General features: G+C 68.9%; 115 protein-coding genes, 1 pseudogene and 1 other annotated feature (2 of these 117 cut by a window edge). Of the genes and pseudogenes, 92 read left to right on the plus strand and 24 right to left on the minus strand.

Annotated elements, in window-relative coordinates:
• The 10 genes from AMS65_RS01140 to AMS65_RS01185 all read left to right on the plus strand — a co-directional run.
• On the plus strand, positions 1–2,304 hold the 3' portion of the coding sequence (locus tag AMS65_RS01140; RefSeq protein WP_053382345.1) for a DNA-directed RNA polymerase subunit beta'. Its footprint begins 1,590 nt before the window's first position; only the last 2,304 of its 3,894 coding nucleotides appear in the window; its start codon lies off the left edge, out of view; the stop codon is at positions 2,302–2,304.
• Between the two features lie 245 nt (positions 2,305–2,549).
• Entirely contained in the window at positions 2,550–3,566 is a 1,017-nt protein-coding gene (locus AMS65_RS01145; RefSeq protein ID WP_053382346.1) for a hypothetical protein, read from the plus strand.
• A complete protein-coding gene (locus AMS65_RS01150; RefSeq protein ID WP_241489292.1) occupies positions 3,563–4,150 on the plus strand; it encodes a hypothetical protein in 588 nt (195 codons plus the stop codon). Before AMS65_RS01145 ends, AMS65_RS01150 begins: the two co-directional genes overlap by 4 nt.
• 2 nt (positions 4,151–4,152) lie before the next feature.
• Positions 4,153–4,788: a spermidine/putrescine ABC transporter substrate-binding protein gene (locus AMS65_RS01155; RefSeq protein WP_157502009.1), complete on the plus strand. Its 636-nt coding sequence runs from the start codon at positions 4,153–4,155 to the stop codon at positions 4,786–4,788.
• A 316-nt stretch (positions 4,789–5,104) separates the two neighbouring features.
• Positions 5,105–5,476, plus strand: coding sequence for a 30S ribosomal protein S12 (rpsL, locus tag AMS65_RS01160; protein WP_017885335.1), 372 nt, complete (start codon positions 5,105–5,107; stop codon positions 5,474–5,476).
• On the plus strand, positions 5,476–5,946 hold the full coding sequence (gene rpsG, locus AMS65_RS01165; protein WP_024356767.1) for a 30S ribosomal protein S7: 471 nt from the start codon (positions 5,476–5,478) through the stop codon (positions 5,944–5,946). The genes rpsL and rpsG overlap by 1 nt, the downstream gene beginning before the upstream one ends.
• A gap of 129 nt (positions 5,947–6,075) precedes the next feature.
• Entirely contained in the window at positions 6,076–8,196 is a 2,121-nt protein-coding gene (gene fusA, locus AMS65_RS01170; protein ID WP_053382347.1) for an elongation factor G, read from the plus strand.
• Between the two features lie 159 nt (positions 8,197–8,355).
• Positions 8,356–9,549 carry an elongation factor Tu gene (tuf, locus tag AMS65_RS01175; protein WP_053382348.1) on the plus strand — a complete coding sequence of 398 codons (1,194 nt, stop codon included), beginning with the start codon at positions 8,356–8,358 and terminating at the stop codon, positions 9,547–9,549.
• Between the two features lie 443 nt (positions 9,550–9,992).
• Positions 9,993–11,768, plus strand: coding sequence for a polysaccharide biosynthesis protein (locus AMS65_RS01180; RefSeq protein ID WP_241489293.1), 1,776 nt, complete (start codon positions 9,993–9,995; stop codon positions 11,766–11,768).
• On the plus strand, positions 11,765–12,844 hold the full coding sequence (locus tag AMS65_RS01185) for an MraY family glycosyltransferase (protein WP_053382350.1): 1,080 nt from the start codon (positions 11,765–11,767) through the stop codon (positions 12,842–12,844). The genes AMS65_RS01180 and AMS65_RS01185 overlap by 4 nt, the downstream gene beginning before the upstream one ends.
• Before the next feature lie 182 nt (positions 12,845–13,026).
• On the opposite strand, the gene AMS65_RS01190 is transcribed toward AMS65_RS01185, so the two are convergent.
• Together AMS65_RS01190 and AMS65_RS01195 are read right to left on the minus strand one after the other, a co-directional pair.
• Entirely contained in the window at positions 13,027–13,863 is an 837-nt protein-coding gene (locus AMS65_RS01190) for a phosphosulfolactate synthase (RefSeq protein ID WP_053382351.1), read from the minus strand.
• A 25-nt stretch (positions 13,864–13,888) separates the two neighbouring features.
• Positions 13,889–15,262 carry an MmgE/PrpD family protein gene (locus tag AMS65_RS01195; RefSeq protein WP_053382352.1) on the minus strand — a complete coding sequence of 458 codons (1,374 nt, stop codon included), beginning with the start codon at positions 15,260–15,262 and terminating at the stop codon, positions 13,889–13,891.
• 478 nt (positions 15,263–15,740) lie between these two features.
• Between AMS65_RS01195 and rpsJ the strand changes: the two genes are divergently transcribed.
• From rpsJ to rplQ, 29 genes are all read left to right on the plus strand, one after another.
• On the plus strand, positions 15,741–16,049 hold the full coding sequence (rpsJ, locus tag AMS65_RS01200; protein WP_010156393.1) for a 30S ribosomal protein S10: 309 nt from the start codon (positions 15,741–15,743) through the stop codon (positions 16,047–16,049).
• Positions 16,050–16,063: 14 nt separating this feature from the next.
• Entirely contained in the window at positions 16,064–16,717 is a 654-nt protein-coding gene (gene rplC / locus AMS65_RS01205; protein WP_053382353.1) for a 50S ribosomal protein L3, read from the plus strand.
• 3 nt (positions 16,718–16,720) lie between these two features.
• Positions 16,721–17,374: a 50S ribosomal protein L4 gene (gene rplD / locus AMS65_RS01210; RefSeq protein WP_053382354.1), complete on the plus strand. Its 654-nt coding sequence runs from the start codon at positions 16,721–16,723 to the stop codon at positions 17,372–17,374.
• A complete protein-coding gene (gene rplW / locus AMS65_RS01215; RefSeq protein ID WP_053382355.1) occupies positions 17,371–17,670 on the plus strand; it encodes a 50S ribosomal protein L23 in 300 nt (99 codons plus the stop codon). The genes rplD and rplW overlap by 4 nt, the downstream gene beginning before the upstream one ends.
• Before the next feature lie 22 nt (positions 17,671–17,692).
• The gene (gene rplB / locus AMS65_RS01220; RefSeq protein ID WP_053382356.1) at positions 17,693–18,529 is read left to right on the plus strand and encodes a 50S ribosomal protein L2; all 837 of its coding nucleotides are present in this window, start codon (positions 17,693–17,695) and stop codon (positions 18,527–18,529) included.
• Positions 18,530–18,554: 25 nt separating this feature from the next.
• Positions 18,555–18,836 (plus strand): 30S ribosomal protein S19, encoded by a 282-nt coding sequence (gene rpsS / locus AMS65_RS01225; protein WP_025133706.1) that lies wholly within the window; start codon positions 18,555–18,557, stop codon positions 18,834–18,836.
• 25 nt (positions 18,837–18,861) lie between these two features.
• A complete protein-coding gene (gene rplV, locus AMS65_RS01230) occupies positions 18,862–19,242 on the plus strand; it encodes a 50S ribosomal protein L22 (protein ID WP_053382357.1) in 381 nt (126 codons plus the stop codon).
• Between the two features lie 3 nt (positions 19,243–19,245).
• Positions 19,246–20,004, plus strand: coding sequence for a 30S ribosomal protein S3 (gene rpsC, locus AMS65_RS01235; RefSeq protein ID WP_024356779.1), 759 nt, complete (start codon positions 19,246–19,248; stop codon positions 20,002–20,004).
• Between the two features lie 2 nt (positions 20,005–20,006).
• The gene (gene rplP / locus AMS65_RS01240) at positions 20,007–20,426 is read left to right on the plus strand and encodes a 50S ribosomal protein L16 (protein ID WP_017885320.1); all 420 of its coding nucleotides are present in this window, start codon (positions 20,007–20,009) and stop codon (positions 20,424–20,426) included.
• On the plus strand, positions 20,426–20,752 hold the full coding sequence (gene rpmC / locus AMS65_RS01245) for a 50S ribosomal protein L29 (protein ID WP_053382358.1): 327 nt from the start codon (positions 20,426–20,428) through the stop codon (positions 20,750–20,752). Before rplP ends, rpmC begins: the two co-directional genes overlap by 1 nt.
• Before the next feature lie 2 nt (positions 20,753–20,754).
• The gene (rpsQ, locus tag AMS65_RS01250; protein ID WP_053382359.1) at positions 20,755–21,030 is read left to right on the plus strand and encodes a 30S ribosomal protein S17; all 276 of its coding nucleotides are present in this window, start codon (positions 20,755–20,757) and stop codon (positions 21,028–21,030) included.
• Between the two features lie 32 nt (positions 21,031–21,062).
• On the plus strand, positions 21,063–21,431 hold the full coding sequence (gene rplN, locus AMS65_RS01255; RefSeq protein WP_053382360.1) for a 50S ribosomal protein L14: 369 nt from the start codon (positions 21,063–21,065) through the stop codon (positions 21,429–21,431).
• 4 nt (positions 21,432–21,435) lie between these two features.
• On the plus strand, positions 21,436–21,798 hold the full coding sequence (gene rplX / locus AMS65_RS01260; RefSeq protein ID WP_053382361.1) for a 50S ribosomal protein L24: 363 nt from the start codon (positions 21,436–21,438) through the stop codon (positions 21,796–21,798).
• On the plus strand, positions 21,798–22,358 hold the full coding sequence (rplE, locus tag AMS65_RS01265) for a 50S ribosomal protein L5 (RefSeq protein ID WP_053382362.1): 561 nt from the start codon (positions 21,798–21,800) through the stop codon (positions 22,356–22,358). The genes rplX and rplE overlap by 1 nt, the downstream gene beginning before the upstream one ends.
• Before the next feature lie 117 nt (positions 22,359–22,475).
• Positions 22,476–22,874 (plus strand): 30S ribosomal protein S8, encoded by a 399-nt coding sequence (gene rpsH / locus AMS65_RS01270; RefSeq protein ID WP_053382363.1) that lies wholly within the window; start codon positions 22,476–22,478, stop codon positions 22,872–22,874.
• Positions 22,875–22,880: 6 nt separating this feature from the next.
• On the plus strand, positions 22,881–23,417 hold the full coding sequence (gene rplF, locus AMS65_RS01275) for a 50S ribosomal protein L6 (RefSeq protein ID WP_053382364.1): 537 nt from the start codon (positions 22,881–22,883) through the stop codon (positions 23,415–23,417).
• 3 nt (positions 23,418–23,420) lie between these two features.
• The gene (gene rplR, locus AMS65_RS01280) at positions 23,421–23,795 is read left to right on the plus strand and encodes a 50S ribosomal protein L18 (RefSeq protein ID WP_053382365.1); all 375 of its coding nucleotides are present in this window, start codon (positions 23,421–23,423) and stop codon (positions 23,793–23,795) included.
• The gene (gene rpsE, locus AMS65_RS01285) at positions 23,792–24,496 is read left to right on the plus strand and encodes a 30S ribosomal protein S5 (RefSeq protein WP_053382366.1); all 705 of its coding nucleotides are present in this window, start codon (positions 23,792–23,794) and stop codon (positions 24,494–24,496) included. Before rplR ends, rpsE begins: the two co-directional genes overlap by 4 nt.
• Entirely contained in the window at positions 24,496–24,684 is a 189-nt protein-coding gene (gene rpmD, locus AMS65_RS01290; protein ID WP_053382367.1) for a 50S ribosomal protein L30, read from the plus strand. Before rpsE ends, rpmD begins: the two co-directional genes overlap by 1 nt.
• Entirely contained in the window at positions 24,681–25,142 is a 462-nt protein-coding gene (gene rplO / locus AMS65_RS01295) for a 50S ribosomal protein L15 (RefSeq protein WP_053382368.1), read from the plus strand. Before rpmD ends, rplO begins: the two co-directional genes overlap by 4 nt.
• Before the next feature lie 391 nt (positions 25,143–25,533).
• Entirely contained in the window at positions 25,534–26,859 is a 1,326-nt protein-coding gene (gene secY, locus AMS65_RS01300) for a preprotein translocase subunit SecY (protein WP_053382369.1), read from the plus strand.
• Entirely contained in the window at positions 26,856–27,467 is a 612-nt protein-coding gene (locus AMS65_RS01305; RefSeq protein WP_053382370.1) for an adenylate kinase, read from the plus strand. Before secY ends, AMS65_RS01305 begins: the two co-directional genes overlap by 4 nt.
• Before the next feature lie 3 nt (positions 27,468–27,470).
• Complete coding sequence (gene map, locus AMS65_RS01310; protein ID WP_053382371.1) at positions 27,471–28,313, plus strand: type I methionyl aminopeptidase; 843 nt, start codon at positions 27,471–27,473, stop codon at positions 28,311–28,313.
• 210 nt (positions 28,314–28,523) lie between these two features.
• Positions 28,524–28,745, plus strand: coding sequence for a translation initiation factor IF-1 (gene infA / locus AMS65_RS01315; RefSeq protein ID WP_017885304.1), 222 nt, complete (start codon positions 28,524–28,526; stop codon positions 28,743–28,745).
• Between the two features lie 68 nt (positions 28,746–28,813).
• Positions 28,814–28,930 carry a 50S ribosomal protein L36 gene (gene rpmJ / locus AMS65_RS01320; RefSeq protein ID WP_017885303.1) on the plus strand — a complete coding sequence of 39 codons (117 nt, stop codon included), beginning with the start codon at positions 28,814–28,816 and terminating at the stop codon, positions 28,928–28,930.
• A gap of 279 nt (positions 28,931–29,209) precedes the next feature.
• Positions 29,210–29,578, plus strand: coding sequence for a 30S ribosomal protein S13 (gene rpsM, locus AMS65_RS01325; protein WP_053382372.1), 369 nt, complete (start codon positions 29,210–29,212; stop codon positions 29,576–29,578).
• A 48-nt stretch (positions 29,579–29,626) separates the two neighbouring features.
• The gene (gene rpsK, locus AMS65_RS01330; RefSeq protein WP_017885301.1) at positions 29,627–30,025 is read left to right on the plus strand and encodes a 30S ribosomal protein S11; all 399 of its coding nucleotides are present in this window, start codon (positions 29,627–29,629) and stop codon (positions 30,023–30,025) included.
• A gap of 202 nt (positions 30,026–30,227) precedes the next feature.
• Positions 30,228–31,214, plus strand: coding sequence for a DNA-directed RNA polymerase subunit alpha (locus AMS65_RS01335; RefSeq protein ID WP_053382373.1), 987 nt, complete (start codon positions 30,228–30,230; stop codon positions 31,212–31,214).
• 46 nt (positions 31,215–31,260) lie between these two features.
• The gene (gene rplQ, locus AMS65_RS01340; protein WP_053382374.1) at positions 31,261–31,770 is read left to right on the plus strand and encodes a 50S ribosomal protein L17; all 510 of its coding nucleotides are present in this window, start codon (positions 31,261–31,263) and stop codon (positions 31,768–31,770) included.
• 219 nt (positions 31,771–31,989) lie between these two features.
• On the opposite strand, the gene AMS65_RS01345 is transcribed toward rplQ, so the two are convergent.
• A complete protein-coding gene (locus AMS65_RS01345; protein ID WP_053382375.1) occupies positions 31,990–33,933 on the minus strand; it encodes an acyltransferase family protein in 1,944 nt (647 codons plus the stop codon).
• 171 nt (positions 33,934–34,104) lie between these two features.
• On the opposite strand from AMS65_RS01345, the gene AMS65_RS01350 reads away from it, so the two are divergent.
• Positions 34,105–35,343, plus strand: coding sequence for a flavin reductase family protein (locus tag AMS65_RS01350; RefSeq protein ID WP_053382376.1), 1,239 nt, complete (start codon positions 34,105–34,107; stop codon positions 35,341–35,343).
• Positions 35,344–35,645: 302 nt separating this feature from the next.
• Here AMS65_RS01350 and AMS65_RS01355 read toward each other — a convergent pair whose 3' ends face one another.
• On the minus strand, positions 35,646–36,962 hold the full coding sequence (locus AMS65_RS01355) for a glutamine synthetase family protein (RefSeq protein WP_053382377.1): 1,317 nt from the start codon (positions 36,960–36,962) through the stop codon (positions 35,646–35,648).
• Positions 36,963–37,143: 181 nt separating this feature from the next.
• Between AMS65_RS01355 and AMS65_RS01360 the strand changes: the two genes are divergently transcribed.
• From AMS65_RS01360 to AMS65_RS01385, 6 genes are all read left to right on the plus strand, one after another.
• A complete protein-coding gene (locus AMS65_RS01360; protein WP_053382378.1) occupies positions 37,144–38,052 on the plus strand; it encodes a VOC family protein in 909 nt (302 codons plus the stop codon).
• Between the two features lie 57 nt (positions 38,053–38,109).
• Positions 38,110–39,276 carry a PucR family transcriptional regulator gene (locus AMS65_RS01365; RefSeq protein ID WP_053382379.1) on the plus strand — a complete coding sequence of 389 codons (1,167 nt, stop codon included), beginning with the start codon at positions 38,110–38,112 and terminating at the stop codon, positions 39,274–39,276.
• Positions 39,273–40,058 (plus strand): VOC family protein, encoded by a 786-nt coding sequence (locus AMS65_RS01370; protein WP_053382380.1) that lies wholly within the window; start codon positions 39,273–39,275, stop codon positions 40,056–40,058. Before AMS65_RS01365 ends, AMS65_RS01370 begins: the two co-directional genes overlap by 4 nt.
• 319 nt (positions 40,059–40,377) lie before the next feature.
• A complete protein-coding gene (locus AMS65_RS01375) occupies positions 40,378–41,718 on the plus strand; it encodes an acyl-CoA dehydrogenase family protein (RefSeq protein WP_053382381.1) in 1,341 nt (446 codons plus the stop codon).
• A 2-nt stretch (positions 41,719–41,720) separates the two neighbouring features.
• Entirely contained in the window at positions 41,721–42,488 is a 768-nt protein-coding gene (locus AMS65_RS01380; protein ID WP_053382382.1) for a VOC family protein, read from the plus strand.
• A gap of 80 nt (positions 42,489–42,568) precedes the next feature.
• A complete protein-coding gene (locus tag AMS65_RS01385) occupies positions 42,569–44,053 on the plus strand; it encodes an APC family permease (RefSeq protein WP_053382383.1) in 1,485 nt (494 codons plus the stop codon).
• A 120-nt stretch (positions 44,054–44,173) separates the two neighbouring features.
• On the opposite strand, the gene AMS65_RS01390 is transcribed toward AMS65_RS01385, so the two are convergent.
• A complete protein-coding gene (locus tag AMS65_RS01390) occupies positions 44,174–45,163 on the minus strand; it encodes a hypothetical protein (RefSeq protein ID WP_053382384.1) in 990 nt (329 codons plus the stop codon).
• 203 nt (positions 45,164–45,366) lie between these two features.
• Between AMS65_RS01390 and yczE the strand changes: the two genes are divergently transcribed.
• The 5 genes from yczE (at position 45,367) to AMS65_RS01415 (ending at position 50,344) form a co-directional block, all read left to right on the plus strand.
• The gene (gene yczE, locus AMS65_RS01395; RefSeq protein ID WP_075200781.1) at positions 45,367–46,050 is read left to right on the plus strand and encodes a membrane protein YczE; all 684 of its coding nucleotides are present in this window, start codon (positions 45,367–45,369) and stop codon (positions 46,048–46,050) included.
• The gene (locus tag AMS65_RS01400) at positions 46,031–46,423 is read left to right on the plus strand and encodes a RidA family protein (RefSeq protein WP_053382385.1); all 393 of its coding nucleotides are present in this window, start codon (positions 46,031–46,033) and stop codon (positions 46,421–46,423) included. Before yczE ends, AMS65_RS01400 begins: the two co-directional genes overlap by 20 nt.
• A 188-nt stretch (positions 46,424–46,611) precedes the next feature.
• The gene (locus AMS65_RS01405) at positions 46,612–48,237 is read left to right on the plus strand and encodes a sugar ABC transporter ATP-binding protein (protein WP_206541956.1); all 1,626 of its coding nucleotides are present in this window, start codon (positions 46,612–46,614) and stop codon (positions 48,235–48,237) included.
• A complete protein-coding gene (locus AMS65_RS01410) occupies positions 48,234–49,238 on the plus strand; it encodes an ABC transporter permease (protein ID WP_053382386.1) in 1,005 nt (334 codons plus the stop codon). The genes AMS65_RS01405 and AMS65_RS01410 overlap by 4 nt, the downstream gene beginning before the upstream one ends.
• A gap of 89 nt (positions 49,239–49,327) precedes the next feature.
• On the plus strand, positions 49,328–50,344 hold the full coding sequence (locus AMS65_RS01415; protein WP_053382387.1) for a sugar ABC transporter substrate-binding protein: 1,017 nt from the start codon (positions 49,328–49,330) through the stop codon (positions 50,342–50,344).
• A 78-nt stretch (positions 50,345–50,422) separates the two neighbouring features.
• Here AMS65_RS01415 and AMS65_RS01420 read toward each other — a convergent pair whose 3' ends face one another.
• On the minus strand, positions 50,423–51,631 hold the full coding sequence (locus AMS65_RS01420; protein ID WP_053382388.1) for a flavin reductase family protein: 1,209 nt from the start codon (positions 51,629–51,631) through the stop codon (positions 50,423–50,425).
• Between the two features lie 201 nt (positions 51,632–51,832).
• Here AMS65_RS01420 and AMS65_RS01425 point away from each other — a divergent pair, with 201 nt between their 5' ends.
• The 7 genes from AMS65_RS01425 to AMS65_RS01455 all read left to right on the plus strand — a co-directional run bounded on the left by AMS65_RS01425 (position 51,833) and on the right by AMS65_RS01455 (position 58,736).
• On the plus strand, positions 51,833–52,681 hold the full coding sequence (locus AMS65_RS01425) for an alpha/beta fold hydrolase (protein WP_053382389.1): 849 nt from the start codon (positions 51,833–51,835) through the stop codon (positions 52,679–52,681).
• Between the two features lie 9 nt (positions 52,682–52,690).
• Positions 52,691–53,998 (plus strand): LLM class flavin-dependent oxidoreductase, encoded by a 1,308-nt coding sequence (locus AMS65_RS01430; protein ID WP_053382390.1) that lies wholly within the window; start codon positions 52,691–52,693, stop codon positions 53,996–53,998.
• A 66-nt stretch (positions 53,999–54,064) separates the two neighbouring features.
• A complete protein-coding gene (locus AMS65_RS01435) occupies positions 54,065–55,162 on the plus strand; it encodes an extracellular solute-binding protein (RefSeq protein ID WP_053382391.1) in 1,098 nt (365 codons plus the stop codon).
• Positions 55,155–56,075: an ABC transporter permease gene (locus AMS65_RS01440; RefSeq protein ID WP_053382392.1), complete on the plus strand. Its 921-nt coding sequence runs from the start codon at positions 55,155–55,157 to the stop codon at positions 56,073–56,075. Before AMS65_RS01435 ends, AMS65_RS01440 begins: the two co-directional genes overlap by 8 nt.
• Complete coding sequence (locus AMS65_RS01445; protein ID WP_053382393.1) at positions 56,072–56,917, plus strand: ABC transporter permease; 846 nt, start codon at positions 56,072–56,074, stop codon at positions 56,915–56,917. Before AMS65_RS01440 ends, AMS65_RS01445 begins: the two co-directional genes overlap by 4 nt.
• A 29-nt stretch (positions 56,918–56,946) precedes the next feature.
• Positions 56,947–58,095 carry an ABC transporter ATP-binding protein gene (locus AMS65_RS01450; protein WP_053382394.1) on the plus strand — a complete coding sequence of 383 codons (1,149 nt, stop codon included), beginning with the start codon at positions 56,947–56,949 and terminating at the stop codon, positions 58,093–58,095.
• A gap of 83 nt (positions 58,096–58,178) precedes the next feature.
• Positions 58,179–58,736 (plus strand): TetR/AcrR family transcriptional regulator, encoded by a 558-nt coding sequence (locus AMS65_RS01455; protein WP_053382395.1) that lies wholly within the window; start codon positions 58,179–58,181, stop codon positions 58,734–58,736.
• Positions 58,737–58,872: 136 nt separating this feature from the next.
• Here AMS65_RS01455 and AMS65_RS01460 read toward each other — a convergent pair whose 3' ends face one another.
• The gene (locus AMS65_RS01460) at positions 58,873–60,153 is read right to left on the minus strand and encodes an acyl-CoA dehydrogenase family protein (RefSeq protein WP_053382396.1); all 1,281 of its coding nucleotides are present in this window, start codon (positions 60,151–60,153) and stop codon (positions 58,873–58,875) included.
• A 218-nt stretch (positions 60,154–60,371) separates the two neighbouring features.
• On the opposite strand from AMS65_RS01460, the gene AMS65_RS01465 reads away from it, so the two are divergent.
• The 5 genes from AMS65_RS01465 to AMS65_RS01485 all read left to right on the plus strand — a co-directional run bounded on the left by AMS65_RS01465 (position 60,372) and on the right by AMS65_RS01485 (position 67,075).
• Positions 60,372–61,703 (plus strand): acyl-CoA dehydrogenase family protein, encoded by a 1,332-nt coding sequence (locus AMS65_RS01465; protein WP_053382397.1) that lies wholly within the window; start codon positions 60,372–60,374, stop codon positions 61,701–61,703.
• 190 nt (positions 61,704–61,893) lie between these two features.
• Positions 61,894–63,459, plus strand: a complete 1,566-nt coding sequence (locus AMS65_RS01470) for an ABC transporter substrate-binding protein (protein WP_053382398.1) — start codon at positions 61,894–61,896, stop codon at positions 63,457–63,459.
• Between the two features lie 102 nt (positions 63,460–63,561).
• Positions 63,562–64,575 (plus strand): ABC transporter permease, encoded by a 1,014-nt coding sequence (locus AMS65_RS01475; RefSeq protein WP_053382399.1) that lies wholly within the window; start codon positions 63,562–63,564, stop codon positions 64,573–64,575.
• On the plus strand, positions 64,572–65,441 hold the full coding sequence (locus tag AMS65_RS01480; protein ID WP_075200783.1) for an ABC transporter permease: 870 nt from the start codon (positions 64,572–64,574) through the stop codon (positions 65,439–65,441). Before AMS65_RS01475 ends, AMS65_RS01480 begins: the two co-directional genes overlap by 4 nt.
• A gap of 2 nt (positions 65,442–65,443) precedes the next feature.
• Positions 65,444–67,075 carry an ATP-binding cassette domain-containing protein gene (locus tag AMS65_RS01485; RefSeq protein ID WP_053382401.1) on the plus strand — a complete coding sequence of 544 codons (1,632 nt, stop codon included), beginning with the start codon at positions 65,444–65,446 and terminating at the stop codon, positions 67,073–67,075.
• A 15-nt stretch (positions 67,076–67,090) separates the two neighbouring features.
• Here AMS65_RS01485 and AMS65_RS01490 read toward each other — a convergent pair whose 3' ends face one another.
• Both AMS65_RS01490 and AMS65_RS01495 read right to left on the minus strand, forming a co-directional pair.
• Entirely contained in the window at positions 67,091–68,188 is a 1,098-nt protein-coding gene (locus AMS65_RS01490; RefSeq protein ID WP_053382402.1) for a PucR family transcriptional regulator, read from the minus strand.
• 45 nt (positions 68,189–68,233) lie between these two features.
• Entirely contained in the window at positions 68,234–68,797 is a 564-nt protein-coding gene (locus tag AMS65_RS01495) for a TetR/AcrR family transcriptional regulator (RefSeq protein WP_053382403.1), read from the minus strand.
• A gap of 152 nt (positions 68,798–68,949) precedes the next feature.
• Between AMS65_RS01495 and AMS65_RS01500 the strand changes: the two genes are divergently transcribed.
• From AMS65_RS01500 to AMS65_RS01515, 4 genes are all read left to right on the plus strand, one after another.
• The gene (locus AMS65_RS01500; protein ID WP_053382404.1) at positions 68,950–70,545 is read left to right on the plus strand and encodes a 4-hydroxyphenylacetate 3-hydroxylase N-terminal domain-containing protein; all 1,596 of its coding nucleotides are present in this window, start codon (positions 68,950–68,952) and stop codon (positions 70,543–70,545) included.
• Positions 70,526–71,044 carry a flavin reductase family protein gene (locus AMS65_RS01505; protein WP_053382405.1) on the plus strand — a complete coding sequence of 173 codons (519 nt, stop codon included), beginning with the start codon at positions 70,526–70,528 and terminating at the stop codon, positions 71,042–71,044. The genes AMS65_RS01500 and AMS65_RS01505 overlap by 20 nt, the downstream gene beginning before the upstream one ends.
• 71 nt (positions 71,045–71,115) lie before the next feature.
• A complete protein-coding gene (locus AMS65_RS01510; protein WP_053382406.1) occupies positions 71,116–71,679 on the plus strand; it encodes a helix-turn-helix domain-containing protein in 564 nt (187 codons plus the stop codon).
• 63 nt (positions 71,680–71,742) lie between these two features.
• Positions 71,743–73,959, plus strand: coding sequence for a cytochrome P450 (locus AMS65_RS01515; protein ID WP_053382407.1), 2,217 nt, complete (start codon positions 71,743–71,745; stop codon positions 73,957–73,959).
• Here the strand turns inward: AMS65_RS01515 and AMS65_RS01520 are convergent.
• From AMS65_RS01520 to AMS65_RS01530, 3 genes are read right to left on the minus strand one after another with little or no spacing between them, the layout of a single operon-like run.
• Positions 73,946–74,971, minus strand: a complete 1,026-nt coding sequence (locus AMS65_RS01520; protein WP_053382408.1) for a hypothetical protein — start codon at positions 74,969–74,971, stop codon at positions 73,946–73,948. The two genes, AMS65_RS01515 and AMS65_RS01520, sit on opposite strands and share 14 nt — an antisense overlap.
• A gap of 29 nt (positions 74,972–75,000) precedes the next feature.
• A complete protein-coding gene (gene purU, locus AMS65_RS01525; RefSeq protein WP_206541957.1) occupies positions 75,001–75,888 on the minus strand; it encodes a formyltetrahydrofolate deformylase in 888 nt (295 codons plus the stop codon).
• Positions 75,885–77,009, minus strand: coding sequence for an aminomethyltransferase family protein (locus AMS65_RS01530; protein WP_053382409.1), 1,125 nt, complete (start codon positions 77,007–77,009; stop codon positions 75,885–75,887). Before AMS65_RS01530 ends, purU begins: the two co-directional genes overlap by 4 nt.
• A gap of 206 nt (positions 77,010–77,215) precedes the next feature.
• Between AMS65_RS01530 and AMS65_RS01535 the strand changes: the two genes are divergently transcribed.
• The 4 genes from AMS65_RS01535 (at position 77,216) to AMS65_RS01550 (ending at position 81,797) form a co-directional block, all read left to right on the plus strand.
• Entirely contained in the window at positions 77,216–78,430 is a 1,215-nt protein-coding gene (locus AMS65_RS01535; protein WP_053382410.1) for a multidrug effflux MFS transporter, read from the plus strand.
• A 245-nt stretch (positions 78,431–78,675) separates the two neighbouring features.
• The gene (locus tag AMS65_RS01540; RefSeq protein ID WP_053382411.1) at positions 78,676–79,530 is read left to right on the plus strand and encodes an alpha/beta hydrolase; all 855 of its coding nucleotides are present in this window, start codon (positions 78,676–78,678) and stop codon (positions 79,528–79,530) included.
• Between the two features lie 61 nt (positions 79,531–79,591).
• A complete protein-coding gene (locus AMS65_RS01545; protein WP_053382412.1) occupies positions 79,592–80,902 on the plus strand; it encodes an LLM class flavin-dependent oxidoreductase in 1,311 nt (436 codons plus the stop codon).
• A 49-nt stretch (positions 80,903–80,951) separates the two neighbouring features.
• Positions 80,952–81,797, plus strand: a complete 846-nt coding sequence (locus tag AMS65_RS01550) for an alpha/beta fold hydrolase (protein ID WP_053382413.1) — start codon at positions 80,952–80,954, stop codon at positions 81,795–81,797.
• Between the two features lie 53 nt (positions 81,798–81,850).
• Here AMS65_RS01550 and AMS65_RS01555 read toward each other — a convergent pair whose 3' ends face one another.
• Positions 81,851–82,249 carry a RidA family protein gene (locus AMS65_RS01555; protein ID WP_053382414.1) on the minus strand — a complete coding sequence of 133 codons (399 nt, stop codon included), beginning with the start codon at positions 82,247–82,249 and terminating at the stop codon, positions 81,851–81,853.
• A gap of 152 nt (positions 82,250–82,401) precedes the next feature.
• A complete protein-coding gene (locus AMS65_RS01560) occupies positions 82,402–82,971 on the minus strand; it encodes a helix-turn-helix domain-containing protein (RefSeq protein ID WP_053382415.1) in 570 nt (189 codons plus the stop codon).
• A 151-nt stretch (positions 82,972–83,122) separates the two neighbouring features.
• Here AMS65_RS01560 and AMS65_RS01565 point away from each other — a divergent pair, with 151 nt between their 5' ends.
• The 4 genes and pseudogenes from AMS65_RS01565 (at position 83,123) to AMS65_RS01585 (ending at position 86,562) form a co-directional block, all read left to right on the plus strand.
• Positions 83,123–83,968 carry a fumarylacetoacetate hydrolase family protein gene (locus AMS65_RS01565; RefSeq protein WP_053382416.1) on the plus strand — a complete coding sequence of 282 codons (846 nt, stop codon included), beginning with the start codon at positions 83,123–83,125 and terminating at the stop codon, positions 83,966–83,968.
• A 3-nt stretch (positions 83,969–83,971) separates the two neighbouring features.
• Positions 83,972–84,367 (plus strand): cupin domain-containing protein, encoded by a 396-nt coding sequence (locus AMS65_RS01570; RefSeq protein WP_053382417.1) that lies wholly within the window; start codon positions 83,972–83,974, stop codon positions 84,365–84,367.
• 7 nt (positions 84,368–84,374) lie between these two features.
• Positions 84,375–85,109, plus strand: a complete 735-nt coding sequence (locus AMS65_RS01575) for a gamma-glutamyl-gamma-aminobutyrate hydrolase family protein (RefSeq protein ID WP_053382418.1) — start codon at positions 84,375–84,377, stop codon at positions 85,107–85,109.
• A 189-nt stretch (positions 85,110–85,298) separates the two neighbouring features.
• Positions 85,299–86,562: pseudogene (locus tag AMS65_RS01585) on the plus strand (IS3 family transposase).
• Positions 85,598–85,732, plus strand: a sequence feature (AL1L pseudoknot). (Overlaps the previous pseudogene by 135 nt.)
• Here the strand turns inward: AMS65_RS01585 and AMS65_RS18550 are convergent.
• A complete protein-coding gene (locus AMS65_RS18550; protein ID WP_075200784.1) occupies positions 86,517–87,143 on the minus strand; it encodes a helix-turn-helix domain-containing protein in 627 nt (208 codons plus the stop codon). The pseudogene AMS65_RS01585 and the gene AMS65_RS18550 overlap by 46 nt on opposite strands.
• A gap of 64 nt (positions 87,144–87,207) precedes the next feature.
• Complete coding sequence (locus AMS65_RS01590; RefSeq protein ID WP_241489295.1) at positions 87,208–87,732, minus strand: aldolase/citrate lyase/malate synthase family protein; 525 nt, start codon at positions 87,730–87,732, stop codon at positions 87,208–87,210.
• 198 nt (positions 87,733–87,930) lie between these two features.
• On the opposite strand from AMS65_RS01590, the gene truA reads away from it, so the two are divergent.
• From truA to glmM, 4 genes are all read left to right on the plus strand, one after another.
• Positions 87,931–88,866, plus strand: coding sequence for a tRNA pseudouridine(38-40) synthase TruA (gene truA, locus AMS65_RS01595; protein WP_075200785.1), 936 nt, complete (start codon positions 87,931–87,933; stop codon positions 88,864–88,866).
• A gap of 298 nt (positions 88,867–89,164) precedes the next feature.
• The gene (gene rplM / locus AMS65_RS01600; protein WP_053382422.1) at positions 89,165–89,611 is read left to right on the plus strand and encodes a 50S ribosomal protein L13; all 447 of its coding nucleotides are present in this window, start codon (positions 89,165–89,167) and stop codon (positions 89,609–89,611) included.
• Positions 89,612–89,649: 38 nt separating this feature from the next.
• Positions 89,650–90,129: a 30S ribosomal protein S9 gene (gene rpsI, locus AMS65_RS01605; protein ID WP_053382423.1), complete on the plus strand. Its 480-nt coding sequence runs from the start codon at positions 89,650–89,652 to the stop codon at positions 90,127–90,129.
• 17 nt (positions 90,130–90,146) lie between these two features.
• Complete coding sequence (gene glmM / locus AMS65_RS01610) at positions 90,147–91,496, plus strand: phosphoglucosamine mutase (RefSeq protein WP_053382424.1); 1,350 nt, start codon at positions 90,147–90,149, stop codon at positions 91,494–91,496.
• A gap of 92 nt (positions 91,497–91,588) precedes the next feature.
• Here glmM and AMS65_RS01615 read toward each other — a convergent pair whose 3' ends face one another.
• From AMS65_RS01615 to AMS65_RS01630, 4 genes are all read right to left on the minus strand, one after another.
• Positions 91,589–92,605, minus strand: coding sequence for an ABC transporter permease (locus AMS65_RS01615; protein WP_053382425.1), 1,017 nt, complete (start codon positions 92,603–92,605; stop codon positions 91,589–91,591).
• Positions 92,606–92,615: 10 nt separating this feature from the next.
• Entirely contained in the window at positions 92,616–94,106 is a 1,491-nt protein-coding gene (locus AMS65_RS01620; protein WP_053382426.1) for an ATP-binding cassette domain-containing protein, read from the minus strand.
• Positions 94,107–94,287: 181 nt separating this feature from the next.
• Complete coding sequence (locus AMS65_RS01625) at positions 94,288–95,262, minus strand: sugar ABC transporter substrate-binding protein (protein ID WP_053382427.1); 975 nt, start codon at positions 95,260–95,262, stop codon at positions 94,288–94,290.
• Positions 95,263–95,688: 426 nt separating this feature from the next.
• Positions 95,689–96,702 (minus strand): LacI family DNA-binding transcriptional regulator, encoded by a 1,014-nt coding sequence (locus tag AMS65_RS01630; RefSeq protein ID WP_083451403.1) that lies wholly within the window; start codon positions 96,700–96,702, stop codon positions 95,689–95,691.
• An 85-nt stretch (positions 96,703–96,787) separates the two neighbouring features.
• On the opposite strand from AMS65_RS01630, the gene AMS65_RS01635 reads away from it, so the two are divergent.
• A complete protein-coding gene (locus AMS65_RS01635; RefSeq protein WP_075200793.1) occupies positions 96,788–98,422 on the plus strand; it encodes an amidohydrolase in 1,635 nt (544 codons plus the stop codon).
• A 57-nt stretch (positions 98,423–98,479) separates the two neighbouring features.
• Positions 98,480–99,598 (plus strand): class II histone deacetylase, encoded by a 1,119-nt coding sequence (locus tag AMS65_RS01640; protein ID WP_053382430.1) that lies wholly within the window; start codon positions 98,480–98,482, stop codon positions 99,596–99,598.
• Positions 99,599–99,739: 141 nt separating this feature from the next.
• Here the strand turns inward: AMS65_RS01640 and coaA are convergent, their stop codons facing one another.
• Positions 99,740–100,792 (minus strand): type I pantothenate kinase, encoded by a 1,053-nt coding sequence (gene coaA, locus AMS65_RS01645; protein WP_083451404.1) that lies wholly within the window; start codon positions 100,790–100,792, stop codon positions 99,740–99,742.
• Between the two features lie 32 nt (positions 100,793–100,824).
• Between coaA and glmS the strand changes: the two genes are divergently transcribed.
• The 8 genes from glmS (at position 100,825) to AMS65_RS01685 (ending at position 107,484) form a co-directional block, all read left to right on the plus strand.
• Positions 100,825–102,675, plus strand: a complete 1,851-nt coding sequence (glmS, locus tag AMS65_RS01650; RefSeq protein ID WP_053382431.1) for a glutamine--fructose-6-phosphate transaminase (isomerizing) — start codon at positions 100,825–100,827, stop codon at positions 102,673–102,675.
• Positions 102,676–102,729: 54 nt separating this feature from the next.
• Complete coding sequence (locus tag AMS65_RS01655; RefSeq protein ID WP_053382432.1) at positions 102,730–103,098, plus strand: holo-ACP synthase; 369 nt, start codon at positions 102,730–102,732, stop codon at positions 103,096–103,098.
• Entirely contained in the window at positions 103,095–104,240 is a 1,146-nt protein-coding gene (alr, locus tag AMS65_RS01660) for an alanine racemase (RefSeq protein ID WP_053382433.1), read from the plus strand. Before AMS65_RS01655 ends, alr begins: the two co-directional genes overlap by 4 nt.
• 38 nt (positions 104,241–104,278) lie before the next feature.
• Positions 104,279–104,758 (plus strand): tRNA (adenosine(37)-N6)-threonylcarbamoyltransferase complex ATPase subunit type 1 TsaE, encoded by a 480-nt coding sequence (gene tsaE, locus AMS65_RS01665; RefSeq protein WP_053382582.1) that lies wholly within the window; start codon positions 104,279–104,281, stop codon positions 104,756–104,758.
• The gene (gene tsaB, locus AMS65_RS01670; protein WP_241489309.1) at positions 104,758–105,399 is read left to right on the plus strand and encodes a tRNA (adenosine(37)-N6)-threonylcarbamoyltransferase complex dimerization subunit type 1 TsaB; all 642 of its coding nucleotides are present in this window, start codon (positions 104,758–104,760) and stop codon (positions 105,397–105,399) included. Before tsaE ends, tsaB begins: the two co-directional genes overlap by 1 nt.
• On the plus strand, positions 105,396–105,872 hold the full coding sequence (gene rimI, locus AMS65_RS01675) for a ribosomal protein S18-alanine N-acetyltransferase (RefSeq protein ID WP_241489296.1): 477 nt from the start codon (positions 105,396–105,398) through the stop codon (positions 105,870–105,872). Before tsaB ends, rimI begins: the two co-directional genes overlap by 4 nt.
• Positions 105,869–106,957: a tRNA (adenosine(37)-N6)-threonylcarbamoyltransferase complex transferase subunit TsaD gene (gene tsaD / locus AMS65_RS01680; protein WP_053382435.1), complete on the plus strand. Its 1,089-nt coding sequence runs from the start codon at positions 105,869–105,871 to the stop codon at positions 106,955–106,957. Before rimI ends, tsaD begins: the two co-directional genes overlap by 4 nt.
• Before the next feature lie 137 nt (positions 106,958–107,094).
• Positions 107,095–107,484 carry a hypothetical protein gene (locus AMS65_RS01685; RefSeq protein WP_053382436.1) on the plus strand — a complete coding sequence of 130 codons (390 nt, stop codon included), beginning with the start codon at positions 107,095–107,097 and terminating at the stop codon, positions 107,482–107,484.
• 126 nt (positions 107,485–107,610) lie between these two features.
• On the opposite strand, the gene AMS65_RS01690 is transcribed toward AMS65_RS01685, so the two are convergent.
• The 3 genes from AMS65_RS01690 to AMS65_RS01700 all read right to left on the minus strand — a co-directional run bounded on the left by AMS65_RS01690 (position 107,611) and on the right by AMS65_RS01700 (position 109,925).
• Positions 107,611–108,879 carry a THUMP-like domain-containing protein gene (locus tag AMS65_RS01690; protein WP_162231742.1) on the minus strand — a complete coding sequence of 423 codons (1,269 nt, stop codon included), beginning with the start codon at positions 108,877–108,879 and terminating at the stop codon, positions 107,611–107,613.
• 13 nt (positions 108,880–108,892) lie between these two features.
• On the minus strand, positions 108,893–109,315 hold the full coding sequence (locus tag AMS65_RS20445) for a DUF4190 domain-containing protein (RefSeq protein ID WP_157502011.1): 423 nt from the start codon (positions 109,313–109,315) through the stop codon (positions 108,893–108,895).
• Positions 109,316–109,418: 103 nt separating this feature from the next.
• The gene (locus tag AMS65_RS01700) at positions 109,419–109,925 is read right to left on the minus strand and encodes a DUF4190 domain-containing protein (protein WP_053382437.1); all 507 of its coding nucleotides are present in this window, start codon (positions 109,923–109,925) and stop codon (positions 109,419–109,421) included.
• 317 nt (positions 109,926–110,242) lie between these two features.
• Between AMS65_RS01700 and groES the strand changes: the two genes are divergently transcribed.
• The 3 genes from groES to guaB all read left to right on the plus strand — a co-directional run.
• Complete coding sequence (groES, locus tag AMS65_RS01705) at positions 110,243–110,539, plus strand: co-chaperone GroES (RefSeq protein ID WP_053382438.1); 297 nt, start codon at positions 110,243–110,245, stop codon at positions 110,537–110,539.
• 396 nt (positions 110,540–110,935) lie between these two features.
• Positions 110,936–111,859: an EamA family transporter RarD gene (gene rarD / locus AMS65_RS01710; protein WP_053382439.1), complete on the plus strand. Its 924-nt coding sequence runs from the start codon at positions 110,936–110,938 to the stop codon at positions 111,857–111,859.
• A 72-nt stretch (positions 111,860–111,931) separates the two neighbouring features.
• Positions 111,932–112,758 carry the 5' portion of an IMP dehydrogenase gene (gene guaB, locus AMS65_RS01715; RefSeq protein ID WP_053382440.1) on the plus strand. Its footprint extends 676 nt past the window's final position, so only the first 827 of its 1,503 coding nucleotides appear in the window; its start codon is at positions 111,932–111,934; the stop codon falls past the right edge of the window.

Here is a 112,758-nt window from a genome sequence, read left to right on the forward strand (position 1 = left end):
GCGTTCAACGCCGACTTCGACGGCGACCAGATGGCGGTGCACCTGCCGCTCTCGGTCGAGGCTCAGGCCGAGGCCCGCGTGCTCATGCTCGCCTCGAACAACATTCTGAAGCCGTCGGACGGCCGTCCGGTGACCCTGCCCTCGCAGGACATGATCATCGGTCTGCATCACCTCACCACCATCAAGCCCGAGGCACCCGGCACCGGCCGCGCGTTCGGCTCGGTGGCCGAGGCGATCCTCGCCATGGATGAGGGCTCGCTCGACCTGGGTGCTCAGGCGAAGATCCGTCTCACCGGTTACACCGATGCGGACGGCGTCACGCACGAGAAGCCCGTGCTCGTCGAGACCTCGCTCGGCCGCGCCATCTTCAACGAGGCGCTGCCGGTCGACTACCCCTACTTCGAGCGGGTCGCCGACAAGGGCAGCCTCTCCGGCCTGGTCAACGACCTGGCCGAGCGCTACCCGAAGGTGGAGGTCGCCGCGACCCTCGACCGCATCAAGGACGCGGGCTTCTACTGGGCCTCGCGCTCGGGCGTGACCGTGGCGCTCTCGGACATCGTGACCCCGTCCAACAAGGGCGAGATCATCGCGGAGCACGAGAAGCGCGCCGCCAAGGTGCAGCGCGATTACGACCGCGGCATGATCAGCAACGTGGATCGCCGCAAGGCGCTCACCGAGATCTGGACCGAGGCCACCGACGAGGTCGCCGCGGCCATGCGCGAGTCGTTCCCGGCCGACAACACCATCTTCCGCATGGTGTCGTCCGGTGCGCGAGGCAACTGGCTGCAGATCCGCAACATCGCCGGTATGCGCGGTCTCGTGTCGAACCCGAAGGGCGAGATCATCCCGCGTCCGATCATCAACTCGTACCGCGAGGGGCTGTCGGTGGCGGAGTACTTCATCGCGACCCACGGTGCGCGCAAGGGCCTCGCCGATACCGCGCTGCGTACGGCCGACTCGGGTTACCTGACCCGTCGTCTGGTCGACGTCTCGCAGGACGTCATCATCCGCGAGGAGGACTGCAGCACCCGCCGCGGCCTCGACCTGGTGATCGCAGCGGTCGACGCGAACGGCGTGCTGGTGCGCGACGAGAACGTCGAGAACTCGGTGTACGCCCGTACGCTCGCGGCTGACGCCCTGTCGCCCGAGGGCGCCGTGGTCGCTACCGCGGGCGAGGACGTGGGCGATGTGCTCATCGAGAAGCTCGTGGCGGCCGGCGTGACCGAGATCAAGGTGCGCTCCGTGCTCACCTGCGAGTCGGCGGTCGGCGTCTGCGCCACCTGCTACGGTCGTTCGCTGGCCACGGGTCAGCGCGTCGACATCGGCGAGGCGGTCGGCATCATCGCCGCGCAGTCGATCGGCGAGCCGGGCACGCAGCTCACGATGCGTACCTTCCACACCGGTGGTTCGGCCTCGGCCGACGACATCACGCAGGGTCTGCCCCGCGTGCAGGAGCTCTTCGAGGCGCGTACCCCCAAGGGTGCGTCGCCCATCGCGGAGGCCGCCGGTCGGGTCACGATCGAGGACACGCCGAAGGGCCGCTCGATCCTCCTCACGCCGGACGACGGCACCGAGGAGAAGGCGTACCCCGTGCTGAAGCGCGCCACGCTGCTGGTGGAGGACGGCGATCACGTCGAGCTCGGCCAGCCGTTCCTGCAGGGCACGCTCGACCCGAAGGACATCCTCCAGGTCGGCTCGACGGAGAACGGCAAGCACATTCCGGGTGAGCGCGCGGTGCAGAAGTACCTCGTGGAGGGCGTGCAGGGCGTCTACCGCTCGCAGGGCGTGCCGATCCACGACAAGCACATCGAGGTGATCGTGCGCCAGATGCTGCGCAAGGTGACCGTCGTGGATCACGGCGAGACCGAGCTGCTTCCGGGCGAGCTCGTGGATCGCTCGCGCTACCAGCGGATCAACCGCGAGGGCCTGCTCGAGGGCAAGCGGTCGGCGACCGCCCGCCCCGAGGTCATGGGTATCACCAAGGCCTCGCTCGCGACCGAGTCGTGGCTGTCGGCGGCCTCCTTCCAGGAGACCACCCGCGTGCTCACGCAGGCGGCGATGGAGGGCTCGCGGGATCCGCTGATCGGCCTCAAGGAGAACGTCATCATCGGTAAGCTCATCCCGGCCGGCACCGGCCTGAGCACCTACCGCGACGTCGAGGTCGAGGCGACCGAGGAGGCGAAGGCGGAGCGGTACCCGAACCGTCTCTTCGCGACCGAGGGCACCTTCGACGAGAACGACCTCTCCTTCGTGGACTTCGACAGCTTCACGGCCGACGAGTTCAACCCCGGCAACTACAGCTGATGCCGAGGCGATAGCCTCAGCGTCATCCTGCGCGCGGCGAAGCCGGTCATGCTGCGCGAGCGAAGCGAGTCGCAGTACGCAGGATCCAGGCAGGCAGAGAAAGGGCGCTCGTGCTTCGGCACGAGCGCCCTTTTTTGCGCCGTGCCGCGCGCGGGAGCGAGGGATTGTCGGTGGCGGCTTGTAGTGTGACGATGAAGTATGGTGCTCTGCAACGAGCACACCGCGCCGCTATGAGAGGTGAAGCCATGAGCGAGGACCGCGAGACCCCCGCGTCGAGAGCCGCGGAGACTCCGGAGACCCCGGGCAATCCGGGTGCCCCCGTCGAGGAGACGGAGGCGAGCCGCACCGAGGTGCTCGAGGCCGTCGAGCGTTCGAGGGGCGTCGAGGCCGATGCCGTGCAGGAGCCGGCGGTCGAGCCCGCCGTCGAGGAGACGCCGCGAGTCGTGGAGGCCCCGCAGGGGGCGGTACCGGATCCCGAGAATGCGGAGCTGGCGCGCCGTCAGGCGATCTCCGAGGTCGACACCCAGCTCAACCTCGACGTGCCGGCGGGTGACGAGGGCGGCGTCGACGATGCGCGCATCGTCGCGCTCGATGAACTGCCGAGCGCCGCAGCGACGAGCGAGCCGCCGGTGCGCGACGGCGAGATCCGCATCGGCTCCGATCACCCGATGGCCGCGCTCTACATGCAGACCCCCATGCCTCCCGAGATCAAGGGCAACCGGGGAGCCGGGGTGCTCATCGCGCTGCTCGGCACCCTCGGCTTCGCGGTGGTCTACGCGGGTGTGCTCGCTCTGTGGCTGGCTCCGACGTTCCCGCCCTCGACCTTCCTCTCAGAGGGGCTCCTGCCCTGGCTCACCTCGTGGGTCTTCATCGCGGCGGTGGGTGCATTCTTCGTCGGCCTCGCACTGCTCGTGCTCGTGCTCGGCCGTGCCGGCTGGTGGGCCTATGTGCTCGGAGGCTTCCTCGTCGGCGCGCTGGTGTGGTTCGCCGCGGCTCTCGCCGGTGTGCTCACCGGCGGTCCCTGGTCGTCGGCGGGAGACGTGGTGCCCGGATTCACCTTCGACATGGAAGGGCTGCGGGCGCTCTTCAACACGATCGGAACCACGGTTCCCGTGCTCGGTGCGGCCATCGTCGCGCGTGAGGCCACGGTCTGGTTCGGGGCATGGATCGGCGTGCGCGGACGTCGGGTGAAGCGCCGCAACGCCGATGCGCTGGCCGAGTACGAGGCGGCGCTCGCGGAAGTGCAGGCGAAGCGGCCATGAACTCCGGCTCCCGTCGCGATGTGACTCGCGGGTACGTCGGGGGCTTGATCCTGGCCGCCGTCATCGTGGCGGCCGCTCTGCTCATCGCCACGTGGGGGCTGCTGGCACTGACGCTGCAGCGGGATCCCGTCTCCAGCGACGGCGTGCCGCGATGGGTCGCTCCGATCCTCGTGCTCGTCGTGCTCGCGCTGCTCGGCGGCGCGATGTGGCAGCAGGCCCTGGTGCTGCTGCGCGGGAGGAAGACGCCTGCGTGGGGTCTCCTGGTCGCGATCGCGGGGGGCGCGTATCTGCTGTGGTGCCTCGGCGGTGCACTTGCGGGGCTCTCGCTCGACGAGACCTGGGTGAGTCCCTTCGCCGCGACACTCGCGCCCGTCTGCGCACTCGCCTTCCTGCTCTTCTGGGCGGTCCTCGCGCGCCGCGTCTACACCGATCGCCCCGTGCCGCAGTGGCCCTGGGAGCGCAGGGGAGAGGACGGTCCTGACTGGGCCGTCGGCGACGAGGACCCCTGGCGCGACGGCCCCGGCGGTTCCGAAGGGCGTGGCGACCCCGAGGATCCCGACGGCTCCGACTGGCGAGAGCGGTGATCGTGGCGGGAGCGATCGAGGAACGGGTCGACTCGGCGGTCGACGCCTGGCTGCGCTGGGTGCCGGGCTGGTCTCCCGGCACGCACCGCGGACGCGCCAGGCTGTGCCGCCGTTGCACGGGATCCCCGCTGCTCACGGCCGCGGGACTGAGCAGCGACGTGCCGCACCAGGTGACCCACGCGCTGGTGTCGAGAATGCAGCGCATCGTCGATCGGCGCGTGGACGAGTTCACCGAGCGGGAGCTGCCGACACTGCACGCCGAACTGACGGGCGCGGAGATCTGGCAGAGCGGCGGGTACGATCCTGCTGCCGGGCTCGCCCCCGAGTACGAGGGCCTCGACCCGGATCCCGAACCGGACGACGGCGAGCAGCCGTTCCTCTTCACGCTCGCGGGGCTGGCGGAGGAGACCCGTCCCGAGCCCCCGCTGCCGCGCCCGCCGCTCAGCGCTGAGGAGAAGCAGCGGCTGCGGCACGAGATCGAGCTGGCCGATCGCTGCGCAGAGGAGGCCGGCCGGGAGGTCTGCTTCGTGCTCGTGACGCACCGCCCGCGCATCCAGGCGGCGATCCAGCGGTTCATCGAGCCGCAGATCCGTGCGATGCTCGATGACCTCAGTCGTCATCTCGAGCCGCCGCAGTAATCCGGAGCCCCGCTCGGACGGCGACGCGCGTGCGCGTCGCCCGATCCATATCTTGCGCTCTGTTACGTCAGCGCGTAAAGTTGATGTTTGGTGTGCTCCAGCGTGATGAGCCGTGCCCGCACGGCGCCATCCGGGGGAGTACATCTCAGGGATCATCGCACCTCAGGGTCGATACCCCCACGGCATAGCTGCACTCGGTCTTCCGCACCTCGCTCGCGCGGTACGGGCGACAGCAGCTCCGCGTCCGCGCAAGCGGTCGCACATGCTTGACCATGAAAGCATTCCTGTCACCGTGCAGGACGAATGAGGAGAATCAGTGCCTACTATTCAGCAGCTGGTTCGCAAGGGCCGTACGCCGAAGGTCTCCAAGACCAAGGCGCCCGCCCTGAAGGCGAACCCGCAGCAGGCCGGGGTCTGCACCCGTGTCTACACCACCACGCCCAAGAAGCCGAACTCCGCGATGCGTAAGGTCGCTCGTGTGAAGCTTCGCAACGGCACCGAGGTCACCGCCTACATCCCGGGCGAGGGCCACAACCTGCAGGAGCACTCGCTGGTGCTCGTGCGCGGTGGCCGTGTCAAGGACCTCCCCGGTGTCCGTTACAAGATCGTGCGCGGCGCGCTCGACACGCAGGCGGTCAAGGATCGCCAGCAGGCTCGCAGCCGCTACGGTGCAAAGAAGGTGAAGTAATGCCCCGTAAAGGTCCTGCTCCGAAGCGCCCCGTCGTCGCCGATCCCGTCTACGGCTCGCCCGTGGTGAGCCAGCTGGTCAACAAGATCCTGCTCGACGGCAAGAAGGGTCTCGCAGAGCGCATCGTCTACGGTGCACTCGAGAACGTTGCCGAGAAGTCCGGCCAGGACGCCGTGACGGTCCTCAAGAAGGCGCTCGACAACGTGCGCCCCACCCTCGAGGTCCGTTCGCGTCGTGTCGGCGGCAGCACCTACCAGGTGCCCGTCGAGGTCAAGCCGCACCGCGCGAACACGCTCGCGCTGCGCTGGCTGACCAGCTACGCGAAGGCCCGTCGTGAGAACACGATGACCGATCGCCTCACCAACGAGATCCTCGACGCGTCCAACGGCCTCGGTGCCGCTGTGAAGCGTCGTGAGGACACTCACAAGATGGCCGAGTCGAACCGCGCGTTCGCTCACTACCGCTGGTAGAAGCTATCGCTCGTTGAGCGAGCGGAGCGAGTCGAAACGCTCTTCGAGGATTCGACTCGCTCCGCTCGCTCGACCTGCGGGGTACGCCCCGCGACCCCCAACTTCCACCCCCATACGGAGGAGACCCCTGTGGCACAAGACGTGCTCACCGACCTGAGCAAGGTCCGCAACATCGGCATCATGGCCCACATCGATGCCGGCAAGACCACCACCACCGAGCGCATCCTGTTCTACACGGGTGTCAACCACAAGCTGGGCGAGACCCACGACGGCGCTTCGACCACGGACTGGATGGAGCAGGAGAAGGAACGCGGCATCACCATCACCAGCGCCGCGGTGACCTGCTTCTGGAACAAGAACCAGATCAACATCATCGACACCCCCGGTCACGTCGACTTCACCGTCGAGGTGGAGCGCTCGCTGCGCGTGCTCGACGGTGCCGTCGCGGTGTTCGACGGCAAGGAGGGCGTCGAGCCCCAGTCGGAGACCGTGTGGCGTCAGGCCGACAAGTACGGCGTGCCCCGCATCTGCTTCGTCAACAAGATGGACAAGATGGGTGCCGACTTCTACTTCACGGTCGACACCATCGTCAACCGTCTCGGTGCGAAGCCGCTCGTGATGCAGCTGCCCATCGGTTCCGAGGCCGACTTCACCGGCGTCGTCGACCTGCTCTCGATGAAGGCCTTCGTCTGGGAAGGCGACGCCAAGGGCGACGTCACGCTCGGCGCGAACTACGAGACGCAGGAGATCCCCGCCGACCTTCAGGCTCGGGCCGAAGAGTACCGCGCCAAGCTCGTCGAGACGGTCGCCGAGACCGACGACGCGCTGCTCGAGAAGTTCTTCGGCGGCGAGGAGCTCACCATCGACGAGCTCAAGACCGGCATCCGCAAGCTCGTCGTGAACAACGAGATCTACCCGGTCTACTGCGGCTCGGCGTTCAAGAACCGCGGCATCCAGCCGATGCTCGACGCGGTCGTCGACTTCCTGCCGAACCCGCTCGACGTGGGAGCCATCGAGGCGCACGACCCGCGCGACGAGTCGGTCGTCATCGAGCGTCGTCCCGCGGCGGACGAGCCGTTCTCGGCGCTCGCGTTCAAGATCGCGGTGCACCCCTTCTTCGGTCGTCTCACCTACGTGCGCGTCTACTCGGGTCAGATCCCCTCGGGCTCTCAGGTCATCAACTCGACCAAGGGCCGCAAGGAGCGCATCGGCAAGATCTTCCAGATGCACGCCAACAAGGAGATCCCGGTCGACGAGCTCACCGCGGGCAACATCTACGCCGTGATCGGCCTGAAGGATACGACCACGGGTGACACCCTGTCGGATCCGAACAACCAGGTCGTTCTCGAGTCGATGACCTTCCCCGAGCCCGTGATCGAGGTGGCCATCGAGCCCAAGACCAAGGGCGACCAGGAGAAGCTCGGCGTCGCGATCCAGAAGCTCGCCGAAGAGGACCCCACGTTCCGCGTGAGCCTCAACGCCGAGACAGGCCAGACCGTCATCGCCGGCATGGGCGAGCTGCACCTCGACATTCTCGTCGACCGCATGAAGCGCGAGTTCAAGGTCGAGGCCAACGTGGGCAAGCCCCAGGTGGCCTACCGCGAGACGATCCGTCGCGAGGTTCCGAAGTACGACTACACCCACAAGAAGCAGACCGGTGGTTCCGGTCAGTTCGCGAAGGTGCAGATCGCGCTCGCGCCGCTCATCGATGATGAGGAAAACGACAAGACGTACCTCTTCGAGGACAAGGTGACCGGCGGCCGCGTGCCCCGCGAGTACATCCCCTCGGTCGACGCCGGCATCCAGGACGCCATGCAGTACGGCATCCTCGCGGGCTTCCCGGTCGTCAACGTCAAGGCGACGCTGCTCGACGGTCAGTACCACGACGTCGACTCCTCGGAGATGGCGTTCAAGATCGCCGGTTCGATGGCCTTCAAGGAGGCCGCCCGCCTGGCGCAGCCCGTCCTGCTCGAGCCGATGATGGCCGTCGAGGTGCGCACGCCCGAGGAGTACATGGGCGACGTCATCGGCGACCTGAACTCCCGTCGCGGGCAGATCCAGGCGATGGAGGACGCCAGCGGCGTCAAGGTCGTGCGCGCACTCGTGCCGCTCTCCGAGATGTTCGGGTACATCGGCGATCTGCGGTCGAAGACCAGCGGTCGCGCGGTGTTCTCGATGACCTTCGACTCCTACGCAGAGGTGCCGAAGGCCGTGGCCGATGAGATCGTTCAGAAGGCTAAGGGCGAGTAAACCCCGCCCGGAGGCCGACGGCGGGCATCGTCCGCCGTCGGCCGCACCGCTCAGGTCGCGATCGCAGACCAGAGCTTGTAACATAAGTACACACCCCGTACTCGTGCCCTCCGAAACCGTCGGAGGGGGAGGGTACTCGACGTCCTGAGGAGGACCATAGTGGCGAAGGCCAAGTTCGAGCGGACCAAGCCGCACGTGAACATCGGAACGATCGGTCACGTCGACCACGGTAAGACCACCCTTACCGCGGCGATCTCGAAGACGCTTGCCGACAAGTACCCGTCGGATACCAACGTCCAGCGCGACTTCGACACGATCGACTCGGCTCCGGAGGAGCGCCAGCGCGGCATCACCATCAACATCTCGCACGTCGAGTACGAGACCCCGAAGCGTCACTACGCTCACGTTGATGCCCCCGGTCACGCCGACTACATCAAGAACATGATCACCGGTGCTGCTCAGATGGACGGCGCGATCCTCGTGGTCGCCGCCACCGACGGCATGATGGCGCAGACCAAGGAGCACATCCTGCTCGCCAAGCAGGTCGGCGTTCCCTACCTGCTCGTCGCACTCAACAAGAGCGACATGGTCGACGACGAGGAGATCCTCGAGCTCGTCGAGATGGAGGTCCGCGAGGAGCTCTCCAAGCAGGGCTACCCGGGCGACGACGTCCCCGTGGTCCGCGTTTCGGGCTACGAGGCGCTGCAGGGCAACGAGAAGTGGGTCAACGCCGTTCTCGAGCTCATGGAGGCCGTCGACGACTCGATCCCCGATCCCGTGCGTGACAAGGACAAGCCGTTCCTCATGCCCGTCGAGGACGTCTTCACGATCACCGGCCGCGGCACCGTGGTCACCGGCCGCGCCGAGCGCGGCACGCTGAAGATCAACTCCGAGGTCGAGATCGTGGGTCTGCGTCCGACGCAGAAGACCACCGTCACCGGCATCGAGATGTTCCACAAGCAGCTCGACGAGGCCTGGGCCGGCGAGAACTGCGGCCTCCTCCTCCGCGGTACCAAGCGCGAAGAGGTCGAGCGCGGTCAGGTCGTGGTCGCACCCGGTTCGATCACCCCGCACACCAAGTTCGAGGGCACCGCCTACATCCTCAAGAAGGAAGAGGGCGGCCGTCACAACCCGTTCGAGACGAACTACCGTCCGCAGTTCTACTTCCGTACGACTGACGTGACCGGTGTCATCACCCTGCCCGAGGACAAGCCGATGGTCATGCCCGGCGACACCACCGACATGGTCGTTGAGCTGATCCAGCCCATCGCCATGGAAGAGGGCCTCGGCTTCGCGATCCGTGAGGGTGGCCGCACCGTCGGCGCCGGCACGGTGACCAAGGTCGTCGAGTAAGTCTGAAGCTGCTCGGCAAGGCGACTTGCTGAAGAACCCCCGGGAGTGATCCCGGGGGTTCTTCGTGTCTCCGGGGCGGTCTGCCGGGCCGTGCTCGACCGTCCGTTCCTCGCCCCCGCTCTGCCCTGCTCGACCCTGCCCCACACGTCCCACCTGCCTCACCGAGCCCACCCCGCCGAACCGACCCCGCCGAACCGACCCCACCGAGCCCACCCCGCCGCGCTGTCCCTACGCGCGTCAGTAGTTGTCGCCAAAACCGAGGCGAGGCAGCAACTACTGACGCGCGTAGAAGTGGGCAGGAGGGGTAGCGAGTCGGCGGGGGCTACCGGCGCGGGGCGGGCTTCGGGAGCACGCGGAGCGGTATCCTCGAATATGATCCCGGCCGGGGTCGAAGCCGTCCATGGAGCGAGGGAGGCCGAGTGCCACAGACCGTCGGAGCGCGTATGGCCCACTTCGCACGCCAGTACGGGCTGCTGTTCCTGCTCGATGCCGCGGCCTGGGCGCTGGGCATCCTCGCGGCGCTCGTGCTGCGCTTCGACTTCAACCTCTCCCGTATCCATCCCGGGTGGACGCTCGCGGTGATCGGGGTCACGGTCGCGCTGCAGCTCATCGCCGGCTGGCTGTTCTGGCTGTACCGCAACCGCTACGAGGTGGGCAGCTTCGACGAGGTGCGCGCGCTGGTGCTCGACATCACGGCCGTGATGGTGGTCGCGTGGGTGTTCGCCTACCTGGTCGGATACGGCAACGGTATTCCCCGCAGCACGCTGATCATCGCGGCGCCGATCACATTCAGCCTCATGGGCGTGGCGCGCTACGTCTACCGCCTGTACAACGAGCGGCAGCTCAAGCCCGGCGATGAGGCCGAGCGCACGCTGCTCTACGGCGCGGGCTACCTCGGTGTGCAGACCGCGAAGCGCCTGCTCACCGACGCCAAGGGGTCGGCGCTCCCCGTGGGCTTCATCGACGACGACCCGACCAAGCGGCACCAGGAGGTGCGCGGGGTGCGGGTGCTCGGCTCGCTCGAGGATCTGCCCCGGATCGCGGGCGAGACCCGCGCCACCCGGCTCATCGTGTGCATCGGCGATGCCGACACGGGGCTGATGCGCCGAGTCGACGAGGCTGCGGATCGCGCGGGCATGACGGCGATGGTGCTGCCCCCGCTCGAGCAGATCCTGCAGAACGCATCGGTCATCTCCAACGTGCGCGAGCTCTCGATCGAGGACCTGATCGGCCGCCACCCCGTGCGGCTCGAGACCGAGTCGATCGCGGAGTACCTCCAGGACAAGCGCGTGCTGGTGACGGGGGCCGGAGGATCGATCGGGTCGGAGCTCTGCCGACAGTTGGCGCGCTTCGCCCCGCGTGAGCTGATCATGCTGGATCGCGACGAGACCGCGCTGCAGGAGAGCCAGCTCTCCATCAGCGGGCACGGACTGCTCGACACGAACGACGTGGTGCTGGCCGATATCCGCGACGAGGTCACGCTGACGCGGATCTTCACCGAGCGCAGGCCCGAGGTCGTGTTCCACGCCGCGGCGCTCAAGCACCTGCCGATGCTCGAGCAGTACCCGGACGAGGCCTGGAAGACCAACGTGCTCGGCACGCTCAACGTGCTGCGCGCCGCCGAGGCCGCGAACGTCAGCACCTTCGTGAACATCTCCACCGACAAGGCGGCGAATCCCACGAGCGTGCTGGGCCACTCGAAGCGCGTCGCCGAAAAGCTCACCGCGTGGATGGCCGAGCGCACCGGGCAGCGGTACCTCTCGGTGCGCTTCGGCAATGTCATCGGCAGTCGGGGTTCGATGCTGCCGACGTTCCGCAAGCTCATCGAGGCGGGCGGGCCGATCACGGTCACGCACCCGGATGTGACCCGCTACTTCATGACGATCCCGGAGGCCTGTCAGCTCGTGGTGCAGGCGGGCGGCATCGGGCGCCGGGGGGAGGTGCTGATCCTCGACATGGGGGAGCCGGTGCTGATCCTCGACGTGGCCAGGCGCATGATCGCCCAGTCGGGCAAGGACATCGAGATCGTGTTCACCGGCCTGCGGCACGGGGAGAAGCTGCACGAGGAGCTGGTGGGCGAGGGCGAGGGCGACGAGCGTCCCTTCCACCCGAAGATCTCGCACGCGCACGTCGACACGATCTCTCCCGAGGTACTGGATCACGAGGGATGGGTCGCCCGCATGGATCTGACCGAGGCCGCTGAGGAGCGGGTGCAGTGAGCGCGCTGTTCCTCGGGGTGTTCGCGGGTGTGCTGACGCTCGGGCTGAGCCTCGCGCTGCCCTTCGCGGTGAAGCCGCTGCTGATGCGGCTGGGCATCATGGACGTGCCCAACGAGCGCTCCTCGCACGAGCGCCCGGTGCTGCGCGGACTGGGCCTCGCGGTGCTCATCGCAATGGCGTGCGGCGGTTCGCTCGCGACCGCGCTCGCGCTCGTGAGTGCGCCCGCGGATCCCGGGTGGGGCTTCCTGCTCGCGGTCGGCGCGGGATCCCTCGCGGCCGGCCTGCTGGGGCTGCGCGAGGATCTCAAGGGCCTGAGCGTGACGGTGCGCAGCGGGATCCTGCTCGGGATCGCCGCGGTCTCCTCCGTGGCGCTGCTCTGGATCTCGCATCGCGGCCCCGGCGGGGCGTCCTTCGGGTGGCGGCTCGGCATCGACGTACCGCAGGCGCCCTGGTGGACGCTGATCCTGCTGGCCGTGTACGGGATCCTCTTCATCTCGAGCTACATCAACGTCGCCAACTTCATGGACGGCCTCAACGGCATCAGCGGATTCCACGGTGTGATCGCGGGCGGCGCGTTCGCGGCGGCGGGATGGCTGCTCGGCACGAGCTGGTTGTTCGTCGCCGGGATCGTGCTCGCGGCGGGATTCGCGGGCTTCCTGCCCTGGAACCTCACGAAGCCGGGGGCCTTCCTCGGCGACGTGGGCAGCTACCTGCTCGGGGGAGCGACGGCGATCATCAGCTTCGCCGCCTTCGCGGACGGTGTGCCGCTCCTCGCCGCGATCGGGCCGATGGTCGTCTACTTCGGAGACGTCGGCGTGACGCTCGTGAAACGGGTGCGCGCCGGCAAGCGATGGGACGAGCCGCACAAGGAGCACACCTACCAGCGCATCCAGCAGATGGGGTACTCGCACGTGCAGGCCTCGGCCATGGCTGCCGGGTGCACGCTGCTCGCCTCGCTGCTCGGCCTGGCCTCGCTCTTCACCGGTCTGCTCGGCACCCTGGCGCTGCTCGCCGGCGGCCTCGTCGTGCTCGCCATCTACCTGCTGCTGCCGCGTCTGCTTCCGGCCCGCGCCTGACCGCCGCTGATTGAGCGCAGCGCAGCGGAGTCGAAATCGAGGATCCTTCCCGGGTTTCGACTCCGCTTGCTGCGCAAGATCCGCTCAACCGGCGAGACCTGGTCATCCTGCGCGAGCGGAGCGAGTCGCAGGATCCACGTGGGAATTTGGTCATCCTGCGCGAGCAGCCCCGCGGGACCCCGTCACGGCGCGGGGTTGATCACCCTGCCCCAGGTGCTCTTGTTGCCCCAGATGTTCTGGCGGAGACCCTCCAGCTGCAGGATCTGGCTGTGGTCGACGAAGAGGTTCACCTCGTTGCCGTAGTTCTTGACGTACCACTCGAAGACCGGTCCGTCGGCGGCCTCGAACATCACGTTCTCGAGCCCGAGCCCGTTGATGATGGAAGCTGCGGCGCCGGTGTCCCACTCGGTGACGTTCTCGGTGATGCCCTCCGACTCGATCATGATGATCGAGGCGCCCGCGTCGAGCGCGCGCCTGCCGCGGTCCACGAGGTCGCCGATGTCCTTCTTGCTCTCGGCGGCCAGCTCGGCCTCGCTCGAGTCGCCGCCGGATCCGATCTGGAGGCCCAGCTCGGGCTTGGCCTTGAGGCCGGCCTTGACCACCTTCTCCACGAGGCGCAGCAGCCCCGAGGTGTTGAGCATGATGAAGCCGGTGGAGATCTCGATGACGTCGAAGCCGACCTCTTTCGCCTCTTTGAGGTAGTGATCGACCGCGTCGTCGCCGTAGCGCAGCACGGTCTCGATCCAGCCGCCGGAGGAGACGTATGATCCGTGCTCGTGGGCGATGTCGCTGAAGGCGCGGACCTGCTCGGTGGGGACGAGCGAGAACGAGCCGCCGGCCCACTTGATGCCGTCCACCCACTGGCCGGCGACGTCGAAGACGTCCTGCAGGTGGCGGGTGCCGAAGGTCGCGTAGTAGGGGGCGCGGATCTCGGTCACACCGAAGGTGCGGGGTTTCGCCGGGCGGTACGCCCTCGGGACGAAGTTGAACGAGACGTCGTGCGGTACTGCGTTGCTCATGGTGTTCCTCTCTTTCGGGTGGTGTCTACCGCCGCGTGCTGGAGACGCGGGCGAGGGCGGCGGTCAGCTCGGAGACGGGACGGTCCTCGAGGGTGCGCACGATCTCCGCGATCTCCTCGCGCAGCGCATCGCCCGTGAAGGGCGTGACGAGGGAGTCGAACTTCACACGAGCAGCGGCCCAGTCGAGCGGGTTGTCGTGGAAGCCGTGGTAGCTGTCCTGCGAGGATCGGAACACCGTGCCGTCGGCCAGCACGACCTCGAGATCGGCCGGCATCTGGTCGGGGAAACGATCCGAGAACTCCTGCCTGGGAGTGATCTCGATCCTCGTCATCAGACTCTGCACGTCGGCGGCGATGATCCGCTCCGGCTCGTACTGCGCCGGGGTCAGGTGTCCGTCGAGCAGGACGGCGGCGAGCATCCAGGGAAGCGAGTGGTCGGCCTCCTCCTTGTTGCGCACCAGCCGCTTGTCGCCCTCCTCGCCGCCGCCGATGATGGAGTGGGCGACGTCGAAGGTCGCCAGGCGGACCCTCTCGACGGCTCGGGCGTTGAAACCGTCCTGCGCGCGGATGTCCTGCGCGGCGTCGAGCGCCGACTGCGAGTGGATCTCGGCGTTGTGCTTCTTGATGATGGTGCGGCGCACGCTCTCGAGATCCTCCTTCGACCAGTCGATCTCGAAGGGCCCCGCGATGGAGTCCTTGAAGCCCTTGTTGCCCTCGAAGACCGCTTCGGGACCGGTGATGCCGCGCGACGCGAGCAGTGCGGCGAAGACCCCCTCCTTCGAGACGTGGGGGTAGGCGAGGCCCTTCCAATTGCTCAGATTGCCGGTGCGGGTGACGCGCAGAGCCACGTTCGCGGTACCGGCGATCGCGACGGCGTTCGCGATCTGATCGGCGGGCAGGCGGAGGGCCTTCGCCGCTGCGGCTGCGGCCGCGAAGGCGCCCTGCGTGGTGTGGTCGAAGCCCTTCGCGCGCACCGGGGCGACGTCGGACAGCCGGGTGTGCACCTGGTAGGCCACCGCGAATGCGGTGAGGAACTCGGCGCCCGAGGCGTCGACGCTCTCCGCGGCCGCGAGAACCGCACCCAGGTTGTCGGAGGGATGGTTGGTCTCTCCCTTGGCCAGGTACGAATCCATGAAGTCGAGGTAGCGGCTCAGCGCACTGTTGAAGAACGCTGCGCGTTCGGGGCTCGTCCTGCCGCCGCCGATGAGCGTCGCCGACGGGGCGCCGCCGAGATCCTCGAGCAGGCCCCTGATCGCGACGATCGGCTCCGCATCGAGCGCACCGATCGCGACGCCGAGAGTGTCGAGCACGCGGATCTTGAGCTGTTCGAGCGCCTCGGGGCTCAGCTGCTCCCAGCTCGCCTCCGAGACGAAACGGGCGAGATCCTGTGATTCGGTCATCTTCTCTCCAATCATCGGATGAATATTAGGCCTACCTAAATTACATACCCAAAGTATCTCGACGTCAAGATACTTTTGCTGTGCATCGGAGCCGTTCGCCGGCGCCCGAGGGGTCGCGACACGCCCGGGTTGCATCGAAGCGGGTGGGCGTGCGAGAATAGACAGGTTCAGTACTCCGCCCTTCGGTGCGGGTCACTGCCAGGTAGTGCATAGCCGCTCCGGTACGCCGGGGTTCGGGCTAGGCCGCGGGTAGCGAACAACTACCCGCACGCCAGTCGGCGGCCAGACGCGAGTCCGGCCGTCTTCGTGTGTGCGGGGCCGTGCGAAAGCGCGTTTTGACAGGTGAACAGAGACCCAGCACGTGGTGCCCACCGGCACCTCACTGCCAGGGCGCTGGTACGTAAGACGTCCAATGCCGCCATCCCCTGCGACAAGCTCGGGGCGAGCGGTACGACGCAAGTAGAAAGTAGAGAGTCACATGGCGGGACAGAAGATCCGCATCCGACTGAAGTCGTATGACCACGAGGTCATCGACAGCTCCGCACGCAAGATCGTCGACACGGTGACCCGCGCGGGTGCGACCGTGATCGGCCCCGTGCCGCTCCCCACGGAGAAGAACGTGATCGCCGTGATCCGTTCGCCCCACAAGTACAAGGACAGCCGCGAGCACTTCGAGAAGCGCACGCACAAGCGCCTGATCGACATCGTCGATCCCACCCCGAAGGCCGTCGATTCGCTCATGCGTCTCGACCTGCCTGCCGACGTCAACATCGAGATCAAGCTCTAAGGGGGGATCCGGACATGTCAGCAGTACGTAACGTGAAGGGTCTCCTGGGCACCAAGCTCGGCATGACTCAGGTGTGGGACGAGAACGGCAAGGTCGTTCCCGTGACCGTCATCGAGGTGGCTCCCAACGTGGTCACCCAGATCCGCACCCCCGAGGTCGACGGCTACAGCGCCGTGCAGATCGCCGCGGGTCAGATCGACCCCCGCAAGGTGAACAAGCCGAGCGCCGGCCACTTCGAGAAGGCCGGGGTCACGCCCCGCCGCCACCTCACCGAGGTGCGCACGTCGGACGCGTCCGAGTACGCGCTCGGCCAGGAGCTCACCGTCGACGGTACCTTCGAGGCCGGTCAGCTGATCGACGTCGTCGGCACGTCGAAGGGCAAGGGCTTCGCCGGTGCCATGAAGCGTCACAACTTCTCCGGCGTCGGCGCGTCGCACGGCGCACACCGCAACCACCGCAAGCCGGGTTCGATCGGCGGCGCCGCGACCCCCGGTCGCGTGTTCAAGGGCCAGCGCATGCCCGGTCGCATGGGTGGCGAGCGCGTCACCGTGCAGAACCTGACCGTGCAGGCGATCGATGCCGAGAAGGGCCTCATCCTCGTCAAGGGTGCGGTTCCCGGTGCTCGCGGCCGTCTCGTTTTCGTTCGCAACGCAGTGAAGGGGGCGTAGTTCATGGCTACCGCTACCAAGCTCGAGGTGCTCGACGCCAAGGGTAAGAAGGCCGGGTCGGTCGACCTTCCCGAGTCGATCTTCGCCGTCGAGACCAACGTCCCGCTGATCCACCAGGTGGTCACCGCTCAGCTCGCCGCTGCGCGTCAGGGTACGCACAAGACCAAGAACCGCGGCGAGGTCTCCGGTTCCGGCGTCAAGCCGTTCAAGCAGAAGGGAACCGGCCGCGCCCGTCAGGGTTCGGTCCGTGCTCCCGAGCACCGCGGCGGCGGCGTCGTGCACGGCCCGGTGCCGCGCGACTACGCTCAGCGCACCCCCAAGAAGATGATCGCTGCGGCTCTCCGCGGTGTGCTCTCGGACCGCGCTCGCGGAGGCCGTCTGCATGTCGTCGAGTCGTTCGGCATCGGCGACAAACCCAGCACCAAGGCCGCTCGCGAGTTCCTCGCCTCGGTCGCGCCGGGCAAGCGCGTGCTCGTGGTCGTCGACCGCGAGGACGAGGTCACCACGCTCAGCGTGCGCAACCTGCCTCAGGTCCACGTGCTGTTCGCAGATCAGCTCAACGCCTACGACGTGGTTGTCAGCGACGATCTCGTCTTCACCAAGGCAGCCTTCGACGCATTCGTCGGCGGCCGTGCCGCCAAGGAGGAAACGAAGTGAGCCTGAACAAGTCCGCACACGACGTCATCATCCGCCCCGTCGTCTCCGAGAAGAGCTACGGCCTCATCGACGCCAACGGCCAGTACACCTTCGAGGTGCAGCCGACCGCTTCGAAGACCGAGATCAAGCTCGCGATCGAGCAGGTGTTCAACGTGAAGGTCGCCAAGATCAACACGCTGACCCGCAAGGGCAAGACCCGCCGCACGAAGTTTGGCCTGGGCAAGCGCAAGGACACCAAGCGCGCCATCGTCACGCTGAAGTCGGGCTCCATCGACATCTTCACGGCTGCGCTGTAGAAGGGGCGAAGAGGAACACAACATGGCTATTCGCAAGTACAAGCCGACGACCCCGGGTCGTCGCGGCTCGAGCGTTGCTGATTTCGCTGAGATCACCCGCTCGACGCCCGAGAAGTCGCTGCTCCGCCCGCTCCCCAAGACGGGTGGCCGCAACAACCAGGGCCGCATCACCACTCGCCACATCGGCGGTGGACACAAGCGCCAGTACCGCGTCATCGACTTCCGTCGCAATGACAAGGACGGCGTGAACGCCCGTGTCGCGCACATCGAGTACGACCCGAACCGCACCGCGCGCATCGCGCTGCTGCACTTCGAGGACGGCACGAAGCGCTACATCGTCGCGCCGAACAAGTTGAAGCAGGGCGACATCGTCGAGTCGGGTCCCGGCGCCGACATCAAGCCCGGCAACAACCTGCCGCTGAAGAACATCCCGACCGGTACGGTGATCCACGCGATCGAGCTGAAGCCGGGCGGGGGAGCGAAGCTCGCTCGTTCCGCCGGCGCCTCGGTGCGTCTCGTGGCGAAGGACGGCCCCTACGCCCAGCTGCGTCTGCCCTCGGGCGAGATCCGCAACGTCGATGCGCGCTGCCGCGCGACCGTCGGCGAGGTGGGCAACGCCGAGCAGTCGAACATCAACTGGGGCAAGGCCGGCCGCATGCGCTGGAAGGGCGTACGCCCGACCGTGCGCGGTGTTGTCATGAACCCGGTGGATCACCCCCACGGTGGCGGTGAGGGCCGCACCTCGGGCGGTCGTCACCCGGTCAGCCCCTGGGGTCAGAAGGAAGGCCGTACGCGTCATCCGAACAAGGAAAGCGACAAGCTCATCGTGCGTCGCCGACCGACCGGCAAGAAGCGTTAAGCGGCAGGTAGGAAGAGAGTAGAAGATGCCTCGTAGTCTCAAGAAGGGCCCCTTCGTCGACAACCACCTGCTGAACAAGGTGGTTGTCCAGAACGAAGCCGGCACCAAGAACGTGATCAAGACCTGGTCGCGCCGTTCGATGATCATTCCGGCCATGCTCGGCCACACCATCGCGGTGCACGACGGTCGCAAGCACATCCCGGTGTTCGTCACCGAGACCATGGTGGGTCACAAGCTGGGCGAGTTCGCGCCCACGCGCACCTTCCGTGGTCACGTGAAGGACGACAAGAAGGGCCGTCGCCGCTAAGCGGTGACGTGAAGGAGGAAGAGAAATGGTGGAGTCGATCGCACGCGTGCGTCATATCCGCATCACCCCCCAGAAGGCCCGTCGCGTCGTTGACCTGATCCGCGGCAAGAACGCGCAGGAGGCCCTGGCCATCCTGAAGTTCGCCCCGCAGGCCGCCTCGGAGCCGATTTTCAAGCTCGTCGCCTCTGCGATCGCGAACGCGCGAGTGAAGGCCGACAAGGAGAACCTGCGTCTCAACGAGGACGAGCTGGTCATCGCTCGCGCCTTCGTCGACGAGGGCGCAACGCTCAAGCGTTTCCGCCCCCGTGCACAGGGTCGCGCATTCCGCATCAACAAGCGGACGAGCCACATCACCGTCGTTCTGCAGACGGCCGATGAGCTCGCCGCCGTGAAGAAGGGAGCCTAAGGTATGGGCCAGAAGATTCATCCCTACGGCTTCCGCCTCGGGATCACCACCGACCACGTGTCGCGCTGGTTCTCGGACTCGACCAAGAAGGGTCAGCGTTACGCCGACTACCTGGCCGAGGACATCAAGATCCGCCAGCACCTGACGAAGCAGCTCGATCGCGCCGGCGTCTCGCGCGTCGAGATCGAGCGCACCCGTGATCGCGTCCGCGTGGATATCCACTCGGCGCGTCCCGGCATCGTCATCGGCCGCCGCGGCGCCGAGGCCGAGCGCATCCGCGCCGACCTCGAGAAGCTGACCGGCAAGCAGATCCAGCTCAACATCCTCGAGGTGAAGAACCCCGAGGCCGACGCCCAGCTCGTCGCGCAGGGCATCGCCGAGCAGCTCGCCGCTCGCGTGGCATTCCGCCGCGCGATGCGCAAGGGCCTGCAGGGCGCCCAGCGCGCCGGTGCCAAGGGCATCCGCATCCAGGTCTCCGGCCGCCTCGGCGGCGCCGAGATGAGCCGTTCGGAGTTCTACCGCGAGGGTCGCGTGCCGCTGCACACCCTTCGCGCGAACATCGACTACGGCTTCTACGAGGCGAAGACCACCTTCGGTCGTATCGGCGTGAAGGTCTGGATCTACAAGGGCGATCTGACCAATAAGGAACTCGCTCGCGAGCAGGCGGCCCAGAAGCCGTCGCGCGACCGCGGCGATCGTCGCCGTGCGCCCCGTGGCGCTCAGGCCGAGGCTGCACCCGCTGCAGCAGGAGCGGAGAAGTAAGCATGCTGATTCCCCGTCGAGTCAAGTACCGCAAGCAGCACCACCCCAGCCGCAGCGGTCAGTCGAAGGGCGGCAACACGGTCGCCTTCGGTGAATTCGGTATCCAGGCACTGACCCCCGCCTACGTGACGAACCGTCAGATCGAGTCCGCTCGTATCGCGATGACCCGTCACATCAAGCGCGGTGGCAAGGTGTGGATCAACATCTACCCGGACCGTCCCCTCACCAAGAAGCCCGCGGAAACCCGCATGGGCTCCGGTAAGGGCTCGCCCGAGTGGTGGGTGGCCAATGTCAAGCCGGGCCGCGTCCTCTTCGAGGTCGCCGGTGTCGATGAGCAGCTCGCTCGTGAGGCGCTCACCCGCGCCATCCACAAGCTGCCTCTGAAGGCCCGCATTATCAAGCGCGAGGAGGGCGACGCGTAATGGCGATCGGTACCAAAGAACTGGCCATCACCGAGCTCGATTCCTTCGAGGACGAGCGTCTGGCCGAGGAGCTCAAGAAGGCCAAGGCCGAGCTCTTCAACCTTCGTTTCCAGTCGGCCACCGGCCAGCTGGAGAGCCACGGCCGCGTGCGTCAGGTGAAGCGCGACATCGCCCGCATCTACACGGTGCTGCGCGAGCGCGAGCTCGGTATCCGGGTCACCCCGGCCGCCGCCCCTGCTCCCGCGAAGGCGAAGAAGAGCAGCAAGAAGACCGAGCAGGCGGCAGACACCGCCGACTCGGCTAGCACCGAGACGAAGGAGGCCTGACGATGGCTGCTGAGGTCGAGAAGGAACAGCGCGGCTACCGCAAGGCCCGCCGCGGCTACGTCGTCAGCGACAAGATGGACAAGACCATCGTCGTCGAGGTCGAGGATCGCGTGAAGCACCCGCTCTACGGCAAGGTCATGCGCCGTTCGTCGAAGGTGAAGGCCCACGACGAGCAGAACACCGCCGGCATCGGCGATCTCGTACTCATCCATGAGACCCGTCCGCTGAGCGCTTCCAAGCGCTGGCGTCTGGTCGAGATCCTCGAGAAGGCGAAGTAAGCCCTTCGGCTTACTGAGTGAAGGAGTAACAAGTGATTCAGCAGGAATCCCGACTCAAGGTCGCCGATAACACCGGCGCCAAGGAGTTGCTCACGATCCGTGTGCTCGGGGGATCGAAGCGTCGTTACGCCGGTCTCGGCGACACGATCGTCGCGACCGTCAAGGACGCGATCCCCGGCGGCAACGTGAAGAAGGGCGACGTCGTCAAGGCCGTCGTCGTTCGCACGCGCAAGTCGACCCGTCGTGCCGACGGTTCGTACATCGCGTTCGACGAGAACGCTGCCGTCATTCTCAAGGCAGACGGGGAGCCCCGCGGCACCCGTATCTTCGGGCCGGTCGGTCGTGAGCTGCGCGATAAGCGGTTCATGAAGATCGTCTCGCTCGCACCGGAGGTGATCTAGTCCTATGGGCGCAAAGATCAAGAAGGGTGACCTCGTCGAGGTCATCTCGGGTCCGTCGCAGGAGCGCGGCGGCTACAAGGGCAAGCAGGGCCACGTCATCGAGGTCCTGTCCGAGAGCGATCGCATCGTGGTGGAGGGCGTGAACTACGTCACCAAGCACGTGCGCGTCGGCCAGTCGGAGCGCGGCACCCGCGAGGGAGGGATCGAGACCGTCGAGGCCCCGATCCACGTCTCCAACGTCGCCGTCGTCGACCCCGAGACCAAGAAGCCGACTCGAGTGGGCTTCCGCGTCGAGGAGGTCGAGAAGGACGGCAAGAAGAAGACCGTTCGCGTGCGCTACGCCAAGAAGTCTGGGAAGGACCTCTAATGACTGAGACCAAGGTTCAGCCCCGTCTCAAGCAGAAGTACCGGAACGATATCGTTCCGCAGCTGCGCGAGGAGTTCAGCTACGCCAACATCATGCAGGTTCCCGGCATCGTCAAGGTCGTCGTGAACACCGGTGTCGGCGATGCGGCTCGCGACAGCAAGGTGATCGAGGGCGCTATCGCGGATCTCATCAAGATCACCGGCCAGAAGCCCATGGTGACCAAGGCCCGCAAGTCCATCGCGCAGTTCAAGCTGCGCGAGGGTCAGGCCATCGGCGCGCACGTCACCCTCCGGGGCGACCGCGCGTGGGAGTTCCTCGATCGCCTGGTCAACCTGTCGCTGCCCCGTATCCGCGATTTCCGCGGCCTCTCGGCCAAGCAGTTCGACGGAAACGGCAACTACACCTTCGGATTGACCGAGCAGAGTGTGTTCCACGAGATCGATCAGGATAAGATTGATCGGGTGCGCGGTTTCGACATCACTGTCGTGACCACCGCGAAGACCGATGACGAGGGTCGTGCGCTGCTTCGTGCGCTCGGCTTCCCGTTCAAGTCCGAATAACTGAATAGTCCAAGCGGCGAGGGTGCCCGGGAGTTTCCCGGGCACCCGATCCGTGTGTCACCCAGGTCGCACTCCGCGTAACGGTGTGTGATACCAGGCGAGAAAGAAGAGTCACTCATGACTATGACTGATCCGGTCGCAGATATGCTGACCCGGCTGCGCAATGCCAATTCTGCGCATCATGAAGACGTTTCGCTTCCCGGCTCGAAGCTGAAGGAGCGGATCGCAGAGATCCTCAAGCGCGAAGGCTACATCAAGGACTGGAAGGTCGAGGCCGCACGCGTCGGAACGACCCTCACCATGTCGCTGAAGTACGGCCCGAACCGCGAGCGCTCGATCGAGGGCATCAAGCGCGTGTCCAAGCCCGGTCTCCGGGTGTACGCGGGCTCCACTGAGATCCCGAGCGTGCTCGGCGGTCTCGGCATCGCGATCCTGTCCACCTCCTCGGGGCTCCTCACCGACCGCGAGGCTGAGCAGAAGGGCGTCGGCGGGGAAGTCCTCGCCTACGTGTGGTAAGCCGTCATGTCACGTATTGGTAAGCTTCCCATCACCGTCCCCGGTGGTGTAGACGTCAAGATCGAGGGCCAGAAGGTCACGGTCAAAGGTTCGAAGGGCGAGCTGTCGCTCGTCGTCGCCGAGCCCATCCGCGTTGCTCTCGAGGACGGCCAGGTGCTGGTCACCCGTCCCGACGATGAGCGCAACTCCCGAGCGCTGCACGGTCTGACCCGCACGCTCATCAACAACAACATCATCGGCGTCACCGAGGGCTACGTGAAGCAGCTCGAGGTCGTCGGTACGGGCTACCGTGTGCAGCAGAAGGGTGCCGGCCTCGAGCTCGCGCTCGGCTTCTCGCACCCCGTGAACGTCGACGCCCCCGAGGGCATCACCCTCGCGGTCGAGGGCAACACCAAGATCACGGTGAGCGGGATCTCGAAGCAGGCGGTCGGCGAGGCCGCCGCCAACATCCGCAAGCTGAAGAAGCCGGAGCCCTACAAGGGCAAGGGCATTCGCTACGCGGGCGAGAACGTCCGTCGCAAGGCAGGAAAGGCTGGTAAGTAACCCATGGCCGCTTCAGTGTCTCGGGCTAAGGGCCGTTCGGCTGCGCGTGTGCGCCGCCACGCCCGCCTGCGTAAGAAGATTGTCGGTACGGAGGCTCGTCCCCGTCTTGTGGTGAACCGCTCGGCTCGCCACGTATTCGTCCAGGTCGTCGATGACTCGAAGGGCATCACCGTCGCTTCGGCCTCCACCATGGAAGCCGATCTGCGCTCCTTCGAGGGCGACAAGACGGCGAAGGCCCGCAAGGTCGGCGAGCTCGTCGCCGAGCGCGCGAAGAGCGCCGGTGTCGGCGCCGTGGTGTTCGACCGCGGTGGCAGCAAGTACGCGGGTCGTGTCGCGGCGATCGCCGACGGCGCTCGCGAAGGGGGGCTGACCCTGTGAGCAACGAAACGAAGGAGCAGGAAGTGTCTGCAGAGGCGACTGAGACCCAGGCCGCTGCGGCCCCGGCTCAGGATCACCGCAACGAGCCCCGCGAGCAGCGTCGCGGAAGCCGCGATCGCGGCACCCGTGGCGAGCGCGGCGGTCGCGACCGCAGCGAGAGCCAGTTCCTCGAGCGCGTCGTCACCATCAACCGCGTCTCGAAGGTCGTCAAGGGCGGTCGTCGCTTCAGCTTCACCGCGCTCGTGGTGGTCGGCGACGGCAACGGCACCGTGGGTGTCGGCTACGGCAAGGCGAAGGAGGTGCCCCTCGCCATCTCCAAGGGTGTCGAGGAGGCCAAGAAGAACTTCTTCCGCGTGCCCCGCGTCGGCAGCACCATCCCGCACCCGGTGCAGGGCGAGGCCGCAGCCGGCGTCGTTCTCCTGCGTCCCGCGGCAGCGGGTACCGGTGTTATCGCCGGTGGCCCGGTTCGCGCCGTGCTCGAGTGCGCCGGCATTCACGACGTGCTGAGCAAGTCGCTCGGCTCGTCGAACACCCTGAACATCGTGCACGCGACCGTCGAGGCGCTGCAGCAGCTCGAGGAGCCCCGCTCCGTCGCAGCCCGCCGCGGTCTCGACTTCGACCGCGTCGCCCCGGCTCGCATCGTGCGCGCCGAGGCGAAGGCCGCGGCCGACGCTGCCGCGAAGGCAAAGGCAGGTGCGTAATGGCGAAGAGCCTGAAGATTACGCAGACGAAGTCCGTTATCAGTGAGAAGCAGAACCAGCGCGATACGCTGCGCAGCCTCGGCCTCAAGAAGATCGGCCAGACGGTCGTTCGCGAGGACACCAAGGCCAACCGCGGCTATGTGCGTGCTGTCGCTCACCTGGTAGAGGTTGAGGAGGTCGACGCATGAGCGACAAGAACGAAGAGCGCGAGCAGGTGCTCAAGGCGCATCACCTGCGTCCGGCTCCGGGCGCCAAGAAGGCCAAGACCCGCGTGGGTCGCGGCGAGGCGTCGAAGGGCAAGACCGCGGGTCGCGGCACCAAGGGCACCAAGGCCCGCTACCAGGTGAAGGCCGGCTTCGAGGGTGGGCAGATGCCGCTGCACATGCGCACCCCGAAGCTGCGCGGCTTCAAGAACCCGTTCCGCACCGAGTACCAGGTGGTGAACGTCGCCAAGCTCGCAGAGCTCTACCCGAAGGGTGGCGAGGTCACCGTCGAGGATCTCGTGGCCAAGGGCGCCGTCCGCAAGAACCAGCCCGTCAAGGTGCTGGGCGACGGCGACCTGCAGGTCAAGCTCGTCGTGCAGGTGGACAAGGTCTCCGGCTCGGCCGAGCAGAAGATCGTCGCCGCCGGCGGAGAGATCAAGTAAGGGCCCTCCGGGTCCGAACACCTCGAGGATGACTCGAGCAGCGGGGGCGTGGCGGAGTCGGCATTCGTGCCGCTCCGCCCACCCCCGCTTTTTCTTCACACCAGCCCGGCTCTGAGCTGAACTCGCGCTGTGGCGCGAGGACGGAAGCGCAGGCGAGCGCACAGTTTCGCCCGTAGCCTTTTAGAACTCGCGCTGTAGCGCGAGGACGAAGCGGCGGCGAACGCTGCGCGTTCCCCCTTAGCCAGCTTTGTTCTTGCTCGCGCTGTAGCGCGAGGACGAAGCGCGGTGAACGCTTCGCGTCCACCTTTAGCAGCTTCGTCCGTGTAGGCTGGTGCAATCGGTTTCTCGTCGTCAGGCGAAGGCCCCTAACGACGTTCCCAGGAGGCAGATTTTGTTCAGCGCCATCGGACGGATCTTCCGGACTCCCGATTTGCGGCGAAAGATCGTTTTCACGCTCGCGATCGTGTCGCTGTTCCGGCTCGGATCTTTCATCCCGGCTCCGTTCGTCCAGTTCGACAACGTGCAAGCCTGTCTGGTCGCCAACCAGTCCGCCGGAACCTCGGGCCTCTACGACATGATCAACCTGTTCAGCGGCGGCGCGCTGCTGCAGCTGTCGATCTTCGCGCTGGGCATCATGCCCTACATCACGGCGTCCATCATCACGCAGCTGCTGCGTGTGGTCATTCCGCACTTCGAGGCGCTGCACAAGGAGGGCCAGGCCGGTCAGGCCAGGCTGACGCAGTACACGCGCTACCTCACGATCGCGCTCGCCGTGCTGCAGTCGACCACGCTCATCACCGTCGCCCGCTCGGGCCAGCTGTTCGGTGCGGCCGCGAACCAGGCCTGCCAGAACCTCGTCTCGCAGGAGTGGTGGGCGATCCTCATCATGATCATCACGATGACCGCCGGCACCGGCCTCATCATGTGGTTCGGCGAGCTCATCACCGAGCGCGGCATCGGCAACGGCATGTCGCTGCTGATCTTCACCTCGATCGCCGCGACCTTCCCCAACGGCCTCTGGGTCATCAAGGAGGCGCAGGGCTGGGAGACGTTCTTCCTGGTACTCGCGGTCGGCCTGGTGGTCGTCGGCGCGGTCGTATTCGTCGAGCAGTCGCAGCGCCGCATCCCGGTGCAGTATGCGAAGCGCGTCGTCGGCCGCCGCACCTACGGCGGCAGCAGCACCTACATCCCGATCAAGGTGAACATGGCGGGCGTGATCCCCGTCATCTTCGCATCGGCGATCCTCTACCTGCCGATGCTGATCACCCAGTTCAACCAGCCCCAGATCGGCGAGGAGCCGAAGGAGTGGGTGGTCTGGGTGCAGAACAACCTCGTGTACGGCGATCAGCCGATGTACATGCTCGTCTTCTTCCTGCTCACGATCGGCTTCACCTTCTTCTACGTGCAGATCACCTTCAACCCCGAAGAGGTCGCCGACAACATGAAGCAGTACGGCGGATTCGTCCCGGGCATCCGCGCGGGCCGACCGACCGCGGAGTACCTCAACTACGTGCTCACCCGTATCACCAGCGCGGGCTCGCTCTACCTGGGCCTGATCGCGCTCCTCCCGCTCATCGCGCTGTCGTTCTTCGGCGCCAACCAGAACTTCCCGTTCGGTGGTGCCTCGATCCTCATCATCGTGGGTGTCGGTCTCGAGACCGTGAAGCAGATCGACGCCCAGCTGCAGCAGCGCCACTACGAAGGGCTTCTCAAGTGACGGATTCATCGACGGAACGCACCACCGCGCGACTGCTCATCATCGGTCCGCCCGGCGCAGGCAAGGGCACCCAGGCCTCCCGCATCGCCGAGCGCTACGGGGTCCCCGCGATCTCCACCGGCGACATCTTCCGCGCCAACATCAAGGGCGGAACCGAGCTCGGCCGTCGGGTGCAGGCGATCATCGAGGCCGGAGAGCTCGTGCCGGACTCACTCACGAACGAGATCGTGGCCGATCGCCTGGCCCAGGCCGACGCGGCGAACGGCTTCCTGCTCGACGGCTACCCCCGTACCGTCGACCAGGTGCACGCCCTCGACGGCATGCTCGAGGGCTCTTCGCTCGACGCGGTCGTGCTGCTCGAGGCCGACACCGACGAGGTCGTGGCGCGTCTGCTCAAGCGCGCCGAGCTCGAGGGCCGCGCCGACGACACCGAGGCCGTGATCCGTCACCGGCAAGAGGTGTACGCGGAGCAGACCGCACCGCTCATCGAACTCTTCTCGGAGCGGGGCATCCTCGTGAGCGTCGACGGTCTCGGCACCGTCGACGAGGTCGCGGAGCGCATCGCCTCCGGCCTCGACGCCCGCCTCTCGGCGACGGCGGGGCGCTAGCCGGTGGCCCGCAGAGGGGTGCTGCGTCGGTCGATCTACAAGTCTCCGGCGCAGCTGCGGCTGATGATCGAGCCCGGTCTGGCGACCGGTGCGGCGCTGACGGCGATGCGCGCGGCTGTTCGCCCCGGCATCAGCACCCTCGAACTCGACGCGATCGCGGAGGACGCGATCCGGTCCCGCGGCGGTGAGCCGAACTTCATGCTGGAGCCCGGCTACCGGCACACCATCTGCGCCAACGTCAACCAGCACGTGGTGCACGCGATCCCGACCGAACGCGGGCTCGAGCCGGGCGACATCGTCGCGCTCGACGCCGGCGCCGTGGTCGGCGGGTGGCACGGAGACGCGGCGTTCTCCGTGGTGCTGCCGGATCCGACTCGACCCGAGCACACGGCCGGGATCGAGAAGCTCAGCGATGTCACGGAGCAGGCCATGTGGCGCGGGATCGCGCGCCTCGCGACCGCGTCCCACCTGGGCGAGGTCGGGGAGGCCGTGTCTGCCTACGTGCGCGCCAACAGCGACTTCGGTGTGCTCGAGGACTACATCGGGCACGGCATCGGGCGCAGCATGCACGAGGATCCGCCGGTGTTCAACGTGCCCGTCAGGCGCCGCGGACCCGAGGTCAAGCCGGGGCTGGTCGTCGCGATCGAACCGATCATCTCGGCGGGCGGGATCGAGACCTACGTCGAGGACGACGACTGGACGGTCACCATCGCCGACGGATCGATGAGCGCGCAGTGGGAGCACTCGGTCGCCGTGCACCGCGACGGCATCTGGGTGCTGACCGCCGAGGACGGCGGGGCCTCCGGCCTCGAGCCGCTCGGCGTGAAGCCGGTTCCGATCCCGTAGCGACCCGGTCGGGCGGGCTCCCATTCCGGGAGGAACGAGGGAAGCCCGGTCGGATGCATGTTGCGCGAGGTCGGATTCAAGGGTATTCTTGATCTTTGGTGCTTTGCGCTTGTTTTCGCGTTCGCGGATTGGGACTCCAGTTCAGCGTTCTCGAGGCTGCGCAGAGCATTCGCAAGACCAGCACACACCTACGCAAGCGATAGTGAGGCTATGGCGAAAAAAGACGGCGTCATCGAGATCGAGGGACAGGTTGTCGAGGCTCTGCCGAACGCGATGTTCCGCGTCGAGCTGACCAATGGACACAAAGTTCTCGCCCATATCTCGGGCAAGATGCGTCAGCACTACATCCGGATCCTCCCCGAGGATCGGGTGATCGTTGAGCTGACGCCCTACGATCTGACCCGCGGCCGCATCGTCTACCGCTACAAGTAGGTCGCTGGAAAGTAACGGCTCGCGGCGTCCCGCGAGTACGAGGACAGCGAACAACTGAAGGAAACATCATGAAGGTCAAGCCCAGCGTCAAGCCGATCTGCGATCACTGCAAGGTCATCCGTCGCCACGGCCGCGTCATGGTGATCTGCAAGAGCAACCCGCGCCACAAGCAGCGCCAGGGCTAGCAGGTCGTCATCCCGAGCGACGACCGAGCCGCGTGATCTCTACGAGATCCCGCGATTCGCGAGTTCGCGCAGGATGCGGGTCTGCATCGTGCAGAGCACTCACAACTGAATACACCTCCAGCGCATCGAAGAACCTGCGCAGATTTCTCAGGGGCGAACGCATCGCGTTCAACCGAAATCTGCGGTGAGCCCACAAGCTCACTCCAGGGGACACCTCGGGACGGAGGCCCGAACCCCCGATACGCACCAAACCTCCATGAACCGCCAAGGAGAGCCAACATGGCACGTCTTGCAGGAGTCGACATCCCGCGCGACAAGCGCGTTGAGATCGCACTCACGTACATCTACGGGGTCGGCCGCACCAGCGCGCTGAAGACCCTCGCCGACACCGGGATCGACGGCAACATCCGCGTCAAGGATCTCAGCGACGACCAGCTCGTCGCGCTCCGCGACTACATCGAAGGCAACTTCAAGGTTGAGGGCGACCTCCGCCGCGAGGTCGCAGCCGACATCCGCCGCAAGGTCGAGATCGGCAGCTACCAGGGTCTCCGCCACCGCAAGGGCCTGCCCGTGCATGGTCAGCGCACCAAGACGAACGCTCGTACCCGCAAGGGCCCGAAGCGCACCGTCGCCGGCAAGAAGAAGTAACAGCCGGTCCACTCGACCATCACACAGAGCTTTTCAGGAGAACACTCAATGGCTGCACCAAAGACGGCGGCTCGCAAGCCGCGTCGCAAGGACAAGAAGAACGTGGTCGTGGGCCAGGCCCACATCAAGTCGACGTTCAACAACACGATCGTTTCGATCACCGACACCACCGGTGCCGTGATCAGCTGGGCCTCCTCGGGCGGCGTCGGCTTCAAGGGCTCGCGCAAGTCGACCCCGTTCGCCGCTCAGCTGGCCGCCGAGTCCGCCGCTCGCAAGGCGCAGGAGCACGGCATGAAGAAGGTCGACGTCTTCGTGAAGGGCCCGGGCTCGGGTCGCGAGACGGCGATCCGCTCGCTGCAGGCCGCGGGTCTCGAGGTCGGTTCGATCACCGACGTCACCCCGCAGACGCACAACGGCTGCCGCCCGCCGAAGCGTCGCCGCGTCTGAATTGATTGCCAAGCCGACTGCGGTCGGCTTCGACTGCCGCCTCCGGCGGCATCGGGGCACCACGATCGACATCGGCGAATGCTAGCGGCTTCCGGTCGCGACGGGATAACCGTTGCGGCCGGACGCCGAGGCTGTTTCAGTCCTTCCCTTTCCCATCAACGCATGAGTCATATAGCGGACTCCAGCGAAAGGACCACACACAGTGCTCATTGCACAGCGACCCACTCTGACTGAAGAATCGATCTCCGAGTACCGTTCGCGCTTCGCCATCGAGCCGCTCGAGCCCGGCTTCGGCTACACGCTCGGCAACTCGCTGCGTCGCACCCTGCTCTCGTCGATCCCGGGCGCGGCCGTGACGAGCGTGCGCTTCGAGGGCGTCGCCCACGAGTTCACGACCATCCAGGGCGTGACCGAGGACGTCACCGAGATCATCCTCAACATCAAGGATCTCGTCGTCTCCAGCGAGCACGACGAGCCCATCACCGCCTACCTGCGCAAGACCGGCGCGGGCGAGGTGACCGCAGCCGATATCTCCGCTCCGGCGGGTGTCGAGGTGCACAACCCCGAACTCGTGATCGCGACCCTCAGCGACTCGGCCCAGTTCGAACTCGAACTGACGATCGAGCGCGGCCGCGGCTACGTCTCGGCCGTGCAGAACCGCAACGAGGACGCCGAGGTCGGCCGCATCCCGGTCGACTCGATCTACTCGCCGGTGCTGAAGGTGACCTACCGCGTGGAGGCCACGCGCGCGGGTGAGCGCACCGACTTCGACCGCCTCGTGGTCGACGTCGAGACCAAGCCCGCCATCAGCCCCCGCGATGCCATCGCTTCGGCCGGTTCCACCCTGGTGGAGCTCTTCGGCCTCGCTCGCGAGCTCAACACCGCGGCCGAGGGCGTCGAGATCGGGCCCGCTCCGGTCGAGGTCGTCACCGAGGGCGAGCTCTCGATCCCGATCGAGGATCTGGATCTCTCGGTGCGCAGCTACAACTGCCTGAAGCGCGAGGGCATCAACACGGTGAGCGAGCTCGTGGCGCTCTCCGAGGCGCAGCTCATGAACATCCGCAACTTCGGTCAGAAGTCCGTTTTCGAGGTGCGCGACAAGCTCACCGAGATGGGCCTGTCGCTGAAGGACGCCGTGCCCGGCTTCGATGGCGCGCAGTTCTACAGCTACGAAGACGACAACAACTAACGGTCCGGCACCGTCCCGCCCGATCGCACACTTACTGGAGTAAACAATGCCCAAGCCCACCAAGGGCCCCCGCCTCGGAGGCGGCCCCGCACACGAGCGCCTGATGCTGAACCAGATGGCCTCGCAGCTGTTCGAGCACAAGCGCATCCAGACCACGGAGACCAAGGCCAAGCGGCTGCAGCCCGTGGCCGAGCGCCTCGTGACCTTCGCGAAGCGCGGCGACCTGCACGCCCGCCGTCGGGTGATGCGCCAGATCCTCGACAAGTCCGTCGTGCACGAGCTCTTCACCGAGATCGCGCCGCTGGTCGAGAACCGCGAGGGTGGATACACCCGCATCGTCAAGACCGGCTTCCGCAAGGGCGACAACGCCCCGCTGGCCGTGATCGAGCTGGTGCTCGAGCCCGTCGCTCCGAAGGCCAAGGCCCCGAAGGCCGCCGCCGAGGCCCCTGTCGAGGAGCCGAAGGAGGAGACCGAGGTCGTCGAGGAGACCGCCGAGGCCCCGGCAGAGGAGGCAGCCGAGGCTGCTGAGGCTCCCGCCGAGGAGAAGGCCGAGTAGGCTCGCCTTTCCTGCGCTGAAGCGCCCCGCCCGTCATCGCGACGGGCGGGGCGCTTCGCGTATGCGCGTCTCCCGCGCTGGGCCCATCGGCCGAAATGCACGGATGAGCTCGCGGCTGCCGGCCCATCCGTGGCCCTTGTCTTTACGCGCGCCAGTAGTTGCTGCCTCGCGTCAGATTTGGTGACATCTACTGGCGCGCGAACGTCAGGGCGGCTCCGCTCAGCGGCGGGGGAGCGCGAAGCCGATGGCCTCGCCGGGCTGCTGCAACTCGTCGAGCGCCTGCTGCACCGACGAGGCGTAGATCTCGCCGCCGCTCGGGTTGGGGTGGATGTCGTCTCCCGCGAGTGCGTCGGGCACTCCCGCGACCGCCCCGGTCCAGTCGGCGACCACGACGCCGCGATGCGCGGCGGCGAAGTCGGCGAGCGCATCGTTGACGCCGGGGATCCAGTCCCGGTCGGCGTGGGCATTGACGAGCACGACGGGCCGGTCGCCCGCGGTCTGCCGGATCGCTTCGAGTTCGTCCGGCTGCACGGGGCCGTTCGTGCCCAGGCCGATCACCAGCACCGACCGCAGCGCACCCTGCGAGGAGAGGTCGGAGACGATCCCGACGCCCGCACCCATGCCGCGCGAGACCGCTGCGTCGACGGAGATGCCCGGCAGCGCCTGTTCGAGCTCCGGCAGGCTCGCGAGCATCACGGAGTCTCCGACGGCGCTGATATCGCGCCCATCGAGTGAGACGGGGAGCGGCGGGGCCGCCGTGCCGCCGTCCGCTTTCGAACCCTTCTTCGCGCTGCTCTTCCGCTTGCCCGCCGAGTCCTCGCCCCGAGCGGGCTCTTCGGCGGGGTCGGATGCTGTCGCTCCGCCGTCTGCAGGGGCGTTGCTCGGCTCGACGGCGCGTTGATCGAGTGCGGCCTGCCCCCGGGCGATCGCCTCGGCGGCGGAGCTCAGCTGCGGTGCGGTGGCCACGGCGTAGGCGGTGGCGGGCACGGTGACCGCGAGCACCGCGCCGAGACCCGCGGCGACGAGGCGCTGGCGGCGCGAGTGATCGCCGATCCGGAACAGCATCCGGAGCGACCTGCGCAGGCCGAACCGCCGCACCGGCTGCTCGACGAAGCTGTGCGACAGCGCGGCGAACAGCACCGTGACCAGCAGGGTGAGCACGGGTGCGATCCATCCGGTGCCGAACGCCGCCCCGAGGATGAGCAGCACCGGCCAGTGCCAGAGGTAGATGCCGTAGGAGCGCTCGCCTATCCAGCGCAGCGGCTGCACATCGAGTGCGGTGCCGATCCAGGCGCCCGGCCGGGTCACGCCCCAGACGATCGCGAGCGAGGCCGCGGTGGCGAGCTGGAAGCCGCCCTCGAAGCTCGCAGCGCTGCCCTCCGGCAGCGTCCAGGCCAGCCAGCCGAGCACGCCCATCCCGGCGAGGGCCGTGATGCCGTAGAGCAGCTGCCGTGGGACTCCCGGACGCCGGGGTTCGCCCGCATCGGCCGGACGGTGCAGCAGCATCGCCATCGCCGCCCCGAAGAGGAGCCCGAAGGTGTGGCTGTCGGAGCCGAAGTAGACCCGGGTCGGGTCGGCGCCGGAGACCGACAGCTCGAACATCAGCGCGGCGGAGCCGAGCCCCAGGGTGGCGAGCGGGATCGCGCGGGAGCCGCGCCCGCGCAGACGTACGAGGGCCAGCACGAGGAGGGGGAGCAGGATGTAGAACTGCTCCTCGATGGAGAGCGACCACGTGTTGCGGAACAGCTCCGGGGTGTCGCGCGTGAAGTAGTCGGCGCCGGTTGCGATGAAGACCCAGTTGCTGACGAAGAACGCTGCGCCGGCGAGCTGGGCGGCGATGCCGACGAGGAGATCGCCTCCGATCAGCAGCGCCGCCCCGGTGCTCACGAGCAGCACCAGAGCGAGAGCGGGCAGCAGTCTGCGCGCCCGGCGTCGCCAGAACGCTCCCAGGCGAATGCCGCCGCGCAGGTCGATCTCGCGCAGCAGCAGCGAGGTGATGAGGAAGCCGCTGATCACGAAGAAGACGTCGACGCCCAGGAACCCGCCGGGCAGCGCGCTCGGGAAGAGGTGGTAGCAGAGCACCAGGCCCACCGCGATGGCGCGGAGCCCGTCGAGACCGCCGAACCGGTCGGTCTGCGATGGGGGCGTGACGGAGGGAGCCATGGGGAGTCTTTCGGCGGGCGGGGAACAGGAGGGACGCTGCCGCGGGCGCCGCCACCCAGTGTACGCGCTCGCCGCGCACCCCCGCGGCGGTACCCGCTGCACGAAAGGGGGTGGGCATTTCGGCCTGCCGCACAACGACGGCGCGGTGCGGGGATCGGCAGAATGAGGGCCATGAACAGCAGTGCACAGCTATGGCAGCAGGCGGCGACCCCCGGGGCGCCGGGCGCGCAGGAGGCTCGCGAGAAGTCGGCCTGGTGGCGGACGGTGCTCGGGGAGTACCCGACCGGGGTGACGGCGATCACCTCCGTCGACGCCGCCGGCGATCCCGTCGGCATGGTGGTGGGCACCTTCACCGCCATCTCGGAGGACCCGCCCCTCATCGGCTTCCTGCCGGCGGCGAACTCGCGCACCTTCACCGACATCAGGCGCAACGGCACGTTCTGCGCGAACGTGCTGGGCTACGAGCACGAGGATCTCTGCCGGCGCTTCGCCGCGCGCTCCGAGGACCGCTTCGACTCGGAGCACTGGGAGACGTCGGAGCTCGGCAACCACCGCCTCGTCGACGCCGTCGCCTGGTTCGAAGGGAGGATCGTCGACGTCACGGAGGTCGGCGACCACTTCTTCGTGGTCGCCGAGGTGACGGGGCTCGGGGTGGGCGACGGGAGCGCCGGCCTGCCGCTGCTCTTCCTGAAGGGAGGATACGGATCCTTCACGGTGCCCTCGCTCACCTTCGACGTCCCCGGCTTCAGCGGTCAGCTGCGCGCGGCGGAGAGCGTGCGCGACGTCGTGCAGGAGCTCGCCGACGAGACGGAGACCGAGTGCCTGCTGTCCACGCTCGTCGACGACTCCGTGCTCGTGCTCACGGCTGCGAACCTGCTGCCGATCCGGCCGCGCAACGGCATCGTCGGCATGAACTTCCCCTTCGCCGCGCCGCTCGCGCCGGCGCTCGCGGCGTGGACCAGCGCCGAGGGGCTGAAGCTCTGGGAGGAGAACTCCCGGCACCTGCTGGGGGCGGTGGACCGCCCGCTGATCGCGCGCCTGCTCGCCTGGGTGCGCGAGCGCGGCTACGCGACGACGGTGGGCGAGAGCTCGGTCGGCTTCGACGAGATCGTCAACGACCCCGCGGCGTCGCGGGTCGAGCTCTCGGACGCCTGGAACGCGGTGAAGGCCAACCTCGGGCACGTGCTCGACGGGAGCGTGCCCGGACCCGACGGAGAGGCGGTGCCGCTGACCTCGCTGCAGTTCCCCGTGTTCGACGCGGACGGGCGGGCGCAGTTCGAGCTTGTCGTGTCGGGCTTCGATCCGCACCCCTCCGAGGAGGCGCTTCAGGCGCTCGTGACGCGCGGGAAGACGGCGGCGGCGACGCTCACGGAGCTCGTCGGCGGGGTGGCTGCGCCGGATTACCGCTGAGCGGGGCGTTTCGGGAGGACATCACGGATCTCAGGGTCTGGCGGTGGATCCTGCGATGCTTCGGCTCGTCGCACCGGCGCAGTGGCGCCGCCACGGATCGCGCGAAATCGCTGGCGCGATTTCTCTCAAGCGATCCGTGCTCGCTCAGCACACCGCTCCTTCGTCGCGCAGGATGACGGGCAGAGGGGCGTGCTCGCACAGGATACGGGTAAAGGGGACCGATCAGGAAAGGGCCTCCGGGCCGCGGGATCTCCGCGGCCCGGAGGCCCTTTCCTCGGCGGCGTCCGGCGTCCGCCGTCCGCTCAGACGTGGGAGTGGTAGGTGTTCCACTCCCAGTCGGTCACCGAGCGGGCGTAGTTGGCGGCCTCGCGCATCTTGATGGCCGAGTAGATGTCCACGAACTCGGAGCCGAAGCCGCTGGAGAGCAGCTCGTCGGCGCGCAGCGCGGCGACGGCTTCGTCGAGGGTGCGGGGCAGGCGCTCCCCGGTCGCGACCGGCTCGAGCCCGCGGGTGATGCCGTCGCGGGCGGCGTGCAGCATGGCGGCGAGCAGCAGGTGCGGGCTGGCGCTCGCGTCGCCGGCGCGCAGCTCGACGCGGGTCGCCTTGCCGCGCTCGGCCGGGATACGCAGGTAGGTGTACCGATTGTCCTCGCCCCAGTTTGCCGAGTCGGGAGAGAGGCCCTCGCCGTGGAGGCGCTTGTAGGAATTCACGGTGGGCGAGGTGAAAGCCGTGAGCGCGGGCGCGTGCGCCTGCAGGCCGCCGAGCACGTGGCGCATGGTGTCGTTCAGCCCGTCTCCGGCGAGCACGTTGCGGTCGCCGTCCCACAGCGAGAGGTGCACGTGGAGGCTGCTGCCCTCTTCGCCCTGGATCGGCTTCGCCATGAAGTTGGCCGAGTAGCCCTCGATCGTGGCGAGCTCCTTGAGCGCGGTCTTAAGGAGGAAGACGTCGTCGGCCGCGGTGAGCGTCGGTGCGTGACGGAGGTTGACCTCGAACTGGCCGGGAGAGAACTCGCGATTGAGCACCGTGACGTGGATGCCGAAGTCGATGAGCTGGCGGTGGATGCGGCCGAGCACGCCCTTGGGGTCGGTGATACGGTCGATCGTGTACGAGACGCCGTCGAGGCTGTAGGGGGTGCGGGTCGCGCGGCCCGCCGCATCGCGCTCGAAGAGGTAGAACTCGGGCTCTCCGGCAGCGACGCCGGTGAGCCCGTGCTCGTCGGCCATCGCCCGGATCGCGCGCTCGAGCTGACCCCGGGCGCAGAGCTGCGAGGCCGAGCCGTGCTCCCTCAGCGTGGACATGAGCCAGACGGAGTCCGGTTCCCAGGGCGGCACGAAGGCGGAGGCCGGGTCGACCTCGGCATGCAGATCGGGATGCCCGGCCAGCTGTGGGAACTCGGTCTCGTCGACCGGTACGCCGAACAGATCCTCCGCCACGCTCATCTTCGAGTAGGCGACGCCGTCGAGCACGGAGTCGAGCTCCGAGACCGGGTACTGCTTGCCGCGCTGCCGGCCGAAGAGGTCGGGGTGGATCACGCGGATCACCTTGATGCCGCGTGCCAGCAGGCGGTCGAGATGCTCGAGGTCGGCGCCCCGTTCGGCGCGAGGAGTGGCGGATGTCATGGTGTCGGGTCCTCTTGTTCCGTGTGTGACCGAGGTCGGGTGGACCGCTTCGGCGGCGCCCGACCGGGAGCTTGTCAGGTCGGTGGATGTTGATTACACTACTATAAGTGTTTGCTAAAAGAAACACCGGGCACAGGACTCCACGCTCCCGGCCTCGAGACCGCGAAGGACAGGTAACCCCATGATCAAGCTCTACGACATCGACCACGTGAAGTTCGGAGTCGAGGACCTCGACGCCGCTCAGCACGCCTGGGAGGCGGAGTTCGGCCTCCACACCACCGAGAAGGATCCGAACGAGGTCAAGCTCGCCATCAACTACGAGCCCTACTCGGTCATTATCGAGAAGTCGAACGACCGCGGTATCCAGTACACGGCTTACAACCTGCACCCAGACTTCACGCTCGACGACGCGGAGAAGCACCTGAAGGAGATGGGCGTCGATTACACCCGCACCGACGGGGCGGTCGACTTCATCGACCCCGAGGGCCACGGCGTCGCCTTCGTGCCCTACCGCCCGCGCACTGGCCAGGACGTGTACCCGCTCGCCTCGCGCCACACCGACAGCCTCCGCCCCGGCCGCTACCGCAAGCTCGGTCACGTCAACTACCTGGTGAAGGACGTCGACACGATGGTCGACTTCTACGTCAACGTCGTCGGCCAGCAGGTCGCTGATCGTCTCGGCCCCGACGCCGGCGCCTTCATGCGCGTGGGCGCCGACCACCACGTCAACGCCTTCGTGAACGCGGGTCAGTCGCACCTCCACCACGTGGCCTTCGATCTCGGAGACTGGGGCGCGATCCCCGCGACCTTCGATCACCTCGCCCAGCACGGCCGCGTGTTCCCGTGGGGCCCCGTGCGGCACGGTATCGGCGGCAACCTGGCCGGCTACGTGCGCACCCCCGAGTTCGACTGCTTCATGGAGCTCTACGTCGACATGGAGCAGCTCGACGACCTCCATGTGCCCCGCGAGTTCCCCGACGACCGCCACTCGTCGAGCGTCTGGGGTATGCTTCCCCCGCGTTCGTACTTCCGCTTCGACGACGAGTCGATTGCGCAGGAGCGCGAGAGCCACCGCGGGATCTACGACTGAGTTCTCGCGGAGGAGCGAGGAACGCAGGAGCGAAGGGGATCCGGAGAGGGCGATGCGATGGTGACCCTTGGGGGCGAGACCGGCCGGGCCGGGCCCCCGTCCTCCGATACCGATGAGCGGCTGAGGCATCTCGTCTCGGCCGCTCGCACGGGCGGTCTCGCCTACATCCTCGGCTCGGTGCGCCGGGCGGTGGGGGCCGAGGTCGCTTTCTTCGACATGAGCGGGAACGTGCTCTCGTCGGCGCCCGCGCGCACGCTCTGGGACTTCGAGCGCGTGCTCGAAGCGCGTCGCTCGGGGCCCGGCTCCGACACGCCGTTCACGGTGCTCCCGGTCGACCTCGAGGGTGACACTGTCGGGCTCCTCGTGGCGCGTACGACGGAGGATCCCTATCGTATGCTGCCCGTCGCCATCGACCTGCTGGCCCTCGAGATCTCGAAGCTGCGTGCGAAGCAGCTGGGCCAGTCGCAGCTGCTCGCGGCGCTGCTGGAGGACATCTTCGCCAAGCGAGTGTCGGATACGGACGCCGCGGCCCGCCTGGCCCCCTTCGGGATCGAGGCCGGCCGCAGGAACCGCGTGCTCGTGGGGTGGAACCCCGCGGCCGCTTCGGGCCGCCAGCAGCTGTACTGGGGGAGCCTCTACTCGCTGGTGCGGGACCAGCCCGATCCGCTCGCCCGTGTGCGGATCGGTGACCAGACCGTCATGGTGGTGCCGGACGACGCGATGGCCTGGCGCCTGGCCGAGACCCTGCAGGCGCACCTGCTCGGGGACGGCCAGGAGGCGGCCTCCACCGTGCGCGTGGGCGTCGGTCTGCCCCACGCGGGTACCACCGGCCTCCGCGCGAGCTACTACGAGGCACTCACCGCGGTGCAGGAGGGCAGCGGTGTGCGCAGCCCCCGGCGCGCCGATCTCGCGCGACTGTTCGTGATGACGAACACGGCGGACTCGCTGCGCGACATGGCGCGGGAGATCCTCGGACCGCTGCTCGAGTACGATCGCGCGCACGGCAGCGATCTTATGCGCACGCTGCGCGTCTTTCTCGAGAACAACCGCAGCATCCAAGCGACCACCGAGGCGTTGTTCGTGCACCGCAACACCCTGCGATACCGTCGAGGGCAGATCGAGGAACTGCTCGAGATGGACCTGGACGACAGCGCGCACATCGCGAATCTGTGGCTGGCCTTCGCCATCATCGATGACGAGACCGCACGGGACGGAGAATCATGACCGACACGTCGGGGACCTACCTCTGGGAATCGGAGGCGGAGCTGGCCACGGACCAGCCGGAGGACGCGGCGAACTACTACGAGTGGCTGCTCGGGCTGCCCGCCGGATCCCGGCCCGGCGAAGCGCTGAGTCGGATCGGCGTCACGGACGTCCGGGCTCCCGAGGGCGCCCGGAGCGGCTGGATCCCCGTCTTCCTCGTCGACGACGTCGACGCGGCCCTTGGACGGCTCGCGCCCGGCACCTGGAGCCGGATCGACTCCGGCGACCCCGACAGCCCCTACGTGGTGGACGAGCAGGGGATCGTGGTGCGGCTGCGCGGGCGCGGCGGGGGGACCCCCGAGAACGCGGTGGCCTTCGACTGCTCGGCGCTCGACGTCGCCGTCGCGGCGCGCTTCTACTCGCGGCTGCTCGGCCTCGACATCGTAGAGGTCGTCGACGACACCTACGACATGCGCTTCCTGCTGGACGCCGGGCGGATCGTCGCCGGCATCTTCCAGCTACACGGCGTCGAGCGGATGAACCGTCAGCCCGCGTGGATCACCTACTTCGAAGTCGATTCGGTGGAGGAGTCGGTTACCCGGGCCGTGCAGTCCGGTTCGCGGGTGAGGATCCCGCCCGTCGACTCTCCGCTCAACCGGTACGCGGTGCTCGACGATCCCTGGGGGAACATGTACGGCTTCAGCACCCTGTTCGCCGAGAACTGGCTCAGCACGGTCGCCGTGCGCGTGCTCAGCGAGAGCTCTGAGCGTGGTGCGGCCGAGGCCGCACTCCGCGACGCGTAGCGGGCGCCGATAGGCTTCGTCATTCTGCGCGAAGTCGCAGAATCCATGCGTGTGGATCCTGCGACTCGCAAGCTCGCGCAGGATGACGGGGAACCAATCGGCGGAACCTCTCAGCGGGCGCCGCGGGTCGTGCCGCGCGCTCGGCAAGGCGCGGTCGTGCCTCTCTCCGGGCGCGGTTGTGCACGCTGCACCACGGCGATGCGCCCCTGTGCGGAGCGCACAGTCGGGCCCCGCGAATTCGTTCCGCGGCGGCTGGAGCCGGCCTCGGTGGGGTTGGAATACTGGCGGACATCCGCACACGACGCAAGGAGCGACGAGGATGTCCCGAGCCAAGATCAGCCCCGACACGATACTGGAGACCGCGAGCGGTTCTCAGCGCACGACCCCGTCGCTGCGCGAAGAGCCCGGCCTCTCGGGGCCCTACGCCACGACCCCCGTGACGGAGCGCGATCCGCAGACCCGCGCCGAGGTCGTCCGGCTCATCGAGGCTGCTCGGCAGATCCGTCCGCTGCTGCGCGAGCGGCAGCAGGAGACCGAGGAGAACGGCCGCTTCGCCCCGGACGTCAACGACTACTTCGTGGAGAACGGCTTCTACAAGATGCTCATGCCTAAGCTCTTCGGCGGCCTCGAGATCGGCATCGCCAACTTCTTCACGGTGATCTCGGAGGTCGCCCGCGGGTGCCCCTCCACCGCGTGGTGCCTCTCGCTCTCGTGCGCGCACAGCCTCACCCTCGGCTCCTACTGGGATGCGGAGGCCCAGCACGAGATCTTCGGCGAGCACGGGTACATGACGGCGCCCGCCTCGGGCAACCCGATGGGGGCGAAGGCCGAGCGCGTGGAAGGCGGGATCCGCCTCTCCGGCAAGTGGCGCTACTGCTCGGGCGCCCCTTACTCGACCCACTTCTTCCCGACGGTCATCGTGCCCGCCAGCGACACCGAGCCGGAGTACCGCGCGTGGGCCGTCGTCAGCCGCGAGGACTACACGGTGCTCGACGACTGGGGCGCCGTGATAGGCATGCGGGGCAGCGGCTCGAACGGCATCGAGATGCAGGACGTGTTCGTGCCCGACCACCGCATCTGCGCCGAGACCTGGACCACCGACATCGACGGTCCGACCGTCGGCTTCGAACTCCACGGCAACCCCATGTACTCCGGGGTGTTCTTCGGCTTCGCCGAGGGCGAGGTCGCGTCGGTCTCGGTCGGCCTCGGCTACGCGGCGTGCGACGAGTACGAGCGCATCATCCGCACCACGAAGGCGCCGTTCAGCGCGAGCAACAGCCTCCGCGCCGACAACGACGACTGGCGCCGCGTGCTCGGCATGTCGATGTCGCGCATCGACGCCGCGAGCGCGACCCTCATCCGCAACGGCGACCTCTACGAGGAGTTCGGCCGGCAGGTCGCCGCAGGCGAGGCCCCGTTCGACGCCTCGCGCTCCATGCGGCTCAACAACAGCCACTTCGTGGTGGAGGAGCTCGTCTGGGAGGCGGTGCAGGAGATGATCCGCACGGCCGGCACGACCGCGTCGATGGACGGCCAGCGCCTGCAGCGCTACTTCCGCGACATCTGGGCGACGATGAGCCGCGCAGACCAGTTCCAGTTCTTCGCCGCACCCGCAGTGGGCTACCACTTCGACGGCACCGCGTTCTCCGAAGGGGCATGAGCATGACCACCACGATCGACTACCCGGTCGGCGCCTCCGTCTGGCAGGAGCTGCACGTGCGCTCCGTCGAGGGCCTCGCCGACTTCTACCGCGTCGTGCTCGGCCTCGAGCTGCGGCTCGACGGCGGCCGCGGCTTCCTCGAGCTGGCGGGTGACCGCGTCGCCGGCGTGCTCGTCGACCCCGAGCTGCCCGAGGGCGAGATCGGCTGGCACGTCTTCCTCGGCGCGGAGAGCCTGGCCGAGGCCGTCGCGCGTGCCGTCGCGGCGGGCGCGACGGTGCTGCGCGCGTCGGAGCCGCTGCTGATCGAGGGCGAGGCCGCCTGGCTGCTCGATCCCTTCGGTGCCCCGTTCGGGCTGGCCGTTCCCGCCCCGGGGCAGGCCGTCCCGCCCTCGACCGAGATCGGCCGGATGGTGCTCGTCGACCCCACCAACCATGACATCGAGGCCCAGGTCGCGTTCCAGCAGGCGCTGTTCCCCGGTGACGTCCACGATCCGATCGAGCCGCACGAGGTGTGCTTCTTCCGCGACGCCGACGGCGTCGCGCTGCGCGGCTCCTACGAGGTCGCCGAGGAGATCCGCGAGTTCCTGCCGCCGCACTGGCTGCCCTGGTTCGCGGTCGCCGACCAGGGGGTGGCGGTCGACGCCGCAGCGGCCGCGGGCGGCACGGTGAACGCGCGCGACAACGTGAACCGCTTCGGCACCTGGGGCGTCGTCGTCGATCCGGCGGGCGGCGTGCTCAAGACCTTGCAGGTGCCCGACTCGGGCATCTGATCCCTCGCCGGGCGGAGGGCCGCCCGGCGACCCATCACGAAACGCACTTCCCGCTCCGGGAAGCCTCAGAGAGGACAATGATGTCTACAGATACCGCGGTCGAGACCGCAGCGGGCTCCGCCCGCCTGCGGGGAAATCTCGGCCCGATCGCGATCGTCTTCATGGTGGTCGCGGCAGCCGCGCCGCTGACGATCCTCGTCTCATCGCCGACGAACATGATCAACGGCAACGGCGCGGGCCTGCCCGTGGTCTACTTCTTCATGCCGCTCCTGCTCCTGCTGTTCGCCCCGGGATTCGCGGCGATGACGCGGTACGTCCCCAAGGCCGGAGCGTTCTACTCGTACGTCACCGCGGGCCTCGGCCGGAAGGTCGGAGTCGGCGCCGGCTTCGTCGCCATGACGGGGTACCTGATCTTCCAGAGCTTCGTCTACACCCTCATGGGGCTCTCGATCAACGAGACCATCGTCGGCTTCTTCGGGCCCGACTCGTTCCAGCCGCCCTGGTGGGTCTGGACCATCGCGATGATCATCGTCGTGGCGATCCTCGGCATCACGAACATCGACGTCAACGCCAAGGTGCTCTCCTTCGTGCTCATCGCGGAGGTGCTGGTCGTCATCATCATGAACGTCGCGATCCTCATCCAGGGCGGCATCCCCGCCGAGGGCATCTCGATCACCGAGCAGTTCACCCCCGAAGTGTTCTTCTCCGGATCGGTCGCGATCAGCCTGCTGTTCGGCTTCAGCATCGGCCTCGGCTTCGAGGCCACGGCGATCTTCCGCGACGAGGCGCGCGATCCGGAGAAGACGATCCCGCGGGCGATCTACATCGCGATCATCTCGGCCTCGCTCTTCTACTTCTTCGCGTTGTGGGGCTTCATCCAGGGCTGGGGCACCCAGGGGATCATGGACCTGCTCCTTACCGACGAGACCGCGCAGTTCTGGATCGTCTACGAGACCGCCGCCACCTATGTCGGCACCGTCTTCATGCAGATCATGCAGATCATCGCGCTGACCTCGATGTTCGCCTGCGTGCTCGCGTACCACAACATCTCCGCCCGCTACCTGCACTCCATGGGCCACTCGGTGCTGCCGCAGAAGCTCAGCTTCGTGCACCCGAAGAGCGGCGCGCCCTATGTGGCCTCGCTCACGACGACGGCGGTCGGGCTCATCATCATCGTGCTGTGGCTGCTGTCGGGCATCGACCCCTACGTGTTCTTCGGATGGGAGATCGCACTCGGCTCGCTCGCGCTCATGATGGTCTTCGTGCTCACGAGCATCGCGATCTTCGTCTACTTCCGCAGGAACCCGACCAACCGGAAGAACCTCTGGGTGTCGACGGTCTCGCCGCTGCTCTCGTTCCTGGTGTTCGGCGGGATCATGGTGAACGCGATGGTCAACTTCTCCGCCCTCTCCGGCGCGGTGGACAACGCGCTGCTCAACACGGTCCTCATGATCCTGCCGGTGGTCTTCTTCCTGGTGGGGGTCGTCGCGGCCACGATCACGCAGCGGCGCAGCCCGGAGCGCTACGAGGGGCTCGACCACACCCAGCGGAACACGGTGGTGTAGCGCGGGCCGCCCCGGTCATCCTGCGCGACGCCGCAGGATCCATCGCGTAGATCCTGCGGCGTCGCGCAGAATGACGAGGGCGGGGCGCAGCATGACGGGGGAGGGACGCAGAACGACGGTCTAGGGTCGGTGGACGAGCGGCGGCAGCGCGGAGAGCGTGTGCAGGCCGGGCGGCGCGGCGAGCGCGTCCGGGATCCGGTTCACCATCTGCGTCGCCGTGCTCGTCAGCCCCTGGCTCGCGCTCACGCGCAGCTCCGCGTCGGGCAGGCCCGACAGGCGCCAGTGCTCGGAGGAGCGCGCGCCGACCAGTGCGGTGTCGTGCAGTACGAGCGGGATCCCCTCCGCCGTCTCGAGCCGCACCGTGAGGCGTGAGCCTGCGATCGTGCCCGGATCGATGCGCCGTTCGCCCGCCGCCAGAGCGGCGGTGAGCGGCGCATCGGAGGTCGCCGGACCGAGCCGGCTCTCGGCCGCGACGACCGTGAGGCCCATGCCCGCGGCGATCGCGTGCAGCGATTGGTGGGCGGCGCCCGGAGCGGGATCGGCGCTGCGCTCGACGGGGTACTCGGCGAGGGGGCGGCCGAGAAGGGCGGCGACCGCGGCGTTGGCCGAGCGGCTCGCGGCGAAGGGCCGCACGCACTCGCCCTCCAGCCGGGACACGCGGGTCGCGATCCCGGTGAGCGCGAGCGGGAGGTGCACCCACAGCGCGTCCACGTGGCCGCTCGCGAGCACGGCGGCGCCCCCGGCTGCGGCGCGGGCGTGGAGCCGGTCGGCCGTGTCCGGGTCGTTCGCCCACGGCGCGAGCGCCTCCTCGGCCGCCGTGACCACCGCGCACCCGGCGTCGACGCAGACCGCCACCGCGTCGGCGGTCGCGGCGAGGGTCGACGCCGTCGACATGAGCGCCACCTCCGGCCGCGTCTCCGCGATGGCAGCCGAGAGGTCGTCGCGCACGACGACGCCGATCGGTCCGATGCCCGCGAGCTCGCCCGCGTCCTGTCCCACCGCCCCGCCGCGGCCCACCGCTGCCGCGATCGTGTGCCCCCGATCGAGCAGCAGCGGCACGATCAGGCGCCCGACGGCGCCCATGCCGACGAGTGCGATGCGTGATCCCATTCGCGACCTCCTGTCGTCGCCGTCAGGGTACCCGCGCTTCTGCTCGCGACACGCCGCCCGCCCCGATCGCCCGCGATCGCTGTGCCGCGGTCCAGCCGCCGGGGCGGGCTTTGTGCGACCGTCCATAGCGGGCGGCGTGCGGCTGGAGTGGAGTGGACGGGAGCGGCGAGACGGCCGTTCCGAGGCGTGCGAGGAGGAGAGCGATGCCGACAGCGGCTCCCGTCCGTCCCCGCCCCACTGTGGCCGGCGCCTGGGCGAACCGGTCGCTGCGGCTCGTCGGCGGCCTCGTGCTGTTCGGGATCGCGATCGCGCTGCTGGCCCGCGCGCGGATCGGCGTGCCGCCGTGGGACGTGCTCGCGCAGGGCGTCGCGCACGCCTTCGGCCTCACCTTCGGCGCATCGACCATGATCGTGAGCGCCGTCGTGCTGCTGCTCTGGATTCCACTGCGCCAGCGCATCGGCGTCGGCACCCTGGTGAACGTGCTCGTGACGGGACCCGTCGTCGATCTGACGCTGCTGTTCATCCCCGAGGGACTGCCGCTCCCCGTGCGGATCGGGCTCTTCGCGGCCGGCGTGCTCGTGCTCGGGATCGGCACGGGGATCTACCTCAGCGCGGCCCTCGCCCCGGGGCCCCGTGACGGGCTCATGACCGGCCTGCACGCGCTGACCGGCTGGAACATCGGGCTCGTGCGGACGGGGATCGAGCTCGCCGTGCTGGCGGCCGGGTCGCTGATGGGCGGCAACCTCGGCTGGGGGACGCTCGCGTTCGCGCTGCTGATCGGACCGGTCTGCTCGGTCACGATCCCCCTCTTCGCGCGGGACTGGAGCCGCGCGGCCCCGACGACCACCGAAAGAGAAAGGAATGCGCATGAGTGCATCGAAGGTTGACTGGTTCCCGATCCCCGGCAAGGAGGATCTGGAGCTGCCCATCTCCCAGGGCGCCGCATCGGGCAACCTGGTGATCATGACCCAGGTGCCGCAGCAGGCGGACGGCACCCTCAACCTCGGATCGGCGGAGGAGCAGGCGCGCCAGTGCCTCCAGAACTTCGCGACCGAGCTCGAGAAGGTCGGCAGCGGCCTCGACCGCGTGCTGAGCATCACGATCTACCTCACCGATCTCGAGGACTTCGGCGCGGTGACCGGGGTCTGGGGCGAGTTCTACCCCGGCCGCGGCCCGGGGCGCACGACGGTCGGCGTGGCCGACCTGCACCCGGCTGGGCTGCGCGTCGAGATGACCGCGTTCGCGGTGCGGGACGCCTGAGATCGCAGTCGTCCGTTCGGTGCGGTGCGCGGTATGTGCATGCCGCCCACCGCACGGGGGGGTTCCTCGTGCGGCAGCACAGATGCTACTGAAGTAACCCAATCGTTTCTTTTAAGTGTTGAATTCCGGGTGGGCGGCTGATTATGTTGGTGACTCAGTAAGCAACGCAGCTGGCACCGGGAGGACATGTGGAGCCCTTGCAGGATCGACCCGCAGTGCACATCGAGGCCGTCGGAATCGAGAAGCACTACGGCGGAGTCCGAGCGCTCCGCGGCGTCGACGTGAGCATCCGCCGCGGCGAGGTCCACGCCCTCATCGGTGAGAACGGGGCGGGCAAGTCGACCCTCGGCAAGATCATCTCCGGGCAGGTGCGGGCGAGCGCCGGACGGATCAGGGTCGACGGCCGCGAGGTCTCCTACCGCGAGCCGCACGAGGCGCTGGCCGACGGCATCGCGATGATCGACCAGGAACTGGCCCTGCTCCCCGACAGCTCCGTACTCGACAACGTCTTCCTGGGCAGCGAGCGCAGCCGCGGCGGTGTCCTCGACCTCGCCGCGCAGCGGGCCCGCTTCACCGAGTTGCTCGCCGAGACCGGCTTCGACCTCGACCCGCGGGCCCTCGTGAGCGAGCTGCGACTGGCGGATCAGCAGAAGGTCGAGGTGCTCCGCGCCCTCGCCCGGGACGCCGAGCTCATCGTCATGGACGAGCCGAGCGCCTCGCTCAACCCGATCGAGGTCGCGCAGCTCCACGCGATCATCCGCGGGCTCAAGGCGCGCGGCGCCACCGTCGTCATCGTCTCCCACTTCCTCGAGGAGGTGCTCGCGATCACCGACGCGGTGACCGTGCTGCGCGACGGATCGCTCGTGCAGACGAGCCGCACCGCCGACGAGACCAAGGAGGCCCTCATCTACGCGATGCTCGGCCGTCACCTGGCCGAGGAGGAGGCCCGATCCTTCGGCGGCGAGATCGGGGGAGCCCCGGTGTTCGAGGCCGTCGACCTCGTCAACGACGCGCTCCGGGGGGTGTCGCTCGCGGTGCGGCCCGGGGAGATCCTCGGCATCGGCGGCCTCGTCGGCAGCGGCCGCACCGAGCTCTGCCGTGCCATGTTCGGGGCGGATCGCCTGGTGTCGGGCGAGCTGCGGCTCGACGGCGAGCGCGTGCGCTACTCCGACCCCTTCGGCGCGATCCGCGCCGGGGTCGCCATGCTGCCCGAGAACCGGAAGGAGCTCGGGCTGCTGATGGGACGCTCCATCACCGAGAACATCACGCTGCCGCACGTCGGCCGGTTCTCGAGATTCGGGATCCTCAGCCCCCGTCGGGAGCGCCGCCGCGCCCAGGAGCTCGCCGCCCGCGTCGGCGTGAAGACCCCCAACGTCGACGACCTCGTCTCCACCCTCTCGGGCGGCAACCAGCAGAAGGTCGTGCTGTCGAAGTGGCTCGTCGAGAACCCGCGCGTGCTGATCGTCGACGAGCCGACCCGCGGCGTCGACGTGGGGGCGAAGGCGTCGATCTACGAATTGCTCCGCGAGCTCGCCGCTCAGGGCATCGCCATCATCGTGGTGTCGAGCGAGATCGAGGAGCTCCTCGCCCTCGCCCACAGCATCGTCGTCATGTCGCGCGGGCACCTCGTCGCCCGCTTCGACCGGAGCCGGGCGACGAAGGACGCGCTGCTCGCCGCCGCGTTCACCGTGCCCGGGGCGGACGGCCCCGGAGGCGCGGAGGTTCCGGCCCCGATGGCCGATCCCGAACCCCGCGAAGCCCCGCCCGCGGCGGCCTCGCACCCGGACCACCCAGTGAAGGAGACGATCGCGTGACCACCCAACTCGAGCGGGGAGCCGCGCCCGCGAACGCGCCCGAGCGCACCGCAGGCGGCGTCGGCCGATTCGTCGTCGACAAACTCCGCGACTACGGCATCGTGCTCGCCTTCGTCGTGCTGTTCATCGTGCTGGCCAGCACCTCCAAGGCCTTCCTCACGCCGAACAACCTGCTGAACCTGCTCGACCAGAGCGTCACCGTCGGCATCCTCGCCTGCGCCGCGACCCTCGTGATCATCGCCGGCGGCTTCGACCTCTCGATGGGCGCGGTGTTCGCCGTCTGCGCGATCATCGGCGCGCAGGTCTCGAACGCGGCCGGCGTGCCGCTCGGGATCCTCGCCGCGCTCGCCTCCGGCGCGGTGTTCGGCGTGCTCAACGGTGTGCTGACCACCGTCGGGAAGCTGAACCCGTTCGTCGCGACGATCGCGACGACGATGGTGTTCCGCGGCCTCGCCCTGGCCATCTCCGGTGGCTTCCTCATCACGATCGCCGATCCCTCGTTCAAGCTGCTCGCCCAGCCGCGCGTCTTCGGGGTGAAGGTCTCGATCCTCATCTTCATCGCGTTCGCGCTGCTGTGCGCCTTCCTGCTGAACCGCACGGTCTTCGGACGCCACATCTTCGCCGCCGGCGGCAACGCGCAGGCGGCCCGCCTCGCCGGCGTCCGGGTGAACCGCGTGCGCGCGACGACCTACGTCATCATGGGCGTCGCGGCCGCGCTGGCCGGCCTCATCTCGGCCTCCCGCACCCTCACCGTCGACGGCAACACGGGCTCCGGCATCGAGTTCACCGCGCTTGCCGCGGTGCTCGTCGGCGGCACCTCGGTCATGGGCGGCTCCGGCGCGATCTGGCGGACGGTGCTCGGCGTGCTCCTGCTGCAGCTCGTCAGCAACGGCTTCAACCTGCTCGGCGTCGAGCCCACCTACCAGCGCATCTTCATGGGCGTCATCATCATCCTCGCGGTGCTCTGGGACGTCTGGATGCGACGCAGCGCGCGATCCTGACCCGGGCTCCGATCAGGATCCCGAACCCGAAACACCTCGAAACACCCCGATACCCCGAAACACACCGATACCTGAGGAGAACCAGAGTTATGCGAAAGAACACTCAGCGGCGAGTGCTCGTGCTGGCGGCCACGGCGGCGACCGCCGCGCTCGCGCTCACGGGCTGCAGCGGCGGCACCGACGACACCGGCGGAGACGGCGAGAGCGGCGAGTTCGTGCCGAGCTTCGCGTTCATCACGGGCGACATCTCCGATTTCGGCCAAGTGCAGATCGAAGGCATGGAGTCCGTCGTCGAGCCGCTGGGCGGCAAGGTGACGGTGTTCGACAGCGACAACGCCGAGTCCCAGAACTCCGACTGCATGGACATCGTCTCGTCCGGGCAGTACAACGGCATCATGCTGAACGCGCTGAGCGGCGCGGGCGCCGTGCCCTGCGCCGAGGCCGCGGCGGAGGCGGGCATCCCGGTCGTCGCCGTCGAGACCGTCGTCGGCCCCGACGCGACCAAGATCGAGCCGCAGGTGGACGGCGTCATCGCCTCCGCGGTGTTCTCGAACGAGGACGCGGGCATGGCGACCGTCGAACTGCTCAAGGAGGGCTGCGCGGACTTCGACCCCTGCAAGTACATCCACATCGTCGGCTCGCAGCAGTACGAGCTCGAGGCGAACAAGCTCAAGGTCATCGAGCGCGAGCTCGGCGGCGACTCGAAGTACGAGCGCGTCGCACTCGGCGAGGACGGCTACAACCCGGAGCAGGGGCGCCAGGTCGCGGCCGAGCTGCTGTCGGGCAACCCCGACGCCAACGTGATCCTGAACTCCGGCGACTCCTCGGCCGTGCAGGTCATCTCGATGCTCGAGGAGGAGGGTCGCGACGACATCGTGGTGCTCGGCGACGGCGCGAGCCGTCAGGGCGTCGAAGCCATCAAGGCCGGCACCCTGCTCGGCACCACCCGACTCGCGCCGCGCACCATGGGCGAGGTCGCGGCGACCGCGCTCGTGCAGTCGAACCGCGGGGAGGACGTCATCTCGCAGGAGGAGATCGCCGATCAGCTCGCGCCGATCGCCTTCACCGCCGACAACATCGGCGACTTCGAGGGCCAGTGGGGCTGACCGCGAGGCTGAACGACTGAGGGGGCGGGTTCGTGAGAACCCGCCCCCTCAGCCGTCGGGGCGATGCCGCGCGCCCCCTCAGGCGGGCGTACCGGGGAAGCGGGCGCCGACGAGCTCGGTCAGGTGCTCCGCGGCCTCCTGCGCCCGCTCGACGACTGCGGCGAAGCTCTGCTCCGCTCCGTCGGTCTGCAGCCCGGTCACCACGAGCTCGAACTCGACCTGCCCGCTCGCGCCCAGCACCGGGAACTGCAGCGAGAAGACGTCGGGGTGGTGCGTTCCGGCGTCGAGCGTCCGCTCGACGTCCTGGGACACGGCCGCCCACAGCTGGGAGAGATCCGCCCGGGTGCTGGTCGGGTCGTTCGCGATGCGCTCGAAGTCCATGCCCATCCGGTCGCCGGCCGAGACCGCGTAGCCACGCTCGCGCACCGTGTCGAGGAGGCGCCCGAGCAGGGGGCGGTCGACCCGGCCGAGCAGGTGCCGCGAGTTCTCGTACCAGGACTTCTGGCGCTCCTCCGACCCCCACGCGGCGAGCACGGGTGCGACCGGGGCAGCGAAGGGGAACACCATGCCGATGACGCCGTCCTCGGGCCTCGTGGGCAGCAGGTTCGCCGCAGAGAGCACGAGCACCGAGTCGTTCACGATCGTGGCGAGCAGGCACTCCGTCCCCGTGTCGTCGGCCAGCTGCTGCACGATCTCGCCGATCGCGTTCGCGATGCGCATCCGCAGGGCGAACGCGGCGACGTCGAAGCCCTCGTTCGGAGCGCTGAAGGAGCCGTAGCCGCCCTTCAGGAAGAGCAGCGGCAGCCCGGAATTGCCGTCGCCCACTCCGAGATCCGACACCGAGGCGATGATGATCTCGTGGTCGCCGGCCGGGATGACCTGGGTCACGGTCCCCTCGAACCACGAGAGCGAGTCGGTGAGCCTGGCGTTGCCGAGAGGGGAGCGGTCCCAGCTGCCGTACTGGAAGCAGTCGGGGTCCGAGACCGCGAAGGCGCGGCAGAGCTGCTCGTGGTCGTAGCCGAGCACGTTCACGCAGAATGTGCCGCTCTCCTTGACCTTCACCGCGCGGCGGGAGCCGACCGACGTCGCGAAGCCGATGAGCGGGGGCTCCTCGGAGATCGCCATGAAGGTGCCGACGACCATGCCGAGGTCGTCGCCCTCGGCGGTGCGGGAGGTGATCAGCGCGACGCCGGTGGGGTACTCGCCCAGCACCGCCTTCCACCAGGCCGACTTCGTGCTCGAGTTCTTGCCTCCGGGGGTCCAGGTGTTCTCGGTGCTGCTCGCCATGGCTGTGCTCTTTCCGCTGTGTCGTCGAAGCGGGACGCCGTGTGGAGCGCCGACGATCCCGGGGTTGCGCGATTACTTCACAACCACTAGCGTAACCTTATAAAGAATTCGTACGTACGTACAACTATAAATGGAGCGATCGCTCGGATCGCTCCCGGGTCATCGGATCCTCGCTCTCGCGAATCGAAGGAGAAAGCGCTCATGGGCAAGCCGGAACAGGTCTCACCTCCCAGGAACTGGCGATACTGGAGCGAGCCCGAGCGGGTCGAGGTCGACGGCAGCGAGGTCGCCTACCGCCGCAAGGGTTCGGGTGAGCCGGTGCTCTTCCTGCACGGCGGAGGCCTGACCCGTCGCTGGCTGCCCTTCCACGAGGCCCTGGCCGGCGAGGTCGACCTGATCGCTCCCGAGCACCCCGGCTTCGGCGACTCCGCGCTGCCGGCGCACTTCCGGGACTTCGGCGACTACGCGCTGCACTACGACGCCTTCCTGCGCGCCCTCGACCTCGACGGCGTGCACCTCGTCGGCACCTCGCTCGGCGGACGCATCGCGGCGCATCTCGCCACGGTGTACCCCGAGCGCTTCCGCAGCCTCACACTCCTCGTCCCCGCCGGTCTGCGCGGTTCGGGCTCTCGCCCCGACCCCTTCCGGCAGACCCCGGATGCGGCGATGGACCTGCTCGCCAACGGCCGCGCGGACCGCCTGGCCGAGGAGTTCGCCGGCTTCGACTACCCGGAGAACGTGGTGCAGGGCTACCGCGAGGACACCGCGCTCGCCCTGCTGACGTTCACCAACCGCTACGACCGCGAGCTCGGGCACCGCCTGGGGCGCGTGCAGACCCCGACCCTCGTGCTCGACGCCGAGGAGGACCGGGTGCTCGGCCCCGGCGACGCCGCGCGCTACGCGGAGCTGATCCCCGGCGCCGAGTACGCGGTGCTGCCGGGCCCATCTCCCGAGGAGCGCTCGAGCCACGTGCTCCACGTCGAGCAGCCCCGCGCCGTCGCCCAGGCGATCACGGCGCACATCCGATCCACCACTGCCGAGAGCGAGTAGGCGCCAGTCATGTCCCAGACCGAATTCCACGTCATGTTCAACGGCGCCTACCCCGCCGTCCCGTCGGCCAAGCTGCGCCCCGCGTCGAACTACATCGATCTCCCGACCACCGACAACTACAACGGCGTCGAGGCCCAGCGCACCATCCAGCGGATGATCGACGGCATCCAGCTCGCCGAGCGCCTCGGATACGACGGGGGAGTGTTCAGCGAGCAGCACAACGGCCCCATCGGCCTGCTCGGCAACCCGATGCTGCTCGGCGCCTACCTGGCCGCGGCGACGCAGCGGATCAAGATCGGCGTCGTGGGCCCCATCGTCAACGGCTACCTCACCCCGCTCCGGCTCGCCGAGGAGATCGCCCTGCTCGATCAGCTCTCGCACGGCCGTCTGATCTTCGGCCTGCCGGTCGGCCACGGCATGCAGTACCACTCGATGGGCATGGTGAACCCCGCCACCGCCCGGGCCCGGTACCGCGAGGCCCACGACCTGCTCATGCGGGCGCTGACGGAGGACGGGCCCTTCGAGTGGTTCGGCGAGCACTACCAGATCCCCTACGTGAACCTCTGGCCGCGTCCGCTGCAGCGCCCACACCCGCCGGTCATGGTGCTCGGCGGGGGATCGACGGACACGCTCGACATGGTGGCCAAGCACCGTCACGCCTATCAGGCGGTCGGCATCAGCTCGCGGCAGGCGATCCAGGGCGCGCTGGGCAAGCTGCGCGAGGCGGCGCGCGGGTACGGCTACGAGCTGGATCCCTCGCAGGTGTGCGCGGGCATCACCTTCCACGTCGCCGAGACCGACGCGCAGGCGATGACCGAGGCCGAGCCCTACTACCACTGGATGATGCAGAACTTCTTCGACTCCGCCTTCCACGACAGCTTCCCGCCCGGCTACCTCTCCGAGGGCGCGCTCCGCGGAATGATCGCGGGCGGCGGCTACCGCAGCAAGCCGCCGTCGGAGACCTCGTTCGCGGACGCGGTGGAGAAGGGCAACCTCGTCGTCGGCTCGCCGGAGACCGTCGCGGGCCGGATCGCCGGGCTCATCGACCTCTACGGCGCGGGCCGGGTGCTGCTCAACACCAACACGGACATCAAGCCCGAGTGGCTGGGCACGAAGTCGCTCACGATGTTCGCCGAGGAGGTGCTCCCCAAACTGCGGGGCGGTGCCGGGCCGGCGGTCACCGAGTCCGCACGCGTGGGCGCCGAGAACCTCGCCGAGTACCACGCCACCCGAGGCGAGAGCCACGAGCCCTCGGTGAAGTGGGACGGGGAGATCGTGGGACTCCGTGCGCTCGGCGAGCGCCTGCGCGCCCAATAGACCTGATCATCGATCGGCAGCGCGGTCCATCCGCGCTGGGACTGGAAAACAAGAGAAAGTGGAAACATGAGAATCAAGCGCAACGTGGCGCTCCTCGCGGTCGGCGCCACCGCCCTGCTCGGGCTCGCCGCCTGCTCGTCGGGCGACACCGGAGGCAACGGCGGCACCGGCGGAGGGGACGAGGGCGGAACGACCACCGAGCTCGCCGTCGTCGGCTGGGGCGGAGGCTACTCCGAGGCCACGCAGCAATACCTGCTCGACCCCTTCGCCGACGAGAGCGGCATCGAGGTCTTCATGGAGGACGCCCCGGGCAAGCAGATCCAGGGCCTGCAGCAGCAGGCCGAGACCGGCGATCAGCTGTGGGACTTCCTCGACACGATCCCCGCGGATCAGGCCCTGTACGGCTACGAGGAGGGCCTCATCGCCGAGTTGCCGGACGACGTGCGGAGCGAACTCGAGAGCGTGCTGCAGCCGGGCGCGGTGCTCGACTACGGCTTCACCTCGGCCAGCCTCGGCGTCGTGATCGTCTGCAACAAGGAGCTCGTCGACAAGTGCCCGCAGAACGCCGCGGAGTTCTTCGACACCCAGGCGTTCCCGGGCGCCCGCGCCCTGCCCGCCGAGGCGCTCGAGTCTCTCACCTTCGCGAACATCGCCGCGGGCATGCCCCTCGACGAGGTGGCGACCTCGCCGATCGACTTCGACACGGCGCTCGAGAAGATCGACGGCATCCGCGACGACGTCACGGTCTTCTGGGAGGGCGGCGACATGCTCGTCAACACCCTGAAGAACGAGGAGGCGGCCATCGCGCTCGCCTGGAGCGGTCGCGCGGCCGGCCTCATCTCCGAGGGTCTCGACCTCGAGATCGTCTGGCAGGACGGCATGCTCAGCCCGGGCGTCTTCGCCGTGGCCGAGAACAGCCCCAACAAGGACGCCGCCTTCGACCTGATGGTGCACATCGCCAAGAACGCCGAGGGCCTCGCCGGCTTCGCCGAGCAGATGAACTACGGCGTCTCGAACCAGGCCGCGCTCGACCTGATCCCCGCGGAGATCAGCGAGAACCTGGTCAACTCGCACCTCGACACCGTCACCCCGTTCAACGTCGAGTGGTACTCGCAGAACCAGGGCGACATCGAGGACCGCTGGCGCGAGGTCGTCAGTGGCTGACACGCGACTCGCGGTCGGACCGCGCGAGGACCGGGTTCGCGCCCGGGCCTCGCGCGGCCCCCGGCGGCCCTGGTCGATCGACCTGGGCCGGGGCCGCTCACTGCTCATCCTCTCGCCGCTGCTCATCGTCGTCGCCGTGTTCGTGGTCTACCCGATGGCGAAGCTCGCCATCGACTCGTTCACGCAGGGCGACGGGATCGGCAACTACGCCCAGGTGCTCGGCAGCGGCGCCACGCGCAAGGCCTTCGCGACCACGCTGTGGAGCTCCGCGCTCGTCACCCTGATCAGCGTCGTGCTGGGCGGCGTGCTCGCCTGGTGCATCCGCGCGACCACGTCGACGCTGCGCCGCAACATCATGCTGCTCGCCGTGCTGATCCCGTTCTGCATGGGCGTCGTGATCAAGAACTACATCTTCGCGGTGATCTTCGCGCGGACGGGCGTGCTCAACAACGTGCTGCTCGCGCTCGGCATCATCGACGAGCCGGCCAAGATCATGTACACGCCCTTCGCGGTCGTCGTCGGCATGGTCTACGCGATGCTGCCCTACGCGACGCTCTCCATGCTCGCCGCCTTCGCGACCATCGATCTGCAGCTCATCAGCGCCGCGAAGAGCATGGGCGCCAGCCACGCGCGGGCCGTGCTCGGCGTGGTCGTGCCGCTCGGCACCGCCGGCCTGCTCGCCAGCGCCACCATCGTCTTCGCCATCAGCGTCGGCTTCTACATCACGCCGATCGTGCTCGGCGGCACCCAGACGCCGTTCGTCGCCTCCCTCATCGGCGACGATCTCTTCGAACTCTTCAACTACCCGCGCGCAGCCGCCACCGGCGTGCTCCTGCTGCTGGTCGCCCTCGTCGTACTGCTCGGCGGACTGAAGCTCGTGGGCGGACGCGCGCTCAAGGCGGTGCTCGGATGACCTCCACGACCGAAACCACCGGGGCCGGTGCGCCCGGCCGCCGCCGGATGCGTCTGCTCGACCGCTGGTGCCGAGGGCTCGCGCGGGCCTTCACCGTCGTGCTCGTGCTGCTGCTCCTGTTCCCCGCGGTGATGGTGATCACGATGTCGTTCTCGGCCGACAGCCTGATGCGCTTCCCGCCCGAGGGCTGGGGCCTGGTGCACTACGAGACCCTGTTCAGCACGCCCAAGTGGGGCGAGGCGATCTGGCTGTCGATCCGGCTCTCGCTCGCGACGGCCCTCGTATCGGTGCTGCTCGCGGTGCCGGTGGCCCTCGTGCTGCGCCGTACGCGCCTGCCCGCACGGATCCGCTCGCTCATCGAGGGAGCCGGACTCATCGCGCTCGTGCTGCCGCTCGCGGCCTACGCGGTCGCCCTCTACGCGGTGTTCGTGCAGTTCGGGCTGCTGCGCAACTTCTGGGGACTGACGCTCGCCTCCGTGCTGATCTCCTATCCGCTCACGTTCCTCGTCGTGCAGGCGGCGCTCTCGCGCCTGCCGATCGAGCTCGAACTCGCGGCCATCACCATGGGGGCGTCGCGCGCCCGCGCCTGGTTCACGATCACGATCCGGCTGCTGCTGCCCTCGATCGCGTCGGGCGGCCTGCTCGCCTTCATCACCGCGTTCGACGAGGCCGTGTTCGTGAGCTTCCTGGGCGGTCGCGGACTGACGACGCTCCCGAAGGCGATCTTCGACTCCATCCTGTGGGAGCTCAACCCCGTCATCACCGCCATCTCATCGCTCGTCATCATCGCGACCGTGCTCCTGATGGTGCTCGTGAATCTGCTGCAGCGCGGTCGCAAGTGACCGCGCGGGCTGAACCAGAAAGATCAGAAATGAACGCAACCACAGATCCCTACGTCTCGATCCGGTCGCTGACGAAGGTCTACGGCGGCCCGCCCGCGCTCGACGCGGTCGACCTCGACATCGCGAAGGGCGAGTGCGTCACGCTGCTCGGGCCCAGCGGCTCGGGCAAGAGCACCCTGCTGAAACTGCTCGCGGGCTTCGAGCCCGCGACCTCCGGCACGGTGGTCTTCGACGGCGAGGACATCACGACGCTGTCGCCCGCAGAGCGGGAGTGCGGCATGGTGTTCCAGAACTACGCGCTGTTCCCGCACCTCACCGTCGCCGCCAACATCGAATACGGCCTGAAGATCCGCCGCTGGAGCCGGGAGCGACGGCGAGAGCGGGTCGAGGAGATGCTGCAGCTCGTGGGGCTCAACGGCTTCGGCGACCGCCGCCCGTCGCAGCTGTCGGGCGGCCAGCAGCAGCGCGTGGCGATCGCCCGCGCGCTCGCCTACCACCCGCCGCTGCTGCTCATGGACGAGCCGCTGGGCGCACTCGACCGCTCGCTGCGCCTCGAACTGGTCGAGCAGATCCGTCGGATCCACCGTGAGACGGGCACGACCCTCGTCTACGTCACCCACGATCAGCAGGAGGCGCTCGCCCTCTCCGACCGGATCGCGATCATGCGGAACGCGCGCATCGTCGAGTGCGATACGCCGGAGCGCCTCTACCGGCAGCCCCAGTCCGACTTCGTCGCCACCTTCTTCGGCGACGCGAACCTCCTCGAGGCCTCGTCTGCCCGGGAGGACGACGGCATCCGCATCTCGGCCGGCGGGGGATCGGTGGTGATCCCCGCGGACCCGGAGCGCGGCGATGCCCTCCCCAACACGGTCGCCCTGCGCCCGCGCGCGTTCCGGATCGCCGGATCCGCCGCGGCGGACACCGGCGACGCCGCGGCGCTGACGCTGCGGGGCACCCTGCAGGACACCCTCTTCCTCGGGGACGAGACCGAGCTCATCGTGCGACTCTCGACGGGGCAGCAGGTGAAGGCGCTCGTGCCCGCGCTCGCCGCGGCCGGCCTCGACCGCCGGGGCGACGTGACGCTGAGCGTCGGCAGGGACAACGTGATCCCGCTCGGCACGGGCGTGTCGCAGTGGACCCGCGCGATCGAGACGAGCGAGGCCGGTGCGGTACGGTAGGGCCAGCGCCGGCGGACCGGGCGGTGCGCCGGCCGCGGCACGTTGCGTCCCGTGACCGGTGCGCACGCAGGGAGGCGAGAGCAGTGAAGATCGACCGGGCTCAACGACTCATCGACGCGACTCGCGAGGTCATCGAGGAGGAGGGGATCAAGGGCGTCACGTATCGCACCGTCGCGAAGCGGGCGGGCGAGTCCCTCGGCTCGGCCACCTACTACTTCCCGACGCTGCACGCCCTGCTCGAGGCGACGATGCGCGCGACGATGGAGCAGCAGGTGGCGCGGGCCACGGAGTGGTTCACGCTGCACCGGGACCGCGACGCGGCCGAGGTCGTCACCGAGTGGTTCTCCGCGCGCATCAGCGATCCCGAGGGCGTGCGGCGCGGCTACGAGCTCTACCTCGCAGCGGTGTCGATCCCGGGTCTGCGCCCGATCGCGACGGAGTGGTTCCGCTCGATCACCGCGGCCATCGACATCGCGGTGCGCAACCCGCAGGCGTCGTTCGCGATCGACGCGATGATCGACGCCTGCTTCCTCCGCGCCATCCTCTCGGGTCCCGAGGGCATCGGCGACCTCGAGTACGTGAAGGACAGCATCCGGCAGATCATCGCGGTGCAGAGCACCCGCGAGGACGCGGTCGCGTGAAGCGCGGATAGGCGGGCTGCCGGTCGGAGGCCTTCTGACAGTCGCACTCCTGCCATTCTGCGCGCAGCGGCAGAGTCCATGCGTATGGATCCTGCGACTGCGCGCAGGATGACGGGGAACCGATCGGCGGAGCCTCTTAGCCGGCGAGCAGGTAGGCGGCGCCGACCGTCGTCGCGTCGAAGTCGAGCTGGTCGGTGCGCGAGCGGATCGTCACGGCGTCGCGGGCGTAGCGCTCCATGCGCCTGCCCCGCATCATCTCGCTCGTGCCCGTCGCCCGCATCACCTGGTCGACGGTCTCCCACACCAGCCGCTCGGCGGTGAAGTAGATGCTCGCGATCCGCAGGGCCTTGTCCGTGGTGAAGGGATCCTCGCCCGAGACCGAGCGGCGGGCGTTGTCGCGGTAGAGCAGCCCGCCCGAGGTCGAGAGCGCGGCCGCCGAGTCGGCGGTCGCGAAGGCCAGCCCGGTCACCCGCTGGAAGTCGGGGAGCTCCGCCTTCGGCGTGCTCGTGCCGCGCTGCTTCTTCGTCGAGACGTGCTCGACCAGCTCGTCGACGGCCGCGTAGGCGAGGCCCACCGCGATGCAGGCGATCTCGCCCTCCGCGAAGCCGCGGAAGACGCCCCCGTACTCGGGGTTGCCGTGCAGCGCGCTGCCGGGGGTGTCTCCCGAGTGGAAGAGGTTGAAGCCCTGCTCGATGACGAGGTGATCCGGCACGAAGGTCCCCTCGACCCTGATCGAGTTGGATCCGCTGCCGCGCATGCCGATGACCTCGCCCCAGTCGCCCAGCACCTCGTACTGGGAGCGGTCGAGCACCAGCCACAGTGCCGCCCCGCCGTTCGGGTTCGGGGCGAGCGGGAGGAAGTGGGTCGAGTACGGCGATCCCGAGCAGTAGCGCCAGGTGCCGCTGATGCGGTAGCCGCCCTCCTCGCGGATCAGCTCGATGCCCTGGCCGCCGCCGCTCGACGCCGCGACCACCTGGCCGCGGGCGCCGAAGATCTCGCGCTGCGCCCGCTCGCCGAAGTACGAGGCGATCTGCAGCGCGTGCCCCGCGCCCAGGCACAGGCACCACGCGGTCGAGGGGCAGCCGCGCGCGACCTCGCTGACCATGCGGAAGAACGCCGCGACCCCGAGCTCGAGACCGCCGAGGGAGCGCGGCTGCAGGACGCGGTAGAAGCCCTCCTGCCAGAAGCGCTCGTGGATGTCGGGCGCGTAGCGGCCGTTGTCCTCGGTCTCCTGCTGGCGCTCGCGCAGCATCGGACGGAGCTCCCGCGCGACGCGGAGGATGCGCTGCAGTTCGAGCGCCTCCTCGTCCGTGCGCACGTACATGCGGGCGGAGTCGAAGTCCGCGCCCCTGGGGCCGGGGGTCAGCGCGCCGATCCGCTGCTCGCCGCCCGAGGGGGCCTGTACGTCTCTGGTCATCGCGGTGAGCTCCTGCCTTCGTCAACGGGTGGGACGATCCGTTCCCAGACTAGGAAGCCGGGACGGGTGCTCCGTTTGGTCGTCGGCACATGAGTACGGCGAATATCTGTGTCCCCGAAACACCCCTCGCCGGAAGCCCGTCGGCCAAGCTGAGTGTGTCCTCGACCGCGGGCCTTCGGGCCCCGGCTCAGATCCCGTTCCAGGAAGGTTGGCAGGGCATGTCCCGCGGCGAATTTCTCAAGAGCACCCAGCAGCAGGAGTCGGCGATCCTCTTCCCGCCGGCAGACACGAGCCAGTTCGGCCTGACCGGCCCCTCGAGCATCGCCCCCTCGACGGAGGCGGATCCCGCGCTGCGCTCGCGCATCGACGGCCTGCTCGAGAGCGTGCGCGAGATCCGGCCCGTGCTCCGGGCCAACCAGGCGCGCACCGAGGAGGAGGCCGCCTACAGCCCCGAGGTGCACGAGTTCTTCGTGGAGCGCGGCATCTACCGCGCGCTCAAGCCGCGCATGTTCGGCGGGGAGGAGATCGGGATCCCCGGATACTTCCGCCTCATCGCAGAGATCGCGCGCGGCTGCCCATCGACCGCGTGGTGCGTCTCGCTCGGCGCCGGTCACAACCTGCAGATCGGCTCCTACTGGCCCGAGCAGGCGCAGCGCGAGATCTTCGCGAACGACTACTTCCTCGCGCCCGGCTCCTCCAGCGGCGGCAGCGACGTGCGGGTGACCCGGGAGGAGGGCGGCTACCGCATCTCGGGCTTCTGGCGCTACTGCTCCGGCGCCCCCTACTCCACCCACTTCCACCCGACGGCCGCCCTGCCCGGCAGCGGCGAGCTCGCCTGGTTCGTGGTGCCGCGCGAGGACTACACCATCCTCGGCGACTGGGGCCAGGTGCTCGGCATGCGGGGCAGCGGCTCCAACTCCATCACGATCGAGGACGCCTTCGTGCCCGATCGCATGGTGGTCGAGTGCAACTGGATGCGCAGCTGGTCGGGCCCCACGGTGGGCAGCGAGCTGCACGGCAGCAGCCTCTTCGCGGGCACCTTCGGCGCCTTCGCCGAGGGCGAGGTCGCGGCGGTCTGCATCGGCCTCGGCTACGCGGCGCTCGACGAGTACGAGCGCGTGATCTTCGGCTCCAAGGCCCCGTACGCCACCGACGGATCGCTGCGAGTCGAGCACGAGGACTGGCGCCGCACCTACGGCGTCGCCACGGCGAAGATCGACGCCGCCGCCGGTGCGGTGCAGCACGCGGCGCGGCTGTACGAGGTGTACGCCGAGGCGTCTGCGTCGGGGGAGGAGCCCTTCTCCGCCGAGCGCACCTCGCGCCTCAGCTACACCCACTTCGTGGCGCAGAAGCTCGTGTGGGAGGCCGTGCAGTCGCTCGTGCAGACGGGCGGCACCTCGCAGCTCGCCGGCGCGGCGAAGCTCCAGCGCTACCTGCGAGACATCATCACGGCCAACACCCGCACCGACAGCCTCGAGTTCGGGGCCGAGAGCCTGCTCCGATCCCGCTACGGCACGCCCCGGGAGGAGGCCGCGCCGCCGGCCGCGTAGGGGTCGGGGAGCGCGGGGCGATCCCGCGCTCCGCCAGAACAGAGAGAACCCGATTCGCTGTGCGACGGACCAAAGACCAGCCGAGACCCGGCTGGGGACAATACCAGCACACCGGGTCGCCACCGCTCCGAGGAGCAGACCCGGAGCCCCCACTCGCAAGCAGTTCGCAGACAAGGAAGTTCCCAGAACTATGACGAAGAACAACATCTTCCAGGAGATCCGCAACGCGGAGATGAAGCGCCGAGCCTTCCTCGGCCTGGTCGGCGCCGGGGGCGCGCTCACGCTCGCCGGCTGCGCCGCGGGCGGCACGAGCCCGTCGACGCAGGGCGGCGGTGCGGGCAAGACCGGCGGGCTCTTCCGCATCGGCACCGAGGGCGGCGACGCGGCCTCGCCCCTCGACCCGCACAAGTCGTTCGGCGATCGCATGAACTCGTTCATCTGCACCTCCTTCTACGAGCAGATCAACATCGTCGGCAACTCCGGCGCCATCGAGAACGTACTGGCCAAGGAGCTCACCTCGGACGCCGCGGGCCTCGTCTGGACGCTCGTGCTCAAGGAGGGCGTGGAGTTCCACAACGGCAAGACGCTCGACACCGACGACGTGATCTTCTCGATCGACCGCATCCTCGACCCCGAGCTCGGCGCGACCGCCTTCAGCCAGTTCAACGCGATCAAGGACATGCGGGCGGTCGACAAGAGCACCCTCGAGATCACCCTCAAGGCGCCGCAGAGCTGGTTCGACCTCAACATCGCCGACGGCGGCATCATGGGCCTCGTCCCGGCCGACTTCGACCTCGAGAACCCCGTCTCGACCGGCCCCTTCAAGCTGGTCAGCTACGACAAGAACGGCCTCGCGCAGTTCGAGCGCTTCGACAACTACCACGGCGAGGTCGCCAAGTTCGACGAGCTCGAGATCCACGGCATCGTCGACGACGACACCCGCATCAACGCGCTGCTCTCGGGCCAGCTCGACGCGGCGAAGATCCCGCCGATCCAGGCCGCCCGCGTGGAGGCCGGCAACGGCTATCTCGCGACGAACGCGCCCTCGAGCTACATCCAGCCGATGACCATGAAGCTCGACGGCGACGGCCCCTTCGCCTCGCACGACGCCCGGCAGGCCATGCGCTACGCGATCAACCGCCAGCAGGTGCTCGACGCGGTCTACGGCGGCCGCGGTCGCCTCGCCTCCGACCTCTACGGCGCGTCGGATCCGAACCTCGCCGATCTCGAGCGCTCGCAGGATCTCGCCAAGGCCAAGGACCTCGCCGAGAAGGCGGGGCTCACCTCGGCCGGCACCATCCCCATCACGGTGACCGCCAGCTACGAGGCGCTCGCCAAGGTCATGGCGGAGAACGCCAAGGAGATCGGCGTCGACCTGCGGGTGGACGTGCTCGAGCCGGGCGCCTACTGGGAGGGCGCCATGTGGGACTTCAGCGCCGAGGCGTTCCCCCTCACCCACGTGCTGCCGATGGCCGCGCTCGTCGACGGCCCGGAGCCCGGCTTCAACATGACCGGCTTCTCGGATCCCGAGTTCGACGAGTACTTCACGAAGGCCTCGGAGGCCACGGACGAGGCGGAGCACGCCGCGGCCGTGGAGAAGCTGCAGGAGATCCAGTTCGAGCGCGGCGGCTACATCGTGCCGGTCTACATCAACACGGTGTACGGCCACTCCGACAAGGTCGTCGGCATGATCGAGGAGGACGCCTCGGGTCTCGGCATCAACCGCTCGCTCAACACGCTCTCGTTCTCGGCCTGAGCAGCGGCGGCAACCGGTCGGTAACCGAATGACGATGCGCGCCCCGGGGGCGCAGGCCTCCGGCGCGCATCGTCGGTTCCTCGTAGTGGAAGGAAGCGAACCATGTCGACAGAGGTGATCACCCTGTCCCGCGGCAGCAGCGAGGGCGGCCTGAGGGAGTTCTCGAAGCGATACCGGTGGATCGGCGTCAGGCTGCTCATCAGCCTGCTCATCCTGTTCATCGTCTCGCTGCTCATCTTCCTCGTGACCATCGTGCTGCCGGGCGACGCCGCCGCGGTGGTGCTCGGCGCGGACGCGCGTCCCGGCCAGGTCGAGGTGCTGCGCGAGCAGATGGGCCTGAACCTGCCGCTCTGGCAGCAGTACGCGAACTGGATCGGCGGCGTGCTCACGGGCAACCCCGGCACCTCGCTCACGTCGGGCGAGCCGATCGGCCCGGTCATCGCCTTCCGCGCGGCCAACACCTTCACGCTGATGATCCTGGCGGCGGCCATCGGCCTGCCGATCGCCTTCATCATGGGCGTGCTCGCCGCGGTCAAGCCCAAGGGCTTCATGGACGGCTTCGTGAACATCATCTCGGTGGTCATCGCGAGTCTGCCCGAGTTCGTCATCGGCATCTTCCTGGTGCTGCTCCTCTCGCTCGGCCTCTTCCACGTGCTGCCGGCGACGTCGCCGATCGCGCCGGGCGCCGGGCCGTTCGCGGATCCGATCCTGCTCGTGCTCCCCGTGCTCACGCTCGTGATCGCCCTGCTGCCGTACACCTCCCGCCAGATGCGCGCCTCGATGCTCGAGGTGCTCGACTCCGAGTACGTGCTCATGGCCGAGGTCAAGGGGCTGCCGCGCCGCCTCGTCATCTTCCGCCACGCGCTCCGCAACGCGATCATCCCGGGCATCCAGGCGATCTCGCTGTCGCTCGCGTACCTGCTCGGCGGCACCGTCATCATCGAGTACCTCTTCAACTACCCCGGCCTCGGCTCGGCGCTCACGCAGGCGGTGGGACGCCGCGACATCCCGAGCATTCAGGCGATCGTGCTGATCTTCTCGGCCGGCATCATCCTGTTCAACCTGCTCGCCGACATCTTCACGGTGGTCGCCACTCCGAAACTGAGGACGAAATGACAACGGTACAGATGGCAGTCGCGGCGAGCCGCCGCAAGGGCGGTCCGTCGATCCTGAGGCGAGCCGTGCGCGACACCCGCATCCTCATCGGCGCGCTGCTGGTGCTCGTCGTCGTCGCGGTCGCGTTCATCGGCCCCCTCGTCGCTCCGCACGGCTACGGCACCTACGTCGCCACGCCCTTCAGCCCGCCCGGTCCCGGCATCCCGCTCGGCACCGACGTCTCGGGGTACGACGTGCTCTCGCGCGTGCTCCACGGCGGGCGCACCGTGGTGGTGATGTCGGTGCTCGCGGCGGCGCTCGGCATGTGCATCGGCGTGCCGCTCGGCCTGCTCGCGGCCTACAAGCGCGGCTGGTTCGACGAGATCCTCATGCGCGCGACCGACGTCATGATGTCGTTCCCGCACATCGTGTTCACGCTGCTCATCGTCACCATCTTCGGCCACCCGCTGTGGCTGCTGGTCGTGGTCGTCGCGATCGGCCACAGCCCCCAGATCATCAGGGTGACCCGCGCGGTCGCCCTCGAGGTCACCGAGCGCGAGTTCGTCGAGTTCTCGGAGGCGCTCGGCGCCTCGACCTGGCGAGTGGTGCGCACGCAGGTGCTGCCGAACATCGTCCCCACCCTCGCCGTCGAGTTCGGCCTGCGCGTCGTCTGGTCGGTCGCGACGCTCGCGAGCATCAGCGTGCTGGGCTTCGGCGTCTCGGCGCCCATGGCCGACTGGGGTCTCATGGTCAACGAGAACAAGTCGTACCTCGGCATGCAGCCCTGGGGCGCCGTGGTGCCGCTGCTGCTGATCGCGGCGTTCGCGATCGGCACCAACCTCATCACCGACGGCTTCAGCCGCCTGATCGGAAGGAAGCGGGCCTGATCATGGGCAACGAACTCCAGGTAGAGGTCGAGGACCTCGTCATCGAGCTCGACGGCAACGGGCGCAGGATCGTCGACACCATCGGCTTCTCCATCCGCGCGGGCGAGATCCTCGGCGTGGTCGGCGAGAGCGGCTCGGGCAAGACCACCTCGGCGATGGCGCTGCTGGGATTCGCCCGGCACGGCGCCAGCATCGTCGGCGGCCGCATCGTGGTCGCCGGGCAGAACGTGCGCGAGCTCGATCCCGAGTCGTTGCGGCAGCTGCGCGGCCGCACGGTGGCCTACGTGCCGCAGGATCCGCGGGCGGCGCTGAACCCCGCCCTCAAGATCGGCAAGCAGATCGAGGAAGTGCTCGAGACCTCGGGAGATCCGCAGTTCGAGGATGCCGCGACGCGCGCCGAGTACGTGAGGTTCGCGCTCGAGGACGTGGGGCTGCCGAGCGACAAGCGCTTCCTGCAGCGGTTCCCGCATCAGCTCTCGGGCGGGCAGCTGCAGCGCGTCGGCATCGCGATGGCCGTCGTGGCGAAGCCCCCGGTCGTGATCCTCGACGAGCCCACGACCGGTCTCGACGTGAAGACGCAGACCCGGGTGCTCGAGCTCGTGCGCGGGCTCTGCAGCGAGCACGGCATCGCCGGCCTGTACGTGACGCACGACCTCGCGGTCGTCGCCGACATCGCCGACCGGGTGATCGTGATGAACACGGGCGAGATCGTGGAGTCGGGCTCGGTGAAGCAGGTGCTCAGCGAGCCGCGGCACGAGTACACGCGCCGGCTGCTCGCCGCCGCGCCCGATGCGGCGAACGAGACGACGTGGCGCGACGAGCTCGGTGGGCCCGCGGCGGATCGCGGCGGCCCGGAGCGCGCGGGCGAGGTGCTGCGGGGCGAGGGGCTCGAACTGCGCTACCGCTCGGTCGCCGTCGGCCACGACATCGACTTCGAGGTGCGGCCGGGCGAGTGCGTGGCGGTCGTCGGCGAATCGGGATCGGGCAAGACCACCCTCTCCCGCGCGCTCATCGGCCTGCACCCCAACTACTCCGGACGCATCAGCTGGGGCGATGAGACGCTCAAGCCGAAGGCCCGCAGGCGCAGCAAGCGGAACGTGCGCGAGCTGCAGTACATCTTCCAGAGCCCGTTCAACTCGCTCAACCCGAAGAGCACGATCGGGCAGTCGCTCGACTTCGCCTACTCGACCGTGCGCTCGGGGGCGGCGTCCGCGCGCCGGGCCGCCGCAGAGGCGGCGCTCGACCTCGTCGGGCTGCGGCACTCGGTGCTCGAGCAGATGCCGAACGAGCTGTCGGGCGGCGAACGGCAGCGCGTCGCGATCGCCCGCGTGCTCGTCGTCGACCCGAAGCTGCTCATCTGCGACGAGATCACCTCCGCGCTCGACGTGATCGTGCAGAAGCAGGTCGTCGAGGTGCTGCTGCGGCTGCAGAGCGAGAAGGACCTCTCGATGCTCTTCGTGACGCACAACCTCGCGCTCGTGAAGCAGATCGCCGACCGGGTCATCGTGATGGAGTCGGGCCGGATCGTGGAGAGCGGGCCGACCGAGCGCATCATGAACGATCCGGAGCACCCCTACACGCGCGAGCTGCTCGAGAACACGCTCTCGATCTCGACGGCGCTCGCAGCGCGCTGAGCCCGAGGGCCGGGCTCAGCGCCGATTCGGCTGCGTGAACCCGGCCTCGTGCAGCTGCATGGCGATCGTGAGGTTGACGAGGTTCCTCGTCGACTCGAGGTCGCCGCCCAGGATCTCGGAGATCTGGTTGAGGCGGTAGCGGATCGTGTTGCGGTGCATGAAGAACGCCTCGGCCACGCGCACGACCTTGCGGTCGTACTGGAGGTAGGCGCGAAGCGTGTGCAGGTAGTCGGTGCCGTAGCGCGTGTCGTACTCGATGAGCGGAGCGAGCAGGTGCTTCGAGGCCGAGATGACGCTGCCCGGCACGTTGTTCTGCGCGAGCAGCGCCGAGAGGTCGAGGGTGCCGCTCCGCTGGATGCCCGGGCCGTTGGACGATGCGGCGAGCGCCTCGAAGTAGGCAGCGCGCACGCCGTCGATGGAGGCGAGCGCGCTGACGCCGACCGTGGCGGGCGCGCCGAGCTCCTCGAGGCACTCGAGCAGGGTCACCGCGATCTCCTCGGCGAGATCGGCGTCGGGGATGACCATCACCATCGCGCCCTTGTAGGCCGAGCGCAGGAACGCGGAGCGGAGCTTGCCGGCGAGGGCGTAGGTCTCCCACGGGATGTTCGAGAGATTGTCCGCGGGGGAGCGGCACACGCCGACGAGCACCTTGACCTCGTCGTCGGACTCGAGCCCCAGCAGCTGGAGCCGCACGCGGATCTCGGCGGGGGAGGAGCGCTCGGTGACGATGTCGTCGAGCACGTCGCGGAACAGTGCGCGCTCGCCCTCGGCCTTCGCGCCGAGGCGCCGCAGGTCCATCGTGATGAGCTGGGCCGCGGCGGCGAGATCCGAGCGCCGTTCGCCCGGCGCCTCGGCCGCGAAGAAGCCCATGATGGTGCCGACGTCGTCTTTCAGAGGGATGACGTGCAGACCGTCCAGCGGATCCTCCTTGGCCCCCGCGGCCAGCACGTCCTCGTAGTTCCAGCCGAGGTCGGCGGGCCGCGACTCGATGAGCGTCCCTCCCATGGCGAAGACCGCGCTGCGCAGGCCGAGCTGCGTCGCGAGCGTGCTCAGCACCCCGCGCACGCCGGAGTAGGCGGCGGCGCGGATGAGGCGTTCGAGCAGTTCGTCCATATATCGATAGTACAGCTGTTTACTTAAATAACCGGCTTGTGTGGTTCAGTCGAGTTCGAGGAGCTTCTCGATGGCCGGCCGGATCTCCTCGGCGGTGACCGTGTCTCCGCCGAGGATCACCTGGGTGAGTGCGCCTTCCAGGAGGAGCCCGATCGCTCGGGCGGCCGAGCGGGGGCAGTAGTCCTCGATGAGCCGCACCATCGTCCAGTCGGCGACCTCGCTGCGCAGCGCCTTGCGGGAGAAGGTGCTCACGTAGACGCCGTACCCCTCGAACAGCGACTCGCGCCAGTCCGTCGTGATCTCCTCGAGCATCGCGGCGATCCCGCCCGCCACGCCGAGTTCGGGGATCAGCCGCTCGAGCGTCTCGCGGAAGTGGGCATCGCTGGTCTCGCGCAGCGAGTGGATGGTGGAGACGAGCAGGTCGTCCTTGTCCGAGAAGTAGTACGTCGTCGAGCCGAGGGGCACGCCGGCCTCGGCGGCCACCGAGCGGAAGGTGACCGCGTCGATGCCGTGGCTGCCGATGATGCGCGCGGTGGCCTCGATGATGCGCTGCTGCCGCAGGGGGTCGTTCTTGGATCCCTTGCGCGTGGATCGGGTGGGCTCGCTCACCCGATCAGCCTATGCCAGAGGGCTCGCGGGTCGCGGACGTTCGGGGTCTTGCGGAGGCGACGGAGGTGGCGCTAGCCTAAAGTGTGTACAAACGTACGCAAATATTCGAAGCGCTCCGGATCCCCGGGGCGGAAGCAGGAAGGACGATCGCCATGCGCGACGGTTCGAACGAAGAAGTTGCCGGACCCGCCTCTCGCGTGCAGACCGGAGAGGAGTTCCTGGAGAGCCTGCGCGACGGCCGCGAGGTGTGGATCTACGGCGAGCGCGTCGACGACGTCACCACCCACCCGGCCTTCCGCAACTCCGCGAGGTCGCTCGCGGACCTCTACGACAGGATGCACGCGCCCGAGAGCTTCGACGTGATGAACGTACCCACCGACACGGGGAGCGGAGGGACCACCCACCCCTTCTTCAAGGTGGCGCGCAGCGGCGAGGATCTGCGGCGGGGCCGCGACGCGATCTCCTGCTGGCAGGAGCGGGTGTTCGGCTGGATGGGCCGCACTCCCGACTACAAGGCCGCGCTGATCACCACGCTGGGCGAGAACCCCGACTACTTCGGCGAGTACGCCGGCAACGCGCGCGCCTGGTACGGCCGGGTGCAGGATCGCGTGCTGCACATCGGGCACGCGATCGTCAACCCGCCGGTCGACCGCTCGCTGCCGGTGTCCGAGTCGAAGGACGTCTTCGTGCACGTCGATCGCGAGACGGACAACGGGCTGATCGTGAGCGGGGCCAAGGTGGTCGCGACCGGCTCCCCGACGACGCAGTACGTCTACGTGTCGAAGAGCGGCGGGGCGCCGGTGACGGAGCGGTCGATGGCCCTCACCTTCATCGCCCCGGTCTCCGGCACGGGCATCAGCATGATCAGCCGCGCCTCGTACGAGAGCGTCGCCGCGCGGGCGGCGAGCCCCTTCGACTACCCGCTGAGCTCCCGCCTCGACGAGAACGACGCGATCCTCGTGTTCGACGAGGCGCTGATCCCCTGGGAGAACGTGCTGATCTACGACACCGAGCGCATCAACGAGTTCGACGAGGTCTCGGGGTGGACGTCGAGAGCGATCTTCCAGGCCGCCACCCGCTTCGGGGTCAAGCTCGACTTCTTCATCGGCGCGCTCTCCAAGGCCCTCGAGATCACCGGGGCTGGAGGCTTCCGCGGCGTGCAGGCCGGTCTCGGGGAGGTCATCGCCTACCGCCACGCCGTGAACGGCATCCGGGACGGGATGATCGAGCACGCCCGGCCGGGATGGAGTCCCGACTCGCTGGCCCCCGCGGCGGGCTACGGCTTCGCGTATGCCGCGATGGCGCCCGCCATGTATCGCAGGATCCGCGAGATCATCGAGACCGTCGTGGCCTCGGGGCTCATCTACCTCAACTCGAACGCCGTGGACTTCGAGACGCCCGAGCTGCGCCCGTACCTCGACCGCTACCTGCGCGGCACCGGCGGCAGGACGGCGCTCGACCGCTCCAAGATCATGAAGCTGCTCTGGGACGCGGTCGGCTCGGAGTTCGGCGCCCGTCACGAGCTCTACGAGTTGAACTACTTCGGACAGCCGGAGATCAACCACCTCACGCTGAACGAGCTGGCGAAGCACGACGGCACGCTGGATCACGCCCGACACCTCGTCGAGACCTGCCTCGACGAGTACGACCTGCGCGGGTGGACGGGCGGACGATTCGTCACACCCGACGACGTCAACTTCATCGCGCAGCGGTCGGGAGGGGCGCGTCGTGACCGAGCACGCGCATGAGGCGTCCGGGGAGCGGACCCTGGAGCTCTTCCGCAGCACATTCCGCCGGCACGCGGGTGGGGTCGTCGTGCTGACCGCCAACGACGCCGCGGGCGAGCCGGTGGGTTTCACCGCGACCTCGCTGGCCTCGCTGTCCGCGGTGCCCGCGCGCGCGACCTTCAACGTGATCAAGCGATCCCACGGCTACCGAGCGGTCGCCGTCGGCAACAGCGTCGCCGTGAACTTCCTCGGCGCCGAGTCCTCCGAGCTCGGAGCCCTGTTCGCCGGCCCGTTCGAGCACCGCTTCGTCGGCGATCACTGGCACTTCGAGGACGGACTGCCGGTCGTCGACGCCGCGGTCGTGCGACTGATCACCGAGGTCGTCGAGGTGTACGACCAGGGGCGCAACGCGATCGTGGTGGTCGAGATCAAGGACGGGCGGATCTGCCGGGAGCAGGCGCCGCTGCTGTACCACGACCGCCGCTTCGGCACGGTCGCGCCGCTCGCGGGGCCCGCCTGACGCGGTGCCGCATGGCAGAGTAGGTGGAGCGGGGCGTGCGGCCCCGCTCCACCGATCCTGTCAGGAGTGAGATGAGTCACCTGGTCGATGCGATCGCCGCGAACCTGAGAAGACTGCGGGAGCAGAGCGGCTTCTCGCTCTCCCGCCTCGCCTCCCTCTCCGGTGTCGGCAAGACCACGCTCTCGCAAATCGAGCTCGGCAACGGCAACCCCACGATCGGCACGCTCGAGGCGCTGGCCGGGGTGCTCGGCGTCGATGCCGCGGAGCTGCTCGCGCCGGCCGGGCCCGCCTCCCGGCTCATGGTCGTGCGGAGGGGCGAGGGGACCGGGGTCGGCAGCGGGGGTGCGGGGGGCAATCTCGTGCACGCCCGTGGAGCGGGCTCGCTGACGCTCGAGTTCCATCGGCTCGAGCTCGAGCCCGGTGCGCGCGACGCGTCCGCCAGTCACGGCTCGGGGGCGCACGAGCACGTCTGCGTCGCGCGCGGGCGGATCGGAGTGGCGGTCGACGGTCGGGAGGAGGTGCTCGAGGCCGGCGACTACGCCTCGTTCCCCTCCGACCGGGTGCACGTGTGGCGCAACGCCGGGGAGGAGCCGGCCGAGTTCTGGGTGGCGGTCACGCTGCCGCGGCACGAGTAGGCCTTCCGGTTCGTTCGGTTTAATGATACCTTCGTATCAATCAAGCGATACGAAGGAGTTTCCGTGCCCGCACCGTCGTTTCTCGCCGACATCACTCTCGAGCAGCTCGAGGACGACCCCTATCCGATCTACGCCCGCCTGCGGGCGGAGGCGCCGGTCGCCTGGATCCCGGCCGCGGGCGTCTGGTTCATCACGGGCTTCGACGACTGCGCGGCGCTCGGCTCGGGGGAGCAGGGCACGACCGGCGCCACCTCCCATCCCACGCTCCAGCGCGTCTTCGGCGCTCCCAACGTGCTCACCTCGAGCGGCGAGGAGCACGACGAGATCCGTCGCGGCGTCGATCCCCGGCTGCAGCCCCGCCCAGTGCTCGACATGGTCGACGAGGTGCTGCGTCCCATCGCCAGGGGGTACGCGCAGCGGCTGCGGAGTGCGACCGGCGCCGAGCTGATGAGCGAGTACTTCGAGCCCGTGAGCGTGGAGTCCCTACGTCACGTGATGGGCCTCGCCGATCTCATCGACACCGCGACGCTGCGGCGATGGTTCCACGATCTGAACGGCGGTATCGCCAACTTCGGGCTCGACCCGGAAGCCTTCGCGGTCGCTGATCGAGCCACCCGCGAGATCGAGGCGGTCGTGCGCCCCCGCCTCGCCGAGCTGGCCGAGCATCCGGACGACTCGATGCTCTCCCATATGCTGTGGGCCGGCCGCGAGGCGGGCGACCCGCGCCCGGTCGAGATGCTGCTGCCCTCGCTCAAGGTGATCCTGCTCGGGGGGATGCAGGAGCCCGGTCACGCGGCCGGGAGCACGCTGCTCGGGCTCTTCGAGCACCCCGAGCAGCTCGAGATGCTGCGCGCCGATCCCGCCGCCCGCATCCCCCAGGCCGTGTACGAGGGCATGCGCTGGATCGCGCCCATCGGAGCGGTGGAGCGCCAGACCACGCACGAGATCGCGCTGCACGGTGTCACGATCCCGGCGGACTCCATCGTGCAGATCGTGCTGGCCTCGGCCAACCGCGACGAGTCCCGCTTCCCCGACCCTGATCGCTTCATGATGGAGCGGGGCGAACGCGGCCACCAGGCCTTCGGCAACGGCGAGCACTTCTGTGCCGGGCACTTCTTCGCGAGGCAGGTGCAGCACGTCATGTTCGAAGAGCTGTTCCGCGCGGTGCCCGACATCGAGTTCGACCGCTCGCGGCCGCTCTCGGTGACGGGCTGGGTCTTCAGGGCGCCGAAGATCCTCCACGCGAAGTGGTCTCCGCGCGATCCGGAGCCCGAGCCGACGCCGACCCCGCTCGCCGAGCCGCTCGCGGCACCTGCCGCACCCGCGACCCCCGCGGTGCCCGACGGCCCGACACTGCTCGACGTGGTGGTCACGGGCATGCGCGTTGAGGCGCGGAACGTGCTCTCCCTCGAGCTGAGCCCCGCAGACGGCGTCGAGCTGCCGGGGTGGCGGCCGGGCGATCACATCGAGCTGCACGGCGGGGACGGCGTCTTCCGCCAGTACTCGCTGTGCGGCGATCCGTCCGACCGCTCGGCCTATCGCGTCGCCGTGCTGCGCGAGGAGGCGGGACGCGGTTTCTCTCGGGACCTCCATGACACGGTGCGCCCGGGCGACGCCGTGCGCATCAGCGAGCCGCTGAGCCACTTCGCGCTCGCGCTCGACTCCCCGGTCGTGTTCGTCGCCGGCGGTATCGGCGTCACCCCGATCCTGCCCATGGGACGGGAAGCGCTGGCCGCGGGCCGGCTCGCGGGACTGCACTACTGCGGGCGCTCGGCGCCGGCCATGGCGTTCCGCGCCGAGATCGCGGCGCTGGACGGCGAACTCCACGTGTCCGACGAGGGGAGCCGCGCCGAGCTGCGCGGCATCGTGGAGTCAGCGCGCAGGATCGGCGCCCGGGTCTACGCCTGCGGCCCCCAGGCCATGCTCGACCGGCTGCTCGGACTGGGTCGCGAACTCGACGTCGAGATCGTGGTCGAGCACTTCACCGGCGTCGATGCGCACCGGGAGGGCGACCGGGAGTTCACCCTCGTGCTCGCGCGCAGCGGCCGCGCGGTGCCCGTGCGGGCCGACGGCACCGCGCTCGAGGCCGTGGAGGTGCTCGGCGCGGGCACCCGCTCCTCGTGCCGGGAGGGCAACTGCGGCTCGTGCGAGGTGCGGGTGCTCTCGGGCCGCGTCGAGCACCGGGACCTGCTGCTCACCGAGGCTCAGCGCGCGGCGAACGACCGCATGATGCTGTGCGTCTCCCGCGCCGTCGACGACGAGGTCGTCATCGACCTGTGACGGGTGCCGGGTAGCCGATCGCGGGCATCTCGGAGTGACGCACCCAGCCGGGTTCCGCGGCGACCACGTCCTCGAGGCGGTTGGCGACCTGGGCAGTCACCTGGTAATGCCCCTTGGAGAACTCGGTCCGCATGCGCATCGACGGCACGCCCTCGATCTCCCAGGTCTCGCCGCTCGCGTGCTGCTCGGGGTTCAGCCGGCCCGTCACGGTGAACTCGAGCAGGGGCTCGCCGGCGGCGACCGGCTCGCGACGGATGGTGTCGCGCACCCCGATGATCTCGCCGATGGCGATGTCCCGGCCGAGGGCGCTCGACGGCACCGGGCGCTCCGCGACGATCTGCTCGCTCGTCACGGTGCGTGGGGCATCGGGCAGGCCGAGGTGCTCGGCGAGGGCGTCGAGGGCCGGCAGGCCGAACGGGGGCCGCGGGTCGTCCTCCCGCCACGTGACCGTGGCGCTCTCGCCGCTCCCCGGATCGCCGATGCCGAGAGAGGCCATGAGCTCCGGCCCGGCCGCCTCCGGATTCCACGTCGACTCCCACCGGATCGCGTCGACGCGGTGCGCGGCGCCCGCGAGCTGAGCGCCGAGGCCGATCCAGAACGCATCCTCGTGTCCGCCGCCGAAGATCGAGACGCCGTGCTCCCTCGCGAGGGCGTCGAGCCGCGCCGCCTCGCCGGGAGACGTGCGCCAGGGATGCAGCGCCTCCTCGGCGATCGTGATGACGTTGAGGCCAGCGCGCACGCACCGCTCGATGAAGGGGGCGTGATCCGCGAGGTAGCTGTTGGTGGTGAGGACCGCGATGTTCGCGCCCGAGTCCCGCAGCACCGCGTCCGCGTCGTCGGAGACGATCACGCCGGTGTCGCGATCGAGGCCGATCACCTCGCCGAGGTCCCGGCCGACCTTCTGCGGGCTCCGGGCGATCGCGCCGACGACCGGCACGCCCCGCTCCAGGAGGAGCGCGGCGACCTCGCCGCCCATCGCCCCCACGCCGTAGATCACTGCTCTGATTGCCATGTTCTGCTCCTTCGCAGGTGGTGTTCGGTTCAGTCGAAGACGACCGTGCGGTGCCCGGTCAGCATGACGCGGTCCTCCGCGTGGAGGCGCACCGCGCGGGTGAGCACCCGTCGCTCGACGTCGCGCCCGGTGCGCACGAGGTCGTCCTCCAGCTGGCGGTGCGACACCCGCACGACGTTCTGCTCGATGATCGGCCCCTCGTCCAGGTCGCCCGTGACGTAGTGCGCGGTGGCCCCGATGAGCTTCACCCCTCGGTCGTAGGCCTGGTGGTAGGGCTTCGCGCCCTTGAACCCCGGCAGGAACGAGTGGTGGATGTTGATGATGCGGCCTGGGTAGCGGGCGCAGAAGTCGTCGCTGAGGATCTGCATGTAGCGGGCCAGCACGATGAAGTCGGCGCCGGTCTCGGAGACGATGTCGTGGAGGCGCTCCTCCTGCCGCGCCTTCGTCTCGGCGGTGATCGGCAGCAGATGGAAGGGGATCCCGTGCGGCTCCACCAGCGGCCGCAGCGCGTCGTGGTTGCCGACGACGGCGACGATCTCGACGGGGAGATCGCCCGAGCGCCAGTGGTAGAGCAGATCCCACAGGCAGTGATCCGCCTTGCTGACCATGATCACGACGCGGCGCAGCCGATCCCTGCGGCGCAGGGAGAGCACCGGATCGAAGCGGGCGAGCTCGGAGCGGAGGTCCGCGTCGAAGCGCGCCTCGCCGTCGGCCGGCACGTCGATCTCCATGCGCAGGGTGAACGTGCCGCTGCGCTCGTGCGCGTACTGCGCGCTGTCGGTGATGTTCGCGCCGTGGGCGAAGACCGTCTGCGACACCGCGGCGACGATGCCGGGCTCGTCGGTGCAGCGCAGCGTCAGCACGTGCGGGACCTGCGCCGCCGCCGCACCGATCCCGGCGCCCGTCGTCGCGCTCACGAGCGCACCTTCAGGCGCTGTGGGTCGTAGACCGGCGTCGCGACGACCCGCGCCGCAGCCTCGCCGTCCGGGGTGCGCACGGTCAGGGAGGTCCCCTTGGCCGCGTGCCCCTTCGCGACGCGGGCGAGCGCGAGGGTCTCGCCGCCGAGCTCGGGGGAGGGGACCGCCATCGTCACGTGCCCGACCTCTGCCCCGTCGTGCAGGATCACCGCGCCCTCCAGTTCGTCGGGCGCGGACTCGATCACGAGCGAGGCGATGGTGCGGCGGGCCTGCTCCTTGAGCGCCACGAGCGCCTCGCGGCCGTGGAAGTGCTGCTTCTCGAGGTCGACCGCCCAGCCCATGCGGCACTCGAACGGCGTGGTGTCCTCGTCGTACTCGAGTCCGCCCATGACCATGCCGGCCTCGACGCGCACGATCATGAGCGCGCCGCCGCCGCAGCCGATCGCGCCGAACTCGGCGCCGGCCTCGGCGACCGCGTCCCAGAGCTCGATGGCGCGCTCGATCGGCACCATGACCTCGTACCCGAGCTCCGCGGTGAAGCCCATGCGGTTGATGTGCGCGGGGATGCCGGCCAGGTCGATGCCGGTCTGGAACGTGTAGTAGGGGAAGGCCTCATTGCTCAGGTCGGTGCTCGTGAGCTTCTGCAGCGTCTCCCGGCTGCGCGGGCCCTGCACCGAGAGGGTGGCGAGGGTGTCGCGCAGCTCGGTGAGCGAGGTCTCCGGGGTGAGATGGGTGCGGATCACGTCCTCGACCTCCCAGTTGCCGCCCGTGAGGCGCACGTGATCGTCGCCGTAGACGAGCACGGTGCAGTCGTCCATCATGCGGCCGTCCTCGGTGACGACGACGCCGTAGGCGATGCTGCCCGGCTCCAGCTTCGTGACGTCCCGGCTGAAGACCGCGTTCAACACATCGATCGCGCCCGGCCCCGTGATCTCCCATTTGGGGAGCATGGAGAAGTCGATCATGCCGACGCCCGTGCGGAACGCGCGGTACTCCGCGTCCGTGCCGGTGATGCGCTCGGGCGTCGCCTGGCCGGCGACGTCGATCCACTCCTCCTCGGTGAGGTCGGCGGGGACCCGCGCGGTGAACGGGCTGGGCTTCAGGTGACTCGGCGTGGGCATGGCGGCTCCGGTTCTGCTGGTGCGCTGGTTCGTAAAAGACGCTGAATGTGTCTTTAAGTCTCACATTTTCCGAGTGTGCGGCGAGCACAAAGTTGGCGGCTCCGTCTGTCGCGGGGACCGGAAAAGGGGGCCGGGCTGGTGGACGACTCCCGGTGTTTCATATAGTAATCATCTGTAGTTATGAAATGTACGAATGGAGGGCCGGCATGTCGCTCCGGATCCGCGAGCCGCGGGTGACCCCGCTGCTCATCGCCGTGCTCGGCCTCCTCTCCATGGGCGGCGCGTTCGCCATGGACACCTATCTCCCGGCGCTGCCCGACGTCGGCCGCGACCTCGCGGCTCCGCCGGCCCTCGTGCAGATGACGCTCACCGCGTTCCTCATCGGACAGGCGCTCGGGCAGTTCGTGCTCGGGCCCATGTCCGATCGCTGGGGCCGCTGGTGGCCGCTGCTCATCGGCAGCGGCGTCTTCCTCGCGGCCGGCCTCGGGGCCGTGTTCGCCGACGGCATCTGGATCCTCATCGCGTGCCGCTTCGTGCAGGGAGTCGGGTCCGCCGCCGGGCCGGTCATCGGTCGCGCGGTGGTCGCCGACCTCGCGTCGGGCGTTCAGGCGGCCCGCCTCTTCGGCGTGCTCATGATGCTGTTCGGTCTCGCGCCCGTGATCGCCCCGGTGCTGGGCGGTCCGCTTGCGGAGTGGGGCGGGTGGCGCGCCACGATGTGGGGAGTGGTGGTGGTCAGCGCCGTCGCCCTGCTCAGCGTGCTCCTCGTCCCCGAGAGCCTGCCGGCGGAGCGCCGCAGGGTCGTGCACCTCGGCACGGTCGCCCGCGACTTCCTCGAACTCGCGCGCAACCGCCCCTTCTTCCTCCACTCGCTGCTCATCACCTCGAGCTTCGGGGTCGTCACGGCCTGGCTCGCGACCTCCTCGTTCGTGCTGCAGGGCCACTTCGGGCTCTCTCCCACCGCGTACTCGCTCGCCTTCGCGATGAACTCCGCGGGGTTCCTGCTCGCGGGCCTGCTCAACACCCTGCTGCTGCGCCGCTTCCGCCCGGAGAGCATCCTGCGGTCGTCGGTGATCGCGCTCGGGATCGGTGCCGGCTCCCTCCTCGTGCTCCTCGCCGTCGGGTTCCTGCCGCTCTGGCTGCTGCTCGTGCTGGTGACGGCGACCTTCGCCTCGGTCGCGCCGCTGATGGCGAACGCCACCGCGCTCGGGATCGGCGCGGTGGAGCGGAATCGCGCGGGCGGCGCCTCGGCCCTGATGGGCGCCATGGAGACGCTCATCCCCGCCGCCTTCGTGCCGGTGCTGGGTCTGTTCGGATCCGGCCCGGGCCCGCTCGTCGTCGCCTTCGCCATCAGCGCCTCGGCCTGCGTGGGCCTGCACGTCGCGCTGCGGGCGGGATCGGGGCGCGAGGCGCCGAGCCGCTGACAGCTCGGGCTCGGGGGCTCGGGGCTCGGGGGGCGCGGCCGGGGTGCGCGGATCGTGCCGAGCTCCCGGATGCGACCGTGCCCGGATACGACCGTGCCCGGATGTGACCGTGCCCGGGTTCGACTGTGCGCGCTGCACCGGGTGCGCGACCGGATTGGTTACTTTGTGACAATGACCGGATGTTACTGTGAACGCGAACGGGTCCCGTCGACGGGGCCCGCGAGGCGTCACAGAGAGGTGCAGGCATGAGCGGACCGTCCTTCTCCGCGGTCTCGATCCCGGACATCGCGTACCGAGAGATCGACGGCGCGCGACTGCATCTCGACCTCCACCGCCCCGAGACCTCGGAGCCCGCACCGGTCGTGGTCTACTTCCACGGCGGCGCCTGGGAGGTCGGAGAACGGACGGATCTGCTCAAGACCCGGATGCTGCCGCTCGTGCGGCGGGGGATCGCCGTCGCCTCGGTCGAGTACCGGCTCACGGGCGCCGCCGCCTTCCCGGCGCAACTGCTCGACGCGCGGGCCGCGGTCGCGTGGCTGCGGGGGCGGGGCGGGGAGTTCGGCCTGCTCACCGAGAGGATCGGGGCCTGGGGGTCATCGGCCGGGGGGCACCTCGCCGCGCTCCTCGGACTGGAGTCCCCGCTCGCCGCGGACGGCGGCCCCGGCGCGGTTCCGCACGCACCGCTCGTCTCCGCGGTCGCCGCCTGGAACGCGCCGCTCGATCTCGACGCCCGCTGCTCCCGCAGCTGGCTCGAGGAAGCGGAGGATCCCGCCGCGCGGGGATCCGAGGCCGCGCTGCTCGGCGCACCCGCCTACGACCCCTGCAATCCCCGGCATCGCGCCGCCAACCCGATCGCACTCGTGACGGCGGCCGCCGCGCCCATGCAGTTCGTCACGGGGGACCGCGACCGGATGGTGGATCCGGCCGAGTCGTTCCGCATGCACGACGCGCTGGTGCGGGAGCGGGTCGAGTCCGCCGTCGCGGTCGTCGGCGGCGCCGGGCACGAGGATCTCGCGCTGGACGAGGCTCCGACGATCGACTTCACCGCCGCCTTCTTCAGACGCCACCTCCTAGGGGAGCGCGAGCGGGGCGGCGCATGATCCCCGGCCCGCCGACCGCGGGCGCATTCCAGGTACGACCACAGCAGTTAAGGAGCCCCGCATGAGTGCAACCGAGTTCTTCGTCCTGTTCGACGGCGCGTACCCGAGGGTGCCGCACGCCTCCAGCCGCAAGTCGAACTTCATCGACCTGCCCAACACGCACTACGACGACGTCGACGGGCAGTACGCGCTCGAGTACCAGCTCTCGATGCTCAAGCTGGTCGAGGAGCTCGGCTACGACGGCGCGCTGCTGAGCGAGCAGCACAACGGCCCGATCGGCCTCTTCGGCAACCCCATGCTCGCGGGAGCCTGGCTCGCGGGTCAGACCAGCCGCATCAAGATCGGGATCACCGGCCCGATCCTCAACGCCTACCAGACCCCGGTGCGCCTCGCCGAGGAGATCGCGGCCCTCGACATCATGTCGCGCGGCAGGCTCATCATCGGCCTGCCGGTGGGCCACGGCATGCAGTACCACTCGATGGGCGTGGTCAACGTCGCCACCGCCCGCGCGCGCTACCGAGAGGCGCACGACCTGCTGGTGGCGGCGCTCACGCGCGAGGGTCCGTTCGAGTGGAACGGCGAGTTCTTCCAGGTGCCCTACGTGAACCTCTGGCCCCGGCCGCTGCAGAAGCCGCACCCGCAGATCATGCTGGTGGGCGGCGGATCGCTCGAGACGCTCGACCTGATCGCGAAGCACGGCTACGGCTACAACCCCATCGGGGTGACGGGCATCGCCGACACGCAGAAGATCAACGGCAGGCTCGCGGAGCTGTGCCGCGGCTACGGCTACGAGCCGCAGCGCTCGCAGTTCTGGGCCGGGCTTAACGTGCACGTCGCCGAGACCGACAAGCAGGCCCGGCTCGAGGTCGAGGCGCACGAGCTGTGGGTCAACCAGAACTTCTTCCCCTCGCCCCTGCACGACAGCTTCCCGCCCGGCTACCTGAGCGAGGGCGCGATCCGGGGCCTGCACGGCGGCGCCAGCTACCGCAGCAAGCCGATCTCCGAGATCGGCTACGACGACATGATCGAGCGCGGCTCGCTCATCGCGGGCTCTCCTGAGACCGTGACGGCGAAGCTGCAGGAGTACCTCGAAGCCACCGGTGTGGGCCGCCTCATGTTCGGCTCGAACAACGGCTCCAAGCCCAAGTGGCTGGCGGTCAAGTCGCTCACCCTGCTCGCCGAGGAGGTGCTGCCCAAGCTGCGGGGCGGAGCCGGTCCGATCGAGCCAGAGCTGCTCGGCTACGGCTCGAACGCCGAGTACGGCGCGATGCGCAACCGTTCGACCCCGCCCCCGACCGCGCTGCTCGACGGCCGCATGGTCGACGTCGACACCGCGCACATCGAGGAGCTCCGGGCGCCCTCCGGGGAGTGACCGGACGGGCGCGAGAAGCACAGAGGACAGGGCACAGAGGAGAAGGACCATGGCACCGACCGATACGCAGACCCCCGCCGTGCGCGACTGGGCGCACTGGAGCGAACCCGAGTTCATCGAGATCGACGGGCTCCGCACCGCATACCGCCGCAAGGGCGACGGCGAGCCCGTGCTGTTCCTGCACGGGCAGCACTTCACCCGCGTGTGGCTGCCGTTTTACGAGGAGCTCTCGAGGTCGGTGGATCTGATCGTCCCCGAGCATCCGGGCTACGGCGACACCCCGCTGCCCGAGACGCTGCGCTCGTTCGAGGACTACGTGCTGCACTACGAGGCGCTCACGCGCGAGCTCGGGGTCGAGCGCGTGCACCTCGTCGGCCACGCGATCGGCGGGTGGATCGCGGCGAACCTGGCGGTGCACCACCCCGATCGCATCGCGAGCCTGACGCTGCTGACGCCGAAGGGGCTCCGGGTCGAGTCGGGCAACGGGATCAACCCGTTCCGCCTGCTCGAGCACGAGCTGCGCGCGGCCTACTTCAACGGACGCGAGGACGGCTTCGCCGAGTACTTCGAGCAGGAGGGCGGCGTCGAGGACATCCTGCAGCGCGAGGTCGAGGGCAGGGCGCACGCCCTCGTCGCCTGGAACCCGCGCTACGACTGGCGCCTCGACCATCGCCTGCGGCGGGTGACCGCGCCGACGCTCGTGCTGGGTGTCGACGACGATCGCTACTCGCCGCACGCGGTCGCGGCCCGCTACGCCGAGCTCATCGACGGCGCCGCGCTGCAGAGGATCCCGGGCGCCGACGGCGCCCCGAGCGGGCACATGGTGCACGTCGAGCGGCCGGCGGAGACGGCCGCCGCGGTGCGCGCGCACGTCGCGGCGCATCCGCTGGACTAGAGACGACGGAGGGCGGGGTGCTCGCGCACCCCGCCCTCCGTCGTGCCGGAACGCTACTTGACGCGGACGCGCTGTGCGCCCTTGACCGCGACGGCCTCGAACTCGATCTTCATCTGCGGGTCAGCGAGCTGCACGCCGGCGAGCATCGCGCCGCAGGCCGGCGGGTTCTCGCCGAAGGCCTCGCGTAGCGCCTCGTCCATCTCGAAGGCGTAGGAGATGTCGGTCGTGTAGGGGTGGAACCACACGATCTCGTCGAGCGTGAAGCCCTCGCGCTCCAGGTGCTCGCGCATGGTGCGCAGCGCCTGCCTGGCCTGCTCCAGTGGGCTCTCGGGCATGTTGCCCTCGGCATCCCGGCCGCCGAGGCCCGAGACGAACATGACCTCTTCGTTCGTGATGCTGAGGGCGAAGGGGTGCGGGATCCCGTCCGGGCGGAAGGACTTCCAGGTCGACATGCGTGCTCTCCTTCGAATCGAGTCCGTCGTGCGCCCGGGACCGGGCGCACGCTTGCTTCGACGCTAGCAGAGTGGTTCTTTTAGTGCAATGAACGTAATCGCAAAAACAACAGTGAGGAATCGGCTCGAGGTGCGAGGTCGCTCCCCGTCGGCTACTCCCCGGGTGGGGAGAGTCGGGGGAAGGTGTGGATGATCCAGACCTCGGCCTCGCCGTCCACCGCTTGCCAGCGGTGCGTGCGGTTCGCCAGGTAGGTCGCGTAGTCGCCGGCCTCGAGCACGACCTCCTCGCCGACGGGGCCGACGCGGATGCTGCCGCGCTGCACGACGACGTGCTCGCGGGCGCCGGGGCCGTGGGAGGGGGAGGTCTCGCTCGCGTCGGCGCGGAAGACCTGGTGGTGCAGCTCCAGGGTGCCCGAGCCGATGACCTGATTGCGGATCACCTGGCCGACGCTCGCGTCATCGGAGATGTCGAGGCCCTCGCCGGCGCGCACGACCTCCACCTCGGAGCGCTGCTCGACCGCGATGAGCGAGTTCACGGAGACGTCGAAGGTCTCCGCGATGGACACGAGTGTCTCGAGCGTCGGATTGGTGCGTCCTCGCTCCACCTTGAAGAGCGTGGCCTTGGCGATTCCGGACCGCTCGCTGAGCTGCGAGAGCGAGAGGCCATGGGATTCGCGCAGCTGGCGCACGTTCTCGGCGAGCGCCTGGATGTGATTGTTCATCTGCTCATTGTTCCATTCGGCGGTTGTGCACGCGGGCGAATCGCGGAAAATCGACTTCCGTATCATCTAGGAGCACGGATATACTATTGTAGTAACCGAGGTTCGCGATCCGCGCGATCGCATCCACAGTTCTTCAACGCAGGAGGTTCACATGACGCAGGCAATCCACTTCGAGACCGGCGACGGGCGCCGCTTCCTGGGCCGCCTCGACGGCACCACGATCACGACGGCGGGCGAGGCTCCGCGCGAGGGCTTCGTGCCCACCGAGGAGGCCTGGGCCGCGATCGCGGGAGCCGCCGGCGAGACCCACGAGATCTCGGACGTGCACGTGCTCGCTCCGAACCGCCCCGGCAAGATCCTCGCGATCGGTCTCAACTACATGTCCCACGTCGAGGAGACGAGCCTCGCCAAGCCCGACGTCCCCATGATGTTCGGCAAGTTCCCGAGCTCGGTCACCGGCGCCTTCGACGACATCGTCATCCCGCGCGAGGAGACCCGTCCCGACTACGAGGGCGAGCTCGGCGTCATTATCTCGAAGCCCGCCTATCGCGTCTCGGTCGAGGAGGCCTGGGACTACGTCGGCGGCTTCACCGTGCTCAACGACGTCTCCGGTCGCCGCGCGCAGCTCGAGACCCCCATGAAGCAGTTCACGCTCGGCAAGAGCTTCGACACCTTCACCCCGGTGGGCCCCGCCGTCGTCAGCCTCGACGGCTTCGCCGACGACGAGGCCCGCGACAACCTCCCGGTGCGCACGACGCTCTCGGGAGAGGTGATGCAGGACGGCAACACCAACCAGTTCATCTTCACGATCCCCGAGATCATCTCGTACCTCAGCAAGGGCGTCACCCTCGAGCCGGGCGACCTGATCGCCACCGGCACCCCGGGCGGCGTGGGCGACGAGCGCAAGCCCCCGCGCTACCTGCGCGACGGCGACATCGCCGAGGTCGAGATCCCCGGCGTCGGCAAGATCGTCAACACCGTTCGCTTCGAGGCGTAGGCCATGGACATCCTCCCCGAGGGCAATCGCGACTACGTCTACAACGGCCGCTTCACCGGCCCAGTGCAGCTCGAGATGATCATCGAGGCCGCCGCCGAGTCGCTCGCCGACGTGCCGAACCTCGGTTCCGTCGACGTCGCGCGCATCCACCACGAGGACGGGGCGGTCACGCACTGGCACAGCCACCCGGGCGGCCAGATCCTCACGCTCGCGGCCGGAGTCGGCCGCGTCGGCAGCGACGAGGGCGTGACCACCGGCATCGTCCCCGGCACCGTCATCCGCACCGAGCCGAACGAGCGGCACTGGCACGGGGCCGACGAGGGCAGCGACTGCGTGTGGCACTCGGTCGTGTGGGGCGTCACCGACTGGAGCGACGACAACCCGCTCGAGAGCGAGTAGTACCGCAGTGAGCTCCGTACCCCTCATCGGCCTCGTCACGGACCGGAAGCAGTCGACCTCCGGTCCGTGGGTCGACATCACCACCGACGGCATCCCGCACAGCTATCTGACCGCGATCGAGCAGGCGGGCGGCGCCCCCGTGCTCTTCCCGGCGCTCGACGTGCACCTCGAGGATCCGGGTCGCCTGCTCGACCGCGTCGACGGCTTCTTCATGCCGGGCGGGCGGGATCTCGACGCGGATCTGTACGGTGGCTCGGCTCACGAGACGAACGACCCGCCGCTGCGGGTGCGGGACGAGCTGGAGATCCGGCTCACGCGCGAGGCCCGGCGCCGCGGCATGCCCGTGCTCGGCGCGTGCCGCGGGCTGCAGGTGCTCAACGTGGCGCTCGGCGGCACGCTGGTGCAGCACCTGGGTGACCAACTCGACCTCACGCCGCACCGCGATGTCGTCGGGGTCTTCACCTCGCACCCAGTGGAGGTGGGCGAGGGGACGCTGCTCGAGCGCATCGTGGGTCGGCGCAGCTTCGACATCGCCTCGCACCACCACCAGAGCGTCGATGCGCTGGGAGAGGGCCTCGTCGCCACCGCGACGGCCCCCGACGGTGTCGTCGAGGCGGTCGAGGCCTCGGACGGGTCGTTCTGCCTCGGTGTGCAGTGGCACCCGGAGGAGCGGCTCGATCCGGAGGGGCTCGACCTCGTTCGGGCCTTCGTGGCCGCCGCCCGCGAGTACGCCGCCGCGTAGCCCGATCGACTGAAGCGGGCCGACCTCCACCGGAGGTCGGTCCGCTTCCGCGTGCTATCGGGCGCAGGCCTCTTCTCCCGTCGCAGCTCGTGGTGGTTTCAGGGTGTTAGTGCAACGCCGGTGAGTAGTGCTCCTTGAAGCGCTCTGGGTTTGATGGAGACTCCTAGTCTTGGGAACGAGGATGGAGTTATGCCGAAGGAACAGAACGTGGGGAAGCCGACAACGCGTCGCTATTCGAGCGAGGAGAAGGCTGGCGCGGTGCGGATGGTGAGGACGCTGCGCGCCGAGCTCGGCGTCACCCAAGGGACCGTGCAGCGCGTCGCAACGCAACTCGGATACGGGGTCGAGTCCGTGCGGACGTGGGTCAAGCAAGCCGACATCGACGACGGCGTGACCGCGGGTGTGAGCAGCGTCGAGGCGCAACGAGTGAAAGAGCTCGAGCAGGAGAACCGGGAGCTTCGCCGCGCTAACGAGGTGTTGAAGCGGGCGGCGTCTTTCTTCGGGGCGGAGCTCGACCGCCACTACCGGAGATAGTCGCGTTCATCGACGTGAACAAGGACGGCAGGGTCGATGGGCGCCGGCTCGGAGTCGGGCTCATCTGCAGACTGCTGCAGGTGGCTCCGAGCAGCTACTACGCCGAAAGACCCGCACCCCGTCGGCCCGCGCCATCCGTGACGAGGAGCTGATCCCGCAGCTCGTCGAGCTCTGGGAGGCCAACTACCGGGTCTACGGGATCCGCAAGCTCTGGAAAGCGGCCAGCCGGGCGGGGATCACGATAGGCCGTGATCAAACCGCGAGGCTCATGCGCGCCGCCGGGATCGAGGGAGCGAGGCGGTCGAAGCGGGTGAAGACCACCCGGCCGGATCCTTCGTCGGCACGGCACCCGGATATGGTGAAACGGGAGTTCACCGCGACCGCGCCGAACCGGCTCTGGGTCACAGATCTGACGTTCGTGCCGACCTGGGCCGGGGTCGCGTATGTGTGCTTCATCATCGACGCGTTCAGCCGGATGATCGTCGGGTGGCGGGTCGCGTCGCACATGCGCACCGAGATGGTCCTCGACGCGATCGAGATGGCCCGCTGGTCCCGCGGCGCCCACCACGAGAATCTGCGGTGTCACAGCGATGCCGGGTCTCAATTCACGTCGATTCGCTACGGCGAACGCCTCGCAGAAATCGGCGCGACACCCTCGAACGGGACTGTCGGCGATTCATATGACAACGCCCTGGCCGAGACGGTGAACGGCTACTACAAGGCCGAACTCGTCCGCGGACCCGCTCCCCCGGGCCCCTGGAAGACGGTCGAGGATCTGGAACTAGCGACGCTCGGATGGGTCCACTGGCACAACACGCAGCGCCTCCACGGATACCTTGGCGATGTCCCGCCCGCAGAGTTCGAGCAGACGTTCTATGCTGGACAAACCGACCGCGAACAGCTGGTCGGAATCAAATAGCGCGAGTCTCCATCAAACCCAGAGCGCTTCAATCCATCCCCAACTTCTTTGACTTCACACGCCCACGATTGTGATCGATCACGTCCGGGCCGTCCACGCGCCAGCCACCGCCGTCCGGAATCCGTCCGAGCTTCTTCACATCGATATGGATGAGGTCTCCCCGGGGCATCACGCTCGTAGCGATGGGTCGTGCGGCGGGCCGCCCGGATCCTGACCCCGGTGACCGGATCGAGCTGGTGCAGCGGCGGGAGCCCGGCGCTCACGATGATTCGTGACACCGTCGTGGGGCTGATGCCGGTTCTCCGGGCGATCTCGTCTCGTCCGACCCGTTCGTCTACCCGAATACGGAGGACATGTTCCGTGAGCTGCGCTGTGATCCTGCCTGGGGAGTGGCGGGGTCGCGAGGAACGGTCGCGCAGGCCAGAAAGACCGTCGCGGCGGTAACGACCGATCCAGCGGTGAGCGCACTGCCTAGAGATACCCATTTCCTTCGCGACGTGCGCGACCGGGCGACCAGAGAGGACACGCTGAACGAGGATATGTCGTCCCGCGGGAGTGAGTTTGGCGTTACGGTGGGACACGAGAAGGCCTCCTCGGTTGAGTGACGTTAGACACCACTCATGATGGAGGTCTTCTCGCTATCTGTCAGTCACCAACGACCTGACCGGGTACAGCTAGCTCGAGCAAGCCGATGCCCTGGTCGACCCGGCGCGCCACGCAGCCCAGGATCGACTGGACGCTTTTCTCGAGTTCGGTCCGTGCGAGGTCGCCGGGGCCGGCGAGCGGGATGCGCAGCAGGGTGTCGAGACTGTCCGCTGGCAGGGCGGGCAGCGCACGGTGCGCCTCGAACGCGTCGATCCGGTGGTAGTTGAGCGCGTGCAGCGTCGTCGCGGTGGGGGAGGGCACCCGTGCCGTCGACACCCCGGCGCGCACGTCGCCGACCTTCTGCTCGAGCATGTCGCTCATGAGGCCGGGCATCGCCCACATGCCCCTGCCAATCTGCGCGTGCCCGTCGAGGCCCCAGCCGACGCCGATCGCGACGCTGCGCTCCTCGTAGAGGCCGAGCCAGGGGGCGGTGCGGATCGCGGCCTTCGGCAGCATCGGTCCTGCCTGCAGCGAGGTGTGGATCTCGTCGCCCGTGTGGTCGAAGAAGACGGTGTTGACGAACACCGCGCGATCCGACGCGGCGGCCATGCGGGCCGCGAGGTGCGCCGCTCCTCGTCCATGATGCCGATCTGCACGGTGGCAGCAGGCAGGACGAAGAGCAGCTCGACGCGTGCGAAGAGTCTGACACGGGCGGCGCGCGAGCTGGGGGAACCGCCCGCCCGATGCGGGCGGAGCCCGGGCTCCGTCTGGCAGGATCAAGGGATGCATATCGATCCGGATCCTGCGTCGGCCGCCGAGCTCGCCTCGGGCAGCCCGCCGCCGACCCGGCTTCGCCTCGACCTCGCCTACGACGGGACCGATTTCTCCGGGTGGGCGGTGCAGCCCGGGCTGCGCACCGTGCAGGGGGAGCTGGAGGCCGCGATCGCGGTGCTGCTGCGCACCCCGGAGCCGGTGCGTCTCACGGTGGGCGGACGCACCGACGCGGGTGTGCACGCACGGGGCCAGGTGGCGCACCTCGATCTGACGGCGGCTCAGCTGGAGAAGTGGAGTTCGCGGCGGCGCACCGATCCGGAATCGGGTGCGCCTGCGGAGACGCGGATCCGCGCACGCAAGCTGAACGGCGTGCTCAAGCGCGGGGCGCCGGACATCGTGGTGCACTCGGTGCGCGAGGTGCCTGCGGCGTTCGACGCCCGGTTCTCGGCGCTGCGTCGGCGCTACGAGTACCGGCTGCGCGGCGAGGGCATGCGCCGGGATCCCCTCACCGCGCGCTTCACCGCAGACGTGCCCCGCCCGCTCGACCTCGCGACGATGCAGCGGGCCAGCGATGAGCTGCTGGGGCTCAACGACTTCACCACCTTCTGCAAGGCCCGCGAAGGGGCGACGGCTGTGCGGGATCTGCTCTGCTTCGAGTGGCGGGAGACCGAGGACGGCGCGTACGCGGCCCGGATCGAGGCCGACGCGTTCTGCCACTCGATGGTGCGGGCGCTCGTCGGCGCCGTGGTGGCCGTCGGCAGCGGGAGGATCGGCGAAGCCGAGCTGATCGCGCTGCGCGATGCCCGCGAGCGCACGAGCCGCTTCACCGTGATGCCCGCTCACGGGCTGTCCCTCGAGGAGATCGCCTACCCGGCGGACGAGGACCTTGCCGAGCGGGCCGAGCAGACCCGTGCGCGACGGGATCCTCTCGCCCCCGGCCATTGAGCGAGCGGAGCCAGAGCTGTTTCGAAGTTCGTCATCCTGCGCGAGCTTGCGAGTCGCAGGATCCACACGCATGGATTCTGCGACTCCGCTCGTTCCTCGCTCCGCGCAGAACGAAGAGAAACAGCGACTGTGAAACAGTCCTGGCACGCGGCGAGTGGGCCAGATCCTGTGCTAAAGTAGTTCTTTGGTGCGCAAGCACCCGATTTGTTGAGCCCTCCAATCGTTCGCGCACCCCCAGGGACCGGGCAACGGAGCGGGATCCACGAACACCTCCAATTCGACAGAAAGCAGCACTCCAGTGACTCGCACATATTCGCCGAAGGCAGCCGACCAGAAGCACGACTGGCTCGTCATCGACGCCACCGACGTGGTGCTCGGCCGCCTGGCCTCGCACGCCGCAGCCCTGCTCCGCGGCAAGCACAAGCCGACCTTCGCTCCCCACATGGACATGGGCGACTACGTCATCATCATCAACGCCGACAAGGTCGTGCTGACCAACAACAAGGCGTCCAAGAAGCTCGCCTACCGCCACTCGGGCTACCCGGGCGGCCTGCGTTCGGTCACCTACACCGAGCTGCTCGAGAAGAACCCGGAGCGCGCCGTCGAGAAGGCGATCCGCGGCATGCTGCCGAAAAACTCGCTCGGCGCCGACCTGTTCCGCAAGCTGAAGGTCTACGCGGGCGCGGAGCACCCGCACGCGGCTCAGCAGCCCACCCCCTACACCTTCGGCCAGGTCGCGCAGTAATCGCGGCGACGACGAGACATTCAGAGAGAGACTTCACAGTGACTGAAGAGCAGACCGTGGCCCCCGAGAGCTACACCACCGAGACGCCCGCCTCGCAGGCCGCCGTTTCCGCCCCGCGCCCCGCGCTCACCGTTCCCGGTGCCGCCGTCGGCCGTCGCAAGCAGGCCATCGCCCGCGTGCGCCTGGTTCCCGGCTCGGGCAAGATGACCGTCAACGGCCGCGAGCTCGACGAGTACTTCCCGAACAAGCTGCACCAGCAGCTCATCACCGATCCCTTCACCGTGCTCGAGCTGAACGGCTCGTACGACGTGATCGCCCGCATTGTCGGCGGCGGCCCCTCGGGCCAGGCCGGCGCCCTGCGTCTCGCGATCGCCCGCGCGCTGAACGAGATCGACGCCGAGCACAACCGCCCGACGCTCAAGAAGGCCGGCTTCCTCAGCCGCGACGCCCGCATCAAGGAGCGCAAGAAGGCCGGTCTCAAGAAGGCCCGCAAGGCGCCTCAGTACTCGAAGCGCTAATCGGAATCACCCTTTCCATGGGACGCCTTTTCGGCACCGATGGGGTTCGGGGCCTGGCGGGGGTCGATGTGACCGCCGACCTGGCCCTGGACCTCGCGCACGCAGCGGCTCTCGTTCTCGGGCGTTCAGCCCGGAGCGAGAGCCGTCGCGCTACCGCCGTGATCGCACGCGACCCGCGGGTCTCCGGTGAGTTCATCGCCGCAGCCGTCGCGGCTGGCCTCGCCTCCGCGGGCGTCGACGTGCTCGACGCCGGGGTGATCCCGACCCCCGCTGCTGCCTATCTCGTGGCAGACACCGGCGCCGATTTCGGCGTGATGGTCTCGGCGTCGCACAACCCGGCGCCCGACAACGGCATCAAGTTCTTCGCCGAGGGCGGCCGTAAGCTCGCCGACGAGATCGAGGACGAGATCCAGGCCGCGATGAACGGCCCCGCGATCGCGGTGACCGGTCGCGAGATCGGTCGGATCCGCCGCTTCGCGGACGCCGAGGATCGCTACCTGGTGCACCTGCTCGGTACGCTCGACGGGCTGCGGCTCGACGGTCTGCACGTGGTGCTCGACTGCGCCCACGGCGCGGCTGCAGGGATCTCGCCCGACGTCTTCACCGACGCCGGAGCGAAGGTGACGGTGATCGGCAACGACCCCGACGGTTTCAACATCAACGACGGCGTGGGATCCACGCATCTCGAGCCGCTCATCGCGACGGTGCGCTCGCACGGTGCCGACCTCGGCATCGCGCACGACGGCGATGCCGACCGATGCCTCGCGGTCGACGGCGACGGCAACGTCGTCGACGGCGACAAGATCATGGCCATCCTCGCGCTGTCGATGTCATCCCGCGGCCGGCTCGAGCAGAACACGCTCGTCGCGACGGTCATGTCCAACCTCGGGCTGAAGCTCGCGATGGCGGACAACGGCATCGACGTCGTCGAGACCGGAGTGGGCGACCGCTACGTGCTCGAGGCGATCAACGCGCACGGGTATTCGCTGGGCGGCGAGCAGTCGGGGCACGTGATCATGAGCGACTATGCGACGACGGGCGACGGGATCCTCACCGGCCTGCACATCGCCGCCGAGGTCAAGCGCACCGGCAAGACTCTCGCCGAGCTGGCGCAGTGCATGACGGTCTACCCGCAGGTGCTGGTGAACGTTCGCGGCGTCGACCGCACGGGTGTGAGCGGCGATGCGGTGCTGCAGCAGGCCGTGCATCAGGCGGAGCTCGCGCTCGCAGGCAAGGGCCGGGTGCTGCTGCGCCCGTCCGGGACCGAACCCGTGGTGCGGGTGATGGTCGAAGCCGAGTACGAGGAGCAGGCTCAGGGCCTCGCCGACGACCTCGCGGCGATCGTCAAGGAGCGCCTCGCGGTCTAGGAAGTGCGCTCGGACGGCTGTCGCCGGTAGACGTTCGAAGGCCCGGTCTCTCGACCGGGCCTTCTGCGTCTGCAGGCGCCCGCTTTCGGAATCTAGACCTTCGAGTGCTCGGCGCGTTGCGGTTGCTCGGTCGCACTTCGCCCGAGTTTCGCCCACGAGCTGCGGATCATCTTCTGAATCGAGCTGTCGAGAGCGACCGCGACGATGAGGGTCGCACCGACGAGGATCGTCTGCAGGAACGGCGAGGCCTGGAGGAACACGAGGCCGGCGCGGAGCACGCGGAAGAAGAGCAGCCCGGCGACGACGCCGCTGATCCTCCCGACGCCGCCCTCGAAGGCGACGCCGCCCAGCAGCACCACCGTGAGCGCCTCGAGTTCGAGGCCCGATCCGATGGTCGGGTTCGCCGACTGCACCTTCGCGGAGAGGAAGAGTCCGGCGAGTGCGGCGAAGGTGCCCGACGCCACGAAGAGCAGGAACCGCGAGCGCTTCACGTCGATGCCCATGAGGCGCGCAGCGCGCTCGTTGCCGCCGATCGCGCGTACCTCGCGACCGAACTTCGTGCGATTGAGCACGTACCAACCGATGGCGATCACGACGATGAGCACGACGATCTGGATCGGGACCGGTCCGAGCTTGAGCGTGCCGAGCGCGCGGAAGGCGTCGGGGAGCTCCGAACGGGGGATCGTCCTGCCCGTCGAGAGCAGCAGCGCGAACCCTCCCCACACGCTCAGCGCACCGAGGGTCACGACGAAGGAGTTCAAACCGAGATAGGACACCAGGAAGCCGTTGAGGGCGCCCGCGATCGCGCCGGTGGCGAGAGCCGCGGCGAAGCCGAGCGTCGTCGACCCGGTGAAGCTCATCGTGAGGCCGCCGGTGATGGCCGCGGCGGAGGCGATCGCACCGACGGAGAGGTCGATCGTTCCCGACATGATCAGGAAGGCGACGGGGATCGCGATGAGCCCGAGTTCGCTGGCCTGCATGAGGATGTTCTGCGCGTTGCCGAACGAGAAGAAGTTGGGCCGGAGGATCGAGAAGACAGCGATGAGGACGATCAGCGCCAGGAAGATGCCGTTCTTGGCTGCGAAGATCTTGAGACGTTCAGTGTTCATGGCGGTTCCTTCAGGTGGTCTGCGGGATCGAAACGGGGGCCGGTTCGGCCAGTGAGAGCAGGGCGGCGAGCAGGTCCTCGTTGAAGTGCTGCGTGCGGGGCACGTCCACCATGCGATCACCGAGCACGGTGTAGGCCCGGTCGCACATGCTGGCGATCTCATCGGATTCGCTGGAGACCACGACCACCGCGGCGCCTCGGTGCGCTGCGGCTCGGGCGGCTTCGACGATGTCCAGCTTCGCTCCGACGTCGACACCCTGCGTCGGCTGGGCGAGGACGAGGAGGGTCGGCTCCTGCGGGTACAACCAGCGGGCGAGGAGATGCTTCTGACGATTGCCTCCGGAGAACTGCGACACCTCGGCGTCTCCTGAGGGGCCGCGCACGTCGAGGGACTCACGGGCGCGTTCGTACACCTCCGTACCGGACTTCGCCGACACCCACCATCCGCGGGATGCACCCTTGCCGTACCAGGGGAGCATGACGTTGTCGATGCCCGTCTCCGAAGCGATGAGCCCCTCCGCATCGCGATCCTGGGGCACGAAGAACACCCCTCGGCGGATGGCCTGGGCGGGGGAGGTGAACCGGACCGGGGCTCCTGCGAGCGCGTAGCCGCGCGCCGGGGAGCTGGCACCGGCGATCTGCGCGGCGATGTCGAACTGCTCGCCCCCGGCCATCCCGAAGAGGCCGACGACCTCGCCCTCGCGCGCGGTGATCGAGCCGCCCTGGCTCTCGAAGCGGAGCACCTCCGCTCCGGCCTCGACGTGGGTGAAGTCGAGCGATCGAAGATCCGGGACGAGAGCCTCGGCGAGCTTCGCCGGGGTGAATTCGTCGGCCGCTCCGTCCACCACGACCCGTCCGCCCCGCAGCACGACGATGCGGGTGCAGACTTCGAGGATGTCGGGGAGCCGGTGCGAGACGTAGAGCACCGAGACTCCCCGGGATGCGAAGTCCCGGATCAGCGCGTGCAGCGCCTCGGTCTCCGCCTTGCCGAGCGCCGCGGTCGGCTCGTCGAGCATCAGCACTTTCATCTCCCCGGCGAGCAGTCCGCGCGCCAGGTCGACGAGCTGGCGCTCCCCGAGCCCGAGGGCTTCGACCGGCATGTCGAGCGGAAGGTTGGCCCCGACCGTCTCGAGCGCCTGCTCCGCGAGGGCGATCCGCTCTGCGGTGCGCGGCTGCTCGCGGGCGAGGAAGAGATTGTCGAGCACGCTCATGTTCGGGGCGAGAGCGGGCTCCTGGTGGATGACGGTGATGCCGAGCTTCGCCGCATCACGAGGGGCGAGCTTGCGTTCGACGCTGGTGCCGTCGACCGAGAAGCCCCCCTCGGAGGCTCCGATCACTCCGGTGGCCACGTTGAGGAGCGTGCTCTTCCCGGCGCCGTTGTGGCCGAGCAGGCCGATGATCTCGCCGGGCTGCACCTCGAAGCGGATATCGTCGAGCGCCCGTGTGGCCCCGAAGTCGACGGTGACTCCGGTGAAGGCGAGGCGCGGCTGCGGATTCCCCATGGTGTTGATCCTTAGCTGTGTTCATGGATGTCGGGGTGCGCTGCTCCTGCGGTCGTCCCGGCGCGGGAGACCCGGAGCTGCGCGACGGACGCGTAGAGGGGCGAGGCCCGTTCGGCGCGGAAGCAGACGATGCGAGGACCGGCCGGGTGGGGGACCACCTGGCCGATCCTCGATCGGGCGTCTACTGGTTCGCGAGGAGGAAGTCCTCCGCGTTCACGCTGGTCACCTCGTTGATCTCGACTGTGACGTCTTCGACCGCCTCGCCGTTCGCCGCTGCGACGAGCATGTGCGCATTCGCCTCGGCGAGCTGTCGTGCCGGCACCATGAAGGTGTATCGCCAGAAGGATCCCTCCTCCGCGATGATCTCGAGTTCCGCGTCGGTCGCGTCGAGGTTGAGCATGAGCATGCTGTCATCGGTGGGGGAGATCCCCGAGTCGGTGAGCGCCTGGTAGGCCCCGAGCGCGGGATCGTTCGAGATCGCGAGGTACACCTTGGTGTTCGGCATCGACTGCAGCTGGGTCTGCGCTGCGGCGTAGCCGTCGTCGAGGCTCAGCGTCTTGTGCTCGGTGATGTTGAGGTTCAGGCCGGAGCTGTCGAGGGCCTCCATGATGCCTTCGCCGCGGAGACGGCCGAGGTCGGTGTCGGGCCACCCGAGGAAGGCGACGTCGACCTCTTCGTCGCCGTACTTGTCGCTGATCCACGCGACGGCGCGCTCGCCCGCTGCGAGGCCATCGGCGTGATGGTCGAGCCCCACGGCTGCGACCACACCCTCCCAGCTCGAGCCGTAGCCGAGCACGGGAATGCCTGCGTCGTTCGCCTGGCTGGTCACCGCGACCATCGCGTCGGACTGCACCGGATAGCCCATGATCGCCTTGATGTCCCCGCGGACCAGCCAGGACTCCCAGTCCTGTACCTGGGTCTGCGCGTTCCACTTGGGATCGTCGGTGACGAACTCGTACCCGGCATCGGTGACGATCTCCTCCATGAAGGGGAGCATGTCGTTCCAGATCTGGATGTCGAGGCCGGCGAAGCTCATCGCGACGGCGCCGTTGGATTCGCCCGAGGAGGAATCGCCACTCGCATTGCAAGCGCTGAAGGTGAGGGCGACCGCAGAGGCGAGTGCGACGGCGCCGAGGGCTCGGTTGAGGCGTTTCATGGGTGGTAGCTCCTTTGCTTGGACAGCGACCGTTCCGGGCTCCTCGATTTCACCGTCAGAGGAGATGCTCGTGTGCCATTCACGAAGCGGGAACGTTCCTGCATTGGAGATGCTAACACGCATTCAGGGGTGCTCGAGAAGCGAATCTGAATTGTTACCAACGCGTCGCAGCGTCGTCACCGTCACCCGCTGACCCGCTGTCCGGCCGGCTCGGCTGCTCGGTTGCTCGGCTGTTGCGCGGGATCCGCTGGATCTGCTGTTGCGCGGGATCCGCTGGATCCGCTGTTGCGAGGAACCCGCTGTTCCGCCGGATCCGCTGTCTCGCCGGACCCGTTGTTCAGCCGCGGGGGTCCGACGGCGCACGTCGGCCTCGATGGTGCCGGTCGTTCCGAGGGGTGGTGAGGCTCCTGCCCGACCCGCTCGGGTTCAGTCGTGGGGGAAGAGGCGTTCGGGCGCGTGTCCGTGGACGAGCAGCATGACGTCGCGGTTCACCCGCCACTCGAACCCGCTGCCCTCGTCGTCGATCAGGCCGGTGAGGAACTCAGCGGCCTTGCGCCCGAACGATTGCGCGCGGAGATCCACCGCCATGAGCTGCTCGATGCCCTGCTCGGTCGCGGGATCGGCTGCGAGCGCGGCGACCCAGATGGACTTCCCGTGCCGCTCGCGATACTTCTTCGCGAGGGGGGCGGCGATGCCCTGCTGCACGACCAGTGCGCCATCGATGTCGCCCGCCTCGTCGAGCGTGTCGATCATGGCCTCGACCTCCTGGATCGAAGGCCAGAAGCCGGTGCGCCGCACGAGCGGCTGGATCCCCTCACGCTGCGCCCAGGAGAGGTAGATGTCGACCGCCTCGACGGCCCAGAGCGGCTCGAACTCCTCGCGGAGGGCGATGATCGCGGGCCGCCGGACACCCTCTGTGCGCAGACGTTCGAGCACGATGGGGGTGAACTCGTCCTGACCGCCCGAATACTGCCCGCGAACCAGACTGCGCTGCTCCGGGGAGAGCGCTCCGACGGCGACGATCGGGGCTCCGGTCTTCGCTACCTGCTCGATGAACGGGTCGTTCGGCGCGGGGTCGAGCACGAGCATGCCGTCTGCCCAGAGGCTGCGCGGGCGAGGATTGCGGCGGTTCTCCGTGAGGAGCGTCAGGTCGAGGCTCATCTCCGCTGAGTGCTCCATGGCGCCGAACACGAACTGCATGTAGAAGTTGCGGCCCTGACTGTTGGGGAAGAGGTGCAGGCCGATGCTCTGCGAGCGACTGCCGCGGAGGCGCTGGGCCGCCCGGTTCGAGACGTAGCCGAGGCGCTCGGCCGTTTCCGACACCAGGGTGCGGGTCGTCTCCGAGACCCGACCGTTCCCGTGCAAGGCCGAGGAGACGGTGGTTTTCGATATGCCCAGTTCCCGGGCGATATCGACGATGGTCACAGATCTTGGGCTCACTCTCTCAGTTTAGGCTCTCGCGAGCGGCGGCCGATGGTGTTACAGTGCATGTGCAGGAACGTTCCTGCACAGCATGGAGTACGTGATGTCATCAGAGAACCGAGCAGAGCTGCTCATCGTCGCAGGCCGCATCCGCAGCTTCGATGTCGGGATCGACACGGTCGTCGAGCCTCCGACGACGGTCGCGGTGCGCGACGGGAGGATCGTCTCCGTCGGCTCCGAAGCGGCGCTCGAGCACTGCGTCGGCCCGGACACCGTGATCCATCGTTATCCCGGAGCCACGGTGATGCCCGGCCTCACCGACTGCCACACCCACATCATCATGGGGCTGCCGCTCAGTCGAGGCATCCAGCTCACCGACCGGTCGCTCGAGGAAGTCCGAGACGAGATCGCGCGGGCTGCGGCGAGCGGTGCCGCGGGCGAGCGGTGGATTCTCGGGTGGGGGCTCGATCCCAACGTGTTCGAATCGTCGGGCTTCACGGGCCGCGTCTTCGACGACCTCGCCCCGGATCGCCCCGTATTCCTCCGCATGCGCGACGCGCACTCCGCGATCGTCAACTCCGCGGCGGTGCGGGAACTCGGCCTCACCGGTCGCGAGGAGTTCGAGGACGAATCGCGGATCGACGTCGACGCGGCTGGCAACGTCACCGGCTACATCGTCGAGATCGGTGCGATCGAGTGGCTGCTCGCCCGGATCCCGCCCGAGTCTTTCGACGCCTCGGTGGCGCGCGTGACGACGCTGCTGAGGAGCATGGCCGAGAGCGGCCTCACCGCGAATCACGTGCTCGACTTCTCCGAGGAGGGGGCCGGGCTCATCTCCGCGGTGGAGGATCGCGGCGGGCTGCCCGTTCGCCTGCGGTTCTCTCCCATGGTCTTCCCCGGCATGACGGCTGCCGAGCTCGAGCGCATCGTCGAGCTGCAGGGCACCGGTGGACGCAGATGGAGCGTCGAAGGCGTGAAATTCTTCATCGACGGCACCGTCGACAACGGGACGGCCTGGCTCCACGAGCCCGACAGCGCGGGCCAGGGCACCCGGTCGATCTGGACCGATCCCGACCGCTACCGCGCGACCCAGCGCTTCTTCGCAGAGCGCGGGATCCCCACCACCACGCACGCCATCGGCGATCGGGGCGTCGACTTCGTTCTCGACTCGCTGGAATCGCTCGGCGAGGAGATCCGGGGCCGAGCCCCGCACCGCATCGAGCACATCGAGACCATCGGAGACTCGACGGTGCGCCGTTTCGCGTCGCTCGGCGTCACAGCGAGCATGCAGCCGATCCACGGCACCCATCACACGCGCGCAGACCGCAGCGACAACTGGTCGGTACGACTCGGCCCCGCGCGCGCCTCGCACGGATGGCGCTGTCGGGACATCCGCGACGCGGGGGCGACCGTCGCCCTCGGCAGCGACTGGCCGGTGACTCCGTTCGATCCGCGGAGCATGATCGCGGACACGATCCTGCGCCGTCCGGTCGAGCGGCCGGAGACCGCGCCGGTGCAGCCTGAGCAGGCGCTCACCCCGCGGGAGGCGTTCGAGGGCTACACCGTCCACGCGGCGCGCTCGGTGCGGCACGAGGACCGGTTCGGTTCGATCGTGCCGGGCAAACGGGCCGAATTCACGGTGTTCGACGCCGACCCGTTCGAGATCGCACCCGAGAGGTACCCGGATCTGACCGTCGTCGCGACATACCTCGACGGCGAACGCATCGTCGGCGCCTGAGCGCAGGTCCCGCTGACGAACCACGACCAGCAACGGCAAGAGAATACGAGGAACGCAATGCAGCGCAAGACCGGATACGTATGGCACGAGCGGTTCGCCTGGCACGATACGGGGACGCACGCCGGACTTATTCCCTCAGGGGAATACGTGCAGCCCTACCGCAACTTCGAGAACCCCGAGTCGAAGTCCCGCCTCGCGGGCCTGATCGAGGTATCCGGTCTCATCGACAGTCTCGTCCGCATTCCCGTGCGGCCGGTGAGCGAGGAGGATCTCGCGCGCGTGCACACGCCCGCGCACATCGAGCGGATCCGCACGCAGTCGGATGCCGGCGGCGGCGACGCCGGCGACGGGTTCTCGCCGTTCGGCGCCGGAAGCTACGAGATCGCGAAGCTCGCGGCCGGCGGCACCCTCGTCGCGGCGGAGGCGGTGCTCGACGGCGTGGTGGATAACGCGTACGCGCTCGTCCGGCCGCCCGGGCATCACGCCGAACCGGATCAGGGGCGCGGGTACTGCCTGTTCTCGAACGTCGGGGTCGCCATCGAGGCGCTCCGGGCGGCCGGCAAGGTGCGCCGCGTCGCCATCTTCGACTACGACGTGCACCACGGCAACGGCGCCCAGAAGATCTTCTGGGAGGACCCCGAGGTCTTGACCATCTCGGTGCACCAGGATCGGCTCTTCCCCGTCGACTCCGGGCTCCTCGAAGAGCAGGGCGCCGGTGCCGGCGCGGGCACCAACATCAACGTGCCCCTGCCGGCGGGGTCCGGCGACGGCGCCTACTGGTCGGTCGTCGAAGACGTCGCAGGGCCTGCGATCCGCGCCTTCCAGCCCGAGATCATCATCGTGTCGAGCGGCTTCGATCCCTCGGCCCTCGATCCGCTGGGGCGGATGAGCGTCACCTCGCAGGGGTTCAAGGGCGTCGCCGAGCGGCTGCTCGCCATCGCCGACGAGGCGTGCGACGGGCGGATCGTGTTCTCGCACGAGGGCGGATACTCGCCCGTGCACGTGCCGTTCTGCGGTGTCGCGGTGATCGAGGCGCTCACCGGCGTCGAGACGGAGGTGGAGGATCCCTTCGACATCTCCATCGGAGACTCTCCGACCCGCGAGCTCACGGCCTGGCAAGCCGACGTCATCGAGCGCTCCGCCGAGCTGGCCCGGGCGCTCCGTCTCGTGGTGTAGCCGCCCGCGCCGGTGATGCCGTCCGTTCGGGCGGAGCAGAAAAGAGGACGCGTCTGCTGCACCATCCGTTGGATACTGCAGCAGACGCGTCTCGAATTCGCCAGGCGGGGGCGGCGGCCGCGGCCAGCCTCCGGGCTGCGCCTACAGCTTGCGCAGGAGCACCTTCTGCACCCGGTGGTCGCGCTCCTTGCGCAGCACGAGCGTGGCGCGGGCCCGCGTGGGCCGGATGTTCTCGACGAGGTTGGGCTCGTTGATGTTGGTCCAGTACTCGTCGGCGAGAGCCACCGCCGCATCGTCGTCCAGGGTGGCGAACCGGCGGAAGTACGAGCTGGGGTCGGAAAACGCGCTCTGACGCAGCTGCAGGAACCGGTGGCGGTACCAGCGCTGGATGTCCGAGGTACGCGCGTCGACGTAGACCGAGAAGTCGAAGAGGTCGCTCACGGCGAGCGGGTGCTGCATCGAGGGGGGCTGCAGCACGTTGAGCCCCTCGACGATGAGGATGTCGGGGCGCCGCACGACTGTGAACTCGCCGGGCACGATGTCGTAGATCAGGTGGCTGTAGTGCGGGGCGCACACCTCGGCGACGCCCGCCTTCACCTGCGACACGAAGCGCAGCAGGGCGCGTCGGTCGTAGGACTCGGGGAAGCCCTTGCGGGCGGTGATGCCCCGCCGCTGCAGCTCGGCGTTGGGGTAGAGGAAGCCGTCGGTGGTGACGAGTTCGACGCTGGGGGTCTCCGGCCAGCGCGCGAGCAGATCGCGCAGGATGCGGGCGACCGTCGACTTGCCCACGGCGACGGATCCGGCGATCCCGATCACGAAGGGGCTCTGGCGCTCGCCGTCGCGCCCCAGGAATCCGCGGGTGCGCCGGTGCATCTCGCGGGCCGCGATGGCGTACTGGTTGATGAGCCGGCTGAGCGGCCGGTACACCTCGGAGACCTCGGCCAGGTCGAGCGGCTCGCCGAGACCGCGGAACGCCGCGATCTCCCGCTCCGTGAGCGGCATCGGAGTCTCGCCTGCCAGACGCGACCACTCGTCGCGGTCGATCTCGGTGAAGGGCGACGTGTACTCCGGGCGCACGAGCGCGTGGGTATCGGTGCTCACCTCCGGGAGAGGCGCATTCGCGCCGTCGGCCGCCTCCGCCGGATCGGCGTGCGCGGCGGAGGAAAGGTCTGGGGCGGTGCTGTACTCGGCCATCGTTCATCCATCGTGCCACTAAACTCGTACCCATGTGTGGAATCGTCGGATATGTCGGCCCCAATGACACGGTCGAAGCGCTCCTCAACGGGCTGCGCCGCCTCGAGTATCGCGGATACGACTCGGCGGGAATCGCCGTCGTGGACGCGACGGGGGAGATCTCGGTGCGCAAGCGCTCCGGCAAGCTCGCGCGGCTCGAGGAACTGCTCGAGGTCAACCCGGTGCAGGCGACCGGAACGGGGATCGGTCACACGCGCTGGGCGACCCATGGCGGCCCGACCGACGCGAACGCGCACCCGCACCTGGGAGACGGGGGCAAGCTGGCCCTCATCCACAACGGCATCGTCGAGAACTTCGCCGAGCTGCGGGGCGAGCTCGAGGCCGACGGCGTCGAGCTGATCAGCGAGACCGACACGGAGGTCGTCGCCGCGCTCGTGGGCCGGGAGGTGGCGCGGCAGGGCGACCTGGAGACCGCGTTCCGCTCGGTCGTCGCACGGCTCGACGGCACCTTCACGCTGCTCGCGATGCACCGCGACGAGCCGGGCAAGGTCGTCGCCGCGCGTCACCATTCGCCCCTCGTCGTGGGGCTCGGCGAGGGCGAGAACTTCCTCGGCTCCGACGTGGCCGCCTTCGTGTCCTCGACGCGGCGCGCGGTCGCGGTCGCCGAGGACAACATCGCCGTCATCACGCCCGACGAGGTGCGCATCACCGACTTCGCGGGCAATCCGGTGGAGTTCACCGAGTACGAGGTCGAGTGGGACGCCGACGCCGCCGACAAGGGCGGCTGGTCGTCGTTCATGGCGAAGGAGATCAACGACCAGCCCGACGCGGTGGCGAACACCGTGCGCGGCCGGGTCTCGGCCGCCGGCGTGGAGATCCCGGAGCTGACGGCCCTCGGAGACGAGCGCCTGCGGAGCATCGACCGCATCATCATCATCGCCTGCGGCACCGCGTCCTACGCGGGGCAGGTGGGCGCGTACGCCATCGAGCAGTGGGCCCGGGTGCCGGTGGAGGTGCAGCTCAGCCATGAGTTCCGCTACCGCGATCCCGTGCTCTCCGACCGCACCATGGTGATCTCGGTCAGCCAGTCGGGCGAGACCATGGACACCCTCATGGCGGTGAAGTACGCGGGCGAGCGCGGCGTGACCACCGTGTCGGTGTGCAACACGCAGAGCGCCACGATCCCGCGCGAATCCGATGCGGCCGTCTACACCCACGCCGGCCCGGAGGTCGCGGTCGCCTCCACGAAGGCGTTCGTCGCGCAGATCACCGCGCTCTACCTCGTCGGCCTGCACCTCGGCCGGGTGCGCGGCGCGCTCTCCTCCGAGGACTCGGCACAGGCCGTGGCGCAGTTCGAGGAGCTGCCCGCGAAGGTGCAGGAGGCCGTCGACACGCATGACCAGATCGCGCAGCTCGCGCACTGGATGGCCGACACCCGCTCGGTGCTGTTCCTCGGCCGCCACGTGGGCTTCCCGATCGCGCTCGAGGGCGCGCTCAAGCTCAAGGAGATCGCGTACATCCACGCCGAGGGCTTCGCCGCCGGCGAGCTCAAGCACGGCCCCATCGCGCTCATCGACCACGGCCAGCCCGTCTTCGTGCTGGTGCCGAGCCCGCGCACGTCGCCGCTCATGCACTCGAAGGTCGTCTCCAACATCCAGGAGATCCGCGCCCGCGGCGCCCGGGTGATCGCCGTCGTGGAGAAGGGCGACACCGCGGTGCTGCCCTACGCCGACGATGTGATCCGCCTGCCGCTCGCCGACCCGTTCTTCGAGCCGCTGCTGCAGGTCGTGCCGCTGCAGTGGTTCGCGCTCGAGCTCTCGACGGTCAAGGGCCTCGACGTCGACCAGCCGCGCAACCTCGCCAAGTCGGTGACGGTGGAGTAAGTCCGCCGGGTGAGCGGGAGCAGTGAGTCTGAACCGGCGGAGGCCAGGGACTTCATGATCGTCGGGATCGGCGTCGACACCGTCGACATCGCGCGCTTCGAACGGCAGCTCGAGCGCACGCCGAAGCTGCGCGGACGGCTGTTCTCGAGCGCCGAGGCGGAGCTGACGGTGCCGTCGCTCGCGGCGCGCTTCGCCGCGAAGGAGGCGCTCATCAAAGCGCTCGGCGGTTCGGCGGAGCTGCGCTGGCACGACATGGAGGTGGTGCGGGATCGGGATCGGGCTCCCTCATTCGCGGCGACCCCCGGCCTCGCCGCGGCGCTCTCGGCTCGCGGTGCCGACCGGGTGCACCTCTCGATGACGCACGACGGGGGATCGGCGACCGCGTTCGTGGTCGTGGAGTCGAACGGAATGGGGCAGGCATGAGAACAGGGTCGATGCGGGTCGCCGAGATCTCGCTGCCGGCGATCCGGCACAACGTGGCTCGCGTGCGCGAGCTCACGGGCGGCGCGGTCATCGTGGTCGTGAAGGCAGACGGTTACGGTCACGGCGCGAAGATCGCGGCCGAGGCCGCGCTCGCCGGCGGTGCGGCGATGGTGGCCACGGCCGACCTCGAGGAGGCGCTCGCGTTGCGCGACGCCGGGATCGAGGCGCCGATCCTCTGCTGGCTGCACGGCGTGCACGCCGACTTCGGTCAGGCCGTGGCGGCCGGCATCGAGATCGGTGTGAGTCACATGCAGCAGCTCGAGGCGCTCGCCGCGGCCGCGGAGCGGCTCGGCAAGACCGCCTCGATGCAGTTCAAACTGGACACGGGCCTCAGCCGCAACGGGGCGGCCCCCGAGGAGTGGGAGCCGCTCTTCGCGCGCGCAGCCGAGCTGGAGCGCGCCGGGCTGGTGCGGGTGCGCGGCATCTTCAGCCACCTCGCCAACGCCGGTGATGAGCACGACCGGGCGCAGGCGGCACGCTTCGATCGGGCCGTCGAGATGCTCCGCGCCACGGGCATCGCACCCGAGATGATCCATCTCGCGGCCAGCGCCGCGACCTTCTCGTCCCCGCATCTGCGCTACAACACGGTGCGCGTGGGCGTCGTGGCCTACGGACTCAGCCCGTTCGCCGACAAGACCTCGGCGCAGCTCGGTCTGGTTCCCGCGATGACGCTGCGCTCCGAGATCGTGGCGCTGCGCGGGGTGCCCGCGGGCGCGGGCGTCTCGTACGGCTTCAACCACGTCTGCGAGACGGCCACCACGCTCGCGCTGGTGCCGATGGGGTACGCCGACGGCATGCCGCGGGCGCTCAACGGTGCCGGGGCCTGGGTGACGGTCGCCGGAGAGCACCGCCCCATCGTCGGCCGCATCGGCATGGACCAGTTCATCGTCGATGTCGGCCCGCTCGCGGGCCGGCTCGAACTGGGCGAGCCCGTGGTGCTCTTCGGGGATCCCGAGCGGGGCCACCCGCCCGTCGAGATCTGGGCGGGGCTCATGCGCACCATCAACTACGAGATCGTCGTCGGGGTCGGCCCGCGCGTGCTGCGGGTGCCCTCCGAGGACGTCGAAGGGAGCGGGGCGTGAGCGGCGCGGTGTCGCTGCAGATTCCGGATCCCGATGCGATGCACGAGCTCGGCGTCGAACTGGGGCGGGTGCTGCGCGCGGGGGATCTCGTGCTGCTGACCGGTCCGCTCGGCGCGGGCAAGACCACGCTCACCCGGGGGATCGGCGAGGGGCTCGGGGTACGCGGGCCCGTGCAGAGCCCCACCTTCGTTCTGGCGCGCACGCACCCGTCGCTCGTCGGGGGCGCGCCGCTTGTGCACGTCGACGCCTACCGGCTCGCCGGCACGGGCGAACTGGACGACCTCGACCTCGACTTCGAGGGGGCCGTGGTCGTGGCCGAGTGGGGTTCCGGCGTGGTCGAAGAGCCCGAGTCGTGGATCGAGGTGGTGATCGAGCGGCCGCGCGGGAGCGGGGGCGCCGATGCAGGCCCAGATGCCGATGCCGTCGAGGAGCCGGACTGGTCGCAGGCCCCGGTCGAGAACCGGACGGTGACCATCGCAGGGCACGGGCCGAGATGGCGGACGGGAGTGCTGTCGTGATGCTGGAGGCACCGGAATCGGGATCGCATGTGCTGCTGGCGATCGACACCGCCATCGGCACGAGCGTCGCGCTCGGCATCGATGGCCGCGTCCACGAGGCCTCGAGCGATGATCCGCGCGGTCACGCCGAGGCGATCGGCGGGCTGCTCGACGAGGTGTTCCGCGCGAGCGGGGCCTCGCCCGACGCGGTGACGGGGGTCGTCGCCGGCATCGGGCCGGGCCCGTTCACGGGCCTGAGGGTGGGTATTGCGGCCGCGCACGCCTTCGCGCTGGCACGCGGTGTGCCGCTGCTGCCGCTGCAGGGACACGAGGCGGTCGCGCTCGAGACGCTCGAGGGCACCGCGCTCACCGGAGTGCGAGTGGTGCAGGACGCGAAGCGGCGAGAACTCTTCGTCACCGACTACTCGGGTCTCGACTGGGCGGGGATCCCAGAGCGCGGCTCGGGGCCGGGACTCCTGGCGCGGGCGGACTACGAGCAGCTTCCGAACGACATCTGGCCCGACCGGATCCCCACGGCATCGCTCGTACGGCTGGCCGCCCGGCGCTTGGCGGCGGGGCGCGGCTTCGAGCCCGACCGAGCCGTGTACCTGCGCGCCCCTGACGTCAAGCAGCCGGGTGCCCCGAAGCGGGTTTCGACGTGAGCGCTCACAGCGACGCGGCGCTGTCGCTGCGGGAGGCGGCGGTCGACGACCTCGACGCGATCTGGGGGATCGAGAGCGCGGTCTTCGGTGCCGAGGCGTGGAGCTGCGAGATGATGCGCGAGGAGTTGACCGCCGACCACCGGTACTACCTGGTGCTCGCCGATGCGGCCGGCGCGGTGCAGGGGTATGCGGGGCTGCTCGTGGTGGGGACCGAGGGCGATATCCAGACAATCGCGGTCGCGCCCGAGGCGCGCGGCGGCGGGCACGGACGTCGGCTGATGAACGCCCTGCTCGACGAGGCGGCGCGCCGCGGTGTGCGAGAGGTGTTTCTGGAGGTGCGGGCCGACAACCCCGTCGCGCAGGCGCTGTACCGCTCCCTGGGATTCGCCGAGATCGGGGTACGTCCGCGCTATTACCAGCCCGAGGGCGTCGACGCCGTCGTGATGAAGCTCGAGATGAAGGATCGCCGATGACGCAGGAACCGCTCGTGCTGGGCATCGAGACCAGCTGCGATGAGACCGGGGTCGGCATCGTGCGGGGGCGCACGCTGCTCGCCAACGCCATCGCCTCGTCGATGGATGAGCACGCCAGGTTCGGGGGCGTAGTGCCCGAGGTCGCGGCGCGCGCGCATCTCGAGGCGATGACGCCGACGATCGAGCGCGCGCTCGCGGAGGCCGAGGTGACGTTCGACGAGCTCGACGCCATCGCGGTGACCTGCGGCCCCGGCCTGGCCGGAGCACTCATGGTGGGGGTCTCGGCGGCCAAGGCGCTCGCGGTGTCGCTGGGCAAGCCCCTCTACGCGGTCAACCACCTCGTCGGGCACGTCGGTGCCGATGTGCTGCACGGCGACGATCTGCGCGAGGCCGTGGGAACCGTCGGTGAGCTCGAACTGCCCATCGTCGCGCTGCTGGTCTCGGGCGGGCACACCTCGCTGCTGCTCGTGCACGACCTGGTGAGCGACGTCGAGATGCTGGGCGAGACGATCGACGATGCGGCGGGGGAGGCGTTCGACAAGGTCGCGCGGCTGCTCGGCCTGCCGTATCCGGGCGGCCCCCAGATCGACCGCGCGGCCGTCGGCGGCGATCCCGACGCGATCCGGTTCCCGCGCGGCCTGACGCTGCCCAAGGACCTCGATCGGCACCGCTACGACTTCTCCTTCTCGGGCCTCAAGACCTCCGTGGCGCGCTGGGTGGAGAAGTACGAGACCGAGCACGGCGCGGAGGAGCCGCTGCCGGTGGCCGACATCGCGGCGAGCTTCCGCGAGGCCGTGGCCGACGTGCTGCTCACGAAGGCGCTCGCCGCTTGCCGCGACCTCGGGGTGCCGCGCCTGCTGCTGGGCGGCGGCGTGGTGGCGAACGTGCGGGTGCGCGAGCTCGCGCGCGAGCGCTGCGAGACGGCTGGGGTGGAGCTGCGGGTGCCGCCGCTCTCTCTGTGCACCGACAACGGGGCCATGATCGCCTCCATCGGCGCGCAGCTCGTGGCGGCGGGCCACGCGCCCTCCGGGCTCGGCTTCGGGGCGGACTCCACGCTTCCGGTCACCGAGATCCAAGTGCGCTGAGTGACGGTCTGAGCGCCACTTCATCAGATCAACGAGCGCGACTGCGGCGGGTGCAGCAGACAACAGTGCTCGGTGAACATTATTGTGGAGTGTGCAAGTGGGGAAATCCCTCCTCCGCACACGAACGAAGGAGCATCATGTCCGAGAACCTGCCCGGAGGCCAGCCGGCCTCGAACCCCGTCCCGCCCGCGGCCCCGGCTGCGCCCGGCTACGCGGCGGCACCTCAGCCCGTTCCCGGCAAGACCCTCGGCATCGTCGGGCTGATCCTGGCGATCCTGCTGCCGATCATCGGTCTGGTGCTGAGCATCGTCGCCGTGGTGCAGTCGCGCAAGGCCGGTGCGAGCAATATCCCCGGTGTGATCGGCATCGTCATCGGTGTGCTCGGCACGATCGGCTACATCATCCTGATCGTGTCGATCGTCAGCCTCGCGGGGGCCGGCATGGATGCCGCCCAGCAGTGCCTCAACGGCGCGTACTCGGTGACCGTCGCGGGCCAGGAAGTGCTCTGCTCGGACATCGTCAACTAACGCGTCCACCCGCCGGTTGAGCGAGCGCAGCGACCCGCCGGTTGAGCGAGCGCAGCGAGTCGAAACCAGGCACTCAGAGCCCGGTTCCGGCTCGCTGCGCTTTTTCGTCCAGGTGAGAACGGCGTTTCAGCAGCGCTCTGCGAGCAGCGCGACGTGGCGTCCGGCGGCGCGGGTGAGGAACAGTGTCGCGCTGGCGTCGCCGCGCAGCTTCAGCCGTCGCCGCAGCGCGGCGGGATCCGTGTCGGTCCCGCGCTTCTTGATCTCGAGCGCGCCGATGTCGCGTGCCGCGAGTGCACGACGCAGGTCCTTCTCGCGCGCGGGCAGCTCCTCGAGCACGCGGAACGCACTCGCGAAGGGCGTCTCCACGAGGCGGTCGCCGGTGAGATAGGCGATCCCGTCGCTCGCCATGTCGGCGTCGATGCGTCCGGCGAGCGCGCCGATGAGCCGGGCGCGGATCACCGCCCCGTCCGGCTCGTAGAGATAGGCGCCGAGCGCGCGCACCGGCGCGTCTTCGGCGTCGCCATCGGCCGTCAGCTCATCTGCGCTCGAACCGCGCAGCACGAGCGCGGCCCGTCGGATTCCCGGCCGCGCGGCCACACCGAACCAGAGGCCGGTCTCCACGAGCTGCCCGTCGACCGACACCCACTGCGCCTCCGCGCGATCCGGAATCAGATCGCGGTCGAGACCCGGCCCCAGCTTGACACCCGCCGGCCGGTGCTCGGCGAGCTCGAAGGCGAAGCGCAGTGACGGCGAGTAGTCGTCGGGGGAGGCGACGCGGCGGGTGTCGCTGTGGCCGGCGGTGCGCCGAGCGGGGTCGAGGAACACGCCGTCCGCGTCGCCCGGACCCAGCCGCTCGGCGTCGCCGACGCGCACGGCCGGCACCGCCGCGCCCGTGCGCCCTGCGGCGACCGCGAGGTTGTGCTGTGCGAACTCCGCCGTCAGCGGATCGAGCTCGACGGGCAGGGGTTCGATTCCCGCGTTCAGCAGCGCGAGCGACTCGGCGCCGATGCCGCAGCCGAGGTCGGCGACCGAGCGGCAGCCGGCGGTGCGGAACCGCTCCGCGTGCAGCGCCGCCACCTGTGCGCGCGTCGCCTGCTCGAGTGCCGCGCGGGTGAACAGCAGCTCGGCCGCGATCTCGCCGAACTTGCCGGCGGCCCTGGCGCGCAGCTCGGTCTGCGTCAGTGCGGCGGAGAGCAGCGCGGGGTCGGTGCCCTCGCCGCGCAGCAGGCGCGAGATCGTGTCGAGGCCCTCACCCGCGCGACGCCGCTCCGAGATGCGCTCGAGCAGTGCGCGCCCGTCAGGGGTGGTCAGCTCGTGCCAGCCGGGGGAGGGGGAAGCGGAACGGGGGCCGGGGGAATTCCCCCGAGCCCCCGAAGCATCCTGCCGATGCGTCATTCCCGGTGTGCGATCAGTAGCTGCTGGCCGAGATGGCGAAGCCGATGATGAACACGTAGAAGATGATGACGATGACCCAGACGGCGATGCCGACGTAGCCGATGATCAGGCCGGCGAGCGCCAGACCGCGGCCGCCCTCGCCGGTGCGCGCGATCTGCTTGAGTGCGATATGCCCGCAGATGACACCCACCAGGGAGATGAAGAACGAGCCGACGAGCGCGATGATCGCGAGGGTGTTGGTGGGCGGAGCCGGAGCGTAGGCCGGCTGCGGCGCGGCGTACGGCTGCTGCGGAGCGGTGTACTGCGGCTGCGCGTACTGCTGGGCCTGCTGCGGGGGCTGGGGAGCCTGCAGCGCCGAGTACTGGGGGGCCTGCGGAGCCTGGGGCTGGTTCTGCGGCTCCGGGGCTCCGTTCACGGGAGGCTGATTCTGAGACACTGCGTGGTCCTTTCGTGTGTCAGCGGTCGTCAGGGGGACCGCTGCTGGTGGATATCGAGACGACGGGGATCGCCGTGCTCTGAGAGGCGCGGGATCGGGGCGATCAGAAGGAGCTGTAGCCCGACCCCAGCGAGCCGATGGCTCCGATCATCGCGAAGATGAAGCCCACGTAGATGATGATGAACATGGCCAGGAACACGAAGTAGGCGTAGCTGATGATGAGGCCCGTGAGCGCGATGCCGCGTCCGGCATCGCCCGTGCGCTTGATCTGACCGAGACCGAGGTGGCCGAAGATGATGCCCGCGAGGGGAACGAGGAACGCGAAGATGATCGCCAGGAACGCGTAGGTGTTGGTCTGGCCGAGCGTCGTCGCGGTGGACGGGGCCGGCGCGCTCTGCGGGCGGTACTGAGGCGCGGTCTGCTGCGGGTACCCCGGCTGAGCGGGCTGCTGGGCGGGCTGCTGATAGGGCTGGGACGGCCCGGAGTAGGCCGGCTGGCCGCCCTGCGGTGCCGTGTAGGCGGGCTGCTGGGCGGTCTGTGGCAGCGGTGCCGTGGGCTGTGTGGCGCCCTGCGGGGTGCCCGGCTGCTGGGGTGTGCTGGGTGTGGACATCAGCCCTCCTCGAGGCGTTGGCGGTACGCGGACCCCGCGGGGCCATCGCTGTGCGGCACATCCGATGTTGTGCGGCACTTCCAATTCTAGGGGGACGGTCGTGCGGTGGGGCCAGGATCGGCGGGCGGTTCGGGACCGGGCTCGCGAGTCGGACCGCGGCCCGCGGGGGAATCGTTCCCGTTCGCTGTGCGCGATCCCGCTCCCACCGATTGGCACTCCCCTTGCAAGAGTGCCAATCGGAGTCCTAGACTCTGCTGTAGGCGCGCTCGCATGGGGCGGGCGTGAGAACCCTTCAGACATTTGGAAAGAGGTCAACTGTGTCGGTTGCCATCAAGCCGCTCGAAGATCGTATCGTTATCAAGCAGGTCGAGGCAGAGCAGACCACCGCGTCCGGTCTGGTGATCCCCGACAGCGCGAAGGAGAAGCCGCAGGAGGGCGAGGTCGTCGCCGTGGGTCCCGGCCGCATCTCGGACAACGGCACTCGCATCCCGCTCGACGTCGCCGTCGGCGACCTGGTGATCTACTCGAAGTTCGGCGGCACCGAGGTCAAGGTGGGCGGCGACGACTACCTGGTGCTCTCGGCCCGCGACATCCTCGCGGTGGTCGAGCGCTGAGCGCACTCGCACGCGTCAGACGGGCCCGCCGATCCATGTGATCGGCGGGCCCGTCGTCGTGTACCGGGCTTTCCCGCCCGCCTCGCCTCCGCCTCGCCTCCGCCGCTCCTCCGCTCCGCTGCCGCGCCTCCTCTCTGCCTCCCGCCTCCTCCGCCGCCATTCCGTTCTTCGGCTCTCACCGTTCTCGCGGATGCCACAGGGGCCCTCGGTCCGAAACAACGGCGAGAGCCGAAGAACGGGAAGCGGGGCCGGGGCGTGACGCAGGCCTGGTCGGTCGGGGTTGAGCCAGGCTGGGGCGGGCAGGGCAGAGCCGGGTCGGGCCGGGGCAGGCAGAGCCCGGCCGGCTCGGAGAGCACCGGTGCACCGCAGGGGCGGAGCGACGGATAGACTGACTCGGTGAAGCGAACTCGAGCCGGGCTGGGATACGGGCTGGGTGCGTATCTGCTCTGGGGGATCTTCCCCTTCTACTTCGGACTCATCGCCATGGTGGGTCCCTTCGAGGTGGTGCCGTGGCGCGTCGCCGCGACCCTGACGTTCTGCGCGATCCTGGTCACCGTCACCAGCCGCTGGCGCCAGGTCGGCCGGATCCTGCGCTCGCCCCGACTGCTCGGCTGGTTCACGCTGTCGGCGCTGCTGCTCTACGCGAACTGGCAGATCTTCATTCTCGGCGTGATGACCGGTCACGTGCTCGAGACCTCGCTCGGGTACTTCATCAACCCGCTCTTCACGATCCTCATCGGCGTGCTGGTGCGCAAGGAGCATCTCACCCGTCCGCAGTGGGTCGCCGTGGGGATCGCGGCCGTGGGGGTGTCGATCGCGGCGATCGCGTACGGCGCCTTCCCGTGGATCGCCCTCGGCCTCGCCGTCTCGTTCGGGCTCTACGGGGCCGTGCACAAGCACGCCGGCGAGGAGGTCGACGGCATCACCGGGCTCACCATCGAGACGCTCGCCTCGCTGCCGGTCGCCGCGGTGCAGCTCATGGTAGTGGTGAGCCTCTTCGGCATCAACGCCTTCTCCTTCGGGCCGGGCGTCTCGGTGCTCGTGCTCCTCAGCGGGATCATGACGGCCGTGCCGCTGATCCTCTTCGGGGAGGCCACGCGGCGGTTGTCGCTCTCCTACATGGGCTTCCTGCAGTTCCTCACCCCGATCCTCGGATTCCTCTACGGCTACTTCGTGATGCGCGAGGAGATGCCGTTCAGCCGCTGGATCGGATTCATCGCCGTGTGGATCGCGCTCATGATCCTCATCGCCGACATGATCGCCCAGCTGCGTCGTTCGCCCACGGCACAGACCAACACCGCGCCCATTCCTTTAGACTGAGAGAGGTGCGGGGGGAGTCATCAGCGACCCTCGGCACCCACCAGGCTCCCACCACAACACAGATGAGGTTCCATGGAACAGCGTGACCCCTTCGCGTTCACCGGTCTGACCTACGACGATGTGCTGCTGCTGCCGGCGCACACCGACGTCATCCCCAGCGAGGCGGACACGTCCACTCAGCTCACTCGCCGCATCAGTCTGAACATCCCGCTCATCTCGGCGGCGATGGACACGGTGACCGAGACGCGCATGGCGGTCGCCATGGCGCGCAACGGCGGCCTGGGCATCCTGCACCGCAATCTCTCGATCCAGGATCAGGCCGAGATGGTGGATCGGGTCAAGCGCAGCGAGGCCGGCATGATCACGAACCCGGTGACCACCTCGGTGGACGCGACCGTGGCGGAGGTCGACGCGCTGTGCGGCGAGTACCGCGTCTCGGGCCTGCCGGTGGTCGACTCCAACGACGTGCTCCTCGGCATCATCACGAACCGCGACATGCGCTTCATCGACCCGAAGGACCGCTCCCAGGTGCGCGTGGCGGACGCCATGACCAAGATGCCGCTCATCACCGGCCCCCAGGGCATCGCCCGCGAGGACGCCGCGGCGATCTTCCGCCAGCACAAGATCGAGAAGCTGCCCCTGGTCGACAACGAGGGCCGCCTCACCGGTCTCATCACGGTCAAGGACTTCGATAAGGAAGAGCAGTATCCGCACGCCACCAAGGACGACGCGGGCCGCCTGCGCGTGGGTGCCGCGGTCGGCTTCTTCGGCGACGCGTGGAAGCGCGCGGGCGAGCTGGTCGACGCCGGCGTCGACGTGCTGGTGGTCGACACCGCCAACGGCGACAGCAAGGGTGTGCTCGACATCATCGCGAAGATCAAGGCGGATCCGGCGTTCGC

Origin of the sequence: Leucobacter celer subsp. astrifaciens, from assembly GCF_001273835.1 — a bacterium.
GTDB classification, from domain to species: Bacteria; Actinomycetota; Actinomycetes; order Actinomycetales; family Microbacteriaceae; genus Leucobacter; species Leucobacter celer.

Bases quoted from the DNA above. Each gene is read 5' to 3' on its own strand.
- rpsQ (WP_053382359.1), top strand. From the start codon at position 20,755: ATGGCTGCTGAGGTCGAGAAGGAACAGCGCGGCTACCGCAAGGCCCGC.
- rpmC (WP_053382358.1), top strand. From the start codon at position 20,426: ATGGCGATCGGTACCAAAGAACTGGCCATCACCGAGCTCGATTCCTTC.
- rplV (WP_053382357.1), top strand. From the start codon at position 18,862: ATGGTGGAGTCGATCGCACGCGTGCGTCATATCCGCATCACCCCCCAG.
- AMS65_RS01425 (WP_053382389.1), top strand. From the start codon at position 51,833: ATGGGCAAGCCGGAACAGGTCTCACCTCCCAGGAACTGGCGATACTGG.
- AMS65_RS01460 (WP_053382396.1), bottom strand. From the start codon at position 60,153: ATGACCAGAGACGTACAGGCCCCCTCGGGCGGCGAGCAGCGGATCGGC.
- AMS65_RS01555 (WP_053382414.1), bottom strand. From the start codon at position 82,249: ATGTCGACCTGGAAGTCCTTCCGCCCGGACGGGATCCCGCACCCCTTC.
- AMS65_RS01570 (WP_053382417.1), top strand. From the start codon at position 83,972: ATGGACATCCTCCCCGAGGGCAATCGCGACTACGTCTACAACGGCCGC.
- AMS65_RS01500 (WP_053382404.1), top strand. From the start codon at position 68,950: ATGCGCGACGGTTCGAACGAAGAAGTTGCCGGACCCGCCTCTCGCGTG.
- AMS65_RS01700 (WP_053382437.1), bottom strand. From the start codon at position 109,925: ATGTCCACACCCAGCACACCCCAGCAGCCGGGCACCCCGCAGGGCGCC.
- AMS65_RS01355 (WP_053382377.1), bottom strand. From the start codon at position 36,962: ATGACATCCGCCACTCCTCGCGCCGAACGGGGCGCCGACCTCGAGCAT.
- AMS65_RS01620 (WP_053382426.1), bottom strand. From the start codon at position 94,106: ATGGGGAATCCGCAGCCGCGCCTCGCCTTCACCGGAGTCACCGTCGAC.
- AMS65_RS01615 (WP_053382425.1), bottom strand. From the start codon at position 92,605: ATGAACACTGAACGTCTCAAGATCTTCGCAGCCAAGAACGGCATCTTC.
- AMS65_RS01565 (WP_053382416.1), top strand. From the start codon at position 83,123: ATGACGCAGGCAATCCACTTCGAGACCGGCGACGGGCGCCGCTTCCTG.
- AMS65_RS01560 (WP_053382415.1), bottom strand. From the start codon at position 82,971: ATGAACAATCACATCCAGGCGCTCGCCGAGAACGTGCGCCAGCTGCGC.
- AMS65_RS01370 (WP_053382380.1), top strand. From the start codon at position 39,273: ATGACCGACACGTCGGGGACCTACCTCTGGGAATCGGAGGCGGAGCTG.
- AMS65_RS01540 (WP_053382411.1), top strand. From the start codon at position 78,676: ATGAGCGGACCGTCCTTCTCCGCGGTCTCGATCCCGGACATCGCGTAC.
- rplQ (WP_053382374.1), top strand. From the start codon at position 31,261: ATGCCCAAGCCCACCAAGGGCCCCCGCCTCGGAGGCGGCCCCGCACAC.
- rplR (WP_053382365.1), top strand. From the start codon at position 23,421: ATGGCCGCTTCAGTGTCTCGGGCTAAGGGCCGTTCGGCTGCGCGTGTG.
- rplB (WP_053382356.1), top strand. From the start codon at position 17,693: ATGGCTATTCGCAAGTACAAGCCGACGACCCCGGGTCGTCGCGGCTCG.
- AMS65_RS01400 (WP_053382385.1), top strand. From the start codon at position 46,031: ATGAGTGCATCGAAGGTTGACTGGTTCCCGATCCCCGGCAAGGAGGAT.
- rpmJ (WP_017885303.1), top strand. From the start codon at position 28,814: ATGAAGGTCAAGCCCAGCGTCAAGCCGATCTGCGATCACTGCAAGGTC.
- AMS65_RS01685 (WP_053382436.1), top strand. From the start codon at position 107,095: ATGTCCGAGAACCTGCCCGGAGGCCAGCCGGCCTCGAACCCCGTCCCG.
- AMS65_RS01535 (WP_053382410.1), top strand. From the start codon at position 77,216: ATGTCGCTCCGGATCCGCGAGCCGCGGGTGACCCCGCTGCTCATCGCC.
- AMS65_RS01635 (WP_075200793.1), top strand. From the start codon at position 96,788: ATGTCATCAGAGAACCGAGCAGAGCTGCTCATCGTCGCAGGCCGCATC.
- AMS65_RS01465 (WP_053382397.1), top strand. From the start codon at position 60,372: ATGTCCCGCGGCGAATTTCTCAAGAGCACCCAGCAGCAGGAGTCGGCG.
- AMS65_RS01530 (WP_053382409.1), bottom strand. From the start codon at position 77,009: ATGCCCACGCCGAGTCACCTGAAGCCCAGCCCGTTCACCGCGCGGGTC.
- glmM (WP_053382424.1), top strand. From the start codon at position 90,147: ATGGGACGCCTTTTCGGCACCGATGGGGTTCGGGGCCTGGCGGGGGTC.
- rpsH (WP_053382363.1), top strand. From the start codon at position 22,476: ATGACTATGACTGATCCGGTCGCAGATATGCTGACCCGGCTGCGCAAT.
- AMS65_RS01655 (WP_053382432.1), top strand. From the start codon at position 102,730: ATGATCGTCGGGATCGGCGTCGACACCGTCGACATCGCGCGCTTCGAA.
- AMS65_RS01375 (WP_053382381.1), top strand. From the start codon at position 40,378: ATGTCCCGAGCCAAGATCAGCCCCGACACGATACTGGAGACCGCGAGC.
- rpsS (WP_025133706.1), top strand. From the start codon at position 18,555: ATGCCTCGTAGTCTCAAGAAGGGCCCCTTCGTCGACAACCACCTGCTG.
- AMS65_RS01475 (WP_053382399.1), top strand. From the start codon at position 63,562: ATGTCGACAGAGGTGATCACCCTGTCCCGCGGCAGCAGCGAGGGCGGC.
- AMS65_RS01485 (WP_053382401.1), top strand. From the start codon at position 65,444: ATGGGCAACGAACTCCAGGTAGAGGTCGAGGACCTCGTCATCGAGCTC.
- AMS65_RS01430 (WP_053382390.1), top strand. From the start codon at position 52,691: ATGTCCCAGACCGAATTCCACGTCATGTTCAACGGCGCCTACCCCGCC.
- AMS65_RS01385 (WP_053382383.1), top strand. From the start codon at position 42,569: ATGTCTACAGATACCGCGGTCGAGACCGCAGCGGGCTCCGCCCGCCTG.
- tsaE (WP_053382582.1), top strand. From the start codon at position 104,279: ATGCACGAGCTCGGCGTCGAACTGGGGCGGGTGCTGCGCGCGGGGGAT.
- rpsK (WP_017885301.1), top strand. From the start codon at position 29,627: ATGGCTGCACCAAAGACGGCGGCTCGCAAGCCGCGTCGCAAGGACAAG.
- AMS65_RS01490 (WP_053382402.1), bottom strand. From the start codon at position 68,188: ATGGACGAACTGCTCGAACGCCTCATCCGCGCCGCCGCCTACTCCGGC.
- rplX (WP_053382361.1), top strand. From the start codon at position 21,436: ATGGGCGCAAAGATCAAGAAGGGTGACCTCGTCGAGGTCATCTCGGGT.
- tsaD (WP_053382435.1), top strand. From the start codon at position 105,869: ATGACGCAGGAACCGCTCGTGCTGGGCATCGAGACCAGCTGCGATGAG.
- rplE (WP_053382362.1), top strand. From the start codon at position 21,798: ATGACTGAGACCAAGGTTCAGCCCCGTCTCAAGCAGAAGTACCGGAAC.
- AMS65_RS01625 (WP_053382427.1), bottom strand. From the start codon at position 95,262: ATGAAACGCCTCAACCGAGCCCTCGGCGCCGTCGCACTCGCCTCTGCG.
- AMS65_RS01445 (WP_053382393.1), top strand. From the start codon at position 56,072: ATGACCTCCACGACCGAAACCACCGGGGCCGGTGCGCCCGGCCGCCGC.
- rpsJ (WP_010156393.1), top strand. From the start codon at position 15,741: ATGGCGGGACAGAAGATCCGCATCCGACTGAAGTCGTATGACCACGAG.
- AMS65_RS01195 (WP_053382352.1), bottom strand. From the start codon at position 15,262: ATGACCGAATCACAGGATCTCGCCCGTTTCGTCTCGGAGGCGAGCTGG.
- AMS65_RS01550 (WP_053382413.1), top strand. From the start codon at position 80,952: ATGGCACCGACCGATACGCAGACCCCCGCCGTGCGCGACTGGGCGCAC.
- AMS65_RS01690 (WP_162231742.1), bottom strand. From the start codon at position 108,879: ATGACGCATCGGCAGGATGCTTCGGGGGCTCGGGGGAATTCCCCCGGC.
- glmS (WP_053382431.1), top strand. From the start codon at position 100,825: ATGTGTGGAATCGTCGGATATGTCGGCCCCAATGACACGGTCGAAGCG.
- rpsM (WP_053382372.1), top strand. From the start codon at position 29,210: ATGGCACGTCTTGCAGGAGTCGACATCCCGCGCGACAAGCGCGTTGAG.
- rpmD (WP_053382367.1), top strand. From the start codon at position 24,496: ATGGCGAAGAGCCTGAAGATTACGCAGACGAAGTCCGTTATCAGTGAG.
- rplO (WP_053382368.1), top strand. From the start codon at position 24,681: ATGAGCGACAAGAACGAAGAGCGCGAGCAGGTGCTCAAGGCGCATCAC.
- AMS65_RS01415 (WP_053382387.1), top strand. From the start codon at position 49,328: ATGCGAAAGAACACTCAGCGGCGAGTGCTCGTGCTGGCGGCCACGGCG.
- AMS65_RS01150 (WP_241489292.1), top strand. From the start codon at position 3,563: ATGAACTCCGGCTCCCGTCGCGATGTGACTCGCGGGTACGTCGGGGGC.
- tsaB (WP_241489309.1), top strand. From the start codon at position 104,758: ATGCTGGAGGCACCGGAATCGGGATCGCATGTGCTGCTGGCGATCGAC.
- AMS65_RS01390 (WP_053382384.1), bottom strand. From the start codon at position 45,163: ATGGGATCACGCATCGCACTCGTCGGCATGGGCGCCGTCGGGCGCCTG.
- AMS65_RS01350 (WP_053382376.1), top strand. From the start codon at position 34,105: ATGAACAGCAGTGCACAGCTATGGCAGCAGGCGGCGACCCCCGGGGCG.
- yczE (WP_075200781.1), top strand. From the start codon at position 45,367: ATGCCGACAGCGGCTCCCGTCCGTCCCCGCCCCACTGTGGCCGGCGCC.
- AMS65_RS01345 (WP_053382375.1), bottom strand. From the start codon at position 33,933: ATGGCTCCCTCCGTCACGCCCCCATCGCAGACCGACCGGTTCGGCGGT.
- alr (WP_053382433.1), top strand. From the start codon at position 103,095: ATGAGAACAGGGTCGATGCGGGTCGCCGAGATCTCGCTGCCGGCGATC.
- AMS65_RS01470 (WP_053382398.1), top strand. From the start codon at position 61,894: ATGACGAAGAACAACATCTTCCAGGAGATCCGCAACGCGGAGATGAAG.
- rplD (WP_053382354.1), top strand. From the start codon at position 16,721: ATGGCTACCGCTACCAAGCTCGAGGTGCTCGACGCCAAGGGTAAGAAG.
- rpsC (WP_024356779.1), top strand. From the start codon at position 19,246: ATGGGCCAGAAGATTCATCCCTACGGCTTCCGCCTCGGGATCACCACC.
- coaA (WP_083451404.1), bottom strand. From the start codon at position 100,792: ATGGCCGAGTACAGCACCGCCCCAGACCTTTCCTCCGCCGCGCACGCC.
- AMS65_RS01420 (WP_053382388.1), bottom strand. From the start codon at position 51,631: ATGGCGAGCAGCACCGAGAACACCTGGACCCCCGGAGGCAAGAACTCG.
- AMS65_RS01190 (WP_053382351.1), bottom strand. From the start codon at position 13,863: ATGAGCAACGCAGTACCGCACGACGTCTCGTTCAACTTCGTCCCGAGG.
- AMS65_RS01480 (WP_075200783.1), top strand. From the start codon at position 64,572: ATGACAACGGTACAGATGGCAGTCGCGGCGAGCCGCCGCAAGGGCGGT.
- AMS65_RS01365 (WP_053382379.1), top strand. From the start codon at position 38,110: ATGGTGACCCTTGGGGGCGAGACCGGCCGGGCCGGGCCCCCGTCCTCC.
- rpsG (WP_024356767.1), top strand. From the start codon at position 5,476: ATGCCCCGTAAAGGTCCTGCTCCGAAGCGCCCCGTCGTCGCCGATCCC.
- AMS65_RS01450 (WP_053382394.1), top strand. From the start codon at position 56,947: ATGAACGCAACCACAGATCCCTACGTCTCGATCCGGTCGCTGACGAAG.
- AMS65_RS01520 (WP_053382408.1), bottom strand. From the start codon at position 74,971: ATGGCAATCAGAGCAGTGATCTACGGCGTGGGGGCGATGGGCGGCGAG.
- AMS65_RS01180 (WP_241489293.1), top strand. From the start codon at position 9,993: ATGGCCCACTTCGCACGCCAGTACGGGCTGCTGTTCCTGCTCGATGCC.
- AMS65_RS01435 (WP_053382391.1), top strand. From the start codon at position 54,065: ATGAGAATCAAGCGCAACGTGGCGCTCCTCGCGGTCGGCGCCACCGCC.
- rplC (WP_053382353.1), top strand. From the start codon at position 16,064: ATGTCAGCAGTACGTAACGTGAAGGGTCTCCTGGGCACCAAGCTCGGC.
- rplF (WP_053382364.1), top strand. From the start codon at position 22,881: ATGTCACGTATTGGTAAGCTTCCCATCACCGTCCCCGGTGGTGTAGAC.
- AMS65_RS01640 (WP_053382430.1), top strand. From the start codon at position 98,480: ATGCAGCGCAAGACCGGATACGTATGGCACGAGCGGTTCGCCTGGCAC.
- AMS65_RS01360 (WP_053382378.1), top strand. From the start codon at position 37,144: ATGATCAAGCTCTACGACATCGACCACGTGAAGTTCGGAGTCGAGGAC.
- rplP (WP_017885320.1), top strand. From the start codon at position 20,007: ATGCTGATTCCCCGTCGAGTCAAGTACCGCAAGCAGCACCACCCCAGC.
- truA (WP_075200785.1), top strand. From the start codon at position 87,931: ATGCATATCGATCCGGATCCTGCGTCGGCCGCCGAGCTCGCCTCGGGC.
- AMS65_RS01545 (WP_053382412.1), top strand. From the start codon at position 79,592: ATGAGTGCAACCGAGTTCTTCGTCCTGTTCGACGGCGCGTACCCGAGG.
- infA (WP_017885304.1), top strand. From the start codon at position 28,524: ATGGCGAAAAAAGACGGCGTCATCGAGATCGAGGGACAGGTTGTCGAG.
- AMS65_RS01510 (WP_053382406.1), top strand. From the start codon at position 71,116: ATGAGTCACCTGGTCGATGCGATCGCCGCGAACCTGAGAAGACTGCGG.
- AMS65_RS01145 (WP_053382346.1), top strand. From the start codon at position 2,550: ATGAGCGAGGACCGCGAGACCCCCGCGTCGAGAGCCGCGGAGACTCCG.
- AMS65_RS01380 (WP_053382382.1), top strand. From the start codon at position 41,721: ATGACCACCACGATCGACTACCCGGTCGGCGCCTCCGTCTGGCAGGAG.